This window comes from Streptomyces sp. NPDC000878 (assembly GCF_053599695.1).
Map to the genome: position 1 here is coordinate 1 of NZ_JBSFMT010000046.1, position 87185 is coordinate 87185.

An 87185-nucleotide genomic window follows, 5' to 3' on the forward strand; every position below is an offset into this window, starting at 1 on the left:
TACCCTTCCCATCCTTCTGGGGGCGCAGCCCCGAGGATGGGAACGGGTAGGGGCGGCGGGGGCGAAAAGCATCAGGTCAGGTCGAACTCCCCTTCTCGTGCCCCCGACACGAACGCGCCCCATTCCGCAGGCGTGAAAATCAGGGAAGGGCTGTGCGGGCGGCCACTGTTGCGCATCGCGATGAACCCCTCGACAAAGGCGATCTGGACATCCCCTCGCCCACTGCTGCTGGACTGCCAGTCGGCGTTGCTGAGGTCCAGCTCCGGCTTGTCCCAGCCCGCGAGCGGGTGCTCCTGGATCGTGCTCTCGGCCACGTCCGTGCTCCTCCCGGTTTCGTCGTCCGCCGTCAGCCTAGCCATCGCTTCCTGCCGCCGACAGGCCACGTGAGGGGGATGCTTCAGGAGGTGGGCGGTTCGCTGCCGACGAGCCACATGGAAAAGAACTGGGAGCCACCGCCGTAGGCATGCCCCAGGACCCGGCGAGCCCCGTCCACCTGGTGTTCTCCGGCGAGGCCGCGCACCTGAAGGGCCGCTTCCGCGAAGCGGATCATGCCCGAGGCGCCGATCGGATTGGTGGAGAGAACGCCGCCCGACATGTTGACCGGCAGGTCCCCGTCCAGCTCGGTGACCCCGGACTCCGTCAGCTTCCAGCCCTCGCCCTCCGCCGCGAAGCCGAGATTCTCCAGCCACATGGGTTCGTACCAGGAGAACGGTACGTACATCTCGACGGCGTCGATGTCCCGGCGCGGGTCGGCGATCCCTGCCTGCCGGTACACGTCGGCCGCGCAGTCCTGGCCCGCCTTCGGCGACACGGCGTCCTTGCCCGCGAAGAGCGTGGGTTCGCTGCGCATCGCGCCGCCGTGCAGCCAGGCGGGCGGGCGCGGGGAACGGGCGGCGCCGGCGCGGTCGGTGAGGACCATCGCTACGGCGCCGTCGGAGGACGGACAGGTCTCGGAGTAGCGGATCGGGTCCCACAGCATGGGCGAGGCCTGGACCTTCTCCAGGGTGATGTCGTGCTCGTGCAGATGCGCGTACGGGTTCTTCAGCGCGTTGCGCCGGTCCTTGTACGCGACCAGCGAACCGACCGTGTCGGGGGCACCGCTGCGCCGCATGTACGCGCGGACATGCGGGGCGAAGAAGCCGCCCGCCCCGGCCAGCAGCGGCTGCTGGAAGGGGATCGGGAGGGACAGTCCCCACATGGCGTTCGACTCGGACTGTTTCTCGTAGGCCAGGGTGAGGACGGTGGCGTGGACGCGGGACCTGACGAGGTTGGTGGCGACGAGGGCCGTGGACCCGCCGACCGAGCCGGCCGTGTGCACGCGCAGCATCGGCTTGCCCACCGCACCAAGGGCGTCGGCGAGATACAGCTCGGGCATCATGACGCCCTCGAAGAAGTCGGGCGCCTTGCCGATGACGACGGCGTCGATGTCGGCCCACGTCAACTCGGCGTCCGCGAGGGCCCGTTGGGCGGCCTCCCGCACCAACCCGGCCATGGACACGTCCCGTCGGGCGGCGACATGCCTGGTCTGACCGATCCCGACGACCGCCACGGGTTCACTGGGCATGACGGGGCTCCCCTTCGAGTACGGCGACCAGGTTCTGCTGGAGACAGGGCCCGGAGGTGGCGTGGGCGAGGGCCCGGTCGGACTCGCCCCGGTGGATCCGGGCGGCGGCCTCGCCGATGCGGACGAGCCCGGCGGCCATGATCGGATTGGCGGCGAGGGCACCCCCGGAGGGGTTCACGCAGACCTCGTCGCCGAGGCGGAGGGCCTTGCGCAGGACCACCTCCTGCGAGGTGAACGGCGCGTGCAACTCGGCGGTGTCCACGGGCCGTTCGAAGGCGCCGGCCTTCTCGGCGGCGAGGCGCGTCGACGGTGAGTCGGTCAGCTCACGGACGCCGAGCGAGTGCGCCTCGATGCGGTGGTCGATGCCCCGGATCCAGGCGGGCCGCTCGCACAGTTCCCGGGCGCGGTCACCGGCCGCGAGGATCACGGCAGCGGCCCCGTCACTGATCGGCGGACAGTCTCCGGTACGGAGCGGATGCACGACATACTCCCCCTGCGGCACCGAACCCCGCAGCTGGGCATGGGAGTTGGTGCTTGCCGCGTCCCGGCTCCGGGCGGCGACGGCCGCGAGCGCGGGCTCGTCGGTGTCGCCCGTGTCGATGAGCGCCTGCGCCTGGAGCGCGGCGAGCGCCACGGAGTCCGGCCACAGGGGGGCCACGTAGTACGGGTCGAGCTGCCGGGTCAGGACGTCACGCACCGAGCCCGGCGAGGACTTGCCGTAGGCGTACACGAGTGCCGTGTCGGCGTCGCCGGTCAGCAGCTTGGTCCACGCCTCGTACAGCGCCCACGCCCCGTCCATCTCCACGTGCGACTCGGAGATCGGCGGCCATGCGCCGACGCCGTCGAGGGCCAGGGTGAAGGAGAAGGCGCGGCCGGCGAGATAGTCGGAGGAGCCGGAGCAGGTGAAGCCGATGTCGCTGGTCTTCAGGCCGGTTTGGTCGAGCACATCGTGCAGTACCGGCATGAGCATCTCGACTTCGGACAGCTCGTCGCTGGTGCGCCGGTGTTCGGTCTGCGCGAAGGCGACGACGGCGATCTCGCGTGTCACAGCGACTCCTTGTACGTCTCGTAGTCCGCGTCGGGTTCGCCGGTGGGCCGGTAGTGGTCGGGGTAGCGGCCCCCTTCCGTCCACACCGGTTCGACGCGCAGCCCCATGCGCACCTGGTCGTAGGGGATGCCGCCGATCCGGCCGTGCAGGGCGAGGTCGGCGCCGTCGAGGGCGATGTGCGCGTAGACGTACGGCACTTCGATGTCGAGGTTGCGCGCCTTGATGTTGACGATGCAGTACGTGGTGACCGTGCCCCCGGGTCCCACCTCGACCTGCTCGGCCGTGCCGACACCGCAGGTGGGACAGGCGCCCCTCGGTGGGACGTACACCTTCCGGCAGGACGGGCAGCGCTCGCCGACGATCCGCCGGTCGGCGAGGGCGTTGATGTAGGCGGTCTGGGCGCGGCCGGGCGAGTAGGTGTAGTCGAGACGGGCCTGGGCGACGATGCCGGTCACCATGTCCTCGAACTGCCCGTCGTGGTCAGTCGGTTGAGCCTCCACTTCGCTGTCGTACGGTTCGAAGCAGGCGATGTCCGTGATCGCGCCGGAGCGTTCCGCCGCCCAGCGGACGCATACGCGCATGCCGGTGTGCACGACGTCGGGGCCGGGGGCGTCGAGGGCGTGCAGGAGGGCAGTGTCGGCGCCGTCGAGGCGGACCAGGACCCAGGCGAAGGGCGTGTCCAGGGGCTGGCCACGGCGCGGGGCGTGGTTCCAGGCCCAGGTGGTGACGGTCCCGGTGGGGGCGACTTCGACCAGGTCTCGCAGCTCGTCGGCGGTCACCGGGTCGTACTCGACGGGCGGGACGAGGGTGCGGCCGTCGGTGGTCCGGACACCGAGGACGACCTGTTCGCGCAGGCCGGTGAGGAAGGCGCTCTGGACGGGGCCCAGGGAGCGGGTGAAGGGGAATTCGACGACCAGGGGGGCTTTGAGGACTTCGGTGGTCATCCCGGGGGTGCTCCTTCGCGGTCAGGCCCGCTTGTAGACGGGCGGGCGCTTCTCGGCGAAGGCGCGGGTGCCTTCCTTGGCGTCGGCGGTGTCGAAGATGGGCCAGCCGCGCTTGAGTTCGGCGGCGAGGCCGTCGGTCTCGGTCAGTTCGGCGGTCTCGTAGACCGAGGCTTTGACGGCCTCCACGGCCAGCGGGCCGCAGGCGTTGATCCGTTCGGCGATTTCCAACGCCTTGTCCAGCGCCGTTCCGTCGGGGACCACGTGTCCGATCAGACCGATGGCGGCTGCCTCCTGGGCGGTGTACGGGCGGCCGGTCAGCAGCATTTCCAGGGCGTGGGTGCGCGGTATCTGGCGTTGGAGGCGGACCGTGGAGCCGCCGATCGGGAAGAGGCCGCGTTTGACCTCGAAGAGCCCGAAGGTCGCCGACTCGCCCGCGACCCGGATGTCGGTGCCCTGGATGATCTCGGTGCCGCCGGCGACGCAGTACCCCTCGATCGCGGAGATCACCGGTTTGCGGGGGCGGTGGTGGCGCAGCATCGCCTTCCAGTGCAGATCGGGGTCCGCCTTGAGCCGGTGGCGGTACTGCTCCCCTTCCATTCCGCTCCCGGCCAGGGCTTTCAGGTCCATCCCGGCGCAGAAGGCGCCCCCGGCTCCGGTGAGCACGATGGAGCGGACGGCATCGTCCTCGTCCGCCTCGACCCAGCCGTCGTACAGGCCGACGAGCATCGGCAGCGAGAGCGCGTTCCTGGCCTCCGGCCTGTTGAGCGTGAGCACCAGTGTGGCGTTCTCACGCCGCACGGTCAGGTGTTCCGTGCCACCCATCGACCGTCTCCCCTCTGAAAGAACGAGAACAGGTGAAAGAACGAGAACAGGTTGCAGGAGCGGAGGAAGCACTTCAAGGGTTTTCTGACAGGTAGTCAGATTTCTTCGACGCGGCCCCTTCACACTTGCCGCGCCCTTTGCTCTGATGACCGGCGAGCCGACAACCGCCAGCGGTGCCCGGGGTCAGGAGGAGCGGTGGAGTACAACCTTGCCGACCTGTTCGAGTCGGTGGTCGATGTGGTGCCCGAGCGTGCGGCACTCATGTACCTCGACCATCCGGGCACGGGCGCGGAACGCCGTCTGACCTACGCGGAGTTGGACACCGCCGCCAATCGTGTCGCCCATCATCTGATCGACAGCGGGATACGTCCGGGCGAGCATCTGGGGCTGCACCTCTACAACGGGATCGAGTACCTCCAGACCGTGCTGGGGTGCCTGAAGGCGCGGATCGTGCCGGTCAACGTCAACTACCGCTATGTGGAGGAGGAGTTGGCGTATCTCTACCGGGACGCCAACCTCGTCGCCCTGGTCTTCGACGCGGAGTTCACCGAGCGGGTGGCGGCGGCCCGGCCCCGGGCGACGGCGTTGCGGCATCTGATCCGGGTGGGCGAACCGGACCCGGAGTCACCCGAGTTGAGTGCGGTGGTGGCCTTCGCCGAGGCCGAGGCGTCCGGGTCCCCCGAGCGCGGTTTCCCGGTCCGCTCGGGCGACGACCAGTTCATCATCTACACCGGCGGCACCACCGGTATGCCCAAGGGGGTGATGTGGCGTCAGGAGGACCTGTTCTTCTCGGGGTTGGGCGGTGGCGCCCCGACGGGCGAGCCGGTCAAGTCGCCGCAGGAGCTGGCCGAGCGGGTCGCGGCCGGTGGCGACGGGATCACCTTCTTCCCCACTCCCCCGCTGATGCACGGCACCTCGACCCTGACCGCGTTCATCGCCTTCAACTTCGGCCAACGGGTGGTGATCCACCGCAAGTTCGTGCCGGAGGAAGTGCTGCGCACGATCGAGAAGGAGAAGGTCACGAGCGTGTCCCTGGTGGGCGACGCGATGCTGCGTCCACTGATCGACGCGCTCAACGGGCCGATGAAGGGCACGGACTGCTCGTCGGTGTTCAGTGTCTCGTCGTCCGGCGCGATCATGTCGGAGACGGTGCGCGCCCAGTTCCAGGCGCTGGTGCCGAACGTCATGCTGCTGAACAACTTCGGGTCGTCGGAGTCCGGCTTCAACGGGACGGCGACCGACGACTCGGGCCCCGGACGCGGCTTCCGCATCCGCGTCAACTCCCGTACCCAGGTGGTGGATCCGGCCACCCACGAGCCGGTTCCCGTGGGCGAGATTGGCCGGATCGCCCAGCGCGGCCACGTACCGCTCGGCTACTACAACGACCCGCGGAAGACGGCGGAGACCTTCTTCGAGAAGGACGGCGAGCGGTGGGCGCTGCTCGGTGACATGGCGACGGTCGACGAGGAGGGCGTCGTCATCGTCCTCGGCCGGGGCTCGCAGTGCATCAACACGGGCGGCGAGAAGGTGTATCCGGAGGAGGTCGAGCAGGCGCTCAAGTCCCATCCGGACGTGTACGACGCACTCGTGGCCGGTGTTCCGGACCCGACGTGGGGCAACCATGTGGCGGCGGTGGTGCAGTTGCGGGAGGGGGCGACGCGGCCGACGCTGACGGACGTACAACTGCACTGCCGTACCCATCTCGCGGGCTACAAGATCCCTCGGCAGTTGGTCATCGCGGAGGCGATCCAGCGGTCGCCGAGCGGCAAGGCGGACTACCGGTGGGCGCGTGAAGTGGCCGTAGCCGCAGATCAGTAGGGTTTGTTCAACGTCGGGTCAATGATCGCGCGGGACTGAACCGGAGGTGAATCCGAGCCGTACCGGTAGTGTCGGCGTCGGCCGTTTCGGCCGCTTCGTCACGCACCACCGGTCATCGCACGGAAGGACACTTCGGTGTCGCACCTCACGCCCCCTCGTCAACTCCCGGAGCCGGACGCGGACGCACCGAACGGGACCACGGCCGAGGACGCCTCGACCGCTCCCGCGGTGAACGACACCGAGCCCGACACCCCGGCGGACGAGGAGCCGGCGGACGAGGAAGCGACCGAAGCGACCGGTCCGATACAGGCGGACGTACCGGGCGCACGCCTGGCGGTGGAGGACACGGCCGACGGCGACGGCGCGGAGGACGGGAAGGCGCCCGACAAGGCCCTCCTCCCCCGCACGGCTTCCGCCGACGACGAATCCGCCGACGCGGCGACCTCCGATTCCGCGTCCGCCGACGAAGACGGCCCGAGCAGCGCCGCCTCCTCCTCCGCACGCCCCGGCTGGTTCGGCTGGCGCCGTCGTTTCCCCCGCGCCGCACGGGCGGTGCGGGTAGGCACGAGTGTCCTGGCCGGTGTGCTGGTGCTCGGCGTGCTCCTCATGCCCAACCGCCTCGACCGGATCACCCTGCAGTCGTTCCTCCGCCTGCCTGTCGAGGCGATCCTCCTTGCGGCCGTCCTGCTCGTACTGCCGTCGAAGGCACGGCGGATCACGGCCGTCGTCCTGGGGGCGTTCCTCGGGCTGTCCACTGTCCTGAAGTGTCTCGACATGGGCTTCTACCAGACCCTGGCCCGGCCGTTCGACCTGGTCTTCGACTGGGTCCTGCTGAACGACGCGGCGGACTTCCTGAAGGACTCGCTCGGTCGCTCGGGCGAGGTGCTCGTGGTGATCGGCGTGATCGTCCTGCTGATCGCCGTTCTCGTGCTGAGCGCGCTCGCGATGGTGCGGCTGGCCGACCTGATGGCCCGGCACCGCCCCACGGCCGTGCGCAGCACGCTGGTCCTCGGCACCGCGTGGATCGTCTGCTTCACCATGGGCGCGCAGGCAGGCGGTGTCACGATCGCCACCAAGGGCTACTCCCAGTACCTCTCCAACCGTGTGCAGTACGTCCGCGACGGCCTCGGGGACGCCGAGGTCTTCGAGAAGCAGCTCAACGTCGACGCCTTCGCCGACACCCCGTCCGACCAGCTGCTGACCGGACTGCGCGGCAAGGACGTGCTGTTCACCTTCGTCGAGAGCTACGGCCGGGTGGCGATCGACGATCCGACGATGGCCCCGGAGATCGACAAGACCCTCAAGGAGGGCGACGCCAGGCTCAAGTCGGCCGGCTTCGCGGCGCGCAGCGGCTGGCTCACGTCACCCGTGACGGGCGCCGGCAGCTGGCTCGCCCACACGACGTTCCTGTCCGGTCTGTGGATCAAGAACCAGCAGCGGTACCGGACCGTGACCACCAGTGACCGCGCCACCCTGACCAGCTACTTCCAGAAGACCGGCGCCTGGCGCACGGTCGGCATCGTCCCCGGTGTCCGGAAGTCCTGGCCCGAGGGCAAGTACTTCGGCCTCGACAACATCTACGACTCCACGCACCTCGGCTACCAGGGGCCGTACTTCAGCTGGACACCGGTGCCGGACCAGTTCACCCTGGAGGCCTTCCAGAAGCTGGAGCACGGGAAGAAGGACCGCGACCCGATCATGGCGGAGATCATCCTGGCCTCCAGCCACAACCCCTGGTCCCCCATCGCCCGCATGGTCGACTGGAACGACCTCGGGGACGGTTCGGTCTTCAACAAGATCAAGGCAGAGGGCACGAACCCCACCGAGGTCTGGAAGAGCGCCAAGCGCGTGCGGACCGAGTACCGCAAGGCCATCCAGTACTCCCTGGACAGCCTGGTCCAGTGGGTCCAGCGCTACGGCGACGACAACACCGTCCTCGTTCTCCTCGGCGACCACCAGCCCGTCCCCACGGTCACCGGGGGCAGCGCCAACAAGGACGTGCCGGTCACCATCGTCGCCCGCGACCCGAAGGTGCTGGACCGCGTCGCCGACTGGGGCTGGACGGACGGCCTCAAGCCCGCGGCCAACGCCCCCAAGTGGGGCATGGACCAGTTCCGCGACCGCTTCATGACGGCGTACGGGCCGGAGAAGAAGTAGCGCGGTCCGCCCCGAGGAACGGCTCCACCACGGCCAGGAACTCCTCGGGGCGGGTCTCATGGACCAGATGCCCGGCGTCGACGGTCACCATCCGGGCCCCGGGAACGCGCGAGGCGAGCGCGGCGACCTCGTCCTGCGGGATCGGGCTGCCGGCACCGCCGCCGATCACCAGCGTCGGCGCGGTGATCCTGGGCATGCGCTCCCACCAGGCGGGGTCGGGCGCGTTCCGCTGGGCATCGGTGGCCCGGATCATGGCCCAGTCGAAGGGCAGTTCGCCGTCGGGGCGTTCGGCGGGCGGCCTGGGCGGGTCGAGCGGAAACGGCGCCGGTACGTCCTCCAGGACGAGGCGCCGTACGACGTCGGGGGCGTCCTGCGCCAGCAGATACGCGACGGCGCCGCCGAGCGAGTGGGCCACGACATCCGCGCGGGCGATGCCGAGAACGCCCAGGAAGGCCCGTACGTCGTCGCGCATGGCCTCGTACGCGTAGGCACCCGGCCAGTCGCTGCGTCCATGGCCTCGCAGGTCGGGGGCGTACACCCGACGCGGTCCGGCGGCGAGCCGTCCGGCGACCGGGGCCCAGTCGGCGCCGTCGGCACCGCGGCTGTGGAGCAGGAGGACGGGCGGCGCGTCCTCGGGGCCCCAGGCCCGGTACGCGAGGGAGATGCCGTTCGCCCTGACGGTACGGAGTTCGGTGTCCACACCGACGAACGTAACCGGTCGGCGGCGGATCCCGGCCCGCGCTCTGCTGAGGGCCGACACGCGTCGAATTCCTGGAGTACGACCTCTTGCGAGCGCCGGGCCGTCCTGGATTACTGATCCCGAGCACCTCGACCGAATGGTCGGTCGTCGGTGCCGGACCTGGCGGCCGTGATGTGAGGGAGGCGTCCGATGGCGGATGCGACGGAGTGGCTGGACGCGGGCGAACGCCTCGACGCGGAGGCCCTGCGCGCCCTCCAGCTGGAGCGGCTGCGGACCTCACTGCGGTACGCCTACGAGAACGTGCCCTTCTACCGCGCCTCCTTCGACAAGGCGGGCGTACACCCGGACGACTGCCGTTCCCTCGCCGACCTGGCCCTGTTCCCCTTCACCACCAAGGCGGACCTGCGCGACACCTACCCGTACGGGATGTTCGCCGTCCCTCGGGACCGGGTCCGCCGTATCCACGCGTCGAGCGGCACCACCGGGCGCCCGACGGTCGTCGGCTACACGGACAACGACCTGTCCCTGTGGGCCGACCTGGTGGCCCGTTCGATCCGGGCGGCGGGCGGCAGGCCGGGCGACACGGTTCATGTGGCGTACGGATACGGCCTGTTCACGGGCGGTCTCGGCGCGCACTACGGCGCCGAACGGCTCGGCTGTACGGTGATCCCCGCGTCCGGCGGTATGACGGCCCGCCAGGTCCAGCTGATCCGGGATCTGCAGCCCGGGATCATCATGGTGACGCCCTCCTATCTGCTGACGATCCTCGACGAGTTCGAGAAGCAGGGCGTCGATCCTCGGGGTACTTCCCTACGGGTCGGCATCTTCGGGGCCGAGCCGTGGACCGAGCGGATGCGCGAGGAGATCGAGGAGCGGTTCGCGATCGACGCGGTCGACATATACGGACTGTCGGAGGTGATCGGCCCGGGGGTCGCCCAGGAGTGCGTGGAGACCAAGGACGGGCTGCATGTCTGGGAGGACCACTTCTTCCCGGAGATCGTCGACCCGATCACGGGCGAGGTGCTGCCGGAGGGGGCGAAGGGGGAACTGGTGTTCACCTCGCTCACCAAGGAGGCGATGCCCGTGATCCGTTACCGGACCCGGGATCTGACGCGTCTGCTGCCCGGTACGGCGCGCGTCTTCCGGCGCATGGAGAAGGTCACCGGGCGTAGCGACGACATGCTGATCGTGCGCGGGGTGAACCTCTTCCCCACCCAGATCGAGGAGATCGTGCTGCGTACTCCGGGCGTCGCACCCCACTTCCAGCTCCGGCTGACCCAGGAGTCACGCCTCGACCTCCTCACCGTCCGCGCCGAGGCCCGTCCAGGAGCCACCCCCGAGATCCGGGACGCGGCGGCCCGCGCCATCGCGACCGCGGTGAAGGACGGCATCGGGATCTCGGCGGCGGTGGAGATCGTCGCGCCGGAGTCACTGGAACGGTCGGTGGGGAAGATCAGGCGGGTGGTGGATCTCAGGCCTGACTGAGATCCCGGTCGGCAAGGAAACCGGCAGGTCAGGTGCCGTTGTCAGTGGTCGGCTCTAGTGTGGTCGGCGAGAGGAAGATCCGCGCCGAGGAGACGAAGAGGTTCCCATGACGACCCTGCCCGACAGGCCGAACAGCGCGCTGCTCGTCATCGACATGCAGAACGGCGTGGTGAGCGGCGGCCACGACCGTGACGCGGTGATCGCGAACATCAACACCGTCGTCGACAAGGCCCGCGCGGCGGACGTACCCGTGGTCTGGGTGCAGCACTCCAGCGACGAGTTCAAGGTCGGCAGCAAGGAGTGGGAGTACGTGCCGGAACTGGTCCGCCGGGACGCCGAACCCGTGGTCCACAAGAGGTACGGCGACTCCTTCGAGGACACCGACCTGGAGTCCGTCCTCGCCGAGCGCGGGGTCGGTCGACTGGTCGTCACGGGCGCCCAGTCCGACGCGTGCGTCCGCTCGACCCTGCACGGCGGCCTGGTGCGCGGGTACGACGTGACGCTGGTCGGCGACGCCCACACCACGGAGGACCTCACGGAGTACGGCGCGCCGGCCCCGGCCCAGGTGATCGCGCACACCAACCTCTACTGGCAGTACCAGACCGCGCCGGGGCGCACTGCCGGGACTGTCAGCGCGGCGGAAATAGCCTTCACGAGCGACGACGAGGGCGCGGGCCAGGGCGGCGACGAGGGCTGACGGTCAGGAACCCGCGAACCGGTCCCTGAGTTCCCGCTTGAGGATCTTCCCGCTCGCGTTGCGCGGCAGCTCGTCCACGAACACGACCCGCTTCGGTGCCTTGAAGTGGGCGAGCTTCTCGCGGGCGTGGGCGATGAGTTCGGCCTCCGTCACCTCGCCGCACGGGACGACGACCGCCGTGACCGCCTCGATCCAGCGCTCGTCGGGAAGGCCGACGACGGCCGCCTCGGCGACCGACTCGTGGGTGTACAGGGCGTCCTCGACCTCGCGTGAGGCGATCAGTACGCCACCGGAGTTGATGACGTCCTTCACCCGGTCGACGACGGTGTAGTAGCCGTCGGCGTCCCGGACGACCAGGTCACCGGAGTGGAACCAGCCGTCGCGGAAGGCGGCGCTCGTCTCCTCGGGCTTGCCCCAGTAGCCCTCGCACAACTGCGGGGACCGGTAGACGACTTCGCCGGGGGTGCCGTCGGGCACGTCCTCGCCGTCCTCGTCGACCACCCGCGCGTCCACGAACAGCACCGGACGCCCACAGGAGTCCAGCCGGCCCTTGTGCTCATAGGGCCCGAGAACCATGGAGAGGGGGCCGATCTCGCTCTGGCCGAAGCAGTTGTAGAAGGCGAGTTTCGGGAGGCGCTCTCGCAGCCGTTCCAGGACCGGGACCGGCATGATCGACGCCCCGTAGTAGGCCTTGCGCAGTCCGCTCAGGTCGCGGGTCGCGAAGTCGGGGCGGTTCGTGAGGCCGATCCACACGGTCGGCGGCGCGAACAGGCTGTCCGCCCGGCCGGCCTCGACGAGGTCGAGGATCGCGTCGCCGTCCGGTGCGTCGAGGACGACGTTCGTGGCGCCGACCGCGAGATACGGCAGCAGGAACACATGCATCTGGGCCGAGTGGTAGAGGGGCAGCGAGTGCACGGGCAGGTCGCCGGCGCTCAGGTCGAGGGCGGCGATGGCGCTCAGGTACTCGTGCACCAGGGAGCGGTGGGTCATCATCGCGCCCTTGGGCAGCGCGGTGGTCCCGGACGTGTAGAGCAGTTGCACCAGGTCCTCGGTGCGCGAGTCGGGACCGTCGTAGGGGGCGGTGCCGGGCAGGCGGTCGAGGAGTGAGTCGGCGGCGTCGTGGAGCGGCAGGGTCCGTACGCCGTCGGGGAGCCGGTCTGCGAGGTCCGGGTCGGCGAGGACCAGGGTGCTGCCGGACTGGTCGACGATGTACGCGAGGTCGTCGCCGGTCAGGTTCTGGTTGACGGGGACGTGCACGAGTCCGGCGCGGGCGCAGGCGAGGAAGGCGATCAGATAGGCGTCCGAGTTGTGGCCGTAGGCGGCGACCCGCTCGCCGGGGGCCAGGCCCTCGCCGCGCAGCAGGCCCGCCGCGCGGGAAACGGCCTCGTCGAGTTCCTCGTAGGTCCAGGCGCGTTCGCGGTACTCGACCGCGACCCGCGCCGGAACGCGCTGGGCGCTGCGTCGCAGTACCCCGTCAACCGTGCTGCCGTATTGCTGCGTCATAACCCGTGATCCTGGTTCCGGCCCCGAAGGAGGTCAAGGCCCCGGTGTCCTGGCTCAGACACCAGCCGCAAAGTAGGTCGCGGTAACTGGACGCGCCCCGTTTCCCGCCCTTTGGCGCCGCCGTTGGTCTGATCGAGTGATCAAAGCCAAAGGGGCAGGTGTGCGGCAAGAGTGGTCGCCAGAGGAGCTGTTGGCGAACTGGACGCTGGTAGACGGCGACTGGGACCTGGTGGCGAACAAGAGTGGGGCGACCCGGCTCGGCGTCAGCCTGTTGCTGAAGTTCTTCGAGCTGGAAGGCCGGTTCCCCGATTTGCTGGAAGAGGTCCCCGCCGGCCGCGGTGGAGTACGTCGCCGATCTGGTGAAGGTCCCGGCCACCACCGCGATCGCCCGGCCGCCGCTGGTGGCGGCCTCCTCCACGGCGGCCTCGGCCTCGTCCTGGTTACCGGCATAGCCGACCACGACGGCGTACCCGTCGGCGGCGAGCTTGCCGACGGTCCGGCGGCCGATGCCGCGCGAGCCGCCGGTGACGATCGCGACACGGGGTGAGGCGGAGGGCTGGGCGGAGGCAGCGGTCCCGCCGGGGGAAGTGGGGATGGGCATGGCTGACTCCTGTGGTGGATGGGGGTCGGGCCGCGGCCTTGCCGTTGCCCTGCTGCGTTCTCCACGATCGGCCGGTCCCCCATCCCTAGCCAGGGCTGCGTCTACCCAGGGGATGCCACCCCCTGGCTGCGCTCCGGCGTACAAGCGACCATGGAGGGGTGAACCTTCCAGAACTCGGGGCCTTCCTCAGGACACGCCGCGACCGCATCCGCCCCGCCGAGGTCGGTCTCCCTCAGGGCCCGCGCCGGCGGGTCCCCGGGCTGCGCCGAGAGGAGGTCGCGCAGCTGGCAGGGCTGTCGGCCGACTACTACACCGAGCTGGAACGCGGCAGCGGAAAGAACGGCGTGCAGCCCTCGGCCCAGACCCTGGCCGCCCTCGCCCGAGCCCTGCGCCTGAACGGCGACGAGCGGGACCACCTGTTCCACCTGGCCGAACGGCCGGTCCCCCCGTCAGCACACGGACCAGCGGCACACGTGCAGCCCGCGCTCCTCGGACTCCTGGACCGGCTGTCCAACACGCCCGCGCGCGTCATCACCGACCTGCACGAAACCCTGGTGGAGAACGACCTGGCCCTGACCCTGCTCGGCAGGTCCCCGGCACACCGCGGCCCGGCGGCGAGCTTGGTGTACCGCTGGTTCACCGACCCGCAGACGCGGGAGATCTACCCGCCCGAGGACCACCCGCACCACTCCCGGGTGTTCGTGGCCGACCTCCAGGCAGCGGCCGCCCGGCGCGGCCGGGACGCGGAGGTCACGAAGATGGTCGCCGTGCTACGCCGCCGCAGCGAGGAGTTCGCGGCCCTCTGGGACACCCACGACGTCGCGGTGCGCCGCATGGACCACAAGAGGATCGTCCACCCCTTGCTCGGCGTCATCGAACTCGACTGCCACAACCTCCTCAGCGAGGACGGACGGCAACGCCTGCTGTGGTTCACCGCCCCGCCCGGAAGCCCGGGAGCCGAGCAGTTGGAACTGCTGTCTGTCGTAGGGACCCAGGAGCTGAGCGTCACGGAGGGCACGGCACCGGAGAGGTTGTCCACGGCGGAATCCGGATCGCAGCGCTGACCCGCGCCGCAGAGGGAGGACCGCCTTCCCAGCAAGGCGTGGCGGCCCCTACCCCCACAGAGATATGTTCTCCGGCCCAGGACTCACGATGGCCCCCTTGATTCCCGTTTTCCCCACGCTCACGGGATGGTCTCCACAGCGGCATGTTGACCGGGCGCGGCAGCGTGGGTGTTCATGTCGCTCGTGAAACACCCCGCCGCCCGGCGGCCCACCTGCGGCGATCATGTTTCATGAGTTGTTGCAAATGACTTAACTTCTGAAACACCCTCATGAAACAGGTGAACGCCGGCGCCGAACCGGTCGGGCACGTCCGCCTCGGCTATGCCCGTGCCTCGACCGCCCGGCAGCCCCTCGATGTACAGCTCGACTCCCTCGCCGAGGCCGGGGTGACGCGCGTCTTCTCGGAGAAGATCTCCACCCGCGCCACGAAGCGGCCCGAGCTGGAGGCCGCCGTGAAGCTCGCCGGGGAGATCCGCTCCTCCGGCGTCGCCGTCACCCTCGTCGTCCACGAACACAAGCGGCTCGGCCGCGGCATCGAACTCGCCATGCTCGCCGAGGAACTGAAGGCGAGCGATGTCGGGCTGGAGTTCCTCACCGGGGAGCTGAAGGGCTCGCACGACCCGTCCGGCATCGTGTTCACCGTGCTCGCAGCCATGTCCGGGCACGAAGAAGGCCTGCATCCCTCACCCGCCACCGTCATGCGGATGCTGCGCGAACACGACGAGCAGACCGCCACGGCAGCGAACGCATGATCACCCCGCTACTTTGCGGCTGGTGTCTGAGCTAGGACACCGGGGCCGTCAAGCGCCGAAGCAGGTCAGCGCACACATAGTGCACAAACTCGTAGGTACGCTCAACCTCCCTGTTCACCAATGACGTTGGGAGGCACGATGCGCACCCGCACAAGACGGCTCGTCGTTACGGCCGTCGCGTTACTCACCGCCACGACAGCACTGCCGGCCGCCACGGCGCAGAGCCGGCAACAACAGGCGGCACAAGCCGCACAGGCGTCACAGCAGCATCCGTCCCAGGGCGGCCTGTCGGCCGTGATCCGCTACACCGAGTACGGCATCCCGCACATCGTCGCGAAGGACTACGCGAACCTCGGCTTCGGCAACGGCTGGGCGCAGGCCGCCGACCAGGTGTGTGTGCTCGCCGACGGTTTCGTGACCCTGCGCGGCGACCGCTCGCGCAATTTCGGACCGGACGCCGCGACCGACTTCTCGCTCTCCGACGCCTCCGACAACCTCTCCAGCGACCTGTACTTCCGTGGTGTGCGGGACAACGGCACGGTCGAGCGGCTGCTCGCCCAGCCCGCGCCGCAGGGCCCGAGCAGGGCCGTCAAGGACCTGATGAACGGCTGGGCGGCCGGCTACAACGCCTGGCTGAAGCAGAACCGGGTCAAGGACCCGGCGTGCGCGGGAGCGCCCTGGGTCCGGCCGGTGACCGGTCTCGACGTGGCCACCCGTGCGTACGCCCTCGCGGTGCTCGGCGGCCAGGGCGGCATGGTGGACGCGATCACCGCGGCACAGCCGCCGGTCGCAGCCACCACCGGTGCCACCATCGCTGCCGCCGCCGGCTCCTCCCTTCCGGACGCCGCTGCCGCCGCCAAGGGTGCACGCGAGCTGTTCGACATCTCCGACATGGGGTCCAACGCCGTCGCGTTCAACGGCGGTACGACAGCCAACGGGCGCGGTCTGCTGCTCGGCAACCCGCACTATCCGTGGCAGGGCGGACGCCGGTTCTGGCAGTCCCAGCTGACGATCCCGGGTGAACTGAACGTCGCGGGCGGGTCGTTGCTCGGCTCCCCGACGATCTCCATCGGGTACAACGCGAACGTGGCGTGGAGCCACACCGTGTCCACCGGTGTGCCGCTCAGCCTGCACCAGCTGAAGCTGGACCCCGCCGACCCGACGACGTATCTGGTCGACGGCAAGCCGGAGCAGATGACACGCCGGTCGGTGACCGTCCCGGTGAAGGACGGCGCGCCGGTGACCCGCACCCAGTGGTGGACCCGATACGGCCCCGTCGTCCTGTCCCCCAGCGCCGGGCTCCCGTTGCCGTGGACCACGACGACGGCGTACGCGCTGGGCGACCCGAACGCCGCTAACCTGCGCTTCTACGACACCTCGCTCGACTTCAGCAAGGCGCGCGGCACGGCCGACGTCCTCAACTCCCTCGACGAGCACCAGGGCATCCCCTGGGTGAACACCGTCGCCGCCGACTCCTCGGGGCACTCCCTGTTCGCCCAGTCGCAGGTACTGCCCCGGGTCACCGACGAACTGGCGGCAGCCTGTTCGACCCCGCTCGGCAAGGTCACCTACCCGGCGGCGGGGGTCGCGGTCCTCGACGGCTCACGCACCGACTGCGCGATCGGCGACGACCCGGACGCCGTGGCGCCCGGGATATTCGGGCCCGCGCGGATGCCGACGCTGCGGGACACGCCGTATGTCGAGAACTCCAACGACAGTGCGTGGCTGACCAACCTGGACCGGCCGATCACCGGCTACGAGCGGATCTTCGGCCCGGTACGCACGACCGCCTCCCCGCGTACGCGCGGTGCCGTCGCGGACGTGGCGGCGCTGGCCGCGAAGGGCGGGCTGACGGTCGCGGATCTCCAGCGGCAGCAGTTCGCGAACCGCTCGACGACGGGTGCGCTGGCCGCGGCCGACGCGGCCCGGGCGTGCGCGGCGCTGCCGGGCGGTACGGCAACGGGCACTGCCGGAACGGCAGTTGACGTCAGCGAGGCGTGCGGTGTGCTGGTGTCCTGGGACCGCACCATGAACAGTGACAGCCGGGGTGCGCTGCTCTTCGACCGGTTCTGGCGCAAGCTCCTCGCCGCCGTGCCGGCCCCGCAGCGCTGGAAGGTGCCGTTCTCGGCGGCGGACCCGGTCGGCACGCCCAACACGCTCAACACCGACGCGCCGGGCTTCACCAAGGCACTCGCCGACGCGGTGACGGAGCTGCGCGCGGCGGGCATCCCGCTGAACTCCCGGCTCGGGGACCACCAGTACGTCGTACGGAAGGGGCAGCGTCTGCCCGTCGGCGGCGGTACGGAGTCCCTGGGTGTGTGGAACAAGATCGAGCCCGTGTGGGACACGGCGAACGGCGGTTACCAGGACACCTCGTTCGGGTCCAGTCACATCCAGGCCGTGGGCTGGGACGGCAGCCGCTGCCCGGTGGCCCGCACGCTGCTGACGTACTCCCAGTCGTCGAACGCGAAATCACCGCACTTCGCGGACCAGACGCGGCTGTTCTCGGCCGAGAAGTGGGTCAGTGCGCGGTTCTGCGAGAAGGACATCCTGTCGTCGCCCGCGCTGCGGGTGATCCGGGTGCGCAACTGACGGACTGGCGGACATATCGTCGGTCCGGTGTGGTCCCGTCCCGTTTCGGGCGCGGGACCACACCGGACCATGGTTCACGCGGTTGGCTCATACAGGCCGCGTACGGCCCTCCCAGTACGGGTCCCGCAACCGCCGCTTGTACAGCTTGCCGTTGGGGTCGCGCGGCATCCGGTCGATGAAGTCGACGCTCTTCGGCCGCTTGTACCCGGCGAGTTGGCGGGCGCAGTGGTCGAGGATCTCGTGGGCCAGGTCGGGTCCCGGCAGGTGTCCGGGCGCCGCCTCCACGACCGCCTTGACCTCCTCGCCCCAGTCGTCGTGCGGGATGCCGAAGGCGGCGGCGTCGGCGACGGCGGGGTGGGCGAGCAGGGCGGCCTCGATCTCGGCGGGGTAGATGTTGACCCCGCCCGAGATGATCATGTCGATTTTGCGGTCGCGGAGGAAGAGGTAGCCGTCCTCGTCGAGGAGGCCCAGGTCGCCGACGGTGAAGAAGTCGCCGATGCGGTTCTTCTGAGTCTTGCTCTCGTCCTTGTGGTAGGCGAAGCCGCCGGTGCTCATCTTCATGTAGACGGTGCCGAGTTCGCCGGGCGGCAGCCGGTTGCCGTCGTCGTCGAAGATCGCGAGTTCGCTGATCGGCCAGGCCTTGCCGACCGTGCCGGGCTTCTTCAGCCAGTCCTCGGCGGTCGCGAAGGCCCCGCCGCCCTCGCTGGCCGCGTAGTACTCCTCCACGCAGTCGCCCCACCAGTCGATCATGGCCCGTTTCACATGGTCGGGGCAGGGCGCGGCGCCATGGATGGCATGCCGCATGGACGACACGTCGTACGCCCGCCGCACCCCTTCCGGCAGGGCAAGGAGCCGGTGGAACTGGGTGGGGACCATGTGGGTGTGCGTGCAGCCGTGGGCGTCGATGACGCGGAGCATCTCCTCCGGCGTCCACTTGTCCATCAGGACCAGCCGGTGCCCGATGTGCAGGGACGCGCTCGCGAACTGGAGTACGGCCGTGTGGTAGAGCGGCGAGCAGACGAGGTGGACGTTCCCGTCGAACGGCTTGACGCCGAAGATGCCGAGGAATCCACCGAGGTAGGCCTCCTCGGGCAGCTTGCCGGGCAGTGGGCGCCGGATGCCGCGGGGGCGGCCCGTGGTGCCCGAGGTGTAGTTCATGACCCAGCCGAGGGTGCGGTCGTCAGGCGGCGACTCGGGCTGTCCGTCCAGGAGTTCGGCGTACGGGCGGAATCCGTCGACCTCGCCGACCGCGTACCGTCCCTCCGCCGGGAGTCGGGCTTCGTCGGCGGCGGCGCGTGCCGCGTCGGCGAACCGCTCGTGTGCGATGAGGACCTTGGCGCCGGAGTCGGCGACGATCCAGGCGATCTCGGGCCCGACGAGGTGGTGGTTGACGGGGACGAGATAGAACCCGGCCTGGGCGGCGGCCAGATACGCCACGAAGAACTCGACGCCGTTGGGCAGGACCACGGCGAAGGCGTCACCGCGGCCGAGTCCGGCGGCGCGCAGCCCGTGGACAAGCTGGTTGGTGGCGGTGTGCAGCCGTCCGGCGGTCCACTGCTCGCCGTCGGGCGCGATGAGGACCGTACGCTCCGGGTCGGCGGCGGCCTGCGCCCAGAAACCGTTGTGAACCTCACTCACGACTGGTCGCCCCTTCCGTCTGCGTTCCGTCCCGCGATCCTGTTGACTCGGTTCACAGCCTCCTCGAAGCCGCTGGTCAGCTCGTCGAAGACCGCCTGAACGCTCCGTTCACTGTTCATCCGGCCGACGATCTGACCGACCGGTGTGCCGAGAAGCGGCCCGACCTCGTACTTCTGAATGCGCGAGACGGCCTCGGCCACGAGCAACCCCTGCAGCGGCATGGGGAGAGTGCCGGGTCCGTCGGTGGAGTCCCAGGCGTCGGTCCAGTCGGTGCGCAGCTGACGTGCGGGCTTGCCGGTCAGGGCACGGGAGCGGACGGTGTCGCCGGAACCGGCCGCGAGCAGCTTCTGCGTGAGCGCGGTCGAGTGCATGTCGGCCTCGGTCACGGTCAGCCACATGGACCCCAGCCAGACCCCCTGGGCACCGAGAGCCAGCGCGGCGGCCACCTGCCGTCCGCTGCCGATACCGCCGGCGGCGAGCACCGGCAGCGGATCGACGGCGTCGACGACTTCGGGCGTCAGCACCATGGAGGTGATCTCCCCGGTGTGACCGCCCGCCTCGTAGCCCTGCGCGACGACGATGTCGATACCGCCCTCGGCGTGCTTGCGCGCATGCCGGGCGCTGCCCGCGAGGGCCGCGACCAGCACATCCTGGTCATGCGCGCGAGCCACGACATCGGTGGGCGGCGAGCCGAGGGCGTTGGCCAGCAGCTTGATCGGGTAGTCGAAGGCCACGTCGAGCTGGTTGCGGGCGACCTGCTCCATCCACCCCGTGATCCGCCACCCGGACGCCTCGCCCTCGGCCAGCTCGGGCACGCCGTACTTGGCCAGGGTGTCCCGGACGAATTGCCGGTGCCCCTCGGGGATCATCGCCTCGACCTCCGCCTCGGTGACCCCCTCGACCTTCCGGGCCGGCATGACGACGTCCAGCCCGTACGGCCGGCCCTCGACATGCGCCTCGATCCAGTCCAGGTCGCGTTTGAGGTCGTCCGGCGCCGTGTAGCGGACCGCGCCGAGCACCCCGAAACCGCCGGCCCGGCTGATGGCCGCGGCGACGGCGGGGAACGGCGTGAAGCCGAAGACGGCGTGCTCGATTCCCAGTTTCCTGCTCAGCTCCGTCTGCATGGCCGCAGGATGCCGCAGTCCTCCGGACGAGGGAAGACCTTTTCTGATACACCGTCAGATTCTTGGCTGTGGGAGGCTCCCCCAATGACAGAAGACGCAACGGACCGACCCGAACTGACGCGTCGTCAGCTTGCCAGACGCACCCTGGCCCTGGGTGGCGCCCTGACCTTCGCCTCCTTCCCGGCGGGCCCTGTCGCAGCCACCCCCAGGACAACCGGCCGGCACCCGACCCTTCGCCCCGGCTCACCCGAACGGGCGGGCCTTCTCCCCCGGCATCTGCGCCAACTGGTCACGGACGCAGAGGCGTTCCTCAGTCCCTCCCCCAACCACCCCTGGTACGCGGGCGCGGTCCTGCTCGCCGGGCGGGGCGGCACGGTGGCACTGCATCAGCCGATCGGCATGGCGGTGCGCTATGCGGCGTACGACGAGAAGACGGACACCGGGGTCGAGTTCCCGGCCGCCGAGCAGATCCCGATGGCCGCGGACACGGTCTTCGACCTCGCTTCGGTCTCCAAGCTGTTCACGTCGATCCTGGCCGTGCAGCAACTGGAGCGGGGCGCGCTGGAGTTGGAGGGGAAGGTCGCCACGTATCTGCCGGAGTTCGCCCGTGCGGGCAAGCAGGACATGACGGTCCGTCAACTACTCACGCACACCTCGGGATTCCGTGCGTGGATCCCGCTCTACAACGCGCCGACGTACGAGCAGAAGCTCGAACTCATCTGGAACCAGGCGCCGCTGAACCCACCGGGCACCAAGTACCTCTACTCGGACCTGAATCTGATCTCGCTCCAGCTGGTCCTGGAGAAGATCACCGGCCTCCCGCTGGACACACTGCTCCACGACGACATCACCGCTCCGCTCGGCATGCACCGCACGCGCTACAACCCGCCCGCCTCCTGGAAACCGACGATCGCCGCCACCGAGGACGCCCGCGCCCCCTGGTCGGGGCTGAACCGGGGTCTGGTGTGGGGCGAGGTGCACGACGAGAACGCGTTCAGCCTCGGCGGAGTGGCGGGCCATGCCGGTGTCTTCTCGTCGGCCTGGGACCTGGCCGTGCTCGGCCGTACGCTGCTCAACGGCGGTGCGTACGGCAGGGCGCGCATCCTGTCGCCCGCCTCGGTCGAGCTGATGTTCACCGACTTCAACACCGCGTTCCCCGGGGACGAGCACGGTCTCGGCTTCGAGCTCTACCAGCACTGGTACATGGGCGCGATGGCCACGCCCCGTACCGCCGGGCACACCGGCTTCACCGGCACCTCGCTGGTCCTCGACCCGTCGACCGACTCCTTCCTCGTCGTCCTCGGCAACTCCGTGCATCCGGTGCGCAGTTGGCGCTCCGGTTCCGCGCCCCGGGTAGCCGCCGCGAACAACCTGGCCCGTGCGGTACCGGTCCGCCCACGTCACGGACGTACGGCCTGGTTCTCCGGCATGGCGAGCGCGACGACGGCGACGCTCACCCTCCCGCCCCTCGCGACGACGGCCAACTCCCGTCTGTGCTGCGCCCTTTGGTGGGACACCGAACCGCAGTCGGACGCCCTGTTCCTCGAGTCCTCGGCCGACGGCGGCACGACCTGGCAGCCGGTCCCGTTCACGACCGCACGAGGGGACGACGACCCGCAGGAGCATCCGGCGGGTTCGGTCACCGGCTGGTCGGGGCGTGTCTGGCACCGCCTCTCGGCGGACCTGCCGACCGCGCCGGCCCTCGCCCTCCGCTGGCGGTACACGACCGACCGCCTGTACGTCGGCCGTGGAGCGTACGTCGACGGCCTCACCGTACGCAGCGGTGACGCCGTCGCCTTCGACGAGACGCGCCCGGCGGACGCGGCCCGCATCGAGGCGGTGGGCTGGACAGCCTCCACGAACTGACCCCCTCCAAAAACGCCCCCGTCACTCAGCCCTCCTCCGCCTCCAGCACGGCCATGGCGGCGTTGTGCCCCGGCACCCCGCTCACCCCGCCCCCGCGCACCGCGCCCGCCCCGCACAGCAGGACGTCGGCGTGCGGGGTCTCCACGCCCCAGCGCCCGCCGCCCTCCTCGGCATACGGCCAGGTCAGGTCGCGGTGGAAGATGTTGCCTCCGGGCAGCCGCAGGTCGCGTTCCAGGTCGAGGGGGGTCTTCGCCTCGATGCAGGGGCGCCCGTCCGCGTCGGTGGCGAGGCAGTCCGCGAGGGGTTCGGCGATGTGGGCGTCGAGCTGGGCGAGGGTCGATTTCAGCAGCTCGTCGCGTACGGCGTCGTTGTCGCCCGCGAACAGGCGTGCGGGTGTGTGGAGGCCGAACAGGGTCAGCGTCTGGTAGCCGCGCTCGACGAGGTCCGGGCCGAGGATGGTCGGGTCGGTGAGCGAGTGGCAGTAGATCTCGGACGGGGGCGCGGCGGGCAGTTCGCCGGCCGTCGCCTGGGCGTGGGCGGTGGCCAGTTGCTCGTACCCCTCGGCGATGTGGAAGGTCCCGGCGAACGCCTCGCGCGGGTCGACGGACGTGTCCTTGAGCCTCGGCAGCCGGGTGAGCAGCATGTTCACCTTGAGCTGGGCGCCCTCGGCGGGGCTCGGCGGAGTGTCGCCCGTCAGCGCGGCGAGTTCCTGCGGCGAGGCGTTCACCAGGACGTGCCGGGCGCCGACCGTGCCCTCCCCGTCGGCCGTCCGGTACGTCACCTCGGCGGACCGGCCGTCCGTGTCGACCCGTACGACCTCGTGGCCGGTGGCGAGCACGGCGCCCGCGTTCCGGGCGGCGCCGGCCAGTGCGTCGGTGAGGGCGCCCATGCCGCCCACGGGCACGTCCCAGGCACCGGTGCCGCCGCCGATGACGTGGTAGAGGAAGCAGCGGTTCTGCCGGAGGGAGGGATCATGGGCGTCGGCGAAGGTGCCGATCAGCGCGTCGGTCAGGACCACACCGCGTACGAGGTCGTCGTCGAAGTTGGCCTCGACGGCGGCACCGATGGGCTCCTCGAAGAGGGTGCGCCAGGCGTCCTCGTCGTCGATGCGTCGGCGGAGTTCGTCTCGGCTGGGCAGGGGCTCGGTGAGGGTGGGGAACACCTTTTCGGCGACGCGGCCGGTCATGGCGTAGAAACGCTGCCAGGACTCGTACTCGCGTTCCCCTCCCGTGAGCCGCGCGAAGGCCTCGCGAGTACGGCGCTCGCCGCCACCGACGAGCAGTCCGGTGGGCCGGCCGTCCCGTTCCACGGGCGTGTACGAGGAGACGGTGCGCCCGCGCACACGGAAGTCCAGGTCGAGATCGCGCACGATCTTCCGGGGCAGCAGGCTGACCAGGTAGGAGTAGCGCGACAGCCGCGCGTCGACCCCGGCGAACGGACGCGTCGACACGGCGGCACCACCGGTACCGGCCAGCCGCTCCAGGACCAGCACGGACTTCCCGGCCCGGGCCAGGTAGGCGGCGGCGACCAGGCCGTTGTGGCCGCCACCGACAATCACCGCGTCGTATCGGTCGCGTACGTCATGTCGGTCGGGACGCTCGTGTGCGGGCATGGTCCTTCGTAACACGTGATGATCCACCCCGGCCAGAGCAGTACGGCCGAGGGGCCGCAGGCCCAAGGGGGCGCGGGGCTGTATCGATGTGCGGCTCCGCCGCGCCCCAAAGGGGCGCGGGGAACTGCGCGACCAGCCACGACGGCGCCGCAGCGAACCGACAACGCCTAGCGGCATCTCTCAGTGGCCGGAGGCCCTCTGCTGTCGCAGCACCGCCACCCTCCGATACAGCTCGACCGCCTCGGCGCCCCGACCGAGCTGCTCCAGGCAGTGCGCCTCGTCGTTGCGGCTGGCAAGGGTGTCGGGATGGTCGGCGCCGAGCACCTGCTCGCGGGCGGTGGCGACCCGCCGGTACTCGGCCAGGGCGTCGGGCCAGCGACCGAGCCAGCCCAGACCGACGGCCACCTCGCGGCGGCTGACCAGGGTGTCCGGGTGATCGGCGCCCAGGACCCGTTCACGGATCGCGCACACGTCGCGCGACTCGGCGAGAGCCTCCTCCCAGCGGTCGAGCCGGCCGAGGTTGACGCCGAGGCCGTGCCGGGCGCGCAGGGTCTCGGGGTGGGCGGGGCCGTTGACGCGGGTGCGGTCGTCGATCAGGTCGCGGTACAGCTTGAGCGCCTCCGCGCTGCGGCCGAGCCGTCCGAGGCTGATGCCGACCTCGTAGCGGGCGGCGAGCGTGTCGGGGTGATCGGGGCCGAGCGCCTCGGCACGCGCCGAGGCGACCTCCTGATAGGTCCGCAGGGCCTCCGGCCACCGCCCCAACTGGCCGAGCGCGTAGGCGACTTCGTACCGCGTGACCAGGGTGTCGGGATGGGCGGCGCCGAGCACGCGGGCGCGCGCCGTCGCCACCTCGCAGGCCATGCGGTACGAGTCCTCCAGGCGCCCCAGACGGCTCAGGTTGAAGGCGAGGTTGTGGCGGCAGCGCAGGGTGTCCGGATGGTCGGTGCCCATCGTGCGCTCCCGGGCGGCCAGGACGGTCGTGTAGGTCTGGTGGGCCTCGAAGTGCCGGCCCAACTGCCCCAGGACGTACGCCATTTCCTGCCGGGCGGCCAGGGTGTCAGGGTGTTCGGCGCCCAGGATGCGCTCCCTCTCCCGGGCCACGTGCGTGTACTCGCGCAGGGCGTCGGCGGCGCGGCCGGTGCGGCTGAGGGTGAAGCCGACCTCGTAGCGGCTGGCGAGGGTCTCGGGGTGGGCGGGGCCGAGGACGTGCTCGCGTTCGGCGGCGACCGCGCGGTGCACCTCGCCGGCCTCGGCCCAGCGACCGAGGCGCCCCAGGCTCAGGCCCGCGTTGTGCCGTCCGGCCAGCGCGTCAAGGGTCCGGGGCGAGGGAGCGGGCGGCAGTTGGGGTACAGGTTCCTCGGGGCGGCCGGTGGCCGGGCGGGCGATCCAGTCGCCGGTGAGGCCGGCCGCCGGGTCCGGGGGTGTGTTGGCGATGCCGGCGCCGGTCGCCTTGTGGCCGGTGGTCATGCCCCGGGTCCAGGACGGCAGCCGGGGTTCGCGGGCGGCAGGCTCGGGGGGCGGGAGCTGGGGCTGCGGGGTGACGAGGGTCGGCACATACAGCGGGGTGGCCCGGCCCGCGCTGATCCGGCGGGCCAACTCCCGTGCGTCGCGCGGGCGTTCGTCCGGGAGCTTGGCGAGGAGGGCCAGGATGACCCGCTCCAGGAACTCGGGCACCTCGGAGCGGTGGCTGCGCGGCGGCTCGGGCGGGGTGTCGCGGTGCCCGATGAGCACCGCCCAGGCGTCGTCGAGGTCGAACGGCGGTACCCCGGTGGCCAGTTCGTACAGCACGCACCCGAAGGAGTACAGGTCGCTGCGCTGGTCGACCTCGCCGCCGCTGATCTGCTCCGGCGACATGTAGTGCGGGGTGCCCATCGCGATACCGGTGCCGGTGAGCCGGGAGGTGAAGCCGATGTCGTGACCGAGGCGCGCTATGCCGAAGTCGCAGATCTTCACCGTGCCGTCGGTCAGCCGCATGATGTTCGCGGGCTTCAGGTCACGGTGGACGATGCCCTGTTGGTGGGTGTAGGCGAGGGCGGCGGCGACCTGGTCGGCGATGTCGACGACGTCCGGGACGGGCAGCGGATGATGCTTGTTGTCCTCCAGGAGCTGGCTCAGATTGCGCCCCTCCAGCAACTCCATGACGAGGTAGAGCACCCCGTCGGACTCGCCGAAGTCGTGCACGACGGTCACCCCGCGGTGCTGCAGCGCGGCGGCCACCCGGGCCTCGCGCCGAAAGCGCTCCCGCAGGACGCGGGTGAAGGAGTGGTCGTGGTGCGACCCGAGCGGCTTCAGACACTTCACGGCGACCTGCCGCCCGAGCGACTCGTCGCGAGCACGCCACACTTCCCCCATGCCGCCGCGCCCGATCAGATCGAGCAGCCGGTACCGGCTCTGGATCAGTCTGGTGTCCGCCATCTCGTGCTGCCGCCCCCGGTCCTGTCCGCCCTCCCCTGGCCCGTCCAGTATGGCGAGCTATCGTCCGAGTTTGTACGGCGCGGGGCGCGAGCCGGGGCCGAGCCGTGACATGGCCCGCAGGATGTGTTTGGGCGGGAGTTGCCAGCGGACACGTGCGGGAACGCGGCGCAGCAGGGTGCCTGTGGCACGCAACTGCCGGGTGACGGTGGGTGGTTCGGGTGCTGCTCTGCCGTACAGCTCGTGGGCGTACGGCGGCAGAGAGGCGTACGCCAGTTGCGCCACGCGCCGCCACAGCACCTCACGCGCCGGGACGAGCAGGGGATGCGTCGGTGGACGGAGCAGGAAGTCGTCCACTTCGTGCGCTTCGGCTCCGGCGGCCAGTTCGGGCCGGACCTTCTCGAAGTAGGCGGCCAGCTCGGCCCGGTCCGCGGGTACGTCGGCGGGGTCGAGGCCCGCCAGGCGGGCGCTGATCAGGTGTTCGCGGATGTAGCGGTCGGCGTGGGCGTCGGTGATCGGGTATCCGGAGCGGCGCAGGATGTGCAGATAGGAGTCGATCTCGGCGCAGTGCACCCACAGCAGCAGCCCGGGTTCGTCGACCCCGTACCGCTCCCCGGTCTCCGGGTCGACGACGGACAGCATGCGGTGGATCTTCCGCACCCGGGCACCCGCCTGCTCGGCGGCCTCCGTGGTGCCGTAGGTCGTCGTGCCGACGAAGTGCGCGATGTTCCGCAGCCGGTTCCAGGCTTCGTCCCGGAAGGCGGAGTTCTGCATGACCCCGCGCACCGCACGCGGATGCAGCGCCTGGAGGTACAGCGCGCGGACTCCGGCGACCCACATCATGGGGTCGCTGTGCAGCTGCCACGTCACGGACCTGGGGCCGAACAGCCCCGGGTCGCCTGCCTCACCACCGGTCACAGCGGCCAGTCGACCACGCGTGGGGCACGTCAACAAGGGGCCGTCAGCCGGTGGAGGTGCGGTCGGTGGTGTCGGCGGCGGGCGTCGGGGTCGTGAGGTTCGCCTCGGTCCGGGTCAGCACCCGCATCGCCTGGCCGTACTCCGCCTCGGTGAAGCCGGTCACCGTGACTGACCGGCATCAACCGGAGCTTCGTTGCGTACGGACCGGGCCGACCACACATCGCCGTACCGTCGCGCCCTGCGCACTCACCTGATCACCGGGACTTTGAAACCGCCGTGGATGGCGCGGGGTGCGCCGTCACGTCAATACACAGCGAACCACTCCCCTGCGAAACACTTTCGAAACGCGCTGGTGACACGGATGCCCCACGCCCGAATAATTGGCCCATCCCCCGCTCCCCGTCGGGGAGTTCGGAGGAGGTGAAGGGGTTGCCTTGTTCGCGACAGCACGAAGGCATTGGAACCGCGTTACAACCGCAGCCGGAATGGCGCGCTGCCTGCCTCTTCTGAACGGACCGCCACCAATCCGGTCCGTGCCGTCTGCGAAAGTACCCACAGCCACGTGACATCAGCGGTTCCCCTGTCACCGTCGACGGTTGAGGCAACCTCAACGCTGCTTTCCTCTGCGAACAGCTGCCGCGGACAGGTCGTCCGACTTCCTTCGGCTTTCACGCACTGCGCGCCCTCGACGGAATCGGGCGCGACGAGCGAATACAGCAGATCAGCGGACGCGCGCGTACGCCATAAGCCGTGAATGCGCCCACTCGCCAACCGGAAAACCCGATCCCCTCGCCGCGGCATGGACGGGACGCTCCAAAAGGCCCAGGGGAAGACAAACCCGCCCCCGCTTCGGCGCCGTCGAGTCGGAGAGCAACTGCCGGCCGCCGGCACACGGATCCCGGCTCACTCCGGGCTCCAAGATCCGATCTTGTCTATCTTTTCGGGAGGAAAGATGAAAGGCGCAAGACATCCGCGTAAAGCTTTGATCGTCGTTCTGGCTATAGCCGCGACGCTGTGGACCTTTGCCATGCCTGCGCAGGCGTCCACGCCGACTCCCGCCACCCTCTACCAGCTCCCGAGTACGGCATCCTGCACGAAGGCGACCAACAACTGCGCCCTGTACCCGAAAACGGCCGTGCTGCCGAGCGGACGGCTCGTCGCGGCATTCGAGAAGTCGACGGTGGCCGCCTCGGGTTCGGCCGACGGGCAGACAATGCCGTTGTACAAGAGCGACGACAACGGCACGACCTGGCAACACCTGGCAGACGTCAAGGCGCCGGCGTACGCGTCGTCGAACCCCGCCTACTCCTCGTACGTCAGTAACTGGACCAACCCGTATCTGTACGTGCTGCCCCAGGCAGTCGGAAATCTCGCATCCGGCACACTGCTGATGGCCACCGTCGTATCGGGCGACGACTACAACTACCTCGACCAGAAGGCAACCAACTCCAGCTACACGCCGACGCACGACGGCGACCGCAGCAACACGGCGATCGCGCTCTACTCGAGCACCGACTCGGGCTCGACGTGGAATGTCGTCAACGTCATCACGACGGGCAGCTGGTCCAACGGCGCGAACTACCCGGCCGCCGCGAACACTTCCCACCAGAACGACCCCGTTTGGGAACCGTTTCTGATGGTCTACAACAACCAGCTCGTCGCCTACTACTCCGACGAGAACGACTACACGGGCTACGACTCGTCGACGGGCGTTCCGACGCTCGATCCGAACAACAGCACAACTCCGGATCCCGCCACACAGATCCTTGCGCACCGGACATGGGACGGTGTCAGCTCGTCATGGAGCAGCGCGGTTGTCGATGTCTCCGGGACGACGGTCACCAATTCGTCCGGTTACAGCGAGATCGGCGGTGGCCGCCCCGGCATGACGACTGTCGTCCAGACCAGTGACGGCAAGTGGATGATGACCTTCGAATACTGGGGTGGCGGTGACAACGTCCGCTACAAGATCGCCAGCGATCCGCTGCACTTCTATTCGGTGGGCGGCACCGCGGGCACCGGCGTCACCTCGCTCTCGGTGACATCGGGCTCCAGCGCCTTGTCCCGTGGAGGGAGCCCGGTACTCATGCGCATGCCGAACGGGCGGATCCTCTTCAACGCCGCGGGCAGCGGGGACGTCTGGACGAACGCCAGCGGAAGCAGCACCGGTGCGTGGACGCAGCAGCACACGACGATGGCGTCCTCCTACAGCCGCAGCCTCACCTACATCCCCAGCACGGGCCGAGTCGAGATCGTCGGCGGGACAACCACGATCTCCTACGCGGACATCGACTTCGGAAACTCCACCGGCGCGTAATACAAGCTCGTCAACGTCAACAGCGGTAAGGCCCTTGGCGTGTTGGGCGCGGACCTCCTCGACGGGCAGAACGTGGTCCAGTGGACCGACAACGGGTCGGCCGACCAGTTGTGGCACGTCACGGATGTCGGCAGCGGATACAGCACGCTGCTGGACAAGAACAGCGGCCGAGCCCTCGGCATCCTGGCCGCCAGCACGTCGAGCGGCGCGAACGCCGTGCAGTGGGTGCAGAACAGCGGCAACGACCAGCAGTGGCAGGTGGTCGCCGTCGGCTCCAACTACAAGCTGGTGAACCGCAACTCGGGTCTCGCCCTCAGCGTTTCCGGAGCAGCCACCAGCGACGGCGCGCAGATCGTCCAGCAGGCGTACACCGGCGCCTCCTCTCAGCTGTGGTCCCTGGTGCTGGTGTCGTCCTAGACACCGGCACGCCTCAACGGGCAGCACACAAAGCGGGAGCCTGGCCGGCCGCCGGGCTCCCGCCGGAGTGTCACCGTGCGCCGGCCCGAGATCTGGACATGGCCACGACGCCTGCCTCACCACGGGCAGGTTCGTCAAATTATTGTACGTACAGTACGTAACGTATGGACAGAGAAGATGGAACCGCCTAGCGTGCTGGGTGCTCGCCGGTGCAGGGACACCATCGGCGGCGTGTGTGGCTGGGTTCTTTGCTCAGCGCGAGCCAGTGAGAGGACGCGACGATGCGTGCGGTAGTCCTGGATGGACGGGGATCCATCGAGATCCGAGAGCTGCCTGATCCCGAACCCGGACCCGGCGAAGTCGTGATCGCTCCTGCCGCGGTCGGCATCTGCGGTACGGATCTGCATCTCGCCAACGGGGACTACCCCACCGGCCGCTTCCCGGTCGTGCCCGGTCACGAGTTCGCCGGCACTGTGGTGTCCGTCGGCCTGGGCGTCGAACGGTTCGCCGCCGGAGACCGCGTGTGTGTGGACCCGAACATCGCGTGCGGAGTGTGCGAGCAGTGCCAGGCCGGGGCGACGAACCTGTGCCCGGAGCTGATGGCGATCGGGGTGACCATCGACGGGGCCTGTGCCGAGTTGGTGCGCGTGCCGACCAAGGTGGTGTACCGGCTGCCGGAGGGGCTGGACTTCGCCACGGGAGCTCTGATCGAGCCGCTGGCCTGCGTTCTGCACGCCGCCTCGCGTATCCGCCCGCTCAAGGGTCTGCGAGTGCTGGTGTACGGGGCCGGCTCGATCGGTCTGTTGGCCGTGGCCTACGCCAAGGCCCAAGGGGCCCAGTCCATCGGTGTCATCGAGCCGAGCGCGGTGCGCCGCGACGCGGCCGTGGAGTTCGGTGCCGATGTGGTGCACGCACCGGGTGAACGGCCCGCCGGTCATGACGTCGACCTGGTCATCGAGGCGAGCGGTCATCCTTCCGCTGTGTCGGACGCGCTGGAGCGGCTGGCCAAGCGCGGGACTCTGCTGCAGATGGGCGTGGTCAGCCCCGAGTCCTCGATCGACCTGTTCCCCTATGACCTGTTCGATCGTGAGCTGTCCCTGGTGGGCTCGCAGTCGCTGGCGACCGCCTACCCCGACGCGGTCGCTGCGGTATTGGACCTTCCGCGCCTGTCGGAGGGCATGGTCACCCATACCTTCGGCCTTGAGGACTACGCCGCTGCCCTTGAGGCTGCCCGGTCCGACGGCGCCCGCAAGGTTCACATCCTTCCGCAGCAGTGATGCCCCACGCTTGTCGAGACGATTGAAGACGCTCATGTCCGCATCTGTTTCGCCGGCCCGCAGTGAGCAGGGCCTGATCGACCGGCTCGGCCTGCCACGTCCGTTGGTGTGGGGGTTCGTCGGTCTGCTGTTGTTCATGATCGGCGACGGGGTCGAGTCCGGCTACATATCCCCCTACCTGGCCGACCACGGCGCGGGCTCGGAGACCAGGGCCGCGGTCGCCATCACCGTCTACGGCGCGGTGGTCACGGCTGGGTCCTGGCTTTCGGGAGCCCTGTCGGATGTGTGGGGGCCGCGCCGGGTCATGTGGCTGGGCCTTGCCATCTGGGGCAGCCTGGAGGTCGTCTTCCTGGCCGTCGCCCTGCCCACCGAGAACTATCCGCTGATGCTGCTGGCCTACGGCCTGCGCGGTTTCGGCTATCCCTTCTTCGCCTACGGTTTCCTGGTGTGGGTGCTGGCGGGCAGTCCCGCGCACCGGCTCGGCTCGGCCGTGGGGTGGTTCTACTTCGCCTTCACCGGTGGCCTGCCGACCCTGGGCTCGCTCCTGGCCAGCGGCAGCGAACCGCTGATCGGCGAATACGCGACTCTGTGGGTCTCTCTCGTGCTGGTCGTCGCGGGTGGCATCATCGCGCTGACCGGAATCCGTCACGCGACGGGCGGCGAGCGTCTGGCAGCGCCGGAGGTGTCCGCGGGGCGCAGCATTGCCAACAGCGTCGCCATCCTCTTCTCCCAGCCACGCATCGCGATCGGGTGCCTGGTGCGGATCGTCAACACCGCACCGCAGTTCGGGTTCCTTGTCTTCCTGCCCACGGTGTTCTCCGACGACCTGCACTTCGGCACCTCGGGGTGGCTGCAGCTGGTGTTCGTCCTGGGCGCGGCGAACATCTTCGCCAATCTCTTCTTCGGAGTGCTCAGCGACCGTCTGGGCTGGCACCGCACCCTGCGCTGGTTCGGCTGCGTCGCCTCCGCCGTCAGCTCTCTGTGCCTGTACTTCCTGCCCGCCCACGTCAGTGACCGGTACTGGGTGGCTGTGCTGTGCGCGGCGCTGTACGGCATCACCCTGGCCGGATTCACGCCGATCTCCGTGCTGATGTCGCTGATGGCCCCCGGGCAGAAGGGCAACGCCATCGCGGTGCTCAACCTCGGAGCCGGTGCCGCCACCTTCGTCGGGCCGCTGATCGTGACGGTGTTCCTGGGCCTCATCGGCCCCGGCGGGGTGACCGTCGTCTTCGCCTGCCTGTACGTGCTGGCCGGGATAGCGGTCCGCTGGCTGCGGATTCCCGAGGAATCGCAGCAGGCGGTGGTGGAAGGTCTCCCCTTGGCACAGGTCACCGCCCCGGCGACGGAACGGGCCAGCGCGTGACACAGACCCCGACCAGGGAAGAGCGGCGGCCACCGTGCGGGTGCACGGTGGCCGCCCTCTGCCGGATCGCATCGGTGGTGCCTGGGTTCAGGAGCTGCCGGTGGCGTCCACGTTGACTTCCAGAGGAACGATGTCGCTGCGGACCCAGGTGTCGTAGACGTCGAAGTGCTGCCCTGTCGGAGTCCACGAGGTGGAGCGGATGTGCAGGGTGGGCGTGGTCGGCTTGATGTCCAGGGCGGCGGCGATCTCGGGGGACGGAGCCACGGCCCGTACCGAACGGTGCGCGCCACCGAGGCTGTACCCGGCGGCTGCCAGGGCCTGGCTGAGGGAGGCCTGGCCGTCGAGCACGTCATGGGCTGCGGCGATCGCGGGAACCAGGTCCGGCGGGCTGTAGTTGATGCTGTACAGCGCGGGCACGCCGTTGAGGGTGCGCAGCCGGACCAGTTCGTAGCCGGCGGTGTTCTCCGGCACCTTCAGCTGCTGGCACGCGAACGCGGGCAGGATGGTCGGCCCGTGGCGCAGCACCTGGGTGGTCACGGAGGTGTTCTGGTGGCTGAGGGCGTTCTCCAGGAAGCCCTGGGGCTGCTGGATGGTCCAGCCCTCGTCCGTGGCAGGCGACTGGGTGGCGAAGACGCCTCGGTTGGTCACCCGCGTCACCAGACCCTGGGACTCCAGAACCTGCAACGCCTGGCGGACCGTCGCCCTCGACAGCCCGAACTCCTTGCCCAGCTCGTTCTCGCTCGGAAGTCTCTCGCCCTGTTGGATCTCACCACCGGCGAGCCGGTGCTCCAGCGCTTCGACGAGCTGCTGGTAGTAGGGCGTCGAGGACTGCCGGTCGATGGCCCCCGATAGCGTCACGGTGCGCTCCCTCCGTCGACCTCGACAGTGTTGACCCCGACAGTGACGACATTGCCGGGGGTCTTCATCGTAATGCGCCGTCTGTACTGTCCGGACCATCCAGTCAATGTGGCCCGCCGGAGCGACAGAAGACAGCGGGGGTGGAGCCACGTAGGGCCGCACCCCCGCCGCGCGCGGCGCGTCAGGCGTTCATCCAGCCGGTGTCCGGGACCGGGCCGGCGGTGGACTGCGCGGCGGCCGCCGCCTGGAGCACGATGGCGGCCGCGGCCGCCCCGGGATCGAGCACCCCGCGGGCCACCTCCCCGACATAGCTGGCGCGGCCCCGCTTGGCGACCAGGTCGGCTGTGCTGCGCGCACCCTCGATGGCTGCCTGCGCGGTGAGATTGAGTGCCTGGCCTGGATCAGTGCCGGGCAGCAGCGATTCCAGAGTCCGGGCGGCGGGCACGAGCGCGTCGATCATGGTCTTGTGGCCGACCTCGGCCTTGCCGTAGCGCTGCACCGTGGCCACAGCGGCGGTCAGCCCGCTGGAGAGTTCGCCGAGGGTGGGCTCTCCGTCGTCGGAGCAGTGGGCGAGGTCGCGGAAGAACATGCCGAACAGCGGGCCGCTGGTGCCGCCGGTGCCGAGGAAGCCGCGGGAGACGGCGGTCATCCAGCCGCGGTAGTCCTGCGGTTCCTCCGCGTCGATGCTCTGCTGGGCCCGCCGGAGGGCGGACGTGATGTTGTTGCCGAAGTCGCCGTCGCCGGCCAGTCGGTCGAGTCGGCCGAGGTCCTCGGCGCGGCCCTGGAGGAAGGTGCTCATCAGGATCTCGGCCCAGCGGTGGCCGAAGCCGTCGGCCAGCGTGATGTCCACGGAGGTGTCGGTCATGGTGCGTCCTTGTCTTGTCACCAGGTCAGGGCGGGGGTCCGCACGGGGGCGTCCCACAGGGGAAGCAGGTCGGCGTCGGCGGGCAGCAAGGTCACCGATATCCCGTGCATGTCCAGGGAGGTCACGTAGGAGCCGGCCAGGGAGCGCTCGATCGTGACGCCCAGAGCGCCGAGGTGACGGTGGACGGTGCGGGCGGCCACGGACAGGTCCAACGGGGATGTCCCGCCGAGACCGTTGACGATGGCGATCACCGCCGAGCCCCGCCGGAGGCCGAGAGCGGCGACGACGGGGTCGACGAGCTGGGCGATGAGGGTGTCGGCGTCCGCGAACGGGATACGGCCGGTGCCGCGTTCGCCGTGGATCCCCACCCCGAGTTCGACCTCGTCGTCGGACAGGACGAAGGCGGGTCCGTCGGCGCCGGGATGAGTACCCGCGGTCAGGGCGAGGCTGAGGGTGCGGGCGCTCCGTGCGACCCGCCGGCCGAGGCCGGCCACTTCGACCAGGTCGGCCCCCGCCTCCGCGGCCGCGCCGCAGATCTTCTCCACGGCGAGTACGGCGGCGGTCCCGCGCCGGCCGGGCCCGTCCTCCTCCGCATCCGTGGCGAGGTCGTCGTCGACGAGTACGACCTCGGTCTTGACCGCGTCGTCCTCGGCGAGTTCGCCAGCGATCTGGAAGTTCAGGACATCGCCGGTGTAGTTCTTCACGATCTGCACGACTCCGCGCCCGGAGTCCGCGGCGACCGTGCCCGTATGGACCTGCAATGCCGTCGGACTCGCGAACAGGGCGCCGGGCACTGCCACATCGAGCATGCCGACGCCCACGAATCCGGCGTGCAGCGGTTCATGGCCCGAGCCGCCGCCGGAGACCAGTCCGACCTTGTCCCTGGCCGGCTGTGCCCGCGTGACGATGCCCACCGCGCGGTCGTAGGCGAGCAGTTGCGGATGAGTGAGAGCGAGCCCTTCGAGAGCTTCCTCTGCGGCTTGCTCGGGGCGATTCACGATGTGCCGGTGCATGGCGCCGTGCTCCTTTGCTCGGGTCTTGACCGGTCTCACGCTAGAGCCTACTGTTCGGACAGTCCAGACTGTACGTACAACTTAATGGTAGGCGAGACCACACCCCGCCCGACCAGCGGATCACGCGCTCACGACGAGAGGGACAAGACAGCCATGTCCATGGAATACCGGATGCGCCGCACGCTCCCCAGCGACCGGGTCGCCATCATCATGCCCGTCGACCACGGGCTGATCTTCAACCGCATCGAGGGTCTGGAGACCCCCTCCGCGCCCTTCGCCACGTGGGGCGACAAGGACGTCACCGGCTTCATGATGACCCCTGGCCAGGTCAAGCAGACCGAAGCCTTCTTCGCCCGCAACCCGCATCTGACCCGCGTACTGACCATCGACACCTTCTACGACTACGCCCAGAACGACGGCGGCGGCTCCCACAGCCTCATCACCACCGTCGAGGAGGCTGTCCGCATGGGCGTGGACGCCGTCAAGATGCTCTTCCCCTGGAACGTCTCCCGCGTCGAGCAGGCCGCCCTGTGCAAGCGCGTCGGCGACGTCGTCACCGCCTGCGACGCCTGGGACATCCCCCTCATCCTCGAACCCGTCCTCATCGGCGCCCCGCGCACGGAAGAGGTCGTCGCCGAAGAGGAGAAGATCGCGCGCATCGCCTATGACCTCGGCGCCCACATCATCAAGATCGCCTTCCCCGGGGAGGAGCGCACCCGCCGCCTCGTCGAAGAACTCAAGGTGCCTCTCGTGATCGCCGGCGGCCCCCTCGCCGGCGAGCCCTCCGAGACCGTCGACGCGATCGCCCGGACCATCCGTGCCGGCGCACGTGGTGTGATCGTCGGACGCAACATATGGCAGCGCGAGACCGACGTCGCCGAGAAGCTCCTCTCCGAGGTCGCCGCCCTCACCCGCAGCGTCAGCTTCGACGACTGATCCCCGTCGCAGGGACATGAGCCGCCGCGTCGATCGAAGGAGATGACAAGCGCGTGGGAACCTCGCCGCAACGGGCGGATGCCGTACTCGGCATCGACATCGGCAGCACGAACGTCAAAGTGGTGGCGCTGGACTCGGACGGCCACGTCGTGACCCGGGTGCGCCGCACCACCCCGCGGTCTGTCGACGATCCCTCGATCGACGCAGCACGGCTCTTCGAGTGCCTCGAAGAGATGGCCGTCGAGGCCTGTGGGGAGCGCTATGCCATCGCAGCGCTATGCGCTGCCGGCATCGGTGAGGACGGCGTTCTGGCCGATGCCTCACTCACACCCCTCACCTCGGCGCTCGCCTGGTTCGACCCCCGCCGCACCGATCTGTTCGGCGAGCTGCGACACCACCTCGACCCCGCCGACGACGTCGGCACCTCCACCGACGCCGCCCGCACACTGGTCGGCTGGGCCTGGGCCCGCCATCAGCCCGGAGCCGATCGAGCGGCGACCTGGCTCGCCCTGACCGACTACGCCGCCTGCCGCTGGAGCGGCACGGCCTTCCTCAGTGACACCCTCGCCGCGCGCACCGGGGCCTGGCGCCCACTCGCACGCACCTGGCACACCAGCCGCGTGCAGGCGACTCTCGGTGCTTCCGAACTGCTGCCCACGGTCATGCCGACGGGAGCCGTCGTCGGCGACGTACGCTCCGAGCGCCTGCGGAACGCCGGCATCCTCAGGCCCGGCGCCCTTGTGGTGGCGGGAGGGCACGACCACCCCGTCGGCGGCTGGGGCGTCCATCGGCTACACCCCGGAGCCATCCTCGATTCCATGGGCACCGCCGAAGTCGTCGTCGCGCAGACACATGCTCCGCCCGGCCATGTGCCCGAGGCCGTCGATGTCTCACCCGGCATTCACAACACCTTCGGAGCCACCGTCCTCCACGTGGAGGAACTCGCCCGGAACGTCGCATGGGCGTCCCAGGATCCGGCCGTTGCCGATGCCCTCGACCGTCTGATCTCCGGCAACGCCACACCCGACGATCACCTGTTCTCGGACACCTTCCACCCCGGCGCGGCCGGCGGTCATACACCCTTCTACGCCCCCCACTCCGCGTCCGACCCACACTCCAGGGCATCTGCCGTACTCGGCGCACTGGCGCGACGCGGTGGCCTTGCCGTCGCCGCCGTCCAGGCCCTCGCCGAGCCGGACGCGCCTGTTTACACCGCGGGCGGCTGGGCCCGTTCCCGCGGCTGGCTCGACATCAAACAAGCGGTGACCGGCACAGCGGCCCACGTCATCGCGGAACCGGAAGTAACAGCCGTGGGCGCGGCGCTCCTCGCCGCCCGGGCCCTCGGCTGGAAGCCGTCCGTCACCGCCGCGCTGAACCCCGGGGCAGAGGCAGGACTGCGAGGTGCGGCAGCCGGTCGATAAGCGAGCGGGTCACCCCAACACCCATCGCAGGCACCGGCCGTTCAGCTTCTCCGCCTTCTGCCCGCTGCCGCGATCTGCGCAGTGGGCAGAAGCCTGTCCGCGTCGGTGGGGATGCGCCGGCTGCGCCCTCCACGACCATGCCGTGCCCACGAAAGCGGGTGCCCAGAGGTCGCGGTCGGAGCTCTGGGCACCACACAGACCCGCGTCGTGAAACGCGTCGCCATCGTCTCCTCGGCAGTCCCTCGTTTTCGGTGTTAACAGACTCTTGACGCGGCCGAAAACCAATGCATACAGTCCGGACTGTCCAGGCTGACCGGCCTGTACGTACAAGACTGCGGGACCTTGAGTTCTGGAGCACCCATGAGCGGACCGAATGGCGCTCAGGCCATCAATCGCATTTCGGCCGAGCCGTACTACCTGCAGCTTGCGGACCGGATCCGTGACCAGATCTCGACGGGTGCCATAGCGGTCGGTGAACGCCTGTCCAGCGAGGGCGAACTGGCCACCACCTGGAATCTCTCCCGCGCCACGATCCGGGAGGCCCTGCGGTTGCTGGAGGAGGAAGGCTGGGTCGCCCGCATCGCACGACGAGGAGCCTTCGCCTCGCTGCCGCCGCGCCGGGGATGGCTGCTGCAGGGCCGGGAGGGCTTCTTCGAGAACGAGGTGGCGGGGCACCAGCGCCGGGTCACCACCCAGGTGCTGCGAGCCGAGCGGACGACCCTACCGGCGTCCTCGGTCGAGGCCCTCCGTATCGCCCCTGGCAGCGACGGCTACATCCTCGAACGGCTTCGCAGGCTGGACGGCAAGGTCGCACTCTTCTCCGCCAACTACCTGCCCCCGTCGGTGGGCGAGCTGGTGTCACGCAGCGACGTTCCGGCAGGAGAGGGCTCTCTCAACCACACGCTGAGCAAGGGCGGTTACACGGTCGCGGGCGCGTCCCGCACGGTCGAGGCCGTCACCGCGCGGGGGAAGGTCGCCGACCTGCTCCAAGTCCCTGACGGTGCACCGCTGTTGAAAGTCAAGTCGACCTCGTGGGACACGCATTTGGTGCCCTTCGAGCACCACGAGGTCTGGGTCCGCAGCGACGTGGTGCACGTCGAGATCCAAGTCGGTGCTCCCGCCCCGGCCCGGACGGCATCCCCCTCCCCCGAGATCGGCCGGATCGTCAGCCCCTGATCCGCCCGCACTCCACACGATCCCCACCCGCCCCGACAGAACAAAGGCGGCTGGTCTGCCCTTCCCGTCCTCAAGGAGAACCTTCCATGCCCCGCAACGGACGTAGACAACTCATCACGGCGACTTTCGTCGTCGGCACACTGACCGCTGCCGCCGCCTGTTCCGATCCCTCGGCCGGGCAGGACGCCTCGGGCAACACCACGATCACCGTGGCGCTCGCGGCGAACCCGCAGATGAAGACGGCCGAGAGCCTGATCTCCGACTTCGAGAACAAGAACCCGGGGATCAAGGTCAAGTTCACCACCCTGCCGGAGAACGACCTGCGCCCGGCCGTCACCAAGGACGTCGCCACCAAGGCCGGCCAGTACGACGTGGCCATGATCGGCAGTTACGAGGTGCCGATCTGGGCGAAGAACGGCTGGATCGTCCCGCTCAGCAGCTACGTCTCCAAAGACACGGCATGGGATGCGAGCGACGTCCTGCAGCCGATCAAGGACATCGTCTCGGCGGACGGCAAGCTGTACGCCGCCCCCTTCTACGGGTCGAGTTCCTTCCTCTTCTACCGCAAGGACCTGGCGAAGAAGGCCGGAGTCACGATCCCGCAGAACCCGACCTGGCAGCAGGTCGCCGCGGCCGCGGCCAAGATGGACGACAAGAAGAGCGGAGTCTCCGGCATCTGCCTGCGCGGTCTGCCCGGCTGGGGCCAGAACCTGGCATCCCTCACCACGGTCATCAACACCTTCGGTGGCCGCTGGTTCGACGAGAAGTGGCAGCCGCAGCTCACCTCGCCCCAGACCGAGAAGGCCGTGAAGTTCTACGTCGACCTCCTGCGTGCGCACGGCCAGCAGGACGCGGCCAAGGACGGCTGGGAGGGCTGCCTGCAGCAGATCACCCAGGGCAAGACCGCGATGTGGTACGACGACACGGTCTTCGCCGGTTCCGCCCTCCAGGAGGCCACCTCGCAGGTCAAGAACAACCTCGGGTTCGCGATGGCACCGGTGGACGAGACCAAGGCATCCGGCTGGCTGTGGTCCTGGGGGCTGGCGATCACCCAGTCCAGCAAGCACAAGGACGCCGCCTGGAAGTTCATCTCCTGGGCGACCAGCAAGGAGTACATCAAGCTCGCCGGCACCAAGGCCGGCTGGGATGCCGTCCCTCCCGGCTCACGCACCTCGACCTACTCGATCCCGCAGTACCAGAGCGCGGCCAAGTCCTACGCCGATCTGACCCTGGCCTCGATCAACGCCGCCAACCCGAAGCGGCCGACCGTCGATCCGGTGCCCTACACCGGAGTGCAGTACGTGCAGATCCCCGAGTTCACCGACATAGGTGACTACGTCTCGCAGCAGGTCGCGGGAGCCATCGCGGGCACCCAGAGCGTGCAGCAGGCGCTGAAGAAGTCGCAGTCCTACACCGAGTCCGTGGTCAAGAAGGCCGGCTATCTCAAGTAGCCGCAACCGGGCGGCGTGAGGGGTGCAAAAGCCCATCACGCCGCCCGACTCCCCAGGAGGAAGTGAGCCATGACCACCATCAGCCAGGCGGCTGTCCCGGTGAAGCCGCCGACCCGGCGCGGGTCGTGGAGCCGACGTGCCCCGCTGTTGCCTGCACTCATCATCACGCTCGTGCTGACGCAGATCCCGTTCGCCCTGACCATCTGGTACTCGCTGCAACGCTGGAACCTGCTCAATCCCGGCCAGAAGGGCTTCGCAGGCCTCGACAACTTCCGGGACACCTTCGGCGACGACACCTTCTGGAAGGCCATCAAGAACACGGTGGTCCTCACCGGCGGCGCCACGATCGCCAGCATGGCCATCGGGCTGGTCCTGGCGATGCTGCTGCAGAAGAGGTTCCCGGGGCGCGGCATCGCCCGCACGCTCGCCATCACACCGTTCTTCGTCATGCCCGTGGCGGTCACGCTGTTCTGGCGCAGCGCCATGTTCGACCCCTCCTTCGGGCTCCTCGGCTGGCTCACCGATTCCGTCGGGCTGCCGCGCGTGAACTGGCTGAGCGAACAGTCGATGCTCTCCATCATCATGATCACGTCGTGGCGGTGGACACCGTTCGCGATGCTCGTGCTGCTCGCCGGACTGCAGGCGCTGCCAGACGATCAGTTGGAGGCCGCACGCGTCGACGGCGCGAACTGGTGGCAGCAGTTCCGCAACGTTGTCCTCCCGCACCTGCGGCCCTTTCTCGAACTGACCGCGCTGCTGCTGAGCATGAACATCATCCAGACGTTCGGCGAGATCGCCCTGCTCACAGCCGGTGGTCCCGCGTTCGGAACGACCAACATCACCTACTACGTGTACCTGCGTGCGTTCAACTCGTTCGACTTCGGCACCGCTTCGGCATACGGGCTGGTCACGCTGGTACTCACCATCGCACTCGCGTTGCCGGCGCTACGCCTGCTGTCCGGCATCTTCCAGCAGGAGGGACGACGATGACCGCCACGGCCCTGCACCCCCCGGAGAAGAAGACCGTCTCTCCCGGGCCACACAGCCGCCCGCGTCGGCGTCGGCGGCGACCTGCCAACGACAAAGCCAGTTGGCCCGTGGCCGTACTCGGCTGGCTCGGATCGCTCGTTCTGTTCTCGCCGATCGCGTACATGCTACTCAAGAGCTTCCAGACCGAGACCGATGCGGCGTCGCCCTCACCCAAACTCGTGTTCCACCCGACACTGGAGCACTACCAGAGCACGTTCCAGGCAGGGTTCTGGGCGTATGCGGGCAACTCGATCGTCGTCGCGGTGGTCTCGACGGTCCTGGTACTGCTGCTGGCCACGCCTGCCGCGTACGCCCTGTCGGTACGGCCGGTCCGTAAGACGCAGGACGTGCTGTTCTTCTTCATCAGCACCAAGATGATGCCCGTCGCCGCAGGCATCATCCCGATCTACGTGGTCGCCCAGCACCTGCACCTGCTGAACACCGTGGTGGTGCTGCTGATCCTGCACCTGGGCATGAACCTCCCGCTTGCCGTGTGGATGATCCGCTCGTTCCTCCAGGAGGTACCGGGCGAGATACTCGAGGCCGCGGCGATGGACGGGGCCAGCCGGATACGCATCATGCGCAGCATCGTGCTTCCACTGGTCCGGCCCGGCCTGTGGTCAACAGCCCTGCTGTGCTGCGTGTTCTCCTGGAACGAGTACTTCTACGCCGTCAACCTCACGACGACCACGTCAACACTCCCCCTGTTCATGCAGAAGTTCCTGTCCTTCGGTGAGCTCTACACCGCCCAAGTAGCCGCCGTCGCCACCGTCGTGAGCATCCCCGTCGTCGTTCTCGGCTGGATCTGCCAGCGGAGCCTGGTGCGCGGCCTGTTGTTCGGGGCGGTGAAGTGATGCGCGCAGTCCTCAACTCCGGAACGACAACAGCTTCTCAGTCTCCTTGCCGGTGCGGTGTGCCGGACAGCCGTGTTCAGGCGCGCGGGCGGATCCGCAGTCCGTGCATGCCGCCGTCGACGGCGAGATCGGTGCCTGTGGTGGAGCCTGAGAGCGGGCTCGCCAGGTAGGCGATGGCCGCGGCGACCTCTTCCGCGCTGACCAGGCGGCCCATGGGCTGACGGGCGTTCAGGGCGGCGCGTTCGGCCTCGGGGTCGGCGGCGCTGTCCAGCAGGCGCCCGACCCAGGGGGTGTCGGCGGTACCGGGATTGACGCAGTTGACGCGGATTCCGGAGTGCACGAGGTCGGCGGCGGTCGCCCGGGTGAGGGAGAGGACGGCGCCCTTCGTGGCCGAGTACAGGGCCCGGTCGGGCAGCCCCGCCGTGGCCGCGATGGAGCAGGTGTTGACGATGGCCGCGCTGTGCGAGCGCCGCAGGTGCGGCAGCACGGCACGGGTCACCCGCACCATGCCGAAGACGTTGACCTCGAAGACGCGACGCCACTCGTCGTCGGTGTTGTCCTCGATCGTGCCCTGGGCGCCGATGCCCGCGTTGTTGACGAGGACGTCGATGCCCCCGAGCCTGCGGGCGGCCTCCCCGACGGCCGTTCGTACGCCGGTGTCGTCCGACACGTCGGCCTGTACGCCGATGAGGGGTTCGGGCACGTCGTCCGGCTTGAGATCCAGGCAGGCCACGCGCGCCCCACGCGCGGCGAGCAACTGAGCGGTGGCCAGGCCGATGCCGGAGGCGCCACCGGTGACCAACGCGGTCAGCCCGGCGAACTCGTTCGTGCTCATGTCCTGGCCTTCGCTTCCCACACCGGGCCCTCGGGGTAGCGGTGGGCCGCCACGGAGTCCGGGTGCAGTTCGGCGCTGATACCGGGGGCGGTCGGCGCGAGGTAGTGGCCCTCCCGGATTCGTACGGGATCGGTGAAGTGCTCGTGCAGATGATCGACGTACTCGATCACGCGGTTCTCGGTGGTGCCGCTGACGGCGACGTAGTCGAACATCGCCAGGTGCTGCACCATCTCGCACAGGCCGACCCCGCCGGCGTGCGGGCAGACCGGGACGCCGAACTTGGCGGCCAGCAGCAGGATGGCGACGTTCTCGGTGACGCCCGCGGTGCGGCTCGCGTCCATCTGGAGGATGTCGAGCGAGCCGGCCTGGAGCAACTGCTTGAACATCACCTGGTTGTGGGTGTGCTCACCGGTGGCCACCTTCACCGGCGCCAGCGCCTTGCGGATGGCGGCGTGGCCGAGGATGTCGTCGGGGGAGGTGGGTTCCTCGATCCAGTACGGGTCGTGGGGCACGAGCGCCCGCATCCAGTCGATGGCCTGCTGGACGCCCCACGCCTGGTTGGCGTCGACGGCGATCCTGATGTCCGGGCCGACCGCCTCGCGGGCCAGCCGCATCCGGCGCTCGTCGTCCGCGCGGTCGGCGCCGACCTTCAGCTTGATCTGGGAGAACCCGTCGGCGACCGCCTCCTTCGACAGCCGCACCAGCTTCTCGTCGTCGTAGCCGAGCCAGCCGGGTGTCGTCGTGTACGCCGGATAACCGTGCTCCAGCAGTCGCGCGGCGCGTTCGGCGCGGCCCGGTTCGGCGCGGCGCAGGACGTCCAGGGCCTCGTCGCGGGTCAGCGCGTCCTGCAGATAGCGGAAGTCGACCAGGTCGACCAGCTGCTCCGGGGACAGTTCGGCCAGCAGTCGCCAGACCGGCTTCCCGGTACGGCGGCCGTACAGGTCCCACACGGCGTTCACGATCGCCGCGGCGGCCATGTGGATGGCCCCCTTCTCCGGGCCCAGCCAGCGCAGTTGGCTGTCGCCGGTCAGCCGCCGGGAGAAACCGCCGAGGTCGTTCAGGACCTCTTCCACCGGCAGGCCGACCACCAGCGGGGCCAACGCACGTACGGCGGCGACCTCCACGTCGTTGCCGCGCCCCACGGTGAAGGCGAGCCCGTGGCCCTCGTCGCCGCCGCTCGTACGGATCGTCACATAGGCGGCCGAGTAGTCGGGTTCGGGGTTCATCGCGTCGGAGCCGTCGAGTTCCAGAGAGGTCGGGAACCGTACGTCGACCGCATCGACGGCGCTGATCAGTTCACTCATGGTGACCGGCCTTCGCGGCCGGGAGGCCAAGGTGTCGTCTCGGGGTCATGGCAACCACCCATCGTCATGTGTACATGGCATGTCTGTTCTGCAGCAGCAGCCTCCAGACATGGGATGGATTTTTAGTCTCTGTTCGCCGCTGTGTCCATAGCCGGAACGAAAAGAGTCGGACACTTTCGCCTCTGACCTGCGAAGTAGACGAGATTTTCGTAGTTGCGGTAGCGGATTCAGCCATCCCATGTCTTCCTACGTCATGGGATGTATTGCTACGGTGCCGCTGCGCACGCAACGACGAGGAGGGCAGCCACGCATGTCACTGACCGACAAGGCCATCGACCGCATCAGGGACCTCATCCAGTCGGGCGAGCTGCCCCCCGGGGCCAAACTTCCGCCCGAGCAACAGCTCGCCGCGGAGTTGGGTCTGTCCCGCAACCTGATGCGGGAAGCGGTGAAGGCACTGGTCGTCGCGCGGGTGCTGGAGATCCGGCGCGGGGACGGCACCTACGTGACCAGCCTGGAACCGGAGCTGCTGCTGAGCAGCATCGGGTCCGCGGTGGAGTTGCTGCGTGGCGACACGTTGCTGGAGCTCACCGAGGTGCGCCGACTGTTCGAGCCGGTAGCCACGGCGCTGGCCGCCACCCGGATCTCGGCCACCGAGCTCGGCGAGGTGGAGCGGCACCTGGACGCGATGAGGGCGGCCCGCGACGACGTCGAGCGCCTCAACGAGCACGACGCCGCCTTCCACCGGGCCGTGGTCGCGGCCACCGGCAATGCCACGCTGGCCACCCTCCTGGAGGGCATCTCCGGCCGGACGCTGCGCGCCCGTGTCTGGCGGGGACTGGTCGACGACAACGCCGCCGGGCGCACCCTCGCCGAACACGAGGCGATCTACCAAGCGCTGGCCGACGGCGATGCCGTACTCGCCCAGGCGGCGGCGCTGATGCACGTCAGCACCACCGAGCGGTGGCTGCGCGAGCACCTGGAACGGGACAGTCGGCTCCCCCGGGACGGCTCAGCCGTGTAGGGGCTTCCTTCCTGAGCACTGGTGCGCGCTTTCGCCCCCTTCATTCCTTATGTCCCGCTCCCGGGTGCCGAATCTCCGGTCACCGGGCGGGCATGTTCACCTCACCTAGGAGTACCGATGAGACTTCTGCGCGTGGGCCCGGCGGGCTCCGAGCGGCCCGTGGTCCTGGATTCCGACGGCACCGCGAGAGATCTGAGTCCGCTGACCGTCGACATCGACGGTGCGTTCCTGGCCGAGGGCGGCGTGGAACGCGTCCGTGCCGCCCTGGCCGAGAGCGTGCTGCCACCCACGGACATCACCGGCCGGCGGGTCGGCGCTCCGGTCGCACGCCCCGGCAAGGTGGTGTGCATCGGGCTCAACTACGTCGATCATGCTGAGGAGACGGCGACACCGCCCCCTGCCGAACCGGTCGTCTTCATGAAGGCCGCCAACACGGTCGTCGGCCCCGACGACACCGTGCTCGTACCGCGCACCAGTGAGAAGACGGACTACGAGATCGAACTCGCCGTGGTCATCGGCCGCACCGCGCGCTACCTGGACTCGCCGGAGGCGGCCGACGACGTCATCGCGGGCTACGCGATCGCCGACGACGTCACCGAGCGGGCCTTCCAGCACGAGCGGGGCGGGCAGTGGGACAAGGGCAAGTCCTGCGAGACGTTCAACCCGCTCGGCCCCTGGCTGGTCACCCCCGACGAGACCGGCGACCCGCAGGGGCTGGCCATGCGGCTGTGGGTCAACGGCGAACTGCGCCAGGACGGCCACAGCAAGAACATGATCTTCGGGGTGCGCCACATCGTCTGGTACCTGAGCCAGTTCATGGTGCTGGACCCCGGAGACGTGATCAGCACCGGCACCCCGGCCGGCGTGGCCTTCGGCGCCAACGACTTCCCGTATCTGGTCGCCGGTGACGTGGTCGAGGTGGAGATCGACCGGCTCGGCCGCCAGCGGCACGTCCTCGGACAGGCCTGATGACCTCCGCGAGCCCGCCCTGGTTCACCGAGCGCGTCCCGCTCGGCCGCTCCGGGGCCACCGTCAGCCGTATCGGCCTGGGCACCGCACCGCTGGCCGGGCTGTTCTCGGCGGTCGGCGACGAGCAGGCCACCGCCACGCTCGACGCCGCCTGGGCGGCCGGTGTCCGGTACTTCGACACCGCCCCGCACTACGGTGCCGGGCTCGCGGAACGGCGGCTGGGATCCTTCCTCGCCGACACCGGCCGCCCGCGCGCCGCGTTCACCGTGTCCACAAAGGTGGGACGGCTGCTCGTGCCGGGCGACGCCGCCCTCGGGGACGAGGCGTTCCACGGCGAACGGGGGCTGGTCCGGGTGCGCGACTACAGTGCCGAGGGCGTCTACCGTTCGCTCGCCGAGAGCCTTGAGCGGTCCGGTCTCGAAGCCTTCGACACAGTCCTGATCCACGACCCGGACGACCACTGGGAGGAGGCGGTCACGGGGGCGTACCCGGCACTGGCCCGGCTGCGCGACCAGGGAGCGGTCCGGGCGATCGGCGCGGGCATGAACCAGACGGCGATGCTCACCCGCTTCGTCACCGAGACCGACCTCGACTGCGTACTCGTCGCCGGCCGCTACTCCCTGCTGGACCGCAGCGCGGCCGACGCGCTGCTGCCGCTGTGCGCCGAGCGCGAGGTGGGCGTCCTGGTCGGCGGCGTCTTCAACAGCGGCATCCTCGCCGACCCGTCCCCGGGCGCCACCTACGACTACGCCCCGGCACCCGACGAAGTGCTGCGCCGCGCCCGGTCCCTGGCCGAGCGGTGCGCAGCCCACGGGGTGCCGCTGGCCGCCGCCGCGCTGCAGTTCCCGCTGCGCCACCCGGCGGTCACCGGTGTGGTCCTCGGCGCGCGCAGTCCACTGGAGGTCACGGAGAACATCGCACACGCCACGGCGGAGATCCCCGCGGAGCTGTGGGCGGAACTCGACGCCCTGGCGGCGGGGGCCCGGCCATGACACGGATCGACGCACACCACCACGTCTGGAGGCCCCGGCCCGCGACGCCTGTGGCGGAGACGGCTCCGAGAGCGCCCGGGACCGCTTCCGGCCCGAGCCGTCGCCCGCACGACTGGCTGGACGCCCCCGACATGGCAGCCGTACGCCGTGACTTCACCCTCGACGACCTCGCACCGGAGCTCGCGGCGACGGGCATCGACCGTACGATCCTGGTCCAGGTCCTCCCCGATGCCGACGAGACGGCGGAGTTCCTGTCCCTGGCGGGGGCAGCGGACCTGGTCGCCGGTGTCGTCGGCTGGGCGGACCTCACCTCGGACCGCCTGACGGACACACTGGCCGCCCTGCGGACGGGCACCGGAGGTGAACTCCTGGTAGGCGTCCGGCACTTGGTGCAGGGGGAGGCGGACCCGGGCTGGCTGAACCGGGGGGACGTCCGACGTGGACTGGGCAGGGTGGCGGACGCGGATCTCGCCTACGACCTGCTCACCCTCCCGCACCAACTCCCCGCCGCCATCTCCACCGCACGGGCCCTGCCCGAGCTGACCTTCGTCCTCGACCACCTGTCCAAGCCGCCCATCGCCTCCGGCGAACTGCACCCGTGGGTCTCGCTGATCCGTGAACTGGCCGCCGAACCCAACGTGTTCTGCAAGCTGTCCGGCATGGTCACCGAGGCGGACCACACCGGCTGGACTGTCGCGGATCTGCGTCCGTACGCCGATGAGGTGCTGGACGCCTTCGGCCCGTCCCGTGTGATGTTCGGCTCCGACTGGCCGGTGTGCCTACTGGCCGCCTCCTACGAGGAGGTCGTCCGCGCGGCCGAGGAAGTGACCGACCGGCTGACCGTCGCCGAACGTGCCGAGGTCTTCGGCGGCACGGCGGCCCGCGCCTACCGACTGCGGAAGGAAGACCTGTGAAGATACGTCTGGCCTACGGGCAGTCGGGGCTCGACATCGAGGTGGATCCGCCGACGGCGACCGTCGTCGAACCCGTTCACCACGAGGCCGCCGCGGACCAGATGGCCGTACTGCGCGAGGCGTTGCGCGCCCCCGTCGCCGGGCCCCCGCTGCGCGAACGGGTGCGACCGGGGCAGACGGTGGCGATCTCGGCCTGCGACGGCACCCGCCCCCAGCCGCGCCATCTGATGATCCCCGCCGTCCTCGCCGAACTCGAAGGGATCGTCCGTCTGGAGGACGTGGTGATCCTCGTCGCCACCGGCACCCACCGGGGCAACGGCGAGGCGGAACTGCGCGCGATGTTCGGCGACGAGGTCGTGGACGCCGTACGCATCGTCAACCACGACGCCCGCGACCCCGGACAACTGACCTGGATGGGGACGTACGGCAACGGCGTCCCGGTCTGGCTGAACCGTGCGTGGGCCGAGGCGGACGTCCGCATCACCACGGGCTTCGTCGAACCGCACTTCTTCGCCGGCTTCTCGGGCGGTCCGAAACTCGTGGCCCCCGGCCTGGCCGCGCTGGAGACGGTCCTCGTCCTGCACGACGCGGCCCGCATCGGCGACCCGCGCGCCACCTGGGGCAACATCCACGGCAACCCCGTCCATGACGACGTACGGGCCATCGCCGAAGCGACCGGAGTCACCTTCTCGCTGGACGTGGTGCTCAACCGGGACAAGGACATCGTGGCCGCCTTCGGAGGCGATCTGGCGCCGATGCACGCCGCGGCCACGGCCACGGCGAAACGCATGGCGATGCGGCCGGTCGAGGCGCCGTTCGACGTCGTCGTCACCACCAACTCCGGCTTCCCGCTGGACCAGAACCTCTACCAGGCGGTCAAGGGCATGTCCGCCGCCTACCAGGTGGTCAAACCCGGCGGCATGATCGTCTGCGCGGCCGAGTGCCGCGACGGCTTCCCCGACCACGGCTCCTACCGGGAGGTGCTGGCCTCCGCTCCGTCCCCGCAGGCGCTGTTCGACGACATCAGCGCCCGCACCGAAACCGTGCCCGACCAGTGGCAGGTGCAGATCCAGGCACGTATCCAGTCCGGCAGCCGGGTCGTCATGCACACCGGTTTCCTGAGCGACGCCGAACTGGCCACCGCCCACCTGCGACAGACCCGCGACATCTCGGCCACCGTCGCCGAGGCGCTGGCCGGAGCGGGTCCCGGCGCCCGTCTCTGCGTCCTGCCCGAAGGGCCGCAGACCATCCCGTACGTCGACAGGAGCGGGGCATGAGCCGGGTACTGGACCTGGGCTTCGCCCGGCTGGACCTCGCCCGCGAGGCCCGACAGGGACTCCCCGAGGTCGTCTACGGGCCCGGAAAGACGGTCGAGCAGATCAGCGGCATCGTCACCGGGCTGCTGGAACACAACACCGGTCCTGTCCTCGTCACCCGGATCGAGGCGGAGATCGCCGAGGCCGTCATGGCACGGCTGGATCCGGGCGTGTACGACGAGGAGACGCGAGGCCCGGGGCCGTACGACGGGCAGCGACACGACCCGGGAACGTACGACGGCCAGCCGCACGGCCCGGGAACGTACGACGCCGAGGCCCGGCTGCTGTACTGGCGGCCGTCTCCAGCCGGGGACTTCTGCGTGACGGTGGTGGCCGCCGGCACCTCGGACCGGCCCGTCGCCGCCGAAGCCACCGCCGTGGCCGCCGCCGTCGGCCTGGACACCACCGCCATCCACGACGTGGGGGTGGCCGGCCTCGACCGGGTCCTCCAGGTGCGTGACCGGCTCCAGGCCGCCGACGCGGTGATCGTCGTGGCCGGGATGGAGGGCGCCCTCGCCAGTGTCGTGGGCGGTCTGGTGCGCGCACCGGTCGTCGCCGTGCCGGTCTCCACCGGGTACGGCGCGTCCCTGGAGGGCGTCACCGCACTGCTCGCCATGCACGCCTCCTGTGCTGCCGGGGTGACCGTGGTCAACATCGACTCCGGCTTCTCGGCCGCGATCGCGGTTCACCGCATCGCCCAAAGCTCTGTGAACACACAAAGCCGTTTGAACACACCCGGAGGCCGCCGGTGATCGCCTGGATCAACCCGTTCACCGGGCTGGCCGGGGACATGCTCCTGGCCGCCCTCATCGACGCCGGAGCACCGCTGGACGCGATCCGGGCCTCGATCGCCGCCACGGGTCTCACCGGTTGGGAACTGACCGCCGAGCACGTCACCGACCACGGGCTGGCCGCCACCCGGGTCCACGTGAACGTCACCGACCCGTGCACCGAGCGGCAGGCCGCCGAAGTCATCCACCTCGCCTCGCGGGCCACCCCCGAACCTGTCGCCGCCCTCGCGGTCGCCACCGTGACCGCCGTTGCCGAGGTGGAGGGCCGCCTGCACGGCGCCGACCCCGCCACCGTCCACCTCCACGAACTCGGCGGCCACGACACCCTGGTCGACATCGTCGGCGTCGCAGCCGCCCTGCACGCCCTGGGCGTCACCGACGTCTTCAGCGCACCGCTCCCGCTGGGCAGGGGGCGGGTGACCTCGGCGCACGGAGTGCTGCCCTGCCCGGCACCCGCCACGCTGGCGCTGCTCACCGGAGCGGCCGTCATGGGAAGCGATCTGCCCGGCGAAACGGTGACGCCCACCGGCGCCGCACTGCTGCGCGCGCTCGGAGCGCGGTACGAACCGCCGCCGCCCTTCACCCTGGGCCGCACCGGGTACGGGGCGGGCACCCGCCGCCTGCCGGACCGGGCCAACATCACGGCGGTGACCCTGGGAGTCCCCGCCCCGGCAGCTTCGGGTCAGGACCCTCCGGCGGAGGACGTCGTCGTTCTGGAGACCAACCTCGACGACGTCACCGGCGAGATCCTCGGACACACCATCACCCGGGCGATGTCGTCCGGTGCTCTCGACGCCTGGGTGACGCCCGCCGTGATGAAGAAGAACCGCCCCGCGCACGTGTTGCACGTCCTGACCACCCGCCAGGACGAGCGTCGGCTGCGCGACCTCGTACTGTCGGAGACCGGCAGCCTCGGCATCCGCCGCGTGGGCGCCACCCGCACCGTGCTGCCGCGAGACTTCGAGACCGTGCACGTGGACGGCCACCCGGTTCGGATCAAGCACGGTCCGCACGGCGCCAAACCCGAACACGACGACCTCGCCTCCGTTGCCGCAGCCCTGGGCATGCCCCTCCGGACCGTCGCGGCACGCGCACTCGCGGGGAGCGGCCGGGCCGCCGCCCCTCAGCACACCGACCTTCTCGCGGGAGGACAACCATGACCATCACAGACGAGGGAGCGGCTGCACTCGCACACACCGACGCCCTCGCCGACCGGCTTCTGGACCGCATGCGCGCCATCGGCGCCGTCGCCGTGGCCTATTCGGGCGGCGCGGACTCCGCCCTCGTGCTCGCCGCCGCCGTACGTGCCGTCGGCCCGGAGCGGGTTCTCGCCGTCACCGCCGTGTCGGAGAGCCTGGCCGCCGGTGAACTGCCGCACGCCCGCCGCCTGGCCACGGACCTCGGCGTCACTCATCTCACCCCGCGCACCAGCGAACTGACCCGTCCCGGCTACCGCGCCAACGGCCCCGACCGCTGCTACTTCTGCAAGTCCGAGGTCCTGGACACCATCACCGTGCTCGCCCACGACCACGGATACGAGCTGGTGGCCACCGGAACCAACGCGGACGACGCCCGGGACCCCCACCGCCCGGGCATCAGGGCCGGCCGGGAACGCGGCATCCACACCCCGCTCCTCGACACCGGCCTGACCAAGGCGGAGGTGCGCCTGCTGAGCAGGCACTGGTCACTGCCGACCTGGAACAAACCCGCGACGCCCTGTCTGGCCAGCCGGATCCGCTACGGCATCGAGGTCACCCCGCATCGCCTGGCCCGCGTCGACCGGGCCGAGACCGCGGTGCGCGCGCTCCTGGCCGACGCCGGACTGACAGTGACCGACCTCCGGGTCCGCGACCTGGGGGACAGCGCCCGCCTGGAAGTGGACGCCTCGCTCGTCGGCCGGATCTCCGCGCTCCCCGGGCTCGCCAGGGCGCTGGCGGACGCGGGCTTCGCCGAACTGCCCCACCGGGTGGAGCCCTTCCGATCGGGACGGCTCAACTCCGAGACCTCAGTCCGTGGCGCGGCGCCCCGCTCAGCAGCGGATCGGCCAGTCACACGATGACGAACGGCACCCCCGGCGAGGTCCCTTTCCCTTGACTCGGCTGTTCCTCCAATCGAGATGCATCCCGAGTCCGAGCGCGAGCAAACCCGGTACGTCCCCGGTGTACCCGCACCCAGCGTGATGCCCTACAACACGCTCGCCGTCGGCGAGGCCGTGACTCACTTCCTTCTCGCATCCGTCGGCCTGCACGAGGGAGACAATGATCTCGGATCAGTCATCCACCGCCCTCGAACCCGTGAACGGCATATCCAAGATCCCCGCCAGGACGCCCGCTGCCGCTGGTGTACACCCGGAGGCAATCTCGGCCGCGGCGCCAACGGAGAACTCGCGGCCCGGCAGACGGCAACCACTCGATCTTGAATTCACAGCGGATGAGAGTGTGCCGTGACACGGTAGTTGGAACTGAAAGGCTCGGCGGCCCGCGGCTGCCCTCGTCGCGGAGTCGAGTGCGATTCCTGTCGTCGTGGCGGAGCACCGACTGTCTTGTCACGGCCCAGCGGCTATCTCGATCACGCAGAATCCTGGTGCCAGCTATCCGCGGTATGTGACAACTGGCGTCTGTGGTCACAACGGGTCAGCGCCGCACCCTCGGCATCCCCAGCCCGATCCACGAGATGATCTCCCGCTGGATCTCGTTGTTGCCGCCGCCGAAGGTGAAGATCACGGCCGAGCGGTAGCCGCGTTCCAGTTCGCCGTGGAGTATCTCGCCGGCCGAGCCCTCCTTCAGGGCGCCCGGGGCGGCGACGATCTCCAGGAGCCAGGCGTAGGCCTCGCGGCGGGCCTCGGAGCCGTACACCTTGACGGCGGAGGCGTCCTGCGGGGTGAGGGTGCCTTCCTGGACGGCGTTCACCATCTGCCAGTTGAGGAGTTTCATCGCGTCGAGCTTGGTGTGGGTCTGGGCGAGACGGCGCCGGACCCAGGGCAGGTCGACGACGCGGCGGCCGTCGGCGAGCTTGGTCTCCATCGCCCAGCGCTGTACGTCGTGCAGGGAGCGGATGGCCATCGTGCCGTGTGCGGCGAGGGTGACGCGTTCGTGGTTGAGCTGGTTGGTGATCAGCCGCCAGCCCTGGTTCTCCTCGCCGACGCGGTGGGCGACGGGGACGCGGACGTTCTCGTAGTAGCTGGCGGTGGTGTCGTGCGAGGCGAGGGTGCGGATGAGGGTGCAGGAGTAGCCGGGGTCGGTGGTCGGCATGAGGAGCATGGTGATGCCCTTGTGCGGCGGGGCGTCCGGGTCCGTGCGGACGGCGAGCCAGACCCAGTCGGCCGTGTCGCCGTTCGTCGTCCAGATCTTCTGGCCGTTCACCACGTACTCGTCGCCGTCCCGTACCGCGCGTGTCTTCAGGGCCGCCAGGTCGGTGCCCGCCTCCGGCTCGCTGTAGCCGATCGCGAAGTCGATCTCGCCGGCCAGGATCTTCGGCAGGAAGTACGTCTTCTGCTCGTCGCTGCCGTAGCGCATGATCGTCGGGCCGACGGTGTTGAGCGCCATGAGCGGCAGCGGTACGCCCGCCTGGGCGGCCTCGTCGAAGAAGATGAACTGTTCCATCGGGGTCAGCCCGCGCCCCCCGTACTCCTGCGGCCAGCCGACGCCGAGCCAGCGGTCGGCGCCGAGGCGGCGGATGGTCTCGCGGTAGAAGCGTTTCTGGAGGGCCGGGTCGCCGAACCGCGAGTAGGCGCGGTCCGGCACCAACTCGGCGAAGTAGGCGCGCAGTTCGGTACGCAGTCGCTGCTGCTCGGGCGTGTATTCGAGATGCACGGCGCCTCCTGCTGGCTCCCCTGGGCCGGACCTGTCGGCGCACACGGTAGAACGTGTTCCAGAAATTGGGAATGGCGGTGCGCCCATGGGTACGCGCAAGGGTGCGTACATGCCTGAGGGGGTCCCGGACGTCCGGGACCCCCTCAGGCTGGAGCTGCGAACTGCTCAGTGCGCCACAGGAGTTGCCTGCGGTTCGGCGCCGCTCGCGCCGACGGCCGCAGCCGCCCTCGGCACCAGCAGCCGTTCCGCCAGCAGGCCGAAGACCAGGCCGAACGCGGTCCACATGGTCGTCTGGATGGCGAGGGTGGCCACGCGGTACTGCCACAGCAGGCTCGCGGAGAAGCCCTCCGGGACCTCGTTGGTGAACGACGGCAGGAACGCGTACGCGAGTCCGACTGCCAGGACGAAGAAGCCGCCCGCGGCGAGGGTCGCGTTCCAGTTGCCGAGGCTCGGTGCGAGGCGCTTGCCCAGGATCACCGCGCCGACGGCCAGCAGCACGCTCAGCGCGACCATCAGGAAGAACAGCGCGGTGCGCTGGTTGAGGGTGGTCTCGTCACCCACGGCGGGCGGGTTGGCGGGGTACTTGAGGAACGGCACGACGTACACGGCGAACAGCCCGGCCCCCGCGAGGAGCAGCGCCGTCGCGCGCGGCCCGAAGCGGCCGATCCGGCCGAGCGCGAAGCAGTACGCGAGGGCGGCGATGCCGCCGAACGCGACGCCGTAGACGAGGACACCGGTGCCCAGGCCCACGGTGGACTGCAGCGCGCGGGAGACGAGTTCCTCGCCGCCGTGCTCGTGCGCGGCGTGCGCCTCCTCGAAGGCGATGGCGTCGTCGACGAGCGGCTCGGCCAGGAGGTAGGCGACGACCCAGGCGAGCGCACCCGCGACAAGGCCCGCGAGCATGCCGCGGACCAGGAGGTTTCTGACAGTTGTGGAGTTCATGGGCTCGTACGTTTCCCTGTCGTCGTCAGTGGCAGGGGAAGCCGAGCAGGTGACGGGCGTCGTGCACCCATTCGTGCACGCCCTCGCCGGAGACCAGGGAGGTGGCGCCCTGTTCGGCGCCGACGAAGTAGAGCAGCACCAGCATCAGCACGCCGAAGAAGACCGCCCAGGGGGCGATCGCCCCGATCGGCAGCTTCGCGGGTACGGCGGTGGGAGCAGCGGTCGGCTGAACGGCGGACTGTGCCATGAGCAGGACCTCCTGGGGGAACTCGCGTCCCGTATCGGTGGTGCGGAGGACGACAGTCACGGGTCTGACTTGCCCCCGGGCCGCACCGGGGAGGGTGCGTACGGGGCTTACAGTGGCGCGACCGTGCCGGATTCCCACCGGCTTCCGTCGAACCGTCGTCAATATCGACGAGAACGTACCGCGAAGCGGGGGCGCGGCCAAGGGCGCATGGGACGGCGTACGGCGCACCGGGGCGCCGCACGCTGCCTCAAGTTCCGTACATGACAACGACATTGGGGCAGGAATGAGCAGCGCGGGGGCCACCGGATGACGAGCCGAGTGATGTTGATCTCACCGGCGATCAGCGCGGCCCTGCGGGAGGCCCGCTTCGACGACGACTGTCCCCTGGACGAGTCGGGCCTGCGGCTCGCCCGGGCGGCGGCAGGGACGCTCCCGCCGGTCTCCCGGGTCTGGGTCTCCCCCACCGCACGCTGCCGGGAGACGGCTCAGGCACTGGGCCTCGACGCCGGGTCCGCGCCCGGCCCGGCCGGGCCGGCCGGCCTGGACGCGGGCCGCTGGCGCGGCACGACCCTCACCGAGGTGACGGAGAAGGAACCGGAGGCGCTGGCCCAGTGGCTGACGGACCCTCAGTCGGCCCCGCACGGCGGCGAGTCGGTGCGCGCGCTGTGCGACCGGGTCGCGCGCTGGCTGGACGACACGGCGGCCCAGGTCACGGGCCGCTCCGTCGCGGTCGTCGAGCCGGAGGTCGTGCGGGCGGTGACGGTACGGGTGCTGGGGGCGCCCGAGTCGGCGTTCTGGCGGATCGACGTTCCGCCGTTGACGGCAACGGAGTTGAGCGGTCGGGCGGGGCGCTGGAACGTACGGGTGGGGTCGCGGCTGGGGGCACCGCACGGGGAGCACGAGGAGTAGGCAGTACAAGGAGTAGGGAGCATGAGGAGTAGGGGGTACGAGGAGTAGGGAGCGCGTGGGACGCGGGCCCTCTCAGCCGCCACCGTCGCGCACGGAGCCCGGCGTCCCCATCGTCCGTATGAAGTCCTCGCACGCCTGTGCGCACTCCCGGCATGCCTTCGCCGCGTCCTCCGCGCCGAGGTGGTCGTCGAGGATCTGGGCGGTCTCCAGGCAGACCGTGCGGCACCAGTCCAGTTGGAGGCGGAGGGCGGCCTCGTCCTGGGGTGTCTGTTCGGAGAGCAGTCGGCAGGTCGCGTCGCAGACTTCCGCGCACAGGATGCCCTTCCGGCGTGCGACGGCGTCGTCGGCGGACCCGTCCGGGTCGACGAAGCTCGCGCGCCGTGCGGTCGCCCGTGCGCACTCGGTGCACGCCTGGGCGCAGACGAACCGGTCCTCCAGGAACCGGAAGAGTTCCTGTTGCGAAGGCGTAGTCGTAGTCGTAGAGGTCACCCCGATCGGGTTGCCGCAGCGGGCCCCGTCAAACCCGGCCGCCCCTTTCCGGGTCAGCTGTCGTAGTCGACGGTCAGGGTCTCCGAGACGGGGAACGACTGGCAGGTCAGGACGTAGCCCGCGTCGACCTCGGCGGGTTCGAGGGCGTAGTTGCGGCGCATGTCCGCCTCGCCCGAGGTGACCAGGGCCCGGCAGGTGCCGCAGACGCCGCCCTTGCAGGCGAACGGCAGGTCGGGGCGGGTGCGCGCGGCCCCGTCCAGAACGGTCGTCTCCCGGGAGAGCGCGGTCGTGGTGGAGCGGCCGTCGAGGGTGATCGTGACCCGGCTCACCGGGCCGTCGGCCACCGCGTCCGTGTGCTGGACCTCGTGGAACGGCTGGTCGTCGGCGTAGAAGAGTTCCTGGTGGACGCGGCCCGCGGGCACGCCCAGCCCGGCCAGCAGCTGCTGGGCGTCGCGGACCATGCCGTGCGGTCCGCACAGCCACCAGTGGTCGGTGCCGGGGACGTCGACGAGACCGGCGAGCAGCGCGGCGAGCCGTTCGGCGTCCAGGCGGCCGGAGAGCAGCTCGGCCTCACGCGGCTCGCGGGACAGTACGTGGCCCAGCTGGAAGCGCGTACGGTACAGGTCCTTCAGGTCCGCCAGTTCGTCGGCGAACATCACGGTGTCCGTACGCCGGTTGCCGTACAGGAGGGTCACCTGGGAGCGGTCGTCGGCGGCCAGGACCGACTCGGCGATCGACATCATCGGGGTGATGCCGGAGCCCGCCGCGATCAGGACATGGCGGCCGGGTGCGGTCAGGTCGGGGGTGAAGGCGCCGGTCGGGGTCATCACGTCGAGGACGTCACCCGGGCGCACCTCGTCGACCAGCCAGGACGAGAACAGGCCGCCGGGCACCACCCGTACGCCGATGCGCGGCTGTTCGCCGGCCGGGGCACAGATCGAGTACGACCGCCGCTCCTCACGCCCCTCGAACTCCCGGCGCAGGGTGAGGGACTGCCCGGGCGCGAAGGCGTACTCGGCGGCCAGGCCGTCCGGCACCTCGAAGCCGACGGTGACGGCGTCCGCGCACAGGCGTCGTACGTCGGCGACCTTCAGGGCGTGGAAAACCGGGCGGCGACGGGCTGTGGCCGGAGTGGCCGCCGGTGCGGTGGTCGGGGAGACGGTCGCGGCCATCAGATCTCCTTGACGTACTCGAACGGCTCGCGGCAGGCCCGGCAGCGCCACAGGGCCTTGCAGGACGTGGCGGCGAAACGGGAGGTCTCCTCCGTGTCCGCCGAGCCGCAGCGGGGGCAGGGCACGGTGCGCCGGGTGGGCAGCAGCGAGAGGGTGACCGGGCCGCGCGGTGCCGCGCCGGGCGGGGCGATGCCGTGCTCGGTGAGCTTGCGGCGGCCCGCCGGGGTGATCCAGTCGCTGGTCCAGGGCGGATCGAGGACGGTACGGATCTCCACGCGCGCGTACCCCGCGGCGCGCAGCCGGGCGGCGACGGCGGCGCGCATCTCGGCCATCGCCGGGCAGCCGGAGTAGGTCGGGGTCAGGCTCGCCACCACCGTCCCGTCGCCGGTCACCTCCACTCCGCGCAGGACGCCGAGGTCGGCGAGGGTCAGCATGGGCAGCTCGGGGTCGGGCACCCGCTCGGCGATGCTCCTGGCGCGCCGGACGTCCTCGATCCCGGTCACGGTCACCATGTCGCCTCCGGGTGGGCGCGGGCCACGCTCTGCAACTCGGCGAGCAGCGGCGCGAGATGCTCGGTGTGCCGCCCGTCGCGCCCGGCGCCGTGCGCCGGTGGAACGGGCGGTACGGTCAGCCCGGCGGCCTCCGCGACCTGCCCCAACACCTCGACGACCTCGCCCTGGACGTCGTACGCCGCGAACAACTCGCCGAGATACGGGGCGACTTGGTCCAGGGCCATGCGCATCCGGCGGTGCGACTCCTCGGTGCCGTCGCCGAGGCGGACGGCCCATTCGGCGGCGTACTGGCGGTGGTACGTCAGTTCCTTGGCGCCCTTCGCGGCGATCGCGGCGAGCACCGGATCGCGGTGGGCGGCGAGGCGTTCGAAGTGGGCGAGCCGCCAGCTGGACAGTGCCAGCAGCCGCACGATCGAGAACGCGAAGTCCCCGATGGGCAGTTCGGCCAGCTGTACGTTGCGGAAGTCGTCGGCGTCGCGGAAGTAGGCGTACGCGTCCTCGCCGCGTCCGGTGGCGTCGACCTGGCCCGCGCGGGCGTACAGCAGCCGGGCCTGGCCGAGCAGGTCGAGGCCGATGTTGGCGAGTGCCACCTCCTCCTCCAATTCGGGGGCGCGGGTGCACCACTCGGCGAGCCGCTGGGCCGACACCAGCGCGTCGTCGGCGAGTTCGACGCAGGTCGCGGCCAGCTCGCCGGCGTCGACGCCCTCGGGGACGGTCGTGTCGACGCCGTACAGGGGGTCCTCGAACCCGGTGCCGAAGGCCCAGCGGGCGTCGCTGCCGTCGTCGTGGCCCTCGGCGAGGGAGAGATAGACGTGGTCGTCGTCGTTCTCGCTGTTGCTCATGTCCGCTGCTCCTCTCCTCGGGCTAGATGTACGGGACGTCGTCGGGGATGTCGTAGAAGGTGGGGTGGCGGTAGGCCTTGTCGGCGCTCGGCGCGAAGAACGGGTCCTTCTCGTCGCGCGAGGAGGCCGCTATGTGCTCGGAGCGCACCACCCAGATGCTCACGCCTTCGTTGCGCCGTGTGTACAGGTCCCGCGCGTGGGTGAGCGCCATCCGGTCGTCGGCGGCGTGCAGCGAGCCCACGTGGACGTGGTTCAGGCCGCGCTTGCCGCGCACGAACACCTCGTACAGGGGCCACTCGTTCGAAGACGTCCCGTCGCTCATGCCACTGCCTCCTTCGCGGCCCGCGCGTCCTGCTTGGCGGCGTGCGCGGTGGCCGCCTCGCGGACCCAGGCGCCCTCCTCGTGGGCGGTCCGGCGCCGTTCGACCCGTTCGGTGTTGCAGGGGCCGCCGCCCTTGATGACGCGCATCAGTTCGTCCCAGTCCGGGGTGCCGAAGTCGTGGTGTCCACGCTCCTCGTTCCAGCGCAGTTCCGGGTCGGGCAGGGTCACGCCGAGCTTGTCGGCCTGTGGGACGGTCATGTCGACGAAGCGCCGGCGCAGTTCGTCGTTGGTGTGCCGCTTGATCTTCCAGGCCATGGACTGCGCGGAGTTGGGCGAGGCGTCGTCGGGCGGGCCGAACATCATCAGGGAAGGCCACCACCAGCGGTCGACGGCGTCCTGGACCATCGCGCGCTGTGCCGTCGTACCGCGCATCATCGTCATCAGCAGCTCGTAGCCCTGGCGCTGGTGGAAGGACTCCTCCTTGCAGATGCGCACCATCGCGCGCGCGTACGGCCCGTACGAACTGCGGCACAGGGGCACCTGGTTGCAGATCGCCGCGCCGTCCACGAACCAGCCGATCACGCCGACGTCGGCGAAGCTCAGCGTCGGGTAGTTGAAGATCGACGAGTACTTCTGGCGGCCCTCGATGAGCCGCTCGGTGAGATCCGCGCGGTCGACGCCGAGCGTCTCGGCGGCCGAGTACAGGTACAGCCCGTGCCCGGCCTCGTCCTGGACCTTCGCGAAGAGGATGGCCTTGCGGCGCAGCGAGGGCGCACGGGTGATCCACTCGCTCTCCGGCTGCATGCCGATGATCTCCGAGTGCGCGTGCTGGGCGATCTGCCGGACCAGCGTCTTCCGGTAGCCCTCGGGCATCCAGTCGCGCGGCTCGATCCGGCGGTCCCGCGCGATCGTCGCCTCGAAGTGCTCCTCCAGCGGGTTCTCGGCAGTCTGCCCGGCGCCGCCCGCGTCCGAGGCGGCGGAGTGTGTCGTCGTCATCACTACCAGCTCCCCAACCGACCATTCGTTCGGTGTCCAGTGTGACGACTTTTCCGCGCCCGCACAAGCCACCGGGGAACGGCAACCAGGGTGCGCGGCTCGTCGTCCGTCAGTACGGTGCTGTTCTGGTGTTCGACCTTGGTGGAGGCAGCATGGCCGGCAAGAAGGCGGCGACCCTGTCGCGCAAGGTGTACGAGCCGGAGCTGCTGCGTCTGCAGACGGAACTGGTGAAGCTCCAGGAGTGGGTGCGCACCACGGGCGCCCGGCTGGTCGTGATCTTCGAGGGGCGGGACGCGGCCGGCAAGGGCGGCACCATCAAGCGGGTCGCCGAGCACCTCAACCCCCGCGTCGCCCGGACCGTGGCCCTGCCGAAGCCCACCGAGCGCCAGCGCACGCAGTGGTACTTCCAGCGGTACGTCGAGCAGTTGCCGGCGGCCGGGGAGATCGTGCTGTTCGACCGTAGTTGGTACAACCGGGCCGGTGTCGAGCACGTCATGGGCTTCTGCACGAAGGAGGAGTACCAGCTCTTCCTCCGCCAGTGCCCCCAGTTCGAGCGGATGCTGATCGAGGAGGGCATCCTGCTGCGCAAGTACTGGTTCTCGGTGAGCGACGCGGTGCAGCAGGAGCGGTTCCGTCAGCGCCTCGACGATCCGACCCGGCGCTGGAAGCTGTCGCCGATGGACCTGGAGTCGATCACCCGCTGGGAGGCGTACTCCCGGGCCAAGGACGAGATGCTGGTCCACACGGACGTCTCGGAGGCCCCCTGGTACGTCGTCGAGAGCGACGACAAACGCCGGGCCCGCCTCAACATGATCGCCCATCTGCTGAGCACGCTCCCCTACCACGAGGTCCCGCCGCCGGTGCTGAAGCTGCCGGCCCGGCCGGCGTCGACCGGTTACGTACGCCCGCCGCGCGATCTGCAGACCTACGTACCCGACCACACGGCGGGCCTCTGAGCCGGTCGGTGGATCATGAGGTCACGCGACGGAAGGAACCTCATGCCCCACCGACCGGCCGTGCACGTTCCGGGGTGGCGCCGGCTGACGCCCGGCCTGGGCACTCTCCTCGGCTACCGGCGCTCCTGGCTGCGCGGCGACCTGCTGGCCGGGGTGACGGTGGCCGCGTACCTCGTCCCGCAGGTCATGGCGTACGCGGGTGTGGCCGGGCTGCCGCCGGTCGCCGGGCTCTGGGCGATCCTGCCCGCGCTCGCCCTGTACGCCCTGTTCGGTTCCTCGCGGCTGCTGTCGGTGGGCCCGGAGTCCACGACCGCGCTGATGACGGCGACCGTGGTGGGCCCGCTCGCCGCCGGTGACCCGGCCCGGTACGCCGTCCTGACGGCCGCGCTCGCGGTCACCGTCGGGCTGCTGTGTCTGGTGGCGTGGGCGGTCCGGCTGGGCTTCGTCGCGGACCTGCTCTCCCGCCCGGTCCTGATCGGCTACCTGGCGGGCGTGGCGCTCATCATGATCGTGGACCAGCTGCCCAAGCTCACCCGGGTACGGACGACGGGCTCCGGCTTCTTCCCCCAACTGTGGTCCTTCGTACGGCATCTGACGCAGACTCATCTCCCCACGCTGCTGTTCGCCGCCGCCGCGCTCGCGTTCCTGTTCGTCTCGGCGCGCTTCCTCCGTACCGTCCCCGGCCCGCTGCTGGCCGTGGTGCTCGCCACGGGGACGGTGGCCGCCCTCGGCCTCGACGACCGGCACGGCATCAAGGTGATCGGCGACGTGCCCGCGGGCCTGCCCGGTCTCGCCGTACCGGACCTGACCGAACTCCCGCACCTGGTGCTGCCCGCTCTCGGCGTCCTGCTGGTCGGCTACACGGACTTCATCCTCACCGCACGGGCGTTCACCACCGCCGAGAGTCCCCGGCTCGACGCCAACCAGGAGCTGCTGGCCCTGGGCACGGCCAACCTGGGCGCGGGCGCGCTGCACGGCTTCCCGGTGAGCAGCAGCGCCAGCCGTACCGCGCTCGCAGCCTCGACGGGCGCCCGCAGCCAGGCGTACTCCCTCGTCGCCGCCGGGGCGGTGCTGGCCGTCCTGCTCCTCCTCAGCCCGCTGCTGACGCACACCCCGACGGCCGTGCTGGGCGCGCTCGTGGTGTACGCGGCGGTCCGCATGATCGACCTGGCGGGCTTCCGCCGGCTGGCGTCCTTCCGCCGCCGCGAACTGCTGCTGGCGCTCGGCTGCCTGGTGGGCGTTCTGGCCCTGGACATCCTGTACGGGGTGCTGGTCGCCGTCGGTCTGTCGGTGGCCGAGCTGCTGACCCGGGTGGCGCGCCCGCACGACGCGGTCCAGGGCCTGGTCCCCGGGGTGGCGGGCATGCACGACATCGCCGACTACCCCGAGGCCCGGACGATCCCCGGTCTGCTCGTCTACCGCTACGACTCGCCCCTGTTCTTCGCCAACGCGGAGAACTTCCACGCGCGTGCGCTGGCCGCCGTCGACGCCCAGGAGATCCCGGTCCGCTGGTTCGTCCTCAACGCGGAGGCCAATGTCGAGGTCGACATCACCGCCCTGGACGCGGTCGACGCCCTGCGCCTCGAACTGACCGGCCGTGGCGTCGAGTTCGCCCTGGCCCGCGTCAAGCAGGACCTGTGGCACGACCTGTCGGCGTACGGCCTGATCAAGTCGGTCGGCGCCGACCGGATCTTCCCGACCCTGCCGACCGCGGTGGCCGCGTACCGGGAGTGGAGCCGGCAGAACCGGGACGGGGACGCAGACGATGAAGACGGCGCCGGCGGTCAGTAGGTGGCGCGCCCGCCGCTGATGTCGTAGACCGCGCCGGTGGAGAAGCTGACGCGGTCGGAGGCCAGGAAGGCGACCAGTTCGGCGACCTCCTCCGGGCGGCCGGTCCGGCGCATGGGGATGAGGCCGGTGAGGCGGTCCAGTACTTCGGGGGCCGTGTTCGCGTTCATGGGCGTGGCGATGACGGCGGGCGCGACGACGTTGACCAGGACGCCGCTGGTGGCCAGCTCCTTGCCGGCCGACTTGGTCAGGGCGATCACCGCGGCCTTGGACGCGGAGTAGACCGAGAGATCGGAGTTGCCGTCCTTCCCGGCGATGCTGGCGAGGTTGACCACCCGGCCCCAGCCGCGCTCCCGCATGCCGGGGACGAAGATCCGCATGGTGTTCACGGTGCCCAGGACGTTGACGTCGAGGACGTGGCGCCATTCCTCGGTGGTGGTCTCGGTGAGCGGCTTGTTCGGGCCGACGATGCCGGCCGAGTTGACCAGGACGTCCACCGGTCCGATCTCGGCGGCGATCCGGTGCAGTGCCTCCTCGTCGGTGACGTCCGCGCGGATGTCGGCGCCGTGCGGGGCGAGGTCGAGCGTCGTCACCTTCAGGCCGTCGGCCCGCAGCCGTGCGGCGGTGGCCGCGCCGAGGCCGCTCGCGCCGCCGGTGACGAGGGCCGATCTGATGATCGTCCCGCCTCTCGCTCTCGCGGGGCTCCCGTCAGTGCGATTCACGGCTCACCTCCGAGCCGCTGGACCCGATGAGAAAGTCCAGGTCGGCGCCCGTGTCGGCCTGCTGGACGTGGTCGACGTACAGGCGTTCCCAACCGCGCCGGGGGTTGGCGAAGCCGGTGAGCGTGGCCGCGTTGGGGGTCCTGCGGGCGAGTTCGTCGGCGGGTACGTCGACGTCCAGGCGCCGGGCCTCGACGTCCAGGTCGATGACGTCACCGGTGCGGACGAGGGCGAGGGGGCCGCCTGCCGCCGCCTCGGGGGCCACGTGCAGGACGACGGTGCCGTAGGCGGTGCCGCTCATCCGGCCGTCGCAGACCCGGACCATGTCACGGACGCCCTGTTCGAGCAGTTTCTTCGGGAGCGGCATGTTGGAGACTTCGGGCATGCCCGGGTAGCCCTTGGGGCCGCAGCCGCGCAGGACGAGCACCGAGTCGGCGTCCACGTCGAGGTCCGGGTCGTCGATACGGGCGTGGAAGTCCTCGATCGAGTCGAAGACGACCGCCCGTCCCCGGTGGCGCAGCAGGTGCGGGGAGGCCGCCGCCGGTTTGACCAGCGCTCCGTCGGGGGCGAGGTTGCCGCGCAGGACCGCGATGCCGCCCTCCGCGACCAGCGGTTTCGCGCGGGTGCGGATGACCTCGGCGTCCCAGATGGGGGCGTCGTCGAGATGGTTCACCAGCGGTTCCCCGGTGACCGTGAGCGCGTCGGGATCGAGCAGGTCGCGTACCTCGCGCAGGACGGCGGACAGGCCTCCGGCGCGGTGGAAGTCCTCCATGAGGAAGCGGCCGGCCGGCTGGAGGTCCACCAGGACGGGGACGCGGGAGCCGATCCGGTCGAAGTCGTCGAGCGACAGGTCGATGCCCAGGCGTCCGGCGATGGCCAGCAGGTGCACGACGGCGTTGGTCGATCCGCCGATGGCGGCCAGGGCGACGATCGCGTTGTGGAAGGACGCCTTGGTCAGGAAGGTGCCCGGACGGCGGTCGGCGGCGACCATGTCCACCGCCAGCCTGCCGGTGCCGTGGGCGGCCTCCAGCAGCCGGCTGTCGGGCGCCGGGGTGCCGGCCACCCCCGGCACGACCGTGCCCAGCGCCTCGGCGACCAGGGCCATCGTCGAGGCGGTGCCCATGGTGTTGCAGTGCCCGCGGCTGCGGATCATCGCCGACTCGGAGCGGGTGAACTGCTCCTCGGAGAGCGTGCCGGCCCGCACCTCCTCCGACAGCCGCCACACATCGGTGCCGCAGCCCAGCGGCGTGCCCCGGAAGGTCCCGGTCAGCATCGGCCCGCCGGGGACGACGACCGCGGGCAGGTCCACCGAGGCGGCGGCCATGAGCAGCGACGGGATCGTCTTGTCGCAGCCGCCCAGCAGGACGACGCCGTCGATCGGGTTGGCCCGCAGCATCTCCTCCGTGGCCATCGCCGCCATGTTCCGCCAGAGCATGGCCGTCGGGCGGACCTGTGTCTCGCCGAGCGACACCACGGGCAGGTCCAGGGGGATGCCCCCGGCCTCGTACACACCGTTGCGGACGGAGGCCGCCACCTCGTTCAGGTGTGCGTTGCAGGGGGTGAGGTCGGAGGCGGTGTTGGCGATGGCGATCTGCGGCCGGCCGGTGAAGGCGTCGTCCGGTGTGCCCCGGCGCATCCAGGCCCGGTGGATGTAGGCGTTGCGGCCCTGCCCCTCGTACCACTGTGCGCTGCGAAGCTTCACCGGTGACCCTTTCCAATAATTGGTACAGTGGTCTATTCTTCGGAACCTCATGGAGCATAGGCAGATGTACGACGGCCCGTCAGCCCCCGTGACCGAGGAAGTCGCCGGTGGCGACGGTGACGCCGCGCGGCTCGTGGGGTCGGACCGGGTGCTCGCCGTCCTCAAGGAGCTGGCGCGGTATCCCGACGGCGTCGGTCTGGAGGAGCTGACCCGGGTGGTCGGCAGCCCCAAGCCGACCGTGCACCGGGCGCTGGGGGCCCTGCGCCGGGCCGGGCTGGCCGACCAGGGCGCGCGCGGTCGCTATGTTCTGGGCGACGAGTTCCTGCGGATGGCCTTCGCGCATCACGAGGAACGTCCCGAGCACGTCCGGATACGTCCCGTGCTCGACGCGCTGGCCGACCGGTTCGGCGAGACGGCGCACTACGCGGTCCTGGACGGCCGTGAGGTCGTCTACCGCGCCAAGGTCGACCCGCCCACCGGCGCCGTCCGGCTGACCTCGACGGTGGGCGGCCGGAACCCGGCCCACGCCACCGGCGTCGGAAAGGCGCTGCTCGCCCACCGGTTGGCGACGGTGGCGGCGGTCGAGGCGTGGATCGGCGACGCGCCCCTGATCCGCCGCACGCCTCAGACCCTGTGCACGACCGTCGACCTGTACGTCGACCTGCGGGCCACCCTCGACCGGGGCTATGCCGTGGACGACCAGGAGAACGAACCGGGCGTCAACTGCCTCGCCCTGCCCGTGTACGCGACCTCGCCGACGACCCCCTCCGGCGCCGTGAGCGTCAGCGCGCTCACGTACCGGACGCCGCTGCGGACCCTGGTCGAAGCGGTGGAGGAGATCCGGGAGCTGCTCGGCCCCTTGGCGGAGCCGCACCGATGACGAGCGACAGGCAAGCCCTCAACCACCACAACCCCCACCGCCCCGCCGGTCGAACTGGAGACTGACCCCGTGTATCTCATGCGCATCGGTGCCTCGGGCGCCGAGAAGCCCGTCGCCCGCGTCGACGACGAGACGTATGTCGACCTCTCCGACACCGTCACGGACTTCGACGAGGCGTTCTTCGGGTCGGGCGGCCTCGACCGGGTCCGTCCCGTCGTGGCCGAGCGGACGGCCGCCGGTCGGGTGGCCCGGTTCGCCGGGGAGCGGATCGGCGCCCCGATCGCCCGTCCGCACCAGATCCTTTGCATCGGGCTCAACTACCGTGACCACGCGGCCGAGAGCGGGATGGCGGTGCCGGACGAGCCGATCCTGTTCACCAAGTCGCCGAACACCCTCGTCGGCCCGAACGACGAGGTACTCATTCCGCGCGGGTCCGCCAAGACCGACTGGGAGGTGGAGCTGGGCATCGTGATCGGCCGCCGCACCAGCTACCTCGACTCGGTGGAGGAGGCCCGCGAGGCCATCGCCGGATACGTGGTCGTCAACGACGTGAGTGAGCGCGCCTTCCAACTGGAGCGGGGCGGGCAGTGGGCGAAGGGCAAGTCCGCCGAGACCTTCAATCCGGCGGGCCCCTGGCTGGCCACCGCCGACGAGATCGACGACGTCCTCGCGCTCGACATGTGGCTCGACGTCAACGGTGTCCGCCGTCAGAACGGCAGCACCAAGACCATGATCTTCGACCCGTACTTCATCGTGCACTACCTCAGCCAGTTCCTCGTCCTGGAACCCGGCGACCTGATCAACACCGGCACCCCGCCCGGCGTCGGCATGGGCTTCAAGCCGCCGGTGTGGTTGCGGCCGGGGGATGTGATGGAACTGGGCATCACCCACCTCGGCAGCCAGCGCCAGCACGTGCTCGGCCCACGGTGAACGCCCGCGGTCTCATACGCGCGTTCGTCCTGACGGCCCCCGGGAAGTACGAGGTCCAGGAGGTCCCCGCTCCGGTGGCGGCCCCCGGTGAGGTCGTCGTCGACGTGGAGCGGGTCGGCGTGTGCGGCACCGACATGGAGTTCCACACCGGCGCGATGGCCTACCTCCACCAGGGCCACTCCTCCTACCCGATGCGCCTCGGCCACGAGTGGGCGGGGCGCGTGGCGGCGGTCGGCGACGGGGTCGACCCCGAGTGGACCGGCCGCCGGGTCATGGGCGACACCATGCTCGGCTGCGGTGCGTGCCGTCGCTGTCGGCGGGGCGCTCAACACGTGTGCGAGAAACGGCAGGAGGTCGGCATCCGCGGCGGGCGGGCCGGTGCCCTCGCCGAACAACTCGCGGTGCCCGCCTCCTCGTTGCACGTCCTGCCCGACTCCGTCGACGAGGTACTGGGCGCGCTGGTCGAGCCGGGAGGCAACGCCCTGCGCGCCACCCAGGCCGCCCGACTACGGCCCGGAGACCGGGCGTTGGTCCTCGGTCCGGGCACGATCGGGCTGCTGGTCGCGATGTTCGCGCGTGCCGCCGGTGCGGAGGTCCACCTGATGGGCGCGACCGACGGTTCGCTCGCCTTCGCCCGCGAGCTGGGCTTCGAGCACACCTGGCGGGAGGACTCCGTCCCGGATCTGCCGTACGACGCGGTCGTGGACGCCTCCAACGCGGCCCATCTCCCCGACCTGGCCCTTGAGTTGGTCGAACCTGCGGGCCATGTCGTCTACATCGGCCTGTCCGGCGCACCGAGCCGCATCGACACACGCACGCTCGTCCTCAAGGACGTCACCGCGGTCGGTGTCCTGTCCGCCTCCCCCGGTCTCGACGCCACCATCCGGGCGTACGCCGAGGGTTCGGTCGATCCGAGGCCACTGGTCGCCGCGACGGTGGGCCTGGACCAGGCCGGCCCCGTCCTCGCGGGTGAACGCCCGGCGGGCGCGGGCCCTGGACCCAAGGTCCATGTCGACCCCCGCCTGAGGTGACGGGGTTCGGGGTGCGGTGACGCCGTCGACGACGTGCCGGAGGAAACCGGCCGCGATCACCGCGCGGGACACACTCCCCCGCCCCCAACGGCACACAGGACGCGGCCCGGCTCCCCGCACCGACCGCCCTCCGCTCCGCCCCCGCTGTTGCCGCCGACGGCGGTCTCACCACGAGCCTCGGGATCTGGAGTGCGGTGCTGAGCGTTCCCCGTCGGTCCGGACGACGACTTCTTCGAGCTGGGCGGCAACTCCCTGTTCGCGGGCCGAACTGCCCGCTGGTTGCGGCGACTTGGCGGGCGCCGGCCTACCCCGGGACTAGAACTTCTCGGCCCTCGTATCGGGATGCCCGGCAGCCTGCGGTGCTGTCATGTCGAGCAGGAGCATGGCGTCGTGGTCGGGGGTGCCCGGCTCGGCGGTGTAGACGCCGAGGCGTTGGCCGGGGGTGTCTTCGAGGTGCATGCTCTGGCCGCTGAGGGTGAGGACGCCGACCTGGGGGTGGTGGAACGTCTTCTGCTTCTTCTTGCGGCCGACTACGTCGTAGCGGTCCCACAGTTTGGCGAAGTCGGGGCTCTTGAGGAGGAGTTCGCCGACCAGGCTGGTGAAGTCGGGGGCGTCCGGGTCGGTACCGGCCTGGGCGCGGATCCGGGCGACGCAGCCGCGGACCTGGTTGTCCCAGTCGGGGAAGAGAGTGGGCGCGGTGGGGTGGAGGAAGAGGTAGCGGGCGAGGTTGCGCTGGGTGGCGGGCCAGTCGGCGAGGCCCGCGTACAGGGCGAGGCCGCCGGGGTTCCAGGCGAGCAGGTCCATGCTGCGGCTGACGATGTAGGCCGGGTTCGGCCGCAGCGACTCCAGGACCAGTTCGAGGTGCGGGCCCACGGTCCGGCTGGGCGGCGGCGCCGGTTCGGGGGCGTACCGGGCCGCGCGGGCGGCGAGGTCGCGCAGGTGCTGGTGCTCGGCTTCGTCGAGTTGCAGGGCGCGGGCGAGGGCGTCGAGCACGGAGGGGCTGGGGCGGGTCTCCTTGCCGCGCTCCAGACGGACGTAGTAGTCGATGCTGATCCCGGAGAGCGTGGCCAGTTCCTCGCGGCGCAGCCCGGGGGTGCGGCGCAGTCCGGTGCCCACGGTGAGGCCGACCTCGCCGGGACTGGTCTGGGTGCGACGCGCGCGCAGGAACCGGCCCAGTTCCATGTCGGCGCTCCTGCCGGTGCCGTGCCCGGTGCTCTGCTCGGATGCCATATCACCAGTGTCACACCGCGCTGACCTGCGTGGCAGCCGCGTGGGGGGCCCTGTCACACCCCTGAACGTCACTCCCTGGCACAGCCCGACCTGCCACCTGGGCCGGAATGGCGGGATGCTCGAAGAACCCGCGAAACGTAAGGACCCCCCATGCAGTACGTCATCCTCAACAACGGCGTCGAGATGCCCGTCCTCGGCTTCGGCGTCTTCCAGATCCCGGCGGAGCAGACCGAGCAGGCCGTCACCGACGCCCTCGCCGCCGGCTACCGGCTGCTGGACACGGCCGCCGCGTACCAGAACGAGGAGGCCGTCGGCCACGCCATCAAGAACAGCGGCATCCCGCGCGAGGAACTCTTCGTCACCACCAAGCTGTGGGTCCAGGACGGGCCCGCGCAGGAGAACACCAAGCGCGCCTTCGAGACGTCGCTGAACAAGCTCGGCCTGGACCACCTCGACATGTACCTGATGCACCAGCCCTTCGGCGACGTGTACGGCCAGTGGCGTGCCATGGAGGAGCTGAACCGGCAGGGCCTCGTCAGGGCGATCGGTGTCGCCAACTTCTACCCCGACCGCCTCCTCGACCTCACCCTCAACAACGAGATCACCCCCGCGGTCAACCAGATCGAGACCCACCCGTTCTTCCAGCGCACCGCCGACCAGGAACTGATGCGCGAGCACGGGGTCCAGATCCAGTCGTGGGGCGGGTTCGCCGAGGGCAAGAACGACATCTTCACCCACCCGGTCCTGAGCGGGATCGGCGAGAAGCACGGCAAGTCCGTGGCGCAGGTCGTGCTCCGCTGGCTGACCCAGCGCGAGGTCGTCGCGATCCCCAAGTCGGTCCGCGCCGAGCGCATGGCGGAGAACTTCGACATCTTCGACTTCGAGCTGACCGACGACCAGATGGCGGCCATCGCCACCCTGGACACCGGGGCGACGCTGTTCTTCGACCACCACGACCCGGCGATGGTCAGCTGGCTCAGCGCACGCCGCCTGGACGCCTGAGCCATCCGGACGGGCCCACCCGGAACGCCTTCGCACCTCATGAGGAGCAGAGCTGTGAACACCCGCACCCTCGGCAGCAGCGGACCGGAAGTCTCCGCGATCGGACTGGGCTGCATGGGGCTCAGCCACGGCTACGGCCCGGCGGTCGACGACCAGGACGGCATCGCCCTCATCCGCGCCGCCGTCGACCAGGGCGTCACCTTCTTCGACACCGCCCAGGTGTACGGCCCGTTCACCAACGAGGAACTCGTCGGGCGGGCCCTGGCACCGGTGCGCGACGACGTCGTCATCGCCACCAAGTTCGGCTTCTCGTACGACGGCACCCGGTCCACCGGCCTGGACAGCCGCCCCGAGCACATCCGGGCGACCGTGGAGGACTCCCTGCGCCGGCTGGACGTGGAGAGCATCGACCTGCTCTACCAGCACCGTGTCGACCCCGCCGTACCGATCGAAGAGGTCGCCGGGGCGGTCAAGGAACTCGTCGCGGCGGGCAAGGTCAAGCACTTCGGCCTGTCCGAGGCCGGGGTCGACGTCATCCGCCGCGCCCACGCCGTACAGCCGGTCGCGGCACTGCAGAGCGAGTACTCCCTGTGGTGGCGCGAGCCCGAGGAGCGGATCCTGCCCACGCTGCTCGAACTCGGCATCGGGTTCGTCTCCTTCAGCCCGCTGGGCAAGGGCTTCCTGACCGGTTCGATCACCAGTGCCACCTCCTTCGGCGACTCCGACCTGCGGGGCAACCTCCCCCGGTTCACCGAGGAGGCCCGCGCGGCCAACCAGACCCTCGTCGACCTGCTGGGGTCGGTCGCCGAGCGCAAGGGCACCACGACCGCGCAGATCGCGCTGGCCTGGCTGCTGGCCCAGCACCCCTGGATCGTGCCGATCCCCGGAACCACGAAGATCCACCGTCTGCGGGAGAACACCGGTGCCGTCGAAGTCGAACTCACCCCGAAGGACCTGGCGGAGATCACCGAGGCGGCCGACCGGGTCGACGTCAGCGGGGACCGCTACCCGGAGCACATGCAGCGGTGGATCAACCGCTGAACCCGTCCGCGTCCACCGGGCGACCGAGGACTACAGCGAGGCGCGCCGACGCTCCCCGCAGGGCCGGCCCGCCATGCAGGGGCGACGTGCGTTCCTTCGTGGTGCGCTGCTGGGAGGAGCCACCCTCGTGACCGGCCTCCAGATCGCCGCCTGTTCCGCGTCCGGGCCGAGCGACGGCGACGCGCGGAGCGAGGACGCGCCGACGCCCGCCGAGCGGCCCGCCTCGTCCGGCTCGTCCGGGAAGCGGGTCCTGCTCGCATACTTCTCCCGGCCGGGCGAGAACTACTTCAACGGCGGGCGCACCGATCTCAAGGTCGGCAACACGGAAGTGCTCGCGCGGATGATCGGCGAGCACATCGAGTGCGACGTGCACCGCATCGAGGCCGCCGACCCGTACCCCGACGACTACGACGCCACGGTCGCCCGCAATGTCCGCGAGCAGAACGCCGACGCCCGGCCGGCCGTCGTCGACCTCCCGTCCTCGATCGACCGTTACGACGTGGTGCTGCTGGCCAGCCCCATCTGGAACGTCCGGGCACCCATGATCATGTCGACCTTCGCCGAGCGGTACGACTTCCGGGGCAGGACGGTCCACCCGGTGACGACGCATGCGATGAGCGGACTGGGCACCACCGAGCGCGACTACGCGGCGCTCTGCCCGGGCGCGACCGTCGGGGAAGGGCTCGCGGTGCGCGGCGAGGAGGTCCGGGAGACCGACGGCGGGGTCCGGTCGTGGCTGCGGCGCATCGGCCTCCTCCAGGACTGACCACAGTGAGCATGGCCACCGAAACCTCCGAGTCCACGGCGGGTCCCGCCGCCCAGCACGCCATGGGCTCGGGCACACCCCTGACCTGGAACACGGGGCGCATCCACCACCGGTCGACACCACTTGTCGAAGCGCTTCGATGATAACGGCCTGTAGATCTGTTGACAGATAAATACCCTGCATGCCACCTTCGAAGCGCTTCAACGATCCAGGCCCCACGGCCCTACCACCACCCTCCGCACCGCCACGCCCGCTCACCTCGGAACGGACGACCATGGCATTCTTCGACAACCCCGTCATCCCCGGCTTCAGCCCGGACCCGAGCATCTGCCGGGCCGGTGACGACTACTACGTGGCGACATCAAGCTTCGAGTACGTGCCCGGCGTACCGATCTGGCACAGCCGTGACCTGGTGCACTGGCGGCTCGTCGGGCATGCGCTGGACCGGCCCTCGCAGCTGGCACTGCCCGACACGGCCCCCTCCTCCACGGGCGTGTACGCGCCCACGCTGCGCCACCACGACGGCCTGTTCTGGCTGATCACCACCGTGGTCGCCGGAGCGGGCAACGTCCTGGTGACCGCCGAGGATCCCGCCGGACCGTGGTCCGACCCGGTGCCGATCGGCGTGCCGGGCATCGATCCCGACCTCGCCTGGGAGGAGGACGGCACCTGCTGGTGCGTGTTCTCGGCCGGCGGGATCCGTGGTGTGCGTATCGACCCGAAGTCCGGGGAGTTGCTGGACGAGCCGGTGCCGATGTGGTCGGGCAGCGGGCTGCAGTATCCCGAGGGGCCGCATCTGTACCGGATCGGTGAGTGGTGGTACCTGCTGCTGTCGGAGGGCGGCACGGAACGCGGGCACGCGCTGTCGATAGCCCGCGCCCGTGCGCTGCCGGGGCCGTTCGAGCCGCACCCGGCCAACCCCGTGCTGTCGCACCGCAGTACCGGCCATCCGGTGCAGAACACCGGCCACGGCGACCTGGTCCAGGCGCACGACGGCACCTGGTGGATGGTGCTGCTGGGCACCAGGCCGCGCGGCGACACCCCGATGTACCACGGCATGGGCCGGGAGACGTTCCTGGCGCCGGTGCGGTGGGAGGACGGGTGGCCCCTGCCCGGCCCCCTGGAACTACGCGCCCAGGCACCGGAGTTGACACCTCACCCCTGGCCGCCGGAACCGGACCGGGACGACTTCGGCTCCCCCACGCTCGCTCCGCGCTGGGTCTCGCTCCGTCGGCCCGAACCGGCGGCCGTCCGACTCGACGAGCGACCGGGCCACCTGGTGCTGCACGCCCGCGCGGACAGCCTCGACACCCCTGGCGCGATCTTCGTCGGCCGACGGCAGCGCGACGCGGACTGCACCGCGCGCACGCTGATCGACGTCACGAAGGACGGCCGGGGCGGGCTCGCGGTACGGCTGGACGAGGCGCACCACTACGAGGTGGAGGCGGGCGACGGTGTGATCCGCGCGGTCGCCAGGATCGGCCCGCTGCGCCACGCCGTCGCCGAACGGGCGGTGCCCTCCGGCCCCGTGACCCTCCGGATCGATGTGACGACCTCCGACGTCCTGCCGCCCACGGTCACGACCCGGGGCACGGGGGAGGAGGCGACTCCCCCGCCCGGTCTCCGGGCCGGCGGCCCCGACACCCTCCGGCTGGGCTTCGAGACGGACAGCGGCTCCTTCGAGATCCTCGCCGAACTGGACGGCCGCTACCTCACCACCGAGGTCGCCGGCGGCTTCACGGGCCGGGTCTTCGGCATGTACGCGACGCGGGGCAGCGCGGCCTTCGACTGGTTCGAGCTGCGCTCCGCCTGACGGGTGGGACACACAAGGGGGTCAGCGCAGCCGGGCGGTCAAGCGGTAGCGGCCGGACGCCAACCGGCAGGCGTACACCCCGTCTCCGTCTCGTAGAAGCCGAGCTTGAGAAGCACGGCGACGAGACCCGTCGCGCACACGACGGCGAGCACGGACAGCGTCAGCGTCGCCGCGCGCGAGCGGTACCAGGGGCGTCCGCGAAGGCCGCGCCCGGCACATGAGGCAGACGCCGAAACGGGTTCAGCAGGTGGTGTCATGCCGACGCTTCCGCAAAGACGAGGTCAGGCAAGCGTGATCGGCGGCATTTCGTACCCGCCGTCGAGCAGCGCCGCGCCCGGCTGGTAGGTGCGCAGGACCAGGATGAAAGAACCGGTCGGCGCCGGAAGCCAGTTGGCCTGGCCTTCCGACGGCTCGTCGTTCTGGATGAGCAGTTCGAGCGAGCCGTCGGTGCCGTAGGACAGGCCCGCCGTGCGGTCGCCGATCGAGTAGCGCTGGATCGGATTCTCCACGAGGCGCCAGTCCTGGCCGTACAGGGTGAGCGACCAGAACGCGTCGACCGGCGGCAGTTCACCGGCCGCGAAGCGCAGCGCGTAGCGGTTCGCTCCGGTCAGGGCCTGACCGTCCGGGCCGTTGCGCGCGGTGAAGTACAGCGCCTCCTCGGACACGTGCGTGCCCGGGCCGTACTGGGTGATCGCGGCGCGGTACAGCGGGTCCTTGATGAAGCCGGTGATGCCGGTGGCGACCGTCCAGCCGTTGACGCCGACGGCGAAGACGTACTGGGTGATGCGTTTGTTGGCGTCGAGCGCCGCCTGGGCCAGGACGGGGACGGCGTCCGCGTTCCGCGTCGGCTTGCGGCCCGGACCGATGCCGATCTTCGCGAACCTGGCGAGCCGTGCCCGGTCGCTGGACGGCGGCGGGGCGGCCTCCAGCCCCTTGCACAGCTTGTCGAAGTAGGCGGCGCCCTGCGCGCTGAGGTCGAGGATGGGGAACTTGAGCGGATCGTCGACCTCCTCCGCCGGGACGGCACGCTCCGGATAGCAACTCAGCGGCGCCAGCGCGTACTTCGCCTGCACGGCCCGCGCGGCGGGCAGATCGGCTTCGCCCTCGACCAGGGTGCGGGTGAGGGCGAGCACCTGGGCGGTGGGCGCGGCGATGCGGGTCACACCGCGTGGCAGCCTGCCCTTCCAGCCGGGTGCGGTGAGCGCGTAGGCGCCGGCACGAGTCCCGGTGGTGCGGCGGCCGATGTAGGCGAAGGTGTTGGTGTAGACGTCCTGCAGCTGTATCGAGTAGTAGCGGTCATCGGTGTCCGGGACGATCACCACCTGCGGTTCCCTGGACAGATCCAGCCAGGCCGAGCCGAACAGCGTGTCGTTGTTCGGGCCGCCGGCCTTCGTGGCAGGCGTGGCAAGCGAGTTGGCGACGAACAGACGGTTCACCGGGACCTTCTGCTCACGCGCGGACGCGAGACAGGTCTCCATCATCACCAGCGGAAAGCCCCAGATGTACGCCTCCTGCGCCAACGCCGTCCGCTCCGTGTCGGCCGCCGACGCGGCGGGGGCCGGGCCCCCCAGGACGAGCGCCGCAGCTCCGGCGGGAGCGAGTGCCAGGAGCCGACGCCGGGTGAACGGATGCGCCACGAATGCGTGTTCCGGCAGCGAAGGGTCCGGCTGTGAATACATGGTGGCTCCTCGGACTGACCGATTCTGATCATGGATCATGCACGGCTAGGAGCCCTCGCGGGAGCCCTGTCACGAACTGTTCATACGACTGCAGGAATGCCGGACGGGCGCTAGCAGGTACGGGGTCGGGCCAGTCGGCGTTGAGGACGGGATCGCGGTACAGGGCGGACACGTTACGGACCTCCGGTCAGCGCAAAGTCAGCCGGTACGTCGTCTGCGTACGGCCGGTGATCAGGACGCGGATGCCGTCCGGGGTGAGGGAGCCGCCGAGCCAGGCGTAGCGCTCGCCCGGGTCGACGACCGGTGGCTGTCTGCCGCCTTTGCCGTTGCCGGGGCCGAAGACGATGCGGTCCTCCCCCACCGTGTACGTGGCTTCGCCGTGTACCAGCTGACAGGTGTCCTCCGAGACCCGCTCCAGACCGTCGCCGGTCAGCTCGCCCCCTGGCCGGAAGCAGAGCTCCAGGGCGAACGGCACGTCGGACCCGGTCTGGGCGAAGGACAGGTCCCAGCCGCCGCCCGGCGACTCCCGGAGCAGGATCTCCGTACGGAGTGTCCGGTGCTCCCGATCGCGGTGCGGGAAGTCCATCGCCGACCAGAAGCGGCCGTCGTCGGTGAGCGGGTAGCCGCCGTCCTGGTGCCGGTGGCCGGGCGGCAGCGGCTGGTGGTAGGCGCCGCGCACCTCGGCGTGCAGTCGCCATCCGCCCCCGTCGCGCTCCAGGCCCTCGGCGCGGAAGTGGCCGAGGGAGAAGAACCGGGGTGCCAGCCGCAGGGAGTCGAGGATCGCCGCGCCCTTGCGCATCCTGAAGAACGTCGGGTTGGTGGACAGTCCTGAGGAGATGGCCCCGACCTCGGGGAAGTCCGTACCGCCGAAGACGGTCGCGGTGTTCCGGCCGTGGCGTACGCGGACCAGCCGGCAGCTGTCGTCATGGTGCTCGAAGTCCGTGGGCAGGGTGGCGGGTTCGGGGAGCCGGCGGGCCAGTTCGGGACGGTCCAGCACCTCGGCGAGCCGGTCGCCGGCCGGGGTCTCGCCGAAGGTCTGGTCCGTGCCGCGTTCGCCCAGGAACGCGGCCACCGCGGCGAACCGGCCGTCGCCGTCGCGGATCGCCAACTCCCGGTACTGGAGCCAGAACTCGGGGAGGTGGCACAGCATGGTCTGGTCCTGCCGCCGCGAATGGACGGTCTCCACCTCGCCGTTGGGCTCGACGAGGTACAGCCCGGCGGTCAGATTGGCCCGTACGTTCGCGTAGAGATCCTCGCGTCCGTGGAGGCGGGCGATCGTCAACAGGGCCGGATTGGTGACGGCCGCGGCGTAGTTGGGGCTGCGCTCGCTGTACTCGCCACCCGGCAGCTGGTCGATGCCCTCGGCGAGCCAGGCGTCGATCCGACGGACGTAGGACGGGTCGGGCCACTGGGAGTGGACCCGGGCGAGGGCCGCGCAGACCAGCCAGCGGTGGTTCGCCGTGTGGACACCGCCGGTGGCGAGGCCTGGACCGGCCGTGCGGAGAATCCGCCCGACCGTGCTCCGCAGATGCTCGGTGGACGGGTGTGCGTCCTGGTCGAGAAGGCCCCACGCCAGGGCGAGGTCGACGACGGAGAAGGCGGTGTCCGGCGGGGAGTGGGCACCTCCCTGGTCCCACAGACCGTCCTCGAACTGCTCCTCGGCGAGGGCTTCCGCCAGTTCTTCGAGCGGCACGAGCAGCGTGCTGTCGTGGTGGTACGCCGATCCGCCGTACACGTGGACGGAGGCGAGGGTGCGCAGTGAGCGGGCGGCGGCGCGTGCCTTGCCCAGGTCGCGGAGTTGAGTGAGGTCGTCGGCGTGGCTTTTCAGGAGGTCCGTCGCGCGTGCGTCGGCGGCGCCGCCGAGAAAGGCGAGGAAGTGCTGGTCGTACCGGCTGCCGGTGGGGTCGACCGACTCGGTGCGGTGGCGGGGTTGGTCCGGGGTCATGCTTGACGCTCCTCGGTCGGTGCTGGGGGAAGCCGCTTCGGGCCACGGAGAGTGCGATCTTGATTGACGCCCGTGAGCAGGGGTGTCAACCTCGGCACGTGCAGGTGACGATTCGAGATGTGGCGAGGACGGCCGGGGTCTCCCCGTCCACCGTGTCCCGGGCGCTGTCGCCCGACGGAACGGTGAGCGAGAGCACGCGTGAGCGGGTACGGGCCGCCGCCGACCGGCTCGGCTACCAGCCCAACCGCGCGGCGCGGGGCCTGATCACCGGCCGTACGGGCCACCTGGGGGTGATCGTCCCGGATCTGCTCAACCCGTTCTTCGCGGACATCTGCAAGGGCGTGCAGGCCCGCGCCCGGGGCCTCGGCCACGCGGTGTTCATCAGCGACTCCGAGCGGGACGAGGGCCTGGAGCTGGACGCGATCCGCACCCTCGGCCCGGAGGTGGACGGCATCGTGCTGTGCGCCCCCCACCTGAGCAGCGAGGAACTGGCCGCTCTGGATCAGCTCACCATGAAGCCGATCGTGTTGCTGCACCGCAAGGAGCCCGGCTTCGCGAGCGTCACGGCGGACATGGTGGAGGGGATGACCGACGCCCTGACCCATCTGCACGCGCTCGGCCACCGCCGGATCGCCTACGTGGGAGGCCCGCGCAGCACCTGGGCGGCACAGGAGCGGGCGGCCGGGATCAAAGCGATGGAAGACTCCGGCAAGGTCGAGATCATCCACGTGGGAAGTGTGGCCCCGCACTTCGACGGCGGGATCACGGGGGCCGCCGATGTGGTCCTGGCCAGCGGGGCGAGCGCGGTGGTGGCCTTCAACGACATCGTCGCGTTCGGACTGATCAGCCGCTTCACCGCGCGCGGGGTGCGGGTACCGGACGAGATGAGCGTGGTCGGCTGCGACGACATCGCCCTGTCGGGTATGGCCGCTCCCCCGCTGACGACGGTCTCGGTGCCCAAGGCGCACGCCGCTCGGGCCGCGGTCGACCTGCTGTTCCGCATCCTGGGCACGCCCGCCGGTGAGGGGGCGGAACCGCAGCAACGGGTGCTGCCGACGCACTTGGTCGTACGGGGTTCGACAGCGGCGATCGAGCGGCGCTGAGCCGCTCCGTCCGGTCGGCGTCATGGCGTCACTCTGCGCCGGTAGCCCTTGTCGTCGCGGTGCTCACGGCCCAGGGAGAGGTACGTGGCGTGCAGCCGGTCCAGTACCGTGCGGTCGAGCCGCACGCCCAGGCCTGGGCCGTCGGGCACCCGTACCGAGCCGTCCTGGAACGACAGCGCACCGGGCAGCACGACGTCCTCCGCCGCGTTCCACGGATAGTGGGTGTCGCAGGCGTGCCCCAGGGCCGGGGTGGCCGCCGCCGCGTGGGTCATCGCGGCGAGGCTGATCCCCAGGTGGGAGTTGGAGTGCATGGACAGCCCCCAGCCGACCGCCCGGCACACGTCCCCCAGCGCGACGGACGCCCGGAGGCCGCCCCAGATGTGGTGGTCGCCCAGCACGATCCGTACGGCGTCCCGTTCCAGGGCCGGGCGTACGCCCTCCAGGGAGGTCACGCACATGTTGGTGGCGAGCGGGATCGACGTGGCGGCGGCGACGGCCGCCATGTCCTCGACCCCGGCCACCGGGTCCTCCAGGTATTCGAGGACGCCCTCCAGTTGGCGGACCGCCGCCAGCGCGGCCTTCAGGGTCCAGGCGGCGTTGGGGTCGATACGGAGCGGAAGGCCGGGGAACGCGGCCCGCAGTGCGCGGACCGCCGCGATCTCCTCGTCCGGCGGGAAGACCCCGCCCTTGAGCTTCAGCGAGCGGAAGCCGTAGTGGTCCACCATGCGCTCGGCCTGGGCGACGATGCCGTCCGGGTCCAGGGCCGCGCCCCACTCGTCGTCGCCCGAGCCCGGGTGTCCGGCCCACTTGTAGAAGAGGTAGCCGGCGTACGGCACCGCGTCCCGCACTCTGCCGCCCAGCAGGTCGACCACCGGCACGCCCGCGAGCCGACCCTGCGCGTCCAGGCAGGCGACTTCGAGCGCCGAGTACACCCGCCGCACGTCGAAGGCGGACGCGGGGACCGGCGCCGGGCCGCGCGATGAGGGCGTGCGGCCGGACCAGCGCCGCCACCCCGCGTCCGGCCCGTAGTCGGCGCCGTCCGCACAACCCGTCAGCAGCTCCCGTACGAGTCGGGCCAGCGCCCTGGTGTCGTACACGCTCATACCCCGGATCCGGGTGCCGACCAGCTCCAGCCAGTCCAACTGCCAGGCATGGCCGGTGCATTCGCCGAGACCGACGAGGTCATCGGTGACGAGCTCGATGACCGCGCGCAGGACGTGCGGCTCGTGCACCCCGTCGGCGTTGAGCAGCGGGGGGTCGCGGAAGGCGACGGGTGTGACCCGCAGTTCGCGGATGATCACCGGTCATCCCCCGGGGACGGAGGTGTGGAACTTGTCCCACATGTCGGCCGCGGCCGACTGGACGCTCTTCTTCCCGAAGATGATGTCCTGGTAGACGCTGGTGAAGTCCAGCTTGTCCTCGTCGCTGCCGGACGGCGGCGGGGCCGGGGAGGGCGAGAGTCTGTCCTGGATCGACGTGAGGAACGTGTAGACGGCCTTGTCCCCGCCGGTCAGGCCCGGCGCGAGGGCGGCCAGGTTCTCCGTGTTGGAGGGCAGTCCGCGCACCAGGCCGAGGATCTTCGCCGCGTCCGGATCGTTCAGCAGGAAGTCGATCAGCAGCGCGGCCTCCCGCTTGTGCGCGCACTTGCGCTGTACGCACAGCGCCTGAGAGGCGCCGCCGGTCATTCCGATCGGGGAGCCGGCCGACCGGGTGGGGAAGGAGACGGGCTGCACCACGCCGTACGTCTGGAAGTACGTCGAGGCGGCGGAGGTGATCTGGAACTCGCCCGCCGACAGCTTACGGATCAGCGGCGAGTCGGCGGTCGAACCACTGGCGTACGAGGCGGTGAGGCTCGGGGAGGTGAAGATCCCTTTGTCGCGCAGTCGGCCCATGTACTCCCAGAACGCGGTGAGGTCGGCCTTCGTGAAGCCGACCGAGCCGTCGTTCCCGTACAGCTGCTTGTCCTGCTGGACGAGCCAGATCTGGAAGGTTTCGATGTGGCCGCTGAAGTCGGTCAGCGGTGCCCTGTCCGGCACTGCCTTCTTCAGCGCGGGACCGATGTCGTTCAGCAGGTCGTCCCAGGTCCAGCCAGGTTTCGGGATGCCGACGCCCGCCTTGGTCCACAACTTGGCGTCGATCAGCAGGGCTTGGGTGGCGATGCCGGTCGGCAGCCCGTACAGCGTGCCGTCGACGAGGCCTGTGCGGGCGTAGATGGTGGGGATCCGCTTCACGGAGATACCGGAGAACACGGAGTCGGTGAGCTTCGACAGCACTTGGCGGTCGGCGTAGGCCCTCAGGTAGCCGAAGTCCATCTGCAGGACGTCCGGACCGCTGCCGGCCGCCACCTGCGTGGCGAGCCGCTGGAGGTAGGCGGAGTAACCGGCGAACGAGGTCGTCACCTTGATGTCCGGGTGGCGCTTCTCGAAGAGCTCGATGGCCTTCTCGGTGGCCAGGTTGCGGTCTGCGGAGCCCCACCACTGGAAGTCGATCGTCACCTTGCCGCCCGCGGACGCCGACCCGGTGCCGCACCCGGCGGCGGCACCGGCCAGCGGGAGCGCGCCGAGTGAGGCGATGAGCCGGCGGCGCGACAGGCCTGGTGAGGTGGACGGGGTCGGGGGACGGCGTGTTGCGGACATCGCGGCCCTTCGCTCGACGGGTGCGGGGAGACGGGGAGAGCGGCTGCAAACGTTGCCACTGAGATTCCAACTGGCCGGGAACGTACGCCCGTCGGAACGCCCCAGTCAATGTGCCCGACCAGATCAGCTGGCAATACACAGTTCCGCCACGCCTCTTGCTGACGACAACATCGCGTGCAATCGTTGCCGCCGACATCCAGCCTCGCCGTGGAGGAGTGGACCCCGATGGCCCAGGCGACCGCGCCGCCCCGCCCCCTGCCCCGCCCGAGCGGTGGCACTTCCGTAGTGAAGCCGCCGTCCAGGCGCCGCCGTTCCCACGTCGTGGCGGGACACGTCTTCCTGACTCCCTGGCTGATCGGCGCAGTCGTGCTGACGCTGGGCCCGATGCTCATCTCGCTGTATCTGTCGTTCACCGACTACGACCTGTTCTCCACGCCGCAGTGGGTGGGCCTGGCCAACTACCGCTACATGTGGGAGGACGACAAGTTCCTCACCTCGGCCGGCGTCACCCTGAAGTTCGTCCTCATCGGCGCCCCGCTCAAGCTCGTGGCAGCACTCGGCGTCGCGCTGCTGCTGAACCGCGCCGGCCGCGGAGTCGGCCTGTACCGCGCGGCGTTCTACGCCCCCTCGCTGCTCGGCGCGAGCGTCAGCGTCGCCCTGGTGTGGCGGTCGCTGTTCGCCACCGGCGGGCTCAGCGACCGCTCGACCGCCTTCTTCGGCTGGCACATCGGCGGCCTCACCGACAACCCCGACTACGCCATGTACCCGCTGGTGCTGCTGACGATCTGGCAGTTCGGCGCACCCATGGTGATCTTCCTGGCCGGGCTGAAGCAGATCCCGAAGGAACTCTACGAGTCGGCTTCCATCGACGGAGCGGGCCGGATGCGGACGTTCTTCTCCATCACCCTGCCGATGCTGTCACCGGTCCTCTTCTTCAACCTGGTCATGGAGATCATCCACTCCTTCCAGTCCTTCACCTCCGCGTTCGTGATCAGCGGCGGCACCGGAGGGCCGTCCAACTCGACGCTCTTCTACTCGCTCTACCTGTACCAGCAGGGATTCACCAACTTCCACATGGGTTACGCCGCGGCGATGGCCTGGCTGCTGCTGGTCGTCATCGCGGTGGTCACCTACGGCGTCTTCCGCAGCGCCCGGCTGTGGGTCTTCTACGGACAGGATGATGCGTGATGACGACCGCGACGACCCCGGTCCGCAACCCCAACCGCACCCGGATACCCGCGCGTTCGCTGGCCTGGCACGCCATCTGCCTGGCGATCGGCCTGGTCCTGCTCTATCCGCTGCTGTGGCTGTTCACCGCGTCGCTCAAGTCGGGCACCGAGATCCTCTCCAACCTGAGCCCCCTCCCGAAGGTCTTCACTCCGGGCAACTACTCCAAGGCGGCGGACGGGATCAGCGGGCTGACCCTGTGGCGGCTGTTCGGCAACTCGCTGTTCCTCGCCTGCTGCTCCGTGGTCGGGAACGTGCTCTCCTGCTCGCTCGCCGGCTACGCCTTCGCCCGGCTCCGTTTCCGTGGCCGCGCGCTCTACTTCTCCGTGATGATCTCCACGCTGATGCTGCCGATGCACGTCATGCTCATCCCGCAGTACGTGATCTACCAGAAGCTCGGCATGCTCGGGACCTATCTGCCGCTCATCGTGCCGCACTTCCTGGCCACCGAGGCGTTCTTCGTCTTCCTGATCGTCCAGTTCGTCCGCTCGCTGCCGCGCGAACTCGACGAGGCGGCCGTACTCGACGGCTGCGGCCCCTACCGGACCTTCTGGTACATCATCCTGCCGCTGCTCAAGCCCGCCCTCGTCACCACGACGATCTTCTCGTTCATCTCCAGCTGGAACAACTTCTTCTCCCAGCTCATCTACCTCACCGACCCGAAGATGTACACCCTGCAGCTCGGCCTGCGGCTCTTCGTCGACCAGACCGACAGCTCCGCCTACGGCCCGATGTTCGCGATGTCGGTCATCGCCCTGCTGCCGGTGGTGCTGTTCTTCCTCGCCTTCCAGCGCCTGCTGGTGGAGGGCGTCCAGACCTCCGGGCTGAAGGGCTAGGTGCGCGGCGGTGCGTAGTTCTCGCTTTCACCTCTTCGCCGACTGCCTGCTGCTCGGCGTGTTCCTGCTGCTCTGCTCGCTCCCGGTCGTCACGGCCTACCCGGCCCTGGTGGCCGGTTGCACGGTGCTGCGCGAGCAGGCCCACGGCGGCCCCGGGGTGACTCCGGCCAGCCTGCTCGCCGCGCTGCGCCGGGTGCTGCGCTCCGGGACCGCCGTCCTGCTGGTCCCCACCGGCGTGCTGGCCCTGCTGTGGCTGGACACCATTGCCCTGGACGCCCATCGATCCGGGCTGGGAGTGGCTTTCGCCGCGGCGACGGCGGTCCTCGCGGCGGTGGGCCTGCGCTGCGCCGCCGCCTGGCGGGAGGGTACGGCGTGGCGGGTGGTCGCCGTCGCGGCGTTCCGTTCCATGCCGGAGCAGCCGCTGGTGCCCGTACTGCTGGCCGGTGCCGCGGTCGCCGTGACCGTACTGCTGAGCATGTCCCCGGTCCTGCTGATCGTCGTTCTCGGACCGCTCGCGCTCGCGGCGACCGCCACCGACACCTGGCGCCCGCTGCCGCTGTGACGCCTGACTCCACCGAAAGGGACCGATCAACCATGCCGTTCTCCCTTGGCATCGTCGGCGCTGGGCAGTTCGCCGGTCAGTTCGCCAAGCTGTTCCACCTCCATCCGGGAGTCAGCGAGGTCCATATCACCGACCTGCTCCCCGAACGAGCCGAGCGCGTCGCCGCCGAAGAGGGACTGGCGGGCACCTTCCCCTCCTACGAGGCCATGCTGGCGTCGCCGTCCGTGGACGCGGTGGCGATCTTCACCCAGCGCTGGACCCACGGCCCACTGGTAGTCCAGGCTCTGCACGCCGGGAAGCACGTGTACTCAGCGGTGCCGATGGCGGTCGCCCAGGAGGAGATCACCGCGATCATCGAGGCGGTACGGGCCACCGGGCTGACGTACATGATGGGCGAGACCAGCCACTACAACCCCGCGACCGTCTACGCCCGCACCCGGATCGCCGACGGCGGCTTCGGGCGGCTGTTCCACGCCGAGGGCGACTACGTCCACGACATGGACCTCGGCTTCTACGAGGCGTACCAGTACAGCGGCGGCGAGGACTGGAAGTCCACCGCCAGCTATCCGCCGCTGCTCTACCCGACCCATTCCATCGGCGGGGTGCTGGGCGCCTGGAACACCCACGCGGTGAGCGTCTCGGCGATCGGTGTCACCGACGACCGCGACGACGGCGTCTTCGACAAGGATGTCAGCCAGTTCGGCAACGACTTCTCCAACGCCACCGCCCTGTTCGAGGTCGCGGGCGGCGGATCGTTCCGTATCAACGAGTTCCGCCGGGTCGGATACCCCTCCCGCAAGCGCGAGTCCAGGTTCCGCTTCTTCGGCACCGAGGGCAGCTTCGAGCAGCTCGCGACGTACAGCCTGTGGCAGAACAAGGAGGGCGTCGAGGACGTCACCGAACATCTGCGCCCCGTCCGGTCCCTCCCCACCGACGACCCGTCGCTGGAGCACATAGCCCCCGCCCTGCGGGACGCCTTCGTCTCCGGAACGGCACCGGTGCACGACCGCTCCCGGCTGCCCGAGGAGTTCGACCACGTCCACAACGGCCACGAGGGCAGCCACCACTTCCTCGTCGACGACTTCGTGACGGCCGTCAACACCGGCACCCTGCCGCCGGTCAACGCCTGGGTCGCCGCCCGCTACACGCTGCCGGGCATCATCGCCCACCGGTCCGCGCAGCAGGGCGGAGCCAGGCTGACGGTCCCCGACCACGGCGACGCGCCCGCGCCCGCATCCCGCATCCCGGAACCCCGCCGAACGGAGAACGTATGACCCCCGACACCGCACGCCGTCGCCGCTGCGCCGTGGTGGGGCTCGGCGCCCGCGCCCAGCTCTTCACCCGGGCGCTGTCCGGTCCCTACGCGGACCGGGTCGAGCTGGTCGGCTTCTGCGATGTCAACGCCCACCGCATGGCCGTGCACAGCCAGTGGATCGGGGCGGACGTACCCGCGTACGCGGCCGAGGACTTCGAGGAGATGCTGCGCCGCGAACGCGTCGACCTCGTGGTGGTGTGCAGTGTGGACCGTACCCATGACCACTACATCGTGCGGGCGTTGGAGGCGGGCTGCGATGTGGTCACCGAGAAGCCGATGACCACGGACGCGCCCCGCGCCCGCCGCATCCTGGACGCCCAGCGCCGCTCCGGCCGCGACGTGCGGGTCGCGTTCAACTACCGCTACAACCCGGTGCACGCCGCCGTGAAGGAGACCCTCGCGTCCGGCGCGATCGGCGAGATCGGCTCGGTCCACTTCGAGTGGCTCCTCGACCTGCGCCACGGCGCCGACTACTTCCGCCGCTGGCACCGCGACAAGGCCAACTCCGGCGGCCTCATGGTGCACAAGGCCAGCCACCACTTCGACCTCGTCAACTGGTGGCTCGGCACGGCGCCGGAGACCGTCTACGCGCTGGGAGGGCTCTTCTTCTACGGCGACGAGGCCGGCCGGCGCCGGGGCCTCGCCCGCGACTACGCCCGCGCCCACGACTCCCCCGCCGCCGAGGGCGACCCCTTCGCCGTACGCCTGGCGGACTCGCCCGTGCTCAGCGCGCTCTACCTGGACGCGGAGGCCGAGGACGGCTATCACCGCGACCAGAACGTCTTCGGCCCGGGAGTGACGATCGAGGACGACATGGCGGTGCTGGTGAGCTACACCTCCGGCGCCAGCCTCACGTACCACCTCAACGCCTACGCCCCCTGGGAGGGCTACCGCATCGCCTTCAACGGCAGCCAGGGACGTCTCGAACTGCTTGTCGAGGAGTCCACCTGGACCCGGCCCCGGGCACGGACGGACGGCGCGAGCGCGGTCATGCACGGGACGGCGGTCGGCGACGACGCCGGGCGTACGCAGCTGTTGCTGCGCCGGTTCTGGGAGCAGCCGGCCGAGGTGAAGGTCACGACGGGAGAGGGTGGCCACGGCGGGGGCGATGTCCGCATGCTCGAGGATCTGTTCGGCGGGCCGCCCACCGGCGGTCCGGACCCGCTCGGCCGGGCGGCGGGCGCGACCGACGGGGCCCGGTCCCTGGTCACCGCACTGGCCGCGAACCAGTCCTTCGAGACGGGGCTCCCGGTGAAGGCCCGGGATCTACTGGAGGTGTGACCGCTGACGACGCGCCGTCCGGGCTCTACCGGGCGACCGCGACCGTCCGGGACGCCGAGATC

At 70.2% G+C, this 87185-nt stretch carries 75 protein-coding genes, 2 pseudogenes and 1 riboswitch; of the genes and pseudogenes, 43 read left to right on the plus strand and 34 right to left on the minus strand.

All coding sequences use genetic code 11. The features are described from left to right. Window positions 1–71: 71 nt before the first annotated feature. From ACWDR4_RS32000 to ACWDR4_RS32020, 5 genes are all read right to left on the minus strand, one after another. Window positions 72–314, minus strand: a complete 243-nt coding sequence (locus tag ACWDR4_RS32000; protein ID WP_055523791.1) for a DUF397 domain-containing protein — start codon at window positions 312–314, stop codon at window positions 72–74. A gap of 83 nt (window positions 315–397) precedes the next feature. Then, window positions 398–1564 carry a thiolase domain-containing protein gene (locus ACWDR4_RS32005; protein ID WP_450413607.1) on the minus strand — a complete coding sequence of 389 codons (1167 nt, stop codon included), beginning with the start codon at window positions 1562–1564 and terminating at the stop codon, window positions 398–400. Continuing rightward, window positions 1554–2612, minus strand: coding sequence for a thiolase domain-containing protein (locus ACWDR4_RS32010; protein ID WP_450413608.1), 1059 nt, complete (start codon window positions 2610–2612; stop codon window positions 1554–1556). Before ACWDR4_RS32010 ends, ACWDR4_RS32005 begins: the two co-directional genes overlap by 11 nt. Beyond that, window positions 2609–3556 (minus strand): Zn-ribbon domain-containing OB-fold protein, encoded by a 948-nt coding sequence (locus ACWDR4_RS32015; RefSeq protein ID WP_450413609.1) that lies wholly within the window; start codon window positions 3554–3556, stop codon window positions 2609–2611. Before ACWDR4_RS32015 ends, ACWDR4_RS32010 begins: the two co-directional genes overlap by 4 nt. A gap of 21 nt (window positions 3557–3577) precedes the next feature. Further along, window positions 3578–4378 carry a crotonase/enoyl-CoA hydratase family protein gene (locus ACWDR4_RS32020; protein ID WP_450413610.1) on the minus strand — a complete coding sequence of 267 codons (801 nt, stop codon included), beginning with the start codon at window positions 4376–4378 and terminating at the stop codon, window positions 3578–3580. 195 nt (window positions 4379–4573) lie between these two features. Here ACWDR4_RS32020 and ACWDR4_RS32025 point away from each other — a divergent pair, with 195 nt between their 5' ends. Further along, on the plus strand, window positions 4574–6196 hold the full coding sequence (locus ACWDR4_RS32025; protein ID WP_450413611.1) for an acyl-CoA synthetase: 1623 nt from the start codon (window positions 4574–4576) through the stop codon (window positions 6194–6196). A gap of 135 nt (window positions 6197–6331) precedes the next feature. Further along, window positions 6332–8353 carry a sulfatase gene (locus tag ACWDR4_RS32030; protein WP_450413612.1) on the plus strand — a complete coding sequence of 674 codons (2022 nt, stop codon included), beginning with the start codon at window positions 6332–6334 and terminating at the stop codon, window positions 8351–8353. Here ACWDR4_RS32030 and ACWDR4_RS32035 read toward each other — a convergent pair. Continuing rightward, entirely contained in the window at window positions 8322–9053 is a 732-nt protein-coding gene (locus ACWDR4_RS32035; RefSeq protein WP_450413613.1) for an alpha/beta fold hydrolase, read from the minus strand. The two genes, ACWDR4_RS32030 and ACWDR4_RS32035, sit on opposite strands and share 32 nt — an antisense overlap. A 189-nt stretch (window positions 9054–9242) precedes the next feature. Between ACWDR4_RS32035 and paaK the strand changes: the two genes are divergently transcribed. Together paaK and ACWDR4_RS32045 are read left to right on the plus strand one after the other, a co-directional pair. Further along, window positions 9243–10538, plus strand: coding sequence for a phenylacetate--CoA ligase PaaK (gene paaK / locus ACWDR4_RS32040; RefSeq protein ID WP_450413614.1), 1296 nt, complete (start codon window positions 9243–9245; stop codon window positions 10536–10538). Between the two features lie 106 nt (window positions 10539–10644). After that, entirely contained in the window at window positions 10645–11235 is a 591-nt protein-coding gene (locus ACWDR4_RS32045; RefSeq protein WP_450413615.1) for a cysteine hydrolase family protein, read from the plus strand. Window positions 11236–11238: 3 nt separating this feature from the next. Here ACWDR4_RS32045 and ACWDR4_RS32050 read toward each other — a convergent pair whose 3' ends face one another. Continuing rightward, a complete protein-coding gene (locus ACWDR4_RS32050; RefSeq protein WP_450413616.1) occupies window positions 11239–12738 on the minus strand; it encodes an acyl-CoA synthetase in 1500 nt (499 codons plus the stop codon). 370 nt (window positions 12739–13108) lie between these two features. Further along, window positions 13109–13339 (minus strand): annotated as a pseudogene (locus ACWDR4_RS32055) (SDR family NAD(P)-dependent oxidoreductase); the annotation flags it as partial. Between the two features lie 158 nt (window positions 13340–13497). Here ACWDR4_RS32055 and ACWDR4_RS32060 point away from each other — a divergent pair. The 3 genes from ACWDR4_RS32060 to ACWDR4_RS32070 all read left to right on the plus strand — a co-directional run bounded on the left by ACWDR4_RS32060 (window position 13498) and on the right by ACWDR4_RS32070 (window position 17747). Further along, window positions 13498–14403 (plus strand): helix-turn-helix transcriptional regulator, encoded by a 906-nt coding sequence (locus tag ACWDR4_RS32060; protein WP_450413617.1) that lies wholly within the window; start codon window positions 13498–13500, stop codon window positions 14401–14403. 269 nt (window positions 14404–14672) lie between these two features. Beyond that, window positions 14673–15155: a recombinase family protein gene (locus ACWDR4_RS32065; protein WP_450413618.1), complete on the plus strand. Its 483-nt coding sequence runs from the start codon at window positions 14673–14675 to the stop codon at window positions 15153–15155. 138 nt (window positions 15156–15293) lie between these two features. Beyond that, window positions 15294–17747: a penicillin acylase family protein gene (locus tag ACWDR4_RS32070; RefSeq protein ID WP_450413619.1), complete on the plus strand. Its 2454-nt coding sequence runs from the start codon at window positions 15294–15296 to the stop codon at window positions 17745–17747. Between the two features lie 87 nt (window positions 17748–17834). On the opposite strand, the gene ACWDR4_RS32075 is transcribed toward ACWDR4_RS32070, so the two are convergent. Then, a complete protein-coding gene (locus ACWDR4_RS32075) occupies window positions 17835–19385 on the minus strand; it encodes an acyl-CoA synthetase (protein WP_450413620.1) in 1551 nt (516 codons plus the stop codon). After that, complete coding sequence (locus ACWDR4_RS32080; protein WP_450413621.1) at window positions 19382–20509, minus strand: NAD(P)H-dependent flavin oxidoreductase; 1128 nt, start codon at window positions 20507–20509, stop codon at window positions 19382–19384. The genes ACWDR4_RS32075 and ACWDR4_RS32080 overlap by 4 nt, the downstream gene beginning before the upstream one ends. Window positions 20510–20593: 84 nt before the next feature. Here ACWDR4_RS32080 and ACWDR4_RS32085 point away from each other — a divergent pair, with 84 nt between their 5' ends. Further along, complete coding sequence (locus ACWDR4_RS32085; RefSeq protein ID WP_450413622.1) at window positions 20594–22375, plus strand: serine hydrolase; 1782 nt, start codon at window positions 20594–20596, stop codon at window positions 22373–22375. Window positions 22376–22400: 25 nt separating this feature from the next. On the opposite strand, the gene ACWDR4_RS32090 is transcribed toward ACWDR4_RS32085, so the two are convergent. The 3 genes from ACWDR4_RS32090 to ACWDR4_RS32100 form a co-directional block, all read right to left on the minus strand. Next, complete coding sequence (locus ACWDR4_RS32090) at window positions 22401–23987, minus strand: phytoene desaturase family protein (protein ID WP_450413623.1); 1587 nt, start codon at window positions 23985–23987, stop codon at window positions 22401–22403. Window positions 23988–24167: 180 nt separating this feature from the next. Beyond that, window positions 24168–26402 (minus strand): tetratricopeptide repeat protein, encoded by a 2235-nt coding sequence (locus tag ACWDR4_RS32095; RefSeq protein ID WP_450413624.1) that lies wholly within the window; start codon window positions 26400–26402, stop codon window positions 24168–24170. A 57-nt stretch (window positions 26403–26459) separates the two neighbouring features. After that, entirely contained in the window at window positions 26460–27317 is an 858-nt protein-coding gene (locus tag ACWDR4_RS32100; RefSeq protein ID WP_450413625.1) for an oxygenase MpaB family protein, read from the minus strand. Between the two features lie 1027 nt (window positions 27318–28344). Between ACWDR4_RS32100 and ACWDR4_RS32105 the strand changes: the two genes are divergently transcribed. The 4 genes and pseudogenes from ACWDR4_RS32105 (at window position 28345) to ACWDR4_RS32120 (ending at window position 32691) form a co-directional block, all read left to right on the plus strand. Then, complete coding sequence (locus tag ACWDR4_RS32105; protein ID WP_450413626.1) at window positions 28345–29634, plus strand: RICIN domain-containing protein; 1290 nt, start codon at window positions 28345–28347, stop codon at window positions 29632–29634. A 12-nt stretch (window positions 29635–29646) separates the two neighbouring features. Next, window positions 29647–30051: pseudogene (locus ACWDR4_RS32110) on the plus strand (RICIN domain-containing protein); the annotation flags it as partial. A 281-nt stretch (window positions 30052–30332) separates the two neighbouring features. Continuing rightward, on the plus strand, window positions 30333–31328 hold the full coding sequence (locus tag ACWDR4_RS32115; RefSeq protein WP_450413627.1) for an alcohol dehydrogenase catalytic domain-containing protein: 996 nt from the start codon (window positions 30333–30335) through the stop codon (window positions 31326–31328). A gap of 34 nt (window positions 31329–31362) precedes the next feature. Then, a complete protein-coding gene (locus ACWDR4_RS32120; protein WP_450413628.1) occupies window positions 31363–32691 on the plus strand; it encodes an MFS transporter in 1329 nt (442 codons plus the stop codon). A gap of 87 nt (window positions 32692–32778) precedes the next feature. Here ACWDR4_RS32120 and ACWDR4_RS32125 read toward each other — a convergent pair whose 3' ends face one another. The 3 genes from ACWDR4_RS32125 to ACWDR4_RS32135 form a co-directional block, all read right to left on the minus strand. Continuing rightward, window positions 32779–33549, minus strand: a complete 771-nt coding sequence (locus ACWDR4_RS32125) for a GntR family transcriptional regulator (protein ID WP_450413629.1) — start codon at window positions 33547–33549, stop codon at window positions 32779–32781. Window positions 33550–33730: 181 nt separating this feature from the next. Beyond that, window positions 33731–34414 (minus strand): DAK2 domain-containing protein, encoded by a 684-nt coding sequence (locus tag ACWDR4_RS32130; protein ID WP_450413630.1) that lies wholly within the window; start codon window positions 34412–34414, stop codon window positions 33731–33733. A gap of 17 nt (window positions 34415–34431) precedes the next feature. Then, on the minus strand, window positions 34432–35427 hold the full coding sequence (locus tag ACWDR4_RS32135; RefSeq protein WP_450413631.1) for a dihydroxyacetone kinase subunit DhaK: 996 nt from the start codon (window positions 35425–35427) through the stop codon (window positions 34432–34434). Between the two features lie 153 nt (window positions 35428–35580). Here ACWDR4_RS32135 and ACWDR4_RS32140 point away from each other — a divergent pair, with 153 nt between their 5' ends. The 6 genes from ACWDR4_RS32140 (at window position 35581) to ACWDR4_RS32165 (ending at window position 42294) form a co-directional block, all read left to right on the plus strand. After that, window positions 35581–36363: a class I fructose-bisphosphate aldolase gene (locus ACWDR4_RS32140; RefSeq protein ID WP_450413632.1), complete on the plus strand. Its 783-nt coding sequence runs from the start codon at window positions 35581–35583 to the stop codon at window positions 36361–36363. A gap of 53 nt (window positions 36364–36416) precedes the next feature. Beyond that, window positions 36417–37784, plus strand: coding sequence for an FGGY-family carbohydrate kinase (locus tag ACWDR4_RS32145; RefSeq protein ID WP_450413633.1), 1368 nt, complete (start codon window positions 36417–36419; stop codon window positions 37782–37784). Window positions 37785–38144: 360 nt separating this feature from the next. Further along, window positions 38145–38960 (plus strand): GntR family transcriptional regulator, encoded by an 816-nt coding sequence (locus tag ACWDR4_RS32150; RefSeq protein WP_450413634.1) that lies wholly within the window; start codon window positions 38145–38147, stop codon window positions 38958–38960. 86 nt (window positions 38961–39046) lie between these two features. Further along, window positions 39047–40411 (plus strand): ABC transporter substrate-binding protein, encoded by a 1365-nt coding sequence (locus tag ACWDR4_RS32155; protein WP_450413635.1) that lies wholly within the window; start codon window positions 39047–39049, stop codon window positions 40409–40411. 69 nt (window positions 40412–40480) lie between these two features. Beyond that, entirely contained in the window at window positions 40481–41401 is a 921-nt protein-coding gene (locus tag ACWDR4_RS32160; protein ID WP_450413636.1) for a carbohydrate ABC transporter permease, read from the plus strand. Continuing rightward, on the plus strand, window positions 41398–42294 hold the full coding sequence (locus tag ACWDR4_RS32165; RefSeq protein ID WP_450413637.1) for a carbohydrate ABC transporter permease: 897 nt from the start codon (window positions 41398–41400) through the stop codon (window positions 42292–42294). The genes ACWDR4_RS32160 and ACWDR4_RS32165 overlap by 4 nt, the downstream gene beginning before the upstream one ends. 76 nt (window positions 42295–42370) lie before the next feature. Here the strand turns inward: ACWDR4_RS32165 and ACWDR4_RS32170 are convergent, their stop codons facing one another. Both ACWDR4_RS32170 and ACWDR4_RS32175 read right to left on the minus strand, forming a co-directional pair. Then, window positions 42371–43129 carry an SDR family NAD(P)-dependent oxidoreductase gene (locus ACWDR4_RS32170; protein WP_450413638.1) on the minus strand — a complete coding sequence of 253 codons (759 nt, stop codon included), beginning with the start codon at window positions 43127–43129 and terminating at the stop codon, window positions 42371–42373. Beyond that, window positions 43126–44433 carry an L-fuconate dehydratase gene (locus tag ACWDR4_RS32175; RefSeq protein WP_450413639.1) on the minus strand — a complete coding sequence of 436 codons (1308 nt, stop codon included), beginning with the start codon at window positions 44431–44433 and terminating at the stop codon, window positions 43126–43128. The genes ACWDR4_RS32170 and ACWDR4_RS32175 overlap by 4 nt, the downstream gene beginning before the upstream one ends. Before the next feature lie 310 nt (window positions 44434–44743). Here ACWDR4_RS32175 and ACWDR4_RS32180 point away from each other — a divergent pair, with 310 nt between their 5' ends. The 8 genes from ACWDR4_RS32180 to larE all read left to right on the plus strand — a co-directional run bounded on the left by ACWDR4_RS32180 (window position 44744) and on the right by larE (window position 52498). Next, window positions 44744–45457 (plus strand): FadR/GntR family transcriptional regulator, encoded by a 714-nt coding sequence (locus tag ACWDR4_RS32180; protein ID WP_450413640.1) that lies wholly within the window; start codon window positions 44744–44746, stop codon window positions 45455–45457. Window positions 45458–45574: 117 nt separating this feature from the next. Then, window positions 45575–46426 (plus strand): fumarylacetoacetate hydrolase family protein, encoded by an 852-nt coding sequence (locus ACWDR4_RS32185; protein WP_450413641.1) that lies wholly within the window; start codon window positions 45575–45577, stop codon window positions 46424–46426. Next, entirely contained in the window at window positions 46426–47418 is a 993-nt protein-coding gene (locus ACWDR4_RS32190; protein ID WP_450413642.1) for an aldo/keto reductase, read from the plus strand. The genes ACWDR4_RS32185 and ACWDR4_RS32190 overlap by 1 nt, the downstream gene beginning before the upstream one ends. Next, entirely contained in the window at window positions 47415–48332 is a 918-nt protein-coding gene (locus ACWDR4_RS32195) for an amidohydrolase family protein (RefSeq protein ID WP_450413643.1), read from the plus strand. Before ACWDR4_RS32190 ends, ACWDR4_RS32195 begins: the two co-directional genes overlap by 4 nt. Further along, on the plus strand, window positions 48329–49609 hold the full coding sequence (gene larA / locus ACWDR4_RS32200) for a nickel-dependent lactate racemase (protein WP_450413644.1): 1281 nt from the start codon (window positions 48329–48331) through the stop codon (window positions 49607–49609). The genes ACWDR4_RS32195 and larA overlap by 4 nt, the downstream gene beginning before the upstream one ends. Then, window positions 49606–50400, plus strand: a complete 795-nt coding sequence (gene larB, locus ACWDR4_RS32205) for a nickel pincer cofactor biosynthesis protein LarB (RefSeq protein WP_450413645.1) — start codon at window positions 49606–49608, stop codon at window positions 50398–50400. The genes larA and larB overlap by 4 nt, the downstream gene beginning before the upstream one ends. Beyond that, entirely contained in the window at window positions 50397–51599 is a 1203-nt protein-coding gene (larC, locus tag ACWDR4_RS32210; RefSeq protein WP_450413646.1) for a nickel pincer cofactor biosynthesis protein LarC, read from the plus strand. Before larB ends, larC begins: the two co-directional genes overlap by 4 nt. Further along, a complete protein-coding gene (gene larE, locus ACWDR4_RS32215; protein ID WP_450413647.1) occupies window positions 51596–52498 on the plus strand; it encodes an ATP-dependent sacrificial sulfur transferase LarE in 903 nt (300 codons plus the stop codon). The genes larC and larE overlap by 4 nt, the downstream gene beginning before the upstream one ends. 574 nt (window positions 52499–53072) lie before the next feature. Here the strand turns inward: larE and ACWDR4_RS32220 are convergent. From ACWDR4_RS32220 to ACWDR4_RS32230, 3 genes are all read right to left on the minus strand, one after another. Next, complete coding sequence (locus ACWDR4_RS32220) at window positions 53073–54251, minus strand: acyl-CoA dehydrogenase family protein (RefSeq protein ID WP_450413648.1); 1179 nt, start codon at window positions 54249–54251, stop codon at window positions 53073–53075. 165 nt (window positions 54252–54416) lie between these two features. Beyond that, window positions 54417–55193 carry a CbtA family protein gene (locus ACWDR4_RS32225; protein ID WP_450413649.1) on the minus strand — a complete coding sequence of 259 codons (777 nt, stop codon included), beginning with the start codon at window positions 55191–55193 and terminating at the stop codon, window positions 54417–54419. A gap of 25 nt (window positions 55194–55218) precedes the next feature. Beyond that, window positions 55219–55440 carry a CbtB domain-containing protein gene (locus ACWDR4_RS32230; RefSeq protein WP_369029652.1) on the minus strand — a complete coding sequence of 74 codons (222 nt, stop codon included), beginning with the start codon at window positions 55438–55440 and terminating at the stop codon, window positions 55219–55221. A gap of 38 nt (window positions 55441–55478) precedes the next feature. Continuing rightward, a riboswitch (cobalamin riboswitch) is annotated at window positions 55479–55611 on the minus strand. A gap of 135 nt (window positions 55612–55746) precedes the next feature. Here ACWDR4_RS32230 and ACWDR4_RS32235 point away from each other — a divergent pair. After that, the gene (locus ACWDR4_RS32235) at window positions 55747–56349 is read left to right on the plus strand and encodes a histidine phosphatase family protein (RefSeq protein ID WP_450413650.1); all 603 of its coding nucleotides are present in this window, start codon (window positions 55747–55749) and stop codon (window positions 56347–56349) included. A gap of 72 nt (window positions 56350–56421) precedes the next feature. Here the strand turns inward: ACWDR4_RS32235 and ACWDR4_RS32240 are convergent, their stop codons facing one another. From ACWDR4_RS32240 to paaA, 6 genes are read right to left on the minus strand one after another with little or no spacing between them, the layout of a single operon-like run. Next, window positions 56422–56838, minus strand: coding sequence for a ferredoxin (locus ACWDR4_RS32240; protein WP_450413651.1), 417 nt, complete (start codon window positions 56836–56838; stop codon window positions 56422–56424). A 53-nt stretch (window positions 56839–56891) separates the two neighbouring features. After that, the gene (gene paaE, locus ACWDR4_RS32245) at window positions 56892–58010 is read right to left on the minus strand and encodes a 1,2-phenylacetyl-CoA epoxidase subunit PaaE (RefSeq protein WP_450413652.1); all 1119 of its coding nucleotides are present in this window, start codon (window positions 58008–58010) and stop codon (window positions 56892–56894) included. After that, complete coding sequence (gene paaD, locus ACWDR4_RS32250) at window positions 58010–58522, minus strand: 1,2-phenylacetyl-CoA epoxidase subunit PaaD (RefSeq protein WP_450413653.1); 513 nt, start codon at window positions 58520–58522, stop codon at window positions 58010–58012. Before paaD ends, paaE begins: the two co-directional genes overlap by 1 nt. Then, window positions 58516–59364 (minus strand): 1,2-phenylacetyl-CoA epoxidase subunit PaaC, encoded by an 849-nt coding sequence (gene paaC, locus ACWDR4_RS32255; RefSeq protein WP_450413654.1) that lies wholly within the window; start codon window positions 59362–59364, stop codon window positions 58516–58518. The genes paaD and paaC overlap by 7 nt, the downstream gene beginning before the upstream one ends. A gap of 22 nt (window positions 59365–59386) precedes the next feature. Beyond that, window positions 59387–59686 carry a 1,2-phenylacetyl-CoA epoxidase subunit PaaB gene (paaB, locus tag ACWDR4_RS32260; RefSeq protein WP_450413655.1) on the minus strand — a complete coding sequence of 100 codons (300 nt, stop codon included), beginning with the start codon at window positions 59684–59686 and terminating at the stop codon, window positions 59387–59389. Further along, window positions 59683–60681 carry a 1,2-phenylacetyl-CoA epoxidase subunit PaaA gene (paaA, locus tag ACWDR4_RS32265; protein WP_450413656.1) on the minus strand — a complete coding sequence of 333 codons (999 nt, stop codon included), beginning with the start codon at window positions 60679–60681 and terminating at the stop codon, window positions 59683–59685. The genes paaB and paaA overlap by 4 nt, the downstream gene beginning before the upstream one ends. A gap of 152 nt (window positions 60682–60833) precedes the next feature. Between paaA and ppk2 the strand changes: the two genes are divergently transcribed. Further along, complete coding sequence (gene ppk2 / locus ACWDR4_RS32270; RefSeq protein ID WP_450413679.1) at window positions 60834–61637, plus strand: polyphosphate kinase 2; 804 nt, start codon at window positions 60834–60836, stop codon at window positions 61635–61637. A gap of 42 nt (window positions 61638–61679) precedes the next feature. Next, on the plus strand, window positions 61680–63428 hold the full coding sequence (locus tag ACWDR4_RS32275; protein WP_450413657.1) for a SulP family inorganic anion transporter: 1749 nt from the start codon (window positions 61680–61682) through the stop codon (window positions 63426–63428). On the opposite strand, the gene ACWDR4_RS32280 is transcribed toward ACWDR4_RS32275, so the two are convergent. Both ACWDR4_RS32280 and ACWDR4_RS32285 read right to left on the minus strand, forming a co-directional pair. Beyond that, entirely contained in the window at window positions 63422–64147 is a 726-nt protein-coding gene (locus ACWDR4_RS32280) for an SDR family NAD(P)-dependent oxidoreductase (protein ID WP_450413658.1), read from the minus strand. The two genes, ACWDR4_RS32275 and ACWDR4_RS32280, sit on opposite strands and share 7 nt — an antisense overlap. After that, window positions 64134–65846 carry an IlvD/Edd family dehydratase gene (locus ACWDR4_RS32285; RefSeq protein WP_450413659.1) on the minus strand — a complete coding sequence of 571 codons (1713 nt, stop codon included), beginning with the start codon at window positions 65844–65846 and terminating at the stop codon, window positions 64134–64136. The genes ACWDR4_RS32280 and ACWDR4_RS32285 overlap by 14 nt, the downstream gene beginning before the upstream one ends. 49 nt (window positions 65847–65895) lie before the next feature. Between ACWDR4_RS32285 and ACWDR4_RS32290 the strand changes: the two genes are divergently transcribed. From ACWDR4_RS32290 to ACWDR4_RS32300, 3 genes are all read left to right on the plus strand, one after another. After that, a complete protein-coding gene (locus tag ACWDR4_RS32290) occupies window positions 65896–66726 on the plus strand; it encodes an IclR family transcriptional regulator (RefSeq protein WP_450413660.1) in 831 nt (276 codons plus the stop codon). 69 nt (window positions 66727–66795) lie between these two features. Then, the gene (locus ACWDR4_RS32295) at window positions 66796–67656 is read left to right on the plus strand and encodes a fumarylacetoacetate hydrolase family protein (RefSeq protein ID WP_450413661.1); all 861 of its coding nucleotides are present in this window, start codon (window positions 66796–66798) and stop codon (window positions 67654–67656) included. Then, window positions 67653–68687, plus strand: coding sequence for a zinc-dependent alcohol dehydrogenase (locus tag ACWDR4_RS32300; RefSeq protein ID WP_450413662.1), 1035 nt, complete (start codon window positions 67653–67655; stop codon window positions 68685–68687). Before ACWDR4_RS32295 ends, ACWDR4_RS32300 begins: the two co-directional genes overlap by 4 nt. Window positions 68688–69002: 315 nt before the next feature. Here ACWDR4_RS32300 and ACWDR4_RS32305 read toward each other — a convergent pair whose 3' ends face one another. Continuing rightward, window positions 69003–69917, minus strand: coding sequence for a helix-turn-helix transcriptional regulator (locus ACWDR4_RS32305; RefSeq protein ID WP_450413663.1), 915 nt, complete (start codon window positions 69915–69917; stop codon window positions 69003–69005). Window positions 69918–70067: 150 nt separating this feature from the next. Here ACWDR4_RS32305 and ACWDR4_RS32310 point away from each other — a divergent pair, with 150 nt between their 5' ends. From ACWDR4_RS32310 to ACWDR4_RS32330, 5 genes are all read left to right on the plus strand, one after another. Then, the gene (locus tag ACWDR4_RS32310; protein WP_450413664.1) at window positions 70068–70919 is read left to right on the plus strand and encodes an aldo/keto reductase; all 852 of its coding nucleotides are present in this window, start codon (window positions 70068–70070) and stop codon (window positions 70917–70919) included. Window positions 70920–70973: 54 nt separating this feature from the next. Beyond that, a complete protein-coding gene (locus tag ACWDR4_RS32315) occupies window positions 70974–71960 on the plus strand; it encodes an aldo/keto reductase (protein ID WP_450413665.1) in 987 nt (328 codons plus the stop codon). A gap of 127 nt (window positions 71961–72087) precedes the next feature. Next, a complete protein-coding gene (locus ACWDR4_RS32320; protein ID WP_450413666.1) occupies window positions 72088–72726 on the plus strand; it encodes a flavodoxin in 639 nt (212 codons plus the stop codon). Between the two features lie 11 nt (window positions 72727–72737). Beyond that, window positions 72738–72869: a hypothetical protein gene (locus ACWDR4_RS32325; protein WP_450413667.1), complete on the plus strand. Its 132-nt coding sequence runs from the start codon at window positions 72738–72740 to the stop codon at window positions 72867–72869. Window positions 72870–73000: 131 nt separating this feature from the next. Then, window positions 73001–74539: a glycoside hydrolase family 43 protein gene (locus ACWDR4_RS32330; RefSeq protein WP_450413668.1), complete on the plus strand. Its 1539-nt coding sequence runs from the start codon at window positions 73001–73003 to the stop codon at window positions 74537–74539. Window positions 74540–74820: 281 nt separating this feature from the next. Here the strand turns inward: ACWDR4_RS32330 and ACWDR4_RS32335 are convergent, their stop codons facing one another. Together ACWDR4_RS32335 and ACWDR4_RS32340 are read right to left on the minus strand one after the other, a co-directional pair. Further along, window positions 74821–76218: a DUF1254 domain-containing protein gene (locus ACWDR4_RS32335; protein ID WP_450413669.1), complete on the minus strand. Its 1398-nt coding sequence runs from the start codon at window positions 76216–76218 to the stop codon at window positions 74821–74823. Window positions 76219–76405: 187 nt separating this feature from the next. Continuing rightward, window positions 76406–78163, minus strand: coding sequence for a hypothetical protein (locus ACWDR4_RS32340; RefSeq protein ID WP_450413670.1), 1758 nt, complete (start codon window positions 78161–78163; stop codon window positions 76406–76408). A 119-nt stretch (window positions 78164–78282) separates the two neighbouring features. Here ACWDR4_RS32340 and ACWDR4_RS32345 point away from each other — a divergent pair, with 119 nt between their 5' ends. Then, window positions 78283–79266 (plus strand): LacI family DNA-binding transcriptional regulator, encoded by a 984-nt coding sequence (locus ACWDR4_RS32345; protein WP_450413671.1) that lies wholly within the window; start codon window positions 78283–78285, stop codon window positions 79264–79266. Between the two features lie 20 nt (window positions 79267–79286). On the opposite strand, the gene ACWDR4_RS32350 is transcribed toward ACWDR4_RS32345, so the two are convergent. After that, on the minus strand, window positions 79287–80567 hold the full coding sequence (locus ACWDR4_RS32350) for an enolase C-terminal domain-like protein (protein ID WP_450413672.1): 1281 nt from the start codon (window positions 80565–80567) through the stop codon (window positions 79287–79289). A gap of 3 nt (window positions 80568–80570) precedes the next feature. Further along, window positions 80571–81902 carry an ABC transporter substrate-binding protein gene (locus ACWDR4_RS32355; protein WP_450413673.1) on the minus strand — a complete coding sequence of 444 codons (1332 nt, stop codon included), beginning with the start codon at window positions 81900–81902 and terminating at the stop codon, window positions 80571–80573. A 225-nt stretch (window positions 81903–82127) separates the two neighbouring features. Here ACWDR4_RS32355 and ACWDR4_RS32360 point away from each other — a divergent pair, with 225 nt between their 5' ends. The 5 genes from ACWDR4_RS32360 to ACWDR4_RS32380 are packed head-to-tail and all read left to right on the plus strand — an operon-like array spanning window position 82128 to window position 87123. Next, on the plus strand, window positions 82128–83090 hold the full coding sequence (locus ACWDR4_RS32360) for a carbohydrate ABC transporter permease (protein ID WP_450413674.1): 963 nt from the start codon (window positions 82128–82130) through the stop codon (window positions 83088–83090). After that, window positions 83090–83965 (plus strand): carbohydrate ABC transporter permease, encoded by an 876-nt coding sequence (locus tag ACWDR4_RS32365; protein ID WP_450413675.1) that lies wholly within the window; start codon window positions 83090–83092, stop codon window positions 83963–83965. The genes ACWDR4_RS32360 and ACWDR4_RS32365 overlap by 1 nt, the downstream gene beginning before the upstream one ends. Before the next feature lie 10 nt (window positions 83966–83975). Continuing rightward, the gene (locus ACWDR4_RS32370) at window positions 83976–84527 is read left to right on the plus strand and encodes a hypothetical protein (RefSeq protein WP_450413676.1); all 552 of its coding nucleotides are present in this window, start codon (window positions 83976–83978) and stop codon (window positions 84525–84527) included. A 32-nt stretch (window positions 84528–84559) separates the two neighbouring features. After that, window positions 84560–85801 carry a Gfo/Idh/MocA family protein gene (locus ACWDR4_RS32375; protein WP_450413677.1) on the plus strand — a complete coding sequence of 414 codons (1242 nt, stop codon included), beginning with the start codon at window positions 84560–84562 and terminating at the stop codon, window positions 85799–85801. Next, the gene (locus ACWDR4_RS32380; RefSeq protein ID WP_450413678.1) at window positions 85798–87123 is read left to right on the plus strand and encodes a Gfo/Idh/MocA family protein; all 1326 of its coding nucleotides are present in this window, start codon (window positions 85798–85800) and stop codon (window positions 87121–87123) included. Before ACWDR4_RS32375 ends, ACWDR4_RS32380 begins: the two co-directional genes overlap by 4 nt. The last annotated feature ends 62 nt before the right edge of the window (window positions 87124–87185 follow it).

What these genes read in the sequence shown, in the direction of transcription:
- ACWDR4_RS32190 (WP_450413642.1), top strand. Translation starts at nt 46,426, where the DNA reads ATGACCTCCGCGAGCCCGCCCTGGTTCACCGAGCGCGTCCCGCTCGGC.
- ACWDR4_RS32160 (WP_450413636.1), top strand. Translation starts at nt 40,481, where the DNA reads ATGACCACCATCAGCCAGGCGGCTGTCCCGGTGAAGCCGCCGACCCGG.
- ACWDR4_RS32365 (WP_450413675.1), top strand. Translation starts at nt 83,090, where the DNA reads ATGACGACCGCGACGACCCCGGTCCGCAACCCCAACCGCACCCGGATA.
- ACWDR4_RS32140 (WP_450413632.1), top strand. Translation starts at nt 35,581, where the DNA reads ATGTCCATGGAATACCGGATGCGCCGCACGCTCCCCAGCGACCGGGTC.
- ACWDR4_RS32115 (WP_450413627.1), top strand. Translation starts at nt 30,333, where the DNA reads ATGCGTGCGGTAGTCCTGGATGGACGGGGATCCATCGAGATCCGAGAG.
- ACWDR4_RS32185 (WP_450413641.1), top strand. Translation starts at nt 45,575, where the DNA reads ATGAGACTTCTGCGCGTGGGCCCGGCGGGCTCCGAGCGGCCCGTGGTC.
- paaA (WP_450413656.1), bottom strand. Translation starts at nt 60,681, where the DNA reads ATGACGACGACACACTCCGCCGCCTCGGACGCGGGCGGCGCCGGGCAG.
- ACWDR4_RS32015 (WP_450413609.1), bottom strand. Translation starts at nt 3,556, where the DNA reads ATGACCACCGAAGTCCTCAAAGCCCCCCTGGTCGTCGAATTCCCCTTC.
- paaC (WP_450413654.1), bottom strand. Translation starts at nt 59,364, where the DNA reads ATGAGCAACAGCGAGAACGACGACGACCACGTCTATCTCTCCCTCGCC.
- ACWDR4_RS32305 (WP_450413663.1), bottom strand. Translation starts at nt 69,917, where the DNA reads ATGGCATCCGAGCAGAGCACCGGGCACGGCACCGGCAGGAGCGCCGAC.
- paaE (WP_450413652.1), bottom strand. Translation starts at nt 58,010, where the DNA reads ATGGCCGCGACCGTCTCCCCGACCACCGCACCGGCGGCCACTCCGGCC.
- ACWDR4_RS32020 (WP_450413610.1), bottom strand. Translation starts at nt 4,378, where the DNA reads ATGGGTGGCACGGAACACCTGACCGTGCGGCGTGAGAACGCCACACTG.
- larB (WP_450413645.1), top strand. Translation starts at nt 49,606, where the DNA reads ATGAGCCGGGTACTGGACCTGGGCTTCGCCCGGCTGGACCTCGCCCGC.
- ACWDR4_RS32005 (WP_450413607.1), bottom strand. Translation starts at nt 1,564, where the DNA reads ATGCCCAGTGAACCCGTGGCGGTCGTCGGGATCGGTCAGACCAGGCAT.
- ACWDR4_RS32130 (WP_450413630.1), bottom strand. Translation starts at nt 34,414, where the DNA reads ATGACCGACACCTCCGTGGACATCACGCTGGCCGACGGCTTCGGCCAC.
- paaD (WP_450413653.1), bottom strand. Translation starts at nt 58,522, where the DNA reads ATGGTGACCGTGACCGGGATCGAGGACGTCCGGCGCGCCAGGAGCATC.
- ACWDR4_RS32230 (WP_369029652.1), bottom strand. Translation starts at nt 55,440, where the DNA reads ATGGCACAGTCCGCCGTTCAGCCGACCGCTGCTCCCACCGCCGTACCC.
- ACWDR4_RS32275 (WP_450413657.1), top strand. Translation starts at nt 61,680, where the DNA reads ATGCCCCACCGACCGGCCGTGCACGTTCCGGGGTGGCGCCGGCTGACG.
- ACWDR4_RS32380 (WP_450413678.1), top strand. Translation starts at nt 85,798, where the DNA reads ATGACCCCCGACACCGCACGCCGTCGCCGCTGCGCCGTGGTGGGGCTC.
- ACWDR4_RS32360 (WP_450413674.1), top strand. Translation starts at nt 82,128, where the DNA reads ATGGCCCAGGCGACCGCGCCGCCCCGCCCCCTGCCCCGCCCGAGCGGT.
- ACWDR4_RS32235 (WP_450413650.1), top strand. Translation starts at nt 55,747, where the DNA reads ATGACGAGCCGAGTGATGTTGATCTCACCGGCGATCAGCGCGGCCCTG.
- ACWDR4_RS32180 (WP_450413640.1), top strand. Translation starts at nt 44,744, where the DNA reads ATGTCACTGACCGACAAGGCCATCGACCGCATCAGGGACCTCATCCAG.
- ACWDR4_RS32225 (WP_450413649.1), bottom strand. Translation starts at nt 55,193, where the DNA reads ATGAACTCCACAACTGTCAGAAACCTCCTGGTCCGCGGCATGCTCGCG.
- paaK (WP_450413614.1), top strand. Translation starts at nt 9,243, where the DNA reads ATGGCGGATGCGACGGAGTGGCTGGACGCGGGCGAACGCCTCGACGCG.
- ACWDR4_RS32105 (WP_450413626.1), top strand. Translation starts at nt 28,345, where the DNA reads ATGCCTGCGCAGGCGTCCACGCCGACTCCCGCCACCCTCTACCAGCTC.
- paaB (WP_450413655.1), bottom strand. Translation starts at nt 59,686, where the DNA reads ATGAGCGACGGGACGTCTTCGAACGAGTGGCCCCTGTACGAGGTGTTC.
- ACWDR4_RS32290 (WP_450413660.1), top strand. Translation starts at nt 65,896, where the DNA reads ATGGAGCATAGGCAGATGTACGACGGCCCGTCAGCCCCCGTGACCGAG.
- ACWDR4_RS32340 (WP_450413670.1), bottom strand. Translation starts at nt 78,163, where the DNA reads ATGACCCCGGACCAACCCCGCCACCGCACCGAGTCGGTCGACCCCACC.
- ACWDR4_RS32090 (WP_450413623.1), bottom strand. Translation starts at nt 23,987, where the DNA reads ATGCCCGCACACGAGCGTCCCGACCGACATGACGTACGCGACCGATAC.
- ACWDR4_RS32120 (WP_450413628.1), top strand. Translation starts at nt 31,363, where the DNA reads ATGTCCGCATCTGTTTCGCCGGCCCGCAGTGAGCAGGGCCTGATCGAC.
- ACWDR4_RS32195 (WP_450413643.1), top strand. Translation starts at nt 47,415, where the DNA reads ATGACACGGATCGACGCACACCACCACGTCTGGAGGCCCCGGCCCGCG.
- ACWDR4_RS32155 (WP_450413635.1), top strand. Translation starts at nt 39,047, where the DNA reads ATGCCCCGCAACGGACGTAGACAACTCATCACGGCGACTTTCGTCGTC.
- ACWDR4_RS32080 (WP_450413621.1), bottom strand. Translation starts at nt 20,509, where the DNA reads ATGCAGACGGAGCTGAGCAGGAAACTGGGAATCGAGCACGCCGTCTTC.
- ppk2 (WP_450413679.1), top strand. Translation starts at nt 60,834, where the DNA reads ATGGCCGGCAAGAAGGCGGCGACCCTGTCGCGCAAGGTGTACGAGCCG.
- ACWDR4_RS32355 (WP_450413673.1), bottom strand. Translation starts at nt 81,902, where the DNA reads ATGTCCGCAACACGCCGTCCCCCGACCCCGTCCACCTCACCAGGCCTG.
- ACWDR4_RS32330 (WP_450413668.1), top strand. Translation starts at nt 73,001, where the DNA reads ATGGCATTCTTCGACAACCCCGTCATCCCCGGCTTCAGCCCGGACCCG.
- ACWDR4_RS32310 (WP_450413664.1), top strand. Translation starts at nt 70,068, where the DNA reads ATGCAGTACGTCATCCTCAACAACGGCGTCGAGATGCCCGTCCTCGGC.
- ACWDR4_RS32065 (WP_450413618.1), top strand. Translation starts at nt 14,673, where the DNA reads ATGAAACAGGTGAACGCCGGCGCCGAACCGGTCGGGCACGTCCGCCTC.
- ACWDR4_RS32165 (WP_450413637.1), top strand. Translation starts at nt 41,398, where the DNA reads ATGACCGCCACGGCCCTGCACCCCCCGGAGAAGAAGACCGTCTCTCCC.
- ACWDR4_RS32150 (WP_450413634.1), top strand. Translation starts at nt 38,145, where the DNA reads ATGAGCGGACCGAATGGCGCTCAGGCCATCAATCGCATTTCGGCCGAG.
- ACWDR4_RS32335 (WP_450413669.1), bottom strand. Translation starts at nt 76,218, where the DNA reads ATGTATTCACAGCCGGACCCTTCGCTGCCGGAACACGCATTCGTGGCG.
- ACWDR4_RS32095 (WP_450413624.1), bottom strand. Translation starts at nt 26,402, where the DNA reads ATGGCGGACACCAGACTGATCCAGAGCCGGTACCGGCTGCTCGATCTG.
- ACWDR4_RS32085 (WP_450413622.1), top strand. Translation starts at nt 20,594, where the DNA reads ATGACAGAAGACGCAACGGACCGACCCGAACTGACGCGTCGTCAGCTT.
- ACWDR4_RS32135 (WP_450413631.1), bottom strand. Translation starts at nt 35,427, where the DNA reads ATGCACCGGCACATCGTGAATCGCCCCGAGCAAGCCGCAGAGGAAGCT.
- ACWDR4_RS32170 (WP_450413638.1), bottom strand. Translation starts at nt 43,129, where the DNA reads ATGAGCACGAACGAGTTCGCCGGGCTGACCGCGTTGGTCACCGGTGGC.
- ACWDR4_RS32050 (WP_450413616.1), bottom strand. Translation starts at nt 12,738, where the DNA reads ATGACGCAGCAATACGGCAGCACGGTTGACGGGGTACTGCGACGCAGC.
- ACWDR4_RS32175 (WP_450413639.1), bottom strand. Translation starts at nt 44,433, where the DNA reads ATGAGTGAACTGATCAGCGCCGTCGATGCGGTCGACGTACGGTTCCCG.
- ACWDR4_RS32045 (WP_450413615.1), top strand. Translation starts at nt 10,645, where the DNA reads ATGACGACCCTGCCCGACAGGCCGAACAGCGCGCTGCTCGTCATCGAC.
- larE (WP_450413647.1), top strand. Translation starts at nt 51,596, where the DNA reads ATGACCATCACAGACGAGGGAGCGGCTGCACTCGCACACACCGACGCC.
- ACWDR4_RS32325 (WP_450413667.1), top strand. Translation starts at nt 72,738, where the DNA reads ATGGCCACCGAAACCTCCGAGTCCACGGCGGGTCCCGCCGCCCAGCAC.
- ACWDR4_RS32375 (WP_450413677.1), top strand. Translation starts at nt 84,560, where the DNA reads ATGCCGTTCTCCCTTGGCATCGTCGGCGCTGGGCAGTTCGCCGGTCAG.
- ACWDR4_RS32070 (WP_450413619.1), top strand. Translation starts at nt 15,294, where the DNA reads ATGCGCACCCGCACAAGACGGCTCGTCGTTACGGCCGTCGCGTTACTC.